Genomic DNA, 113,429 nt, shown 5'->3' on the forward strand with positions numbered 1-113,429 from the left:
CCGTGGCGTAGCCGATATTGGTCAAGGTGTAGCGCAGGGAGAAGGCCTTGGCCCGTTGGCTGATGGGCAGGTTCTCGCTGAGGATCGCCTTGGAGCCGATCAGGAACAGCGCCGAGGCGGTCTCGGTCACCACCAGAATCACGGTGGTCAGGTAGAGGTTGTGGGCAAAGGTCAGCAGCACGAAACCGACAGCACTGGAGAGCATGGTCAGGATCAGCAGCCGGCGTTTGTCCAGGCGGTCGATGATGTAGCCGCCGTATAGCGCCAGCAGGGTGGCGACAAACACCGCAATCCCCAGCAGCAGGCCGACGTCCTGTTGGTCGAGGTGCAGCTTTTCGCTGAGAAACAGCGTGAGCAACGGGCTGGTGATGGCTCGGCTGATCACGATGGTCAGCGAACAGATCATCAGGCGCCGGATAACCAGGGAATAAGTAGCCACGACCGTGCAGAGTCCTTGTGCCGGATACGGGCAGCATCCATTGAGCCGCCCTGGAGCGCCCATCACAGGCACCTTCTGTGCGCAGCCTACAGAATCCGGCGCATGGCGTAACGCAAATGCTCGTGTGCGCCGGGTCAATCACCCAGCCCCGATAGCCTCAGGGCTGGGGCGTCGAGCCTGCCGGTATGTGCAGCAACAGGTAGTCATTTTTATCGAAGCGCCCACTCAAGGCTGGTTTCAACTGGCCCAGGGGCGAGTCGTGCAGGCTCGGCAGTAGGTTGCGGTCGATCACCACCCAGGCCGGGCCCGGCACCTGCGCCAGGGCTTGCGGCTGATCGGTGAACAGCGGTTGCATATCCTGTTCGAGGTGCACCATGAACTTGATCGCCTTGGCGTCCTTGCCCATGCCGTACAGCACCAGCGGCGCCGGGTCGCGCTGGATCAGCTGCAGCGCCGCCTCGGTGAAGGCTTGCGTGTCGTACAACTGGCGCTGCACCGGCTCGAACACTCCGATATAGCTGGTCCACACCGCCAGCACGGCGGTGTAGGCCAGGCCGACGGCTCGCCAGCGCGGCTTGAGCAGCCAGGCCAGGGCGACGGCCTGCAACAGCCCAAGCAGGATCAGCATCGGCGCCAGGTGCTCCAGTTGCTCGGGAAACTTACGCCGTAACAGCAGCAGGCCAATCAGCAACAGCCCGGGCAATACCAGCCACAGGCCCTGGATCAGGCCGCGCAGCCAGGCGAACCAGCGGCCCTGCTGAACCTGGAAGGGATAGGCCGCAACCATCGCCGCCATGGGCAGCATCGGCAGCAGGTAGCGCGCCTTTTTCGCCTGGGGGATCGACAGGCCGATCATCACCACCAGTCCGGCAGCGGTGCACAGGCGCAGCAGCTTCAATGCCGGGCCCGATTCCCTGGAGCGGCCCAGCAGGACCGCGATCCACGCCAGGATCGCCAGGGGGTAGGCGAGGGCGTAGTTGCCCAGAGAGCTGGTGAAATAGTAGAAGGCATCGCTCGCGCCCTCACTGCCGTCCATGCGCCCCATGAACTGCATGCGGATCACATCGTCGACAAAGGCTTGCCCACCGCTGAGCCTGGCCAGCCACAGCAGCAGGGCAACGCAGGCGCCCAGCAGCAACAGGGCGCTGAATCCGAAGCCGAACAGGCGCCGCCATTGGCCGTTGAGCAGGTAATAACTGCAGAGCATACCGGTGGGAATCACCAGGCCGATCGGCCCGCGAATGGCGAAACCCAGGCCCAGCAACAGGAAAATCAGCCACAGCCGGCGCGGCGCGGCGAAGTGGTCATGGGCATACCCCAGGTAAAACACCGCCAGGGCCACCGCCGCCAGCAACTGGTCCTGGGACACGGCGCGGGTTTCACTGATAAAGGTGTTGCTGAGCAACAGCAGGGCGACGCTGAGCAAGGCCCAGGTCCTGGAATAGGGCGCCAGCAGGCGGTAGATCAGGCTGACGATCAGTGCCGAAGCGATGGCCGTGGGCAACCAGGCGCTCAGGCTGCTGACCTGGCCCGAGGGCAGGGAAAACAGCCAGATCAACAGGGTCGAGGCACTGGAATAGTCAGCGTAGGGCTGGCCATAGGTGGTGGGGAAAAACCCCGGCCCGTGGCGCAGCATCTCCTTGGCGAACAGCACGAAACGCGAGTCGAAACCGATGATCGGCTGCTGATAGACGCCGGCGCAGAACAGCAGTAATGCCAGCAGCCCCAGCCCCAACGATTGCCAGAGAAGAGTTTTCGAAGGGGGACTGGGGAGCGGATTCATTCAGGCATCGACCGTGTGTGCAGACCATTGTTGATGGGGGATAGGCAGGTTGCGCGACTCGCCACGACCGATCGGGAAGTAGGTGAAACCATTGCGCGCCAGGCGTTCGGCGTCGTACAGGTTGCGCCCGTCGAAAATCACCGGGGCCTTGAGCCGTTGTTCGATCAGTTCGAAATCCGGCGCCTTGAACTGCTGCCATTCGGTGCAGATCACCAAGGCGTCGGCGCCGTTGAGTACCGATTCCGGGGTGCCCATCAGCATCAGCTTCGACTCGTCGGGGTAGAGCTTTTGGGTTTCCTGCATGGCTTCCGGGTCGAAGGCGCGGACCTGGGCACCGGCGGCAAACAGTGAGTCGAGCAGGACGCGGCTCGGCGCATCGCGCATGTCATCGGTGTTGGGCTTGAAGGCCAGGCCCCAGAGGGCGAAGGTCTTGCCGCGCAGGTCGCCTTTGTAGAAGGCATTGATGCGCTCGAACAGCTTGTGTTTCTGCCGCTCGTTGATTGCTTCCACCGCTTGCAACAGATCGCTGGAGCAATTGGCCGCCTGGGCGCTGTGGATCAGCGCACGCATGTCCTTGGGAAAGCACGAGCCGCCGTAGCCGCAGCCCGGGTAGATGAAGTGGTAGCCGATGCGGGTGTCGGCGCCGATCCCCAGGCGCACCGATTCGATATCGGCCCCCAGGTGTTCCGCCAGTTCGGCGATCTGGTTGATGAAGCTGATCTTGGTCGCCAGCATGCAGTTGGCGGCGTACTTGGTGAGCTCGGCGCTGCGCAGGTCCATGAACATGATGCGGTCATGGTTGCGGTTGAACGGCGCATACAGGTCACGCATCACTTCCCGCACTTCTTCGCGTTCGCAACCGACCACGATCCGGTCCGGACGGCGGCAGTCGGTCACGGCCGAGCCTTCCTTGAGGAATTCCGGGTTGGAGACGATATCGAACTCCAGTTCACGCCCGCCCAGGGCCTGCTCGATGTGGGCCTTGAGGGTGTCACCGGTGCCCACCGGCACCGTGGATTTCTCCACCAGGATCACCGGCTGCTGACGGTGGCGAGCCACCGCGTCGCCGACCGACAATACGTAGCGCAGGTCCGCCGAACCGTCGTCGCTGGAGGGCGTGCCCACTGCGATAAACAGCACCTGGCCATGCAGCACCGCGAGTTTTTCATCGCAGGTGAACTGCAGGCGCTTGGCTTCCAGGCTGTCGCGCACAAGGCTGGCGAGGCCAGGTTCGAAGATGCTCACATGCCCCTGTTGCAGCAGCTTGACCTTGTTCTCGTCGATGTCCATGCAGATGACATCGTGGCCGACTTCAGCCAACACGGCGGCCTGTACGAGACCGACGTAACCACTTCCAAATACGCTGATTTTCATGGGGTATTCCTGGGACTTGTCGCGGGTGCAGATCGAGAGTTGATGGTAATCACGCCGAGGATGACCAAGGCCACCCCCAGGCTTTTGGAAAGCGTGAAGGGTTCATGGAACCAGGGCAGCCCGGCCGCCAGCAGGTACACCAGGGCGTAGCTGATGCTCAGCAGCGAATAGGCGCGGCCCAGGGGCAAGTCGCGCAGGGCCAGCAGCCAGCACAGCATCGACAGGGCATAGGCACAGATGCCTGCCAGCACCACGCCCAGGGCCACATAATCAATGCCGCCGCTGCCCAGTGCGTCCAGCCATTGGGCCGGCTCGGGCAGGCGGGTCATGCTCCAGCGCATGCCCAACTGGGCGGCGCTGACCAGGCTCACACTGCCCATGGCGAAGGCGAAACCGCGGGACCGGCTCATGCGTGGCGACTCAACAGCAGTACCCCGGCAATCACCAGCGCCACGCCCAGCCAGTGACGGCGGTCGATGTGCTCGCGAAACACGAAGTGGGCAATCAGGGTAATCAATACAAAGTTCAGGCTGAGCATGGGGTAGGCCACGCCCACTTCCATGCGTTGCAGCACCAGCAGCCACACCAGCAAGCCCAGGCCGAGGCTGAACAGGGCCAGCCATAGCCAGCCTGAGCGCAGCTTTTGCAGGGCGCTGGAAGGGCGGTCACGCCAGCTTTCAACGGCAAACTTCTGCGCCACCTGGCCCAGGCAGGTCAGCCCGCAGGCCAGCAGTAGAAGCAACAGGCTCATGGCTGGCTCTGGGGAATGATGAAGATCACGATATTGCCTTGCTCGTAACGCTTGGCGTCCTTGGGCAGCAATTCGACTTCATGGGCTTCGTCACTGCTCTTGACCCGCATCACCACGCCGATGGTGCCTTGCTGGCGGTTTTCGGCGATCCATGGCTGGACCTGATTCAGGTCGACCTTGCGCGCGGCGCTGTCTGCATAGCCCAGGCCGTATTTCACTTCGCCTTCGGTGTTGTATAGCGTCACGTCGGCGCGGCCCAGACGCCAGGCCAGGGCCGATGCGGCGCCCAGGTCGTTGCTCAGCAGGGCCTTGGCCTGACCCAGTTCGGCGACGTGGTCGATGATGAACTGGTCGGGAATCTTGTTGTAGACCACCTTGTTCGGCAGGGCCGCGGGGGCCAGGGCCACCAGCAGAAAGCTGCCCAGGGCCGGCGCCGCCCACAGCGCCAACGGGCGCATGGCCTGCAGCAGGTTGCTGAAGATCCAGCCCAGCAGCACCACGTACACCAATACCAGGTGCTGGGGCTCGTCCACATACACCGGTTTTTTCAGCTGGAAGTACACCAGGGCCAGCAGTCCCAAGACGCCGGCCACCAGGTTGAGCACACCGTTGCAGGCCAGGAGTCGGGTCTTGCCGGCGGCCAGGCGGTCCATCAGGGTGTTGCCCATCAACAGTGCCAGGGGCAGCAGGCACGGCAGGATATAGGCCGGCAGCTTGCCTTTGCTCAGGCTGAAGAAGGCCAGGGGCAGTACCAGCCACAGCAGCAGGAAACCGCTGCTGTTCAGGCGGCGCTGTTGCCAGGCCTGTTTCAGGCTGGCTGGCAGCAGCAGGACCCAGGGCACGCTGAAACCCACCAGCAACGGCAAGTAGTACCACCAGGGCGAGGCGTGCTGGGCATCGTCCCCGGCAAAGCGCCGGATGTGCTCGTGCCAGAAGAAGAAGCGCCAGTAGTCCGGTTCCTGGGCGTGCACCGCCAGGGCCCAGGGCAGGCTGATCAGGATCGCGACCAACACGCCGATGCCGCCGTAGATCAGCAGCGAGCGCAGGCGCTTCTGCCAGACCGCGTAGGGCAGGGCCACCAGCACCGGCAGCAGCCAGGCGAGAAAGCCCTTGGTCATGAAGCCCATGCCGCAGGCCAGGCCCAGCACGACCCAGGCCAGCACCTGGCCGCGTGGGGTGCGGCAATCGAAGGTAAACCACAGCGCCACCAGGCTCAGGTTGACCCAGAAGGTGAACTGCGGATCGAGGTTGGCGTAGCCGGCTTGCGCCGCAACCACGGTAAAGCTCATGTAGAGCAGGCCGCTGGCCAGGCTCTTGCGCGGATCATTCCACAGGCGCCGGGCCAGCAGATAGGCCAGGACCACACTGAGGCCGGTGCTCAGGGCCGAGGCCACGCGCACGCCAAACAGGTTGTCGCCGAACAGCGCCTGGCCGATGGCGATCATCCAGTAACCGGCCACCGGCTTCTCGAAGTAACGGATGCCCATGAAGTGCGGGCTGGCCCAGTTGCCACTGTGGAGCATTTCCTGGCTGATCTGCGCGTAGCGGGTCTCGTCCGGGATCCACAGGCCATGGGTGGCCAGCGGCGCCAGGTAGAACAGGCCGAAGGCAATCAGCAGTAAGGGCAGGGCCCAGTGTCTACTCATGCGCCCTGTACTCCCAGCCAGCCTTCACGGCCTTCGAGGGCGCCGCGCACCACCTGCCCCTGGGGCAGGCTGGACAGATCCGCGGGGAGCAGCTGCCCCAGGGGTTGGAACTGGATGTCGCGTTGCTGGGCACTGGCCAGCAACTGACGGAAATCATTGGCCATCAGAATCCCTTCTACCTCGGCATGAATGGTGTAGGCGTTGAGCTTGTCAGGGCTGAACCGATCCAGAATAAACGCGTTGAAATCCTGCGCTGCCACTACCGGCCCGACCACTTCATCGAAGGTCGGCAGGTCCACCGGGATCTGCGGCGCACCAAGGCTGCCGTCCGCCAGCCGCGGCTGGAAGATCGAATCGCCACGGCAATCGCTGTTGTAGCGCAGGCCGAAGGTCTGCTTGGCCTCGATCACACGCTCGTCGGCACGCCAGCCGGCGCTTGCCGAACAGTCGACGCGCTGGCCAAGAATGTCATTGAGAGTGTCGAGACCCTGGCGGATCTGCTCGATCAGCTGCGCCTGGCTCCAGCGCCCGGCGTTGGCCTGCCAGCCATGGTGATCCCAGGCGTGCAGGCCGACTTCATGACCGGCGGCCAGGGCCTGGCGCATCAGATGCCCCAGGTCGCGGCCAATGGGTTTGCCCGGCCACGCGGTGCCGGCCAGCAGGATGTCCCAGCCGTAGAGCCCCGCTGCATTGGAACGGAGCATCTTCCACAGGAACTGCGGACGAATCAGGCGCCATAAATGGCGCCCCATGTTGTCCGGACCGACGCTGAAGAAGAAGGTCGCCTTGACCCCGGCTTCATCCAGCAGTTCGAGCAACCGCGGCACCCCCTCACGGGTGCCACGATAGGTGTCGACATCGATGCGCAGACCTGCCTGCATCAGCGCTTGTCCGCGATTTCGAGCATGGCTTCACGCAGGAAGAAATCCAGCGTATTGCCGATGGTTTCGCTCATCTCCACGGTCGGCTCCCAGTTCAGCAGGCGCTTGGCGTTGGCGATGCTTGGCTTGCGGTGCTCAACGTCCTGGTAACCGGCACCGTAGAACGCCTTGCTCTCGACATCGCGGAAGCCGGCGAACGGCGGGAAGTTGGCCCGCAGCGGGTGGGCTTCGAACTGACGCAGCAGCTCTTCGCCGAGCTGGCGGATGCTGGCTTCGTTGTCCGGGTTGCCGATGTTGATGATCTGACCGTTGCAGGCGTCATTGTCGTTGTCGATGATCCGCGCCAGGGCTTCGATGCCGTCGGCGATGTCGGTGAAGCAGCGTTTCTGCTCGCCGCCGTCGAACAAGCGGATCGGCGTGCCTTCCACCAGGTTCAGGATCAGTTGGGTAATGGCTCGGGAGCTGCCGATACGCGCCGAATCCAGGCGGTCCAGGCGCGGGCCCATCCAGTTGAACGGACGGAACAGGGTGAAGTTCAGGCCCTTGGCGCCGTAGGCCCAGATCACCCGGTCCAGCAGTTGCTTGGACACCGAGTAGATCCAGCGCTGCTTGTTGATCGGGCCGACGATCAGGTTCGAGGTGTCTTCGTCGAAGTTCTTGTCCTGGCACATGCCATAGACTTCGGAGGTCGAGGGGAAGATCACGCGCTTGTTGTACTTGACGCAGTAGCGCACCAGCTTGAGGTTTTCCTCGAAGTCGAGCTCGAACACACGCAGCGGGTTGCGGGTGTATTCGATCGGGGTGGCGATGGCCACCAGGGGCAGGACCACGTCGCACTTCTTGATGTGGTACTCGATCCACTCCGAGTGGATGCTGATGTCGCCTTCGACGAAGTGGAAGTTGGGGTGGCTGCGCAGGCGCTCGATGGCGTCGGAGCCGATGTCCAGGCCGTAGACTTCGTACTTGTCGTCACGCAGCAGGCGCTCGGACAGGTGGTTGCCGATAAAACCGTTGACCCCCAGGATCAGCACCCGGGTCCGGCGTGGTGCACGACCGGATTCCGCACCGCGCAGCACCGAGCCGTCTACCAGCCCCAGCTCGTTGGCCAGTTGCGGGCCGCTCAGGTACAGGCCGTTTTCATTGCGCTGGCCGGCGTTGATCACCAACGAGTCCTGGCCGCAGGCGATGCGCAGCGGGTCGACACTGATCACCCGGCCCGGGGCCAGGCCTTCATTGCCCTTGACCACGTCGGCGCTCCAGACAATCAGCTTGTGCTCGCCCACGGCGCAGAACGCGCCCGGGTACGGCTTGGTCACGGCGCGAACCAGGTTGAACAGCTGCTCGGCGCTGTTCTTCCACAGCAGCTTGCCATCAGCCGGGGTACGGCGGCCGAAGGTAGTGGCCTTGGACTCGTCCTGGGCGGTCTCGCTGATTTTGCCCTGGGCCAGCAGCGGCAGGGTGTCATGCAGCAGGCTGGAAGCGGCGTTACGCAGTTTGGCGTGCAGGGTCAGGGCGGTGTCGGTGCGGTCGATGGCCACGCGCTCCTGGGCAATGATCGCCCCGGCATCGGCGCGCTTGACCATGCGGTGCAGGGTCACGCCGGTTTCGGTTTCGCCATTGACCAGTACCCAGTTCGCCGGAGCACGGCCGCGATAGCGTGGCAGCAGCGAGCCGTGCAGGTTGAACGCACCTTTGCCGGCGGTGGCCAGCAGGGCTTCGCTCAGCAGGTTGCGGTAATAGAAGGAGAACAGGTAGTCGGGGTTGAGCTTGGCGATGCGCTCGATCCACAGCGGGTGGTTGGCGTCTTCCGGCGCATGCACCGGGATGCCCTTGAGGGAGCACAACTGGGCCACGGAGCCGTAGAAGGTGTTTTCTTTCGGATCGTCGGCATGGGTGAACACCGCGGCTATCTCGTAACCCGCGGCGAGCAGGGCTTCGATGCCGGCACAGCCGATATCGTGGTAGGCGAAGACGACAGTTTTATTGCTCATGGCGAAACCTGATCAGAGAGAGTGGAAGTAAGACCGTCGACAGTGACAACGGGAGCAGGGGCGGCAGGTTGACTGCGCAAGACTTTTTCGATGAAGAAGCGTGGCCGGGCACGAACGTCGCTGTACATGCGCCCCAGGTATTCACCCAGCAGGCCCATGCCGATGAACTGGCCACCGGTGAATACGAAGAGCACCGCGAACAGCACAAAAGTGCCGTCGCCCGCCCATTCGGCACCAAACACCAGGCGCAACAGGATCAGGGCGAAGGCGAACAGCATGCCCAGCGCCGCCATGCTGAAGCCGATGATGCTCAGCAGGCGCAAGGGGGTCGTGGTCATGCAAGTGATCAGGTCGAACATCAGGTTGACCAGACGCATCGGGCTGTATTTCGAATCGCCGTGCTCGCGCTCGGCATGCTCCACCAGGACCTCGGTGGTATGGCGGGCAAAGCTGTTGGCCAGGATCGGAATAAAGGTGCTGCGCTCGCGGCAGGCGAGCATGGCGTCGACGATGGTGCGGCGGTAGGCGCGCAGCATGCAGCCGTAGTCGCTCATGGCCACCCCGGTGGAGCGCTGCACCGCGAGGTTGATCAGCTTCGACGGCCAGCGGCGGAAGGCCGAGTCCTGGCGATTGTTGCGCACCGTGCCGACCACGTCGTAGCCCAGCTCAGCCTGGGCCACCAGGCGCGGGATTTCTTCCGGTGGGTTCTGCAGGTCGGCGTCGAGGGTAATCACCACATCGCCACGGGCCTGTTCGAAACCGGCCATGATCGCCGCATGCTGCCCGTAGTTGCGGTTGAGGATCACCGCTACCACCGGGCTGCCTTCGCGCTCGGCGGCGGCTTGCAGGATGTTCGCCGACTCGTCGCGGCTGCCGTCGTCGACTAGCACGATTTCGAAGTCGTGCTTGAGCAGGCGACAGGCTGCTTCGGTGCGCCGCAGCAGTTCGGGGAGGCTCTCTTCTTCGTTGTAGACCGGGATCACGATCGACACGAACTGAATCGGATAAGGTTTCAAAGGCTTCAGTCCAGGAGGGTGGCAATGGCACCGACGACCCGATCGACATCGTCGAGGGTCATGTCGGGGAACAATGGGATCGAACACAGGCGTGCCGAGTTCCATTCGGTATTGGGCAGTTGCACGTCGGGGAAGCGCTGGCGGTAGTAGGTGTGCAGGTGGGTGGCAATAAAGTGGATGCCGCTGCCGATGTTCTGTTCCTGCAAGCCTTTCATGAACGCATCGCGGTCGATCCCGCAGCGCTCGGCATCGATGCGCAGGATGAACAGGTGCCAGGCGTGCTGCTGCGGGTAGGCGGGCAGGTGCAGCGGTTGCACCGGGAGGCCGGCCAGGCGTTCCAGGTACGCCTGGGCCAGGGTCTCGCGCTGGGCGTTGATCTGCTCCAGGCGCTTGAGCTGGACCAGGGCGATCGCGGCATTGATATCGGCCAGGTTGTACTTGAAGCCGGGCTCGATCACCTGGGCCTGGGGCTTGCGACCGTGGGTCAGGCGGTCATAGGCATCCACACCGAGGCCGTGGAACTTGAGCATGCGCACCCGATCAGCCAATGCCTGGTTATCGGTGGTGAACATCGCGCCTTCGGCGCAGGTCATGTTCTTGATCGCGTGGAAGGAGAAAATCGCCGTGCCGTGGGCGCCGATGGCCCGGCCACGGTACTGAGTGCCCGCGGCGTGGGCGGCGTCTTCGATCACCGGGATTCCGTGTTTGTCCGCCAAGGCGTAGAGCGGGTCCAGGTCAAAGGCGGCACCGGCGTAATGCACCGGGATGATGGCCTTGGTGCGCGGGGTGATGGCGGCCTCGATGCGCTGGGCATCGGTCATCAGGGTGTCGCGGTCGATGTCGACAAACACCGGGGTCGCCCCCAGCAGGCAGATCATGTTGGCGGTCGAGACCCAGGTCTGGGATGGAGTGATGACTTCGTCGCCGGGGCCGATGCCCAGCGCCAGCAGGGTGATATGCATGGCGCCGGTGGCGGAGGACAGGGCGACGGCATGCTGGCAGCCGACCCGTTGTGCAAATTGGTGTTCGAGCTCCTGGTTTTGCGGGCCGGTGGTGATCCAGCCAGAGCGCAGAACCTGCTCTACAGCGGCGATCTCTTCATCGCCAATACTCGGGCGTGAGAAAGGTAGGAAAACCTGATTCATGCAGACCTCGGGGTGAAAAAGTGTCAGGAGTCAAGCAAAGTCGAGGACGCGGTGCGCGCCGTAACCGGTGTGTGGCGAGGAGGGGCATGTACAGTCATTCAGTCTCATCCATAAGTCAGCGCGACGTGGGAATTCATGCTCTGTTGCAGTAAAGACCATAGCGGCCAAAAGTAAATGTAGATCAAGGTGTTATCTTTTCAATGGAGGAATGACTTGCATTACGCTTCAGGCTTGAGAGTGGATTCAGGTTAAGCGGAAAAATGTGAAACGAATATGAAAAAAAAGCCAACGCGGCGTTTATCTTTGACCTAGACAGCTAGTGTTCAGACTTTGAACCGCGCCGACTTCAAATGGATGCCAAGGCCCACGCCAAGCCCTTTTGGCAAATACCTGAACCCCCCTTGCGGCGATGGATTCGCGCTTGAAACCTTGCAACCCGGATTGAATCCGCTCAACGTGAACCGCCTGAAAGTTGAACGTGCTTCACGTTCGCCCCACCGCCATGACCCGGACAAAAGAGCACCCCTTGCACGCTGCCAACCCCTTGACCCTGTACCTCGCCCGACTGGCGCCATCGAGCCAGTTGACCATGCGCTATGTGCTGCAGGATGCCGCCGACCGCCTGGGCCACGACCAGAGCAATATCGAGGACCTTGCCTGGCACCGGTTGCAGCCCGCCGATGTGATCGAGTTGGTGGCGGCGCTGCGCAGCGACGGTTACGCGCCCAACACCTCGTCGTTGTACGTCAATGCGTTGCGCGGGGTGATGAACGAGGCCTGGCGCCTGAACCTGATCAGCCAGGAACATCTGCTTCGCATGCGCTCGGTCAAGCCCATGGCCGGGACGCGGCTGTCCCAGGGGCGCAACCTCAAACGCACGCTGATTCAGGAGTTGATGGCGGCCTGCGCGGCGGATCCGCGGCCCCAGGGCCTGCGCGATGCGGCGATCATCGCGGTGCTGTATGGTTCGGGCATGCGCAAGTCGGAGTCGGTGAACCTGGATCTGGCCCAGGTCGATTTCGCCGAACGCAGCCTGCAGGTAATCGCCAAGGGCAACAAGCAGTTGATCAAATATGCGCCGCAGTGGGCGTTCGCCAAGCTCCAGGCCTGGCTCGATTACCGCCGTTCGCAGTTACCACCGGGGCAGGAGGACGATCTGTTCCTGTTCAACCGCATCCGTCGGGGCAGCCATATCTGCCGCGAGCGCCTGACTAAACACGCGATCTACTACATCGCCCGGCAACGTGGGGCCGAGGTCGGGGTGCGGATCATGCCCCATGACTTTCGCCGCTCGTTCATCACCCGGGTGATCGAAGAACATGACCTGTCGATTGCCCAGAAGCTGGCGCACCACACCAATATCCAGACCACGGCCAATTACGATGTGCGCGACGACAACGAGCGGCGCCGGGCCATCGACCGGTTCGATCTGTAGTCGCAACAGTTCTGGGCCAGCACGGTGGTTGTGAGGGCCAGCGCAGCCTCGCGGGCTCGCAGCGGCTACAGCTGTAGCCGCTGCCATAGGCTGCACTGGCACCGTCCAACAGCGCAAACACCCCTGACACACGTTGTGTCCCAGAGCGCCGCAGCTTTAGAAATCGACCGAGGCCGACAGCAGCAGGGTGCGTGGCGCGCCCTGGGAGAAGGCGCCATAGGAGGCGACGCCGGACGAGTATTCACGGTCGAACAGGTTCTGCGCCGTGGCGCGCAAGGTGGTCGGGCGGCCTTCGATCTGGGTGCTGTAGCGGGCCCCGGCGTCGATTCGGGTCCAGGGATCGAGCTCCTGGGCGTTCTGCGGGCGCAAGGAGGATCTGGGGGATCCTCCCAACGGAGCGGGCCTGACGCGGCGTCGACCAGCCGGCGGCCAGTCGGCAGATCAGCACAGGCTCAGTTCATGAACCGGGTGCTCAATCAATGGCCTTGATGAGCCGGATCCTGCTCGACCTGCATCACGCCTTTGAACAGCGCCAGTTGCTTGACCCGGGCCGGGGGCAGGGCGCTTTCGGCCTGGATCACTGCCTCGCTCATGTGGCCTGCAGCCTCAGGCGTCAAGCCGGCGCTGCGCAGGGTGGCAGGGTCGAGCAACGAGTCTCCGGCGCAGAGCACCACCCGCCAACCGCTGGCGCTTTTGCTGAGCAGTGCCCGGCCGCCGCGCTGGCCCTGGGTCCAGCCGGCGACGGCGTGCTCGCCTTCGACCGTCACCGGCCCGACATCCAGCGCCGCGTCGGGGCGTTCCCAGGTGTGGCGCATCAGGTGTTCGATGCTTTGCTGGTCGGCGGCGCTATCGGCCAGGACCGCAGTGGAGAGGCTGCCCAGCAGCAGTAACAAGGGGGCAAATTTCATGGGGTGTTTCCTCGAGTCGAGGCCACCGGCGACAGGCCGGCAGCGAAGGGGATAGCGGTAGGTCAAAAGCCCAGTTTCAGTCCCAGTTGCGCCGACGTGCCGGGCATCGGGTAGCCGGTGCGGTAGGCGTAGTCACGGTCGAACAGGTTTTCCACGGCGACAAACACTTCGCCGACCTTGCCCAGGGCCGGCACTGCGTGCCCGACCCGCAGGTTGACCACGGTGAAGCTTGAAACCTGGGAGAAGTTGTTCGCCCCGGCCGTGCGTTCTTCGGCCAGTACATACATGCCGCGCTGGTACTGGGCATCGGTGCTGAAGCGCCAGGGGCCGGTTTCGTAAGTGGTCCCCAGCGACAGCGATTGCCGGGGGGCGTAGGGGAGGGTCTTCAGCGATGGCTGGAGCCAGGTGTAGCCGACAAAGCTGCTCCAGCTGTCGGTCCAGCGCTGTTGCCAGGTGGCTTCGGCGCCTTTGATCTGGTAGTCCCCGAGGTTGATGAATGAAGGCCGTGAAACCGCCGGCGGGAAGGCAAACAGGTAGCGGTCCTGGAGCTTGTCCTTGAACAGCGCCAGGTCCAGGGTCGTGCGGTCGAAGGGGTTGAACTTGACCCCGAACTCCCGGTGATCCAGTTGCTCCGGCTTCAATTCGCGCCAGGTGTCGCCCAGGGCTGGAATCAGATTCGCCATCACCGGCGCCCCCAGGCCCGGGTAGTTGATGCCCCGCGACCGGTTCAGGCGAAACTCCAGCTGGCTGCTGGACAGCAGCAACCCGGCATGGGGCGCAGTCGCGCTTTCGAACACGTTGTGGTCATAGGTGCGCACCCCGGCCGAGGGCGTCAGGGTCCAGTCCTGATTCAGGTCGAAAGCCTGGCTCAGGGCCAGGTGCGGCGAGATCACGCGCAGGGTCGGCGCATCGAAGTCGGCGCGGGGCGCGGGGGCAACACGCTTGTAGGCCACGCTGCCTTTGCTCTCATCAATGTCCAGGCCCAGCGCCACTTCGCCGTTGCGCCAGGGGCGCAGGGTTTCCTCCCAGCGCAGCCCTTGCAGGGTGAAATCGCTGATGGTGTCGCCGTCGAGGCCTTGTTGCTCCAACGCACTGCCCCGTCCCTGGTTGTGGTAGAGCTTGACGCTGCCGTCGCCCCACTCGTAGCCATGGTCAAGGGACACCGACGTCAGGGTGCCACGGGTATTGAAGTGGCCGGTCTTGGTTTCGGGCCGGCCTTTCTGTCCCGGGTCCGAGGCCTGGTTGTTGGCGTGCAGCAGCAACAGGCCGGCGCTCCAGTTGTCGTTCAAGCGGTAGCCGATCCGCGCCAGGCCATTGTTCAGGCGGCCATCGCCATCCGCCCGATCCCCGTCGGAATGGGCCGCACCCTGGGCCAGCAGATAATCCCAGTCGCCACTGCGGCCGATCAGCGACGCCTGCTCGGTGGCGGTGCGAGAACTGCCGCCGCTGAATTGCAGTTCGCCGTGCTGATTGTCCAAAGCGTCGGCGGTGCGTGGGGTCAGGTCGATGGCGGCAAAGGTGTTGCCGAACTTCTGCGGCTGCGGGCCCTTGTAGACGTTGATGCTCTGCATCGCATTGATCGGCAGCAGGTCCAGCAGCGGGTGGCCCCACACGCCCATGTAGAAAGGTACGCCGTCGATGTAAGTCTTGATCTCGCTGCCCGGCCGGCTGGCTCCCATGCCGCGGATATACACCGCGCCGCCTTCGGCACCGCCAAACGAACCCACCGGGTTGAAGCGTGAAACCGTGACCCCGGGCGTCCGCCGCAGGGCTGATGCCAGGTCCAGGGCGTTGAGGTCGCGGATCTGTTGCTGGCCGACCACGGTGGTCAGGCTGGCAAATGAATCGACGCTGTTCTGGTCGATCACCGAGGAACCGATGACCGGCGTTGCCGGCAGTTCCAGGCTCTGGTCTTGTGCCTTGGCCGCGACGCTGGCGCCCCATAGCGTCAGGGATAAGCCGTAGCAAATTGCCTTGTTTGTCATGCCTTGCGTTCCTTGTCATGCACCCGGGCCGATGCCCATGCAGCCGCACCGGCCGGTGGTTTGATGCTTGATACTTTCCAGCTGCGGCGCACTCGGCGCCGCAGGCGAGGGTGTGATCAGGGTTTGAACGGGTCAGCAGCACGCACATCGAAGCGGGCCCCAGGGCCGGCAGGTGGCGCTATCGGCGTGACGGCACCGGGTGCCCGGCAAGACGCACGGACACAGGCGAAGTCAGGCCGCGATGACCCTGATCGATCAGTGCAAGGGGGAGGCGCGAGGGTTGGCCGAGGGCCAGGAATAGCGGGGCGGGGCTTTACTGCGGGTTTCAACGGGACGGCGCTGGACTTTACGCGAGCGCATCAGCCAGGCCAGGCAGACAAAAAATACGATACCGAGGGTAATGGAACTGCACATCGGGCAGTTGAAGGTGCTGGCCCAGTCGCTCTGGGCCTGTGTCGCCGGATCAGCGGCGAGGTCGCTGATGCCGGAACCGGAGGTGGACACCGAACAGAACTGCCCCCCGAGGCCGTTGAGCGTGAGACCGCTCATCTGTCCGTGAGCAATGCCGCAGGCCAATAGATTGAACAGGACGCAGGCATACAGCATCCAGGCAATCAGCGAGCGGTCGGTGGGGGTTCGTTCCATGGCGCGAACTCTAGCACCGGACTTCGAGCAGAGAAAGTGTCCGTCTCCCTGGTCCAGGAGGCCCGATACCTGGCGATAGCGCTCCTCTGACTACTCATTCGCGCTCTATTGATATGCAATAAAGGTATTTAAATTAAGTTTCTTATACCTCTAAAGTTCCCCCATTCAGTCAGCCGCCGCTTACGGAGTCGGAGTTCTCATGCCAGCAGCCTCCCTCGTTTCAACCTCTGCCATTGCCGCCCAATCGTTTGAAGTACGCCCGTTCTCCGGACGGGTCGGCGCCGAGATCCTGGGGCTGGACCTGTCCTTGCCGCTCAATGAGCTCGATTTTGCCCGCGTGCACCAGGCCCACCTGGACCATCACGTGGTGGTGTTTCGCGATCAACGCATCACGCCGCAGCAGCAAATCGATTTCAGCCGCCGTTTCGGGGTGTTGCAGATTCATGTGCTCAAGCAGTTCCTGCTGCACAACCACCCGGAAATCCTGATCGTTTCCAACATCGTTGAAGACGGCCAGCCGATCGGCCTTGGGGACGCCGGCAAGTACTGGCATTCGGACCTTTCCTATAAGGAACTGCCGAGCCTGGGCTCGATGCTGCATGCCCAGGAATTGCCCAGCGAAGGCGGCGATACGCTGTTTGCCGATATGCACCTGGCCTGGGACACCTTGCCGCAACACCTGCGCGAGGCGGTCGAGGGCCGCTCAGCGGTGCACAGTTACACCGCGCGCTACAGCGAGGGGCATAACGCCGCGAGTTGGCGTCCCACGCTGACCGCCGAGCAACTGGCCCAGGTGGTGGAAGTCAGCCATCCGATCGTGCGCGTGCATCCGGAAACCGGACGCAAGGCGCTGTTTGTCAGTGAGGGGTTTACCACCCATATCGTCGGGTTGCCGGCCGATGAGAGCCGCCAGTTGCTGACCGAACTCTATGCCCACAGCGTGCGGGCCGAGCATGTCTACCGGCATCAGTGGCAGGCCCATGACCTGGTGTTCTGGGACAACCGCTCGCTGATCCACCTGGCTGCCGGATGCCCGGCACAGCTACGCCGCAAACTGTTTCGCACCACCATCCAGGGTGATGCGCCGTTCTGACCTGGGAGCTTTTCCATGAACGCTGTTCTGCAAGGCCACACGGCCAGCAAAAGCCCGGTCACCCGGCACCTTGATCCAGCGGCAGTCGAGCCGCTGCTGCAGGTGCAAAATGTCAGCCTCGAATACCGCACCGCCAAGCGCGTGGTGCGCGCCACCCACCAAGTCAGTTTTGAAATCGATCCGGGCGACCGTTTCGTGCTGCTCGGTCCCTCAGGATGTGGCAAGTCGACGCTGCTCAAGGCCGTGGCCGGGTTTATCACCCCCAGCGAAGGGCAGATTCGCCTGGCCGGCACCGAAGTGACCCAACCCGGCCCGGATCGGATTGTGGTGTTCCAGGAGTTCGACCAACTGCCACCGTGGAAGACCGTGATCCAAAACGTGATGTTTCCGTTATTGGCGTCTCGCACCCTGAAGCGCAAGGAGGCTAGCGAACGGGCTCATTACTACCTGGCCAAAGTCGGCCTCAGCGCATTCGCCGATGCTTACCCGCACACCCTGTCCGGTGGCATGAAAGCCCGGGTCGCCATCGCCCGTGCCCTGGCCATGCAGCCCAAGATCCTGTTGATGGATGAGCCCTTTGCCGCCCTCGATGCCCTGACCCGACGCAAGATGCAGGAGGAACTGCTGCAACTGTGGGACGAGGTGCAATTCACTTTGATGTTCGTCACTCACTCGATAGAAGAGGCGCTGGTGGTGGGGAACCGGATTCTCCTGCTGTCACCGCACCCCGGACGGGTACGGGCCGAGATCAACAGCCACGAATATGACCTGCAGAGCCTGGGTGGCGTGGGTTTCCAGAACACCGCGCAGCGTATTCACCGGTTGTTGTTCAACGAGGAGGAGGGCAGTGCACCTGTGTCCGAGCTGAACTTCCAGGACCTGCGCATTGCGTACTGAAGCCTGGCCCTGCGCGGCGCAACGCGCTACCGATCTCAAGAGAATCCCAGCATGAGCCTTATCCGTCCTGTGCGTGAAGAATACGAAGTCGCGCTGGAGCCATTTACCCAGCACGACCTGACCCGCGATATCCCCTGGCCACTGCGTATCTGGCAACTGGGCTGGGTGCGCAAGAGCTTGATCCTGATTGTCCTGGCGGTGCTCTGGGAAGTGGCTGCTCGAGTGCAGGACAACGACCTGTTGCTGCCCAGCTTCCTGCAGACCGCCGCCGCCTTCTACGACGGCATGCTCAGCGGCGAGTTGCCGGGCAAGGTCTGGATCTCCCTGACCGTGCTGCTCCAGGGATACGTGATCGGCATCGTGCTCGCGTTTGCGCTGACCACCCTTGCGGTTTCGACCCAGCTGGGACGCGACCTGCTGGACACCCTGACCGCGATGTTCAACCCGCTGCCGGCCATTGCCTTGCTGCCGCTGTCACTGCTGTGGTTCGGCCTGGGGCAGAACAGCTTGATTTTTGTCCTGGTGCACTCAGTGCTGTGGCCGCAGGCGCTCAATACCTATGCCGGCTTTCGCGGGGTGTCGGAAACCCAGCGCATGGCCGGGCGCAACTACGGGCTCAAGGGCCTGCGCCTGGTCTGGTACATCCTGATTCCGGCAGCGCTGCCGTCGATTCTTTCCGGCCTGAAAATCGGCTGGGCCTTCGCCTGGCGCACCCTGATCGCCGCCGAGCTGGTGTTTGGCGCATCGTCGGGCAAGGGCGGGCTGGGTTGGTACATCTTCCAGAACCGGAACGAGCTGTACACCGACAAGGTGTTCGCCGGGTTGGCAGCGGTGATTCTGATCGGGCTGCTGGTGGAGAACCTGCTGTTCGCCAATGTCGAGCGCCTGACTGTAAAGCGTTGGGGCATGCAGCGCTGACAGCGCCAACCCCGCCCATTGTTCAATCACCACGAGGTTAATCATGGCCATCACGTACAAACGCAACACCCTGACATTGTTGGCCGCCACCCTGGGCGCCTTGCTCAGCACCGGTGCCCAGGCCGAGGGCAAGATCAGCATCGCCCAGCAGTTCGGTATCGGTTACCTGATCCTGGATGTGGTGCGCGACCAGCAACTGATCGAGAAACATGGCAAGGAGCAGGGCCTGGAGATCAAGGTCGACTGGAACAGCATCTCCGGCGCCACGGCAATGAACGAAGCCTTGCTGGCTGGGGCGCTGGACGTGGTATCGGCCGGGGTACCGCCGATGCTGACCCTCTGGGACCGCACCCGGGGCAAACAGAACGTCAAGGCAATCGCCTCGTTGGGCTCGATGCCCAACTACCTGCTGACCAACAACCCCGAGGTCAAAAGCCTCAAGGACTTCAGCGACAAGGACCGTATCGCGGTGCCGGCGGCGGGTGTGGGCTTCCAGTCGCGCACGCTGCAGATCGAAACCGCCAAGCAGTTCGGTAACGACAATTTCAAGAAGTTCGACAACATCTCCGTCAGCCTGGCTCATCCCGATGCCACAGCGGCCTTGATTGCCGGCGGTTCGGAAATCAATTCGCACTTCTCCAGCCCGCCGTTTCAATATCAGGAACTGGAGAAACCGGGCGTGCACAAAGTGCTCAGCTCCTACGACGTACTAGGGGGCCCCGGGACATTCAACGTGCTGTACACCACGGAAAAATTCCACGACCAGAACCCGAAAACCTATAAGGCCTTTTATGCCGCTCTGGCCGAAGCCGAGCAGATCATCAAGGCCGACAAGCCGGCGGCGGCCAAGACTTACATCCGTGTCGAGCAATCCAAGCTGCCCCTGGCGCGGGTCGAGAAAATCGTCGCCGACCCGGAAATCGATTTCACCGTGGTGCCGCAGCGCACCTTTATCTACGCCGAAAAACTGCAGGAGCTCGGCGTGCTGAAAAACAAGGCGCAAAGCTGGAAGGACTACTTCTTCGAAGAGGCCCACGGCGGTGCTGGGAGCTGAGGGAGAAGGAAGAGGGCGGATCAATTCGCAGGCGGGAGGGCCGTATTGAAAGGCTCGAATATTTAAGTATTTTTATAACTAAACTAAATGGTTATTTAGTTTAGTTATAATTTTTATGATTGTAGAGCGGAAGAACAGGGCGTCTAGCGGGCTGTTTGCCCATCTTGTTGGCCAGTTTTATCGAAAATCACCGACTTGTTGACGAAGTAACCCACGACCAACCAGTGCTTGTCATCGTCACGGAACAACACTTTCTCTGTGACGGTGCTCGCTGCAAACACCGAATTGAACTCGATGACCGCGTAATTTCCAGCAGGTGCGTCAGGCATCTTATCGGTAAAGCCTATCCCGGCAGGCGTTCGCTCCTTGAACGATCCAAGCCCCAGACACAGCGCCTTGAGTGAGCCGGTCCATACCATCTCATGGGTTGTTGCCTTGAGCGCTGGGCTGACTGTCGACCAGGTCTCGGAAGTTTTACCGTTGTCGAGCAACTGCAGAAACTCCACCGCAGCTTCATACACCTGGCGCTGTTGTTGCTCAGTGCCTGCGTCAGATGCAATGACCTTGGGCGTAGGTTTGTTGAGGCTGACATCACAGCCGCTGAGCAGCACCAAACTAAAAAGCGCAGCAATGAATGGCTTCATGCAAAACCCTCAGGGCGGGTGTGGTGGTCATGGAATGCATTGTAAAAAATAAAATAGAATTTTTCAAAAGTCTTCGCCCGCGCACTTTTTGTTTAACTTTATACTGTGTATAAGAGTTTCTATTTTTTCACGCACCACTTCCTCAGTCGAACATACGTCATCACCATGAACATTATGCAAAAGCCCTGGAGCAGCGAGTATCGCCTTTGCAAGTTTACGCTCACAACTTTCCCGAAGTTTTTTTGACTCGACTCTCTTCAAGTCTCCGATTGCAGCCTGTCCCTTTTCAAGAATATAGCAATTAAAACCCTCTGACAGGCCTGCATCTAACTTATAACTCACTAGTGATACTAATGCCTCCCGAGAAACCAGAGAACGTTTCTCCGCCAACAAGGCCAGTCCTAAATCACCTCGATCATCGCTGCAAGATAATATGTTTCTTGAACACTCCGCACGCGCTTGCTTGCTAGCCCCAGCAACGATTGACCAGAAAACTGCCTGGTCAGCCATCTGAATCTCTCGACCTTCTTTACCAATATCATCAGCTAGTGCGCCAAATGAAATAATCGTAAAGCATAAAGCCTGCAGCAGTTTGTAGTTAAGCATCTTTAGTTCGCAACCAAAGCAGTATTGTTTGGCTCAGCGCTTAGCCGTTAACTGAGCATATTAATACCTCGAGCGAAACCAGTTGGTTTCGTAGGTGTAGCGTAGACCGTTTCTGTGTTATTGCACGTCGTAATAGAGAGGCAGATGGAATTTCACTTCCGCGAGCGAAGAGCTTCATACGGCGATACTCGTAGAGGACTCAAGAGGGCGCCGCTAGTAGCGTCGAGTGCTCGGTTTAAGGACTGCATACTCACTCGCTGCGCGTAACACGTAGGACTTCCTCAACGTTGGTGATATCGGTCAGCGCCTGTCGTAGTCCGTCTTCGTAGAGTGTGCGTAACCCAGATTTGTTGGCGCGGGATCTATTGTTAGATGCAAAGCGCCGGTTTTTCCACGGGCCAGAAAGCACTGTAGAAGAAAAGCACCGGCTCAGAGTCGGTATTATCTGCTGGCTAAAATTTTGGGAAGATTGATGAAGTTTAAATGATGTCTACTCCAAAGCCTTCCCGCCAAAATATTTTGTCCAGCTCATAGGCGTCAACGCTAAACCCCTGTGGTGAGTCTTTGAAGCCAGGCGCTGATTGGAACTGACCACGCAGAGCCTCCAGCTCCGGGTATGATGGTTCGCATAATGTATATTATGTTAAATCATGTGTTCTGAATGATGACTGCCCATTGGTTCTTTCAGTTTCCCTCCCATCCACTTTCCTCCCGTCCTACTCTCCAGCAATCAACGCTCGATTCGCTTGGCCACGTAACAGCGCCCCGGATCATAGGACTTTATAAATCTCGGAAATCATCTGCATCGTTGCGGCTTCGATCGTTCCTTCGTTCCGGCATAAGACCCAGCCGTGATCTGCAATCGCTTGCTCGAATGCCTGGGTGCAGGCGACATGTTCTTCCAGTCTATGGATCACCGTGCTGTTCAGCCCGCGCTGACGTGCTGCTGCTCTGGCCCATGAAATATCAGGCGCGGTGACCACCCCGATATGCAAGTCTGGTACTCGTACGTTTCGGTCAATGTTCAACTGTAGAGTCTCTGCGAACGGGACTAGCCGGCGAAACGCAGCGTCAGACGGATACCAACGATCAATCAAGATGATGCTGTCGAGTGGCTGTTTAGTCAGTACGTGCTGGGAAATCCAGTTGCGGCTATCCGCCAGGCGTTCACAAACCTCCAGCTCCAATTCCCGGGTGGGATTTCTGACGAGCTTATTAACGAGGCTCATGGTTTCCCCTCTATAAGGGTCGCTTTTTTTCTCGCAAAGCCGGATCACCTTTTTATTGTCTGCCCTCAGTACGCTCGTAACGGCCTCCAACAGTGTGGTTTTGCCGGTTCCCTTGGGGCCATCCAGAGAAATAAACAGCGGGCGACTCATGCTTCACACAACGCTTGATTCAATGGACTGCTCCGTCTGCGCTTTGGGGGAGAATTTCAATACTCTCTGGGTCGTCTGGATTCGCTACTTCGAAACACCAACCGTTGCATCGGTCATGGGGTTGCCAGAGTCTCATTAATCCTCGATGCACTCATTTGATTTATTTCGCTAGCCGCTGCCCAGCGGGTCACGCCCCCTGCCCTGCGGCCGAACGCTTACTGCCGCCAATTTTCGCCAAGCCCCTAATGCATCATGTTGTATAGTCATTGGCCAACAGCTCCATCTCACTCGGTGATCCATGTCTTACCCCCTCGACGCCATCACTCACACCTACCTGGGCAGCAACGTCTATTCCCAGCTGCGCAACGCACTGATTACGGGCGGGCTGAAACCGGACGATCGATTGCGCATACGGGAGCTGGCCAGTCAGCTGGGGACGAGTGTCACGCCCGTTCGCGACGCCATTTTGCAACTGGCAAAAGAGAAAGCGCTGGTACTCAAAACCCCCAAGGACATCCGGGTTCCGGTACTCGACAGTGGCGCTTATCTTGAAATCCGCACGCTGCGGCTGAATCTCGAAGGCTTGGGCGCCGAAACAGCCGCACGACTTGCAACCTCCAGTGACCTGGCGCGCATCGACGCCAACATCCAGCGCAACCTTGAGGCCATCAATAACCATGACCTTCCCGAGGCGCTGCGTCTCAACAGTGAGTTTCACTTCCTGATCGCGGAAGCTGCCCGCATGCCTCTGCTGCGCAGTTACCTGGATAGTCTGTGGATGCGGGCCGGTCCATTGATCGCTCAGGCGTACGCGCACTTTTCCCTGACCATGGCCATCGAGCACCATGTCGAGATACTCAATGCCCTGCGCAATCAGGACGCTGCGGCAGCCAAGCACGCGATCCAGACCGACATCCTCGACGGCAATCAAAAAATGTTGGAATTCATAGCGGTCAGTCAGGAAGCGGTCTCCTAAAGGCGGTTTTCCCGCGAACGGCTATTGACAGCCACTGCACCTGAAAAGATGATGCATCAAACATCAATTGAGTCAGGTGCGTCCATGAGCGAGAAAAAAAAGCTTCTTTTGACCGGTGCCAGCCGCGGTATTGGCCATGCGACGGTCAAGCACTTCAACGCCGCCGGCTGGGAAGTATTCACTGCCTCCCGCCAGGACTGGGTTGCCGAATGCCCGTGGGCGGAAGGTTTGCTCAACCACATCCATCTGGATCTGGAGGATATCGACAGCGTCAGCGCCAGCTTGGCGATCATCAAGGACAAGCTGGGCGGACGCCTGGATGCCTTGGTGGATAACGCCGGTGTATCGCCAAAAGGCCCGGAAGGCGGTCGACTCGGCGTGCTGGAAACCGATTACGCCACATGGCTCAAGGTGTTCAACGTCAACCTGTTCTCCACCGCGCTTCTGGCTCGCGGTTTGTTCGATGAGCTGAAGGCAGCACAGGGCAGCATTATCAATGTCACCTCCATCGCCGGTTCCAAGGTGCACCCGTTCGCCGGCGTGGCCTACGCCACGTCCAAGGCCGCCCTCTCGGCGCTGACCCGCGAAATGGCCTTCGACTTCGGCCCACACGGAGTGCGGGTCAATGCCATTGCTCCTGGCGAAATCGATACCGCGATCCTGTCTCCGGGCACCGCGGATATCGTCCAGCGGCTGGTGCCGATGAATCGTTTGGGCAAGCCCGAGGAAGTGGCCTCGCTGATCTATTTTCTCTGCACCAGCGGCGCTTCCTACGTGAACGGCGCGGAAATTCACGTCAACGGTGGCCAGCATGTCTGAAGCGGTCATGGACAAGGCCCTGTGCAACGACCTGATGACCACACAAGCACCGGCGGTAGAGGCTGCCGAGGCGCTGGATATCGCCGATCGGGTGTACGGCCTCAAAGGCAGGCTGAAACTGCTGAACGGTGAGCGCGATACCAACTTTCTCATTGATACCCCGCGCGGTGCCTTTGTCCTGAAGTTCATCAATCCCGCCGAAGACCCCAACGTCATCAGCTTTCAGACCCAGGCCTTGCTGCACATCGAGCAGCACGGCGCCCATCTGCCAGTCCCACGCGTTCTATCCTCGCGCCACGGTGAGGTTGAACCGACGGTGCAGGTCAATGACCAGCAACTGACACTGCGCACTGTCAGTTACCTGGACGGGATCTCGCAGAATCTTGGCAAACCCAGCGCCGCGCTGATGCATGAGCTCGGCAGTTCCCTGGCCGAGGTCAACCTGGCCCTCAGGGACTTCCACCACCCCGCCGCCCACCGCGACCTGCTCTGGGATGTCGGGCACGCCGAACGCGTCAGGCCGTATCTGGACCACCTGGCCAGCGATCAATTGCCGTTGGTTTCCCGCTTGCTCAATCGCTACGAAACCCATGCAAAGCCGTGCCTGGCGAAGCTGCGGGCGCAGGTGATCCATAACGACCTGAATCCGCACAACGTCATGCTCGACTGCGAAACCGGCACCCGGGTCTCCGCCATCATTGACTTCGGAGATGCGCTCCACGCACCGCTGATCAACGAGCTGGGAACAGCACTGTCCTACCAGTTCGACGCCGACGCCGCGGATCCGCTTTGGCAGATCAAGGCCTTTGCTGCCGCCTACCATGCGCGGATCCCATTGCAGCGAGAGGAACTGGAGGTCCTGGGCGAACTGATCGCCATGCGCATGGCCATGGCGATCACCATCGCCCAGTGGCGCGCCAGCCTTTATCCAGAAAACCGCGTCTATGTCCTGCGCAACCTGCGCTCAACCTGGCGCAACCTGCAATGCCTGAGCGCAATGCCCGAAGGGCTGCTGACCCAAAGCCTGATCAACGCCTGCACACCGGAGGCTTCATGAGTTCGTCCACTGCTGAGCTGCTTGCCCGTCGTCAACGCGCGCTGGGGGCCAGTTATCGATTGTTCTACGAGGAACCTTTTGCCCCGGTGCGAGGTGAAGGTGTGTGGCTGTACGACAAGGACAACACCGCCTTCCTCGATGCCTACAACAATGTGGCCTCTATCGGACACTGCCACCCTGCCGTGGTCGCGGCGATCGCTGAGCAAAGTGCCCAACTCAATACCCACACCCGCTATTTACATCCGTCGATCGTGGATTACGCCGAAGACCTGCTCAGCGAGTTCCCCCCGCAGCTCGACAACATGACCCTGACCTGTACCGGCAGCGAGGCTAATGATCTGGCGCTGCGCATCGCGCGTTGTCACAGCGGTGGGACGGGCATCATCGTGACTCGCTGGGCCTACCATGGGGTGACCAGTGCCCTGGCTGAAGTCTCGCCCTCGCTGGCCACCGGCCTGCCAACCGCCAGCCATGTGCGCCTGGTCGATGCTCCGGACTCCTATCGCCGAACCGCCGATTTCGTCGGCAGCGTGCAAGCGGCTGTGCAGGATATGCAGGCTCAAGGCATCAAGCCTGCAGCGCTGCTGGTGGACAGCATTTTCTCCAGTGATGGGGTGTTCAGCCCGGCCAATGGCGAACTGGCGGCTGCGGCGCAATGCGTGCGTAGCGCCGGCGGGCTGTATATCGCCGATGAAGTCCAGCCCGGCTTTGGCCGTACAGGCGGTCAGCGCTGGGGGTTTGCCCGCGATGGGGTGATTCCGGATCTGGTCACCCTAGGCAAGCCCATGGGCAACGGCCATCCGGTTGCCGCGGTGGTTGGGCGCTCTGCGCTTTTCGATCAATTCGGCCGCCAGCAGCGTTACTTCAATACCTACGGCGGCAACCCGGTGTCCTGCAAGGCTGCGCATGCAGTCCTGCGGGTGTTGCGCGAAGAAGACTTGCAAGCGAACGCCCGGAACGTCGGCGATTACCTCAAGGCCGGGCTGCGCCAACTGGCCGATCGCCATGAAGTCATTGGCGATATCCGCGGCGAGGGGCTGTTTATCGGCGTCGAACTGGTGACCGACCGTGCAACCCAGGCACCGGCGACGACTGCCGCCGCGGCCGTGGTCAATGGCATGCGCCGCCGTCAGGTGTTGATCAGCTCGACGGGGGCAAAGGCCAATACCCTCAAGATTCGCCCGCCCCTGGTGTTTGCCCGCGAGCACGCGGACCTGCTGCTAGAACGCCTGGATGAAACCCTGATCGAGCTGCGCTGAACGCCGTCTACCGCCGAGACAGACCTGGCCTGCCCCGGCACCCGCGCTCCTGGGCCGGGGCAATAAACCGGCAATTCCAATGTTCAGGCACCCCGATGGTGCGCAGACCGGCCCCGTCCCCCATAAAACCCTTGAAATCAGGCCGGCTGGATTGGATGGCACAGAATCTGCTTTATTAAAAAACATGATGCATCATGTTTTAACCATGAAACACAATTGGAGGGTTTGAGATGACAGGTAACAGTACAAGCGCCTTCGTCCGCTTCAAAGGGGTGGAGAAAAGTTACGACGGTCTCAAGACTGTGGTTAAGCGATTAGACCTGGACGTTGCTCAGGGCGAGTTCCTCACCCTCCTCGGTCCTTCCGGCTCGGGAAAGACCACCAGCCTCATGATGCTGGCCGGTTTCGAAACGCCGACTCAAGGCCAGATCTTTCTCGAAGGACAGGCCATTGAAAGTGTCCCAGCTCATCGGCGCGGTATAGGGATGGTGTTCCAGAACTACGCCTTGTTCCCGCACATGAGCGTGGCCGAAAACATGGCGTTTCCGCTGCAGGTGCGCAGCATCAAGCGCGACGAAATAGAGACCCGGGTCAAGAAAGCCCTGGAAATGGTACGCCTGGGAGAACTCGCCAATCGTTACCCCGCGCAACTGTCAGGCGGTCAACAGCAGCGGATCGCCCTCGCCCGAGCGCTGATCTTCGAACCCAAGCTGGTGCTGATGGACGAGCCACTGGGCGCGCTGGATAAACAATTGCGTGAACAGATGCAGCTGGAAATTCGCCGCTTGCACCGCGAGCTCGGGTTGACGGTGGTATTCGTCACCCATGACCAGGCCGAAGCCCTGACCCTGTCCGACCGCATTGCGATTTTCAACGACGGCGTCATCCAGCAAGTCGACTCCCCGCAAGCGCTCTACGAACGTCCGGCCAACTCCTTCGTGGCCACTTTCATGGGCGATACCAATGTCCTGCCGGGCGTTTTGGCTGCGTTCAACGCCGACCGATGCCAGGTGCAACTTGAACAGGGTGAACAGCTTTACGCACGTACGACACCGGGCCTGGCCACGGGCAGCCGTGCTTCGCTGTCCATTCGCTCCGAACGAGTGATCCTGGATGGCGACGCCCGTTATGACAGCCGCCTCGCCGGGTGTATCGAGGAATGCATCTATCTGGGGGACCACGTGCGCATCCGCCTGAACGTCGCGGGTAATAACGACTTCAACGTCAAGGTGCCCATCGCCCAGATGCAATCCCACTGGCGTGAAGGTCACAGCCTTCCCGTCTGTTGGCATAGCGCCGACGCCTCGGCGCTCGATGCAATGCCTGCTTGACCCCCCTCCTCCCTTTTTGTTGATGACATCAGGATATTTGCCATGCTCAAGCGTCTTGCTGCACTGACTGTTCTGGCTGCTTTCGGTTGCCAGGTGAATGCTCAACCATTGACCGTTGTGTCCTTCGGCGGCCTGAACAAGGACGCCCAGGACAAGGCGTTCTACCAACCCTTCACCGCTGCGGGCAAAGGGGCGGTCCAAGCCGGGGAATACAACGGTGAAATGGCCAAGATCCGGGCCATGGTGGAAACCGGACAGGTGAGTTGGGATGTGGTGGAGGTCGAAAGCCCGGACTTGATCCGCGGCTGCGCCGAGGGCCTGTTCGAACCTCAGGACTGGAGCAAACTGGGCGACGCCAGCAAATTCGTCAGCGGCGCCGTCAGCGAATGCGGTGCCGGGATTTTCCTCTGGTCGACCAACCTGACGTACAACAGCGCCAAGCTCAAGACAGCCCCCAAAGGCTGGGAAGCGTTCTGGGACACCAAGACCTACCCCGGCAAGCGCGGCCTGCGAAAAAGCGCCAAGTTCACCCTGGAAATCGCCCTTCTGGCTGACGGGGTAAAACCTGCCGAGTTGTATCAGGTACTGGGCACACCGGAAGGCGTCGACCGGGCCTTCAAGAAACTCGACCTGATCAAGTCCGATATCCAATGGTGGGAAGCCGGGGCTCAACCCCTGCAGTGGCTGGTCTCGGGCGATGTGGTGATGACGTCTGCCTACAACGGCCGTGTGTCCGCCGCCCAGGGTGAAGGCCACGACTTCAAGATGGTCTGGAACCACAGCCTGTATGACATCGACAGCTGGGCCATCGTCAAAGGCTCACCGAACAAGCTGCTGGGGGAGCAGTTCATTGCCTTTGCCAACGAAGCGCAGCACCAGAAGGTGTTCGCGCAGAACATCCCCTACGGCCCAACCAACAAGGACACCCTGGCGCTGATCGACGCCAAGACCCGCGAGCAACTGCCGACGGCGCCAGCCAACCTGGAAAACGCCCTGCCCGTGAACACCAACTTCTGGATCGATCACGGTGAGGAACTGGAACAGCGTTTCAATGCCTGGGCCGCTCGCTGATCAACTGCCCCACAGCTGCCCGAATGGTGCCGGCGCTCGTCGCCAGCGCATCCGGGCAATGTTGACGATAGGAGAACTCCCATGTCCGAAGCGCTAGCCCTTCAATCGGCGCCGTCAGTGGTTCAGACGCAACGCTTGCAGAGGCAACTACAGGCTGCCAAACGTGCTTACACACGCCGCTCGATGCTGCTCATCCTGCCCTTGCTGGCATTGCTGGTGGTCGGTTTTTTAACCCCGATAGGGTCACTGCTGACCAAGAGCGTGGAAAACCCGGAAGTCGCCAACGCCCTGCCAAAGACCCTGGCTTTATTGAAAGGTTGGGATGGCAAGGCACTGCCGGGTGAATCCGTGTTCAGCGCCCTGGGTGAGGATTTGCGCAGTGCGCGCAGCAATGGGCAGCTGTTTGCGCTCAACCGCCGACTCGGTTACGAAAGCGCCGGCTTGCGCAGCCTGTCGACGGCTGTTCTCGGGCGTATGCCGGTCGACGGCGCCAATGTCCGTGACAGCCTGATAAAAGGCGTGCCGGCACTGGGCGACATCAAGACCTGGTCAACCCTCAGCCAGCTCGGCCAACCCTACACCAGCTTCTACTGGTTGGCGGCCTTCGACCTGAAACTGGACGCCGGCCAGATCCAGGCCGTGGCCCCCGACAAAGCGCTGTACCTGGACGTCCTCAAGCGCTCGCTGACGATCGCCGGACTGGTCACCGTGCTCTGTGTGCTGCTGGGTTATCCGCTGGCCTACTGGCTCTCGCGACAACCCGCGCGACGGGCCAATCTGCTGTTGATACTGGTGCTGCTGCCGTTCTGGACCTCGCTGATCGTGCGCACGGCAAGCTGGATCGTCCTGCTGCAATCGGGCGGTTTGATCAACAACACGCTGATTGACCTGGGCATGCTCGAGAAACCGCTGCAACTGGTATTCAACCGCGCGGGCGTGCTGATTTCCATGACGCATATTTTGCTGCCGTTTCTGATCCTGCCGCTGTATGCGGTCATGAAAGGTATCGACTCACGCTATGAGCGCGCAGCGATTTCCCTGGGTGCCCACCCCTTTACCGCGTTTCGAAGGGTCTACCTGCCGCAGACCTATGCCGGGGTAACGGCCGGAGCGTTGCTGGTGTTCATCATGGCCATCGGTTACTACATCACCCCCGCACTCCTGGGTGGCCCGGGGGACCAGATGCTGAGTTACTTCGTGGCGTATTACACCAACACCACCATCAATTGGGGCATGGCCACGGCGCTGGGCAGCCAACTGCTGATCATCGTGCTGTTGCTGTATTGGGTTTACGCGCGGATCTCGCGCCCTGCCAACCGAGCTGCATAAGGAGGCTGCAATGAAGCATGTCGAACCGCTAGAGATCCGTGTGCTGCGTCCGTTTTTGAGCCTCTACAGCCTTGCTCTGTTGATGTTCCTGATCATTCCGATCCTGGTCATCGTCCCGCTGTCATTCAACGAGGGCTCTTTTCTGAGTTACCCGTTGAGTGGCCTGTCGTTGCGTTGGTATCGCGAGTTTTTCAACTCCAGCGACTGGATGCCGGCCCTGCTCAACAGCCTGAAAATCGCCCCCGCCGCAACCTTGCTCGCCACGGTACTGGGCACCTTGGCGGCGGTCGGACTGTCTCGGGGTGAATTTCGCGGGAAGGCGCTGATCATGGCGATCATGATTTCGCCGATGGTGGCGCCGGTGGTGATCGTCGCCGTCGGGCTGTATTTTTTTTTTGCCAGCTGGGGCCTGCTCAACACCTACCCAGGCCTGGTCATCGCCCATGCGGTGCTGGGCGTGCCCTTCGTGGTGATCACCGTCAACGCGACACTTCAAGGTTACGACCGCAATTTCACACGGGCTGCCGCCAGCCTCGGCGCAACACCCTGGTATGGCTTCAAGCGCGTGACCCTGCCACTGATTGCACCGGGCGTCTTGAGCGGCGCGCTGTTCGCCTTCGCCACTTCATTCGACGAAGTCGTCGTGACGCTGTTTCTCGCCAGCCCTACGCAACGCACTTTGCCGATGCAAATGTTTGCTGGGATCAAGGAGAACCTCAATCCCACCATCGCCGCCGCAGCCACCATGATGGTACTCGGCGCGTTACTGCTACTGCTGGCCATGGAGGCCCTGCGCCGCCGGAACGAACGGATTCGCGGCACCTTGTGAGGGCTATCGCCGAGAACGTGCCAGGCACGGGTCAATCAACGCGCAAGCGCAATAACGACTCAAGAACCCGGGTTAGTGAGCTGGATGTACACCGCCCAGGAGCCGAGCATCATCCAGAATGGGGCGAAGATCCACGGCGTGCGAACCGAGAACAGCAAGGACTTGCGATAGCCCTTATGGCTGGACTCGCTCTCGCAGAACAAGGGCGACTCGTCATACGCCAGCCCCATCAACGGCTCGCTGCGCAGCAGTTCGCTTTGTTTGAAATGCCAATGGTCGATGATCTCGTAGGCGGCCTTGATCCCCGGCCAGGCATTGAGGGAGCTGAGTACCCCCAGCAATGCCAGGAAAGGTGGCACCGCCAGGGTGAACAATTTGCCCCATTCCGGATTGAGGTTGGCCATGCAGGATGCAAAGGCAATCACCAGGAACGACTGCGCCGATAAATAGGCATCGGTGCGGTTGGCCAGGATGCTGGTTTCGTACTGGATCTCCCGACGGTAGAAATCCAGGCGTTCCTTGGGCGAACCGAACATTTTGGCGTTGTGCTCGGTGAGCTCGGTTTCTTCCATGTGGGAAGTCAGTATTCTGGGCAAAGCAATTCACCTTGTCTGTCGCTGGGCACAATCCTCAGCGTTGTTGATGCTCAGGTTCGGACAGGGTCCGAGCACTGCCCTTTGGTCCGGCCACCAGCCATGCCAGCAGCCCGAGCAAGGGCACAAAGACAATGACCACCACCCACACGCCCTTGCTGTCCCAGGGTTTGGTACTGCGCAGCACACTCCTGATGGCCCACAGTTCCACCAGCAACAGGATTACGGCCAGGGCGATCCAGACATAGTGTTGTATTTGCATGATTTACCTCCCGATTCATAAAGGCTTAGGTCGGGGTGGCCAGCGAGGGTTCATTAAATTTATCGCGCCCCAGAGCCATCGGCGTGCGGTCAACCGATTTTGCGACGCCCCGGCTAGAGCACAGCGCGGGGCCGAATTGGCGTGCAGTCGGCGCCAGCGCAAATCCGGTTGAACCTGACTTGCCTTGCGTCCTCGAATAGCTGTGCAGGTCTGCACGCGATCACCGACCGAGTGCCGGGAACGAGAGATACCTATGAGTTTCATTGTCTGGATGGCGGTGCTGGGCGCAGTCTTGCTGTTGCTCGCGCTGACCTCCTCCTATCTGCGTTGGATGCCGGTCACGACTTCAGCGGTGTGCCTGGTACTGGGGGTTGCCATCGGCCCTGCGGGTCTGGGGCTGTTGCAACTCGACCTGAAACACGCAGCGCCATGGATGGAGCACCTGAGTGAAGTGGCGGTGCTGTTTTCCCTGTTCGTCTGCGGCTTGAAGCTGCGCCTGCCTCTTGGCCACAAAATCTGGCGCGTGGCCTATGGCCTGGCCGGACCGGTGATGTTGCTGAGCATTATCGGCGTGACCCTGGTCCTGCATTACCTTCTTCAAATGTCGTGGGGCGCATCGCTACTGATTGGCGCGGTGCTGGCGCCCACCGACCCGGTGCTGGCGTCGATGGTGCAGGTCAATAACGCCCAGGACTACGATCCGGTGCGATTTGGCCTCTCCGGCGAAGCGGGGCTCAACGACGGCGTGGCCTTTGCATTTGTCATCCTCGGGCTTGTACTGGTGAAAGCCGATGGTGGCAATGGCGCCTTGTACGACTGGCTTTGGCGGGATGTGCTGTGGGCGGTTCCGGCGGGGTTGCTGATCGGCTACTGGATGGGGCGCGGCCTGGGGCGCATTACCTTGTTGCTGAATACTCGGAATGATGACTGCACCGTCTCGCCCAACGACTACCTGACCCTTGCCCTGATTGCGCTGGCCTATGTGGCCGCCGAAAGCCTGCATGGCTATGGTTTTTTATCGGTATTCGCTGCCGGCCTCGGGTTGCGCCAGGCCGAGGTCAATTCGGCGGCCAACCCTCAGGTTCCGGCCGAACACCTGGTGCAACCCCTGGTGGGGCACCAGGATGTCGAACCGCACAAAGCCCTGCATGGCGACACACAAAGTCTGGAAGGCACCCAAGTGGCCGCTGGAATCATGATGGGCGACATGCTGGCCTTCGGCGGTTTGGTCGAGCGGGCGATGGAAGTCTTTATGGTCACGCTGCTGGGGGTGGTACTGATCGCTCACTGGGATTGGCGTGCACTGCCAATTGGGGCCGCGTTATTCGTGTTGATCCGCCCCCTGAGCGTGCTGTTGATTCCCTGGGGCGGCTTGCTCTCCGGCCGCCAACGCTGGCTGATCGGTTGGTTCGGGATCCGCGGTATCGGCAGTCTTTACTACCTGTTCTATGCCCTCAACCACGGCGTACCTCCGGTAACGGCTGCGCTGTGCACCGACCTGACACTGTCGATTGTGGCCTTGAGCATTCTGCTGCACGGTCTCAGCACCCAACCGCTACTGGCGGGTTATGAGCGTTATAAAAAAACCTCGCACCGGTAAATGTAACAAAGAATTTCACGGCCTGATTGCTGTCCATTGTTAGACCAACAACCAGGACCCACTGCCATGAAATTCGTAACCTTCTGCCACACGCTTTCCAAATGGGCCGGTAGCTCCAAGACGTTTCTTGTGGCCATCGTGCTGATAGTGGTCTGGGCCCTGACCGGCCCATTTTTCCACTACAACGACACGTGGCAGCTGATCATCAACACCTCGACCACCATCATCACCTTCCTGATGGTGTTCCTGATCCAGAACACCCAGAACCGCGACAACGACATCCTGCACATCAAAATCGACGAATTATTGCGTGCCACCAAAGACGCGCAAAACGCCGCCTTGTGCCTGGATCAACTGGAAAGCAAGGAGCTTCGAACACTGCGTAAGCAATACAGCAGCATGGGTGCGCAGGAGCGTATGGACCCAACGGGCGACTTGTCTGCGCAAAACCCGCGTCCCGCAACCGCCAAGGACAGCGAAGAGGAGGAAGCGCTATAACGCTCTACCCGCCCTGCTCTCCTCCCGGGGGTCAATAAAGGTGACGCGCAAGGTTCCGAGACCAGGTGCAGCGCAATCAAGCTGAACTTCGTTTGGCCCCCGGTCCTCAGATAAAGATATGCCGCGTGATACCTGCGCGGGGCTTGCTTACCCTGGAGGACCGGATACATGACCACGCAACTGCATGGCAAAAACATCTTGATCATCACGGCCAATACCGGCATCGAACGCGACGAACTGCTCAAGCCACTTGAAGCGCTGCGCAGCCTGGGGGCAACGTTGACCCATGGCTCGATCAAAGGCGGTTCCACGCAGACCTTCCTGCACGATACCGAGAAGGACCGGCAGGTGGAGTCCGATGGAAAACTGTCAGGCCTGAATGCCCGCGACTTCGACGCCCTGCTTATCCCAGGGGGGACGGTGAACGCTGATACCCTGCGCCAGGACCCTGAGGCCCAGCGTCTGGTCAATGAGTTTGTCGACGCGGGGAAGACGGTCGCCGCGATTTGCCATGGCCCTTGGCTACTGATCGATGCGGGAGTAATCCCGGGCAAGACCCTGACTTCCTACACCAGCGTGCGCACCGACTTGCTCAATGCCAACGCCGCGGGTTGGGTCGACAGTGAAGTCAAGGAATGCACGGCCAATGGTTGGAAACTTATTACCTCCCGTACTCCCGACGACTTGCCGGCGTTCAATCAGGCCATCGCCAACGCATTGCAGAGCGCCTGAGCTTCTGCCTGAGAGTTGTCTGCCATCGCCCCAAGCCCGCTCCGTAATGGCGGGTTCGGGGCGCGTCTGTTTTGCGGAGAGCTGTTGCACATTGCAAGTAAAAGCAATTGACCTGCTCAACGGCGGTCGCGGGCAGGTCAATCGGTCTTTTTTTCTTCAACGGTTTCACGCATCTGCGCCAGCTCACTTTCAAGCGACTCAATACGTTGCAGCATCAGCCCTTTGATCTTGGCCTCCAGCTCCATGGTTTCGTCCAAGGTGAAGGTGCGCTCTATACGGGCGACAATTTCATTATTCATGCTGCGGTTGTTAAGTCGGGCAATGCTCTTGATCCGTGGATGCATGTCATCGGGAAGCCGGATAACAAATTTGTCTCGCTCTTGGGACATGGGAAACACCTCGATGAATGACTGAGGTGATAGCTTAATGCCGTATCCGCTATGAGCTCTTTAGGATAAATCTGAATTGTTCAGGGTGAATTCTCAGTCCCAGGGACCGGGTAACGCGCTCAGAGATAACCTACCTACCCCGTATCACCCTGAGTTCAGGAAAACCCGTTGGCCCCTGGCAGCTCGCGAAGTCCAAGGATTGCTGTCAGCGTGATATCGAACGCAGGCCTGAGTTTCCACCACAGAACTTGAAGGTACTGGGCAACGACACCTGTCAGTTACCCTTGCACTTCAGCTCTGCCTGTTCGTAGTTCAGCTCCTTGTTGCGCTCGGGCAAGTCATACGGCGCCTGGCAGGTGCTGCCGTCCCAAGTGACGTTCATCAAGCCCTTGTCCTGCTTGAGCAGCATCAGCGCCATGCCATAAGGGTCCGAGATGGCGCTCTGTTTCCCTTCCGGATCCTCGACGGTGGCCCCAAAGCCCATCTTTTTTCCATCGGCCTGACGCAGGATAAATTGCACTCGACGCCCAATCTGCGCCTGATAGCGAGCAAGCACCACTGCGCCACGGCGCGGCACCACTTGTTGGGTTGCCTGTTCCAGTTCGATATCTGCTCCCAGGTTCCCTGTGTCCAGGCTGACCCAGTTCAAGCGATAGGGCTGGGCATTGGGCACGATGGCGAAACCATTGCGCCCGGTTGTCACTCCCGCATTGCTGATGATGCCCACACCGGGGGTGTCGGGCACTTCGGCCAGGACAAAGCTCTCGCCAACCTGCTGGCCAAGGTTGATACCACCGGCGTGAGCAACCACCGAACCGCTGGCACCGACGTTCAAGCTCTTGTAATCGGGGCCCTGGCCGTAACCGAGGTCCATCCGGCCCACCGCGGTGTCGGTGGAAATACTCGCGTTGCCGCTGTTACCACCTTGACCGTCCCGCCCGCCTTGGAAGGAGTAGTTGGTAGCAGGGCCCAGATAGCCGTTCAGGCCTGCCTGGGTGTTCTGGTTGCCCTCGCGATCACGCAGGATGCGCAGCGTGGCCCGCGGTGAGTGGGCGGTGCTTCCCAGCGGAAGGCTGAAGGACAACGCCACCTGACTGTCATTGCTGCTGGCCGAACCGCGCTCGGCGATATTACGGGTATGGGTCAGGCTCACGGAATAGTTCAGGCTTTTCCAGTAATTGCCGTAACCGGCAGAGATACTTTGCGAACGGGTGCTGCTATTCCAGTAGCTTTGATCGCTGGCGCTCAAGTAGATGCTGCCGTACTGCTGCTTTTCTCCCAGGCTCTGTTGCACGGTCAGGTCCAGGCGCGCTCGAGAGCGCCCCATTCTCGTGGAGGTGAGGTCACGATTGAGGTCCTGCACATGGTCACTGAAACTGCGGTAGCCCTCAGTGGAGTAGCGGTAGGCCGCCAGGGTGAAGTCGGTGCTGGTCTGGGCAAATGTCTTGGCATACAACACCCGGATACTTTGGCCCTTGTCAGTCTGCTGCGGGATTTTGCTGGCACTTTGGGTGATGTCGACCGATAGAGCGCCGATCGGTGTATTGCGCCCTATCCCGAAGTTCAGTGCCTGGAAGTTCTCTGCTACCTGCAGGCCGAAGGTCCCCGTCATATCGTCGCTGAGACCATAGGCCAGCGCCGTGCTGACGAATGAAGGGCTCTGCTGACTGTTGTCATTACTCTGATACTGGCCGCCGGCAACACTGAAGGTCATGCGCCCCTTGCGCACCATGACCGGCAGACTGGAAAACGCCTGGCGCGTAACCCGGCGACGACCATCGGCTTCGACCACCGTCACCTCCAGGTCACCGTTGGAGCCACTGGGGTAGATATCAGTCAACTCAAAGGCGCCCGCGGATACCGAGGTACTGTAGATGACATAACCGTTCTGGCGCACCTCGACTGTGGCGTTGGTTTCGGCGACGCCGCGAATGATCGGTGCATAGCCTCGTTCGCTGTCAGCGAGCATTGCATCATCGGAGGTCAACTGGGCGCCGCGAAAACGCACGCTGTCAAAAATATTGCCGTTGGTATAGATCTCGCCCAGGGCCAATTGGGCCTTGAGCGCAGTGATATCGCGCTGGACAAAGCTGCGGTTACTGGAGAATTTGGTTGGCTGGCCTTCGTTCATGGTGAGGTTGGACTCGTTGCGCAAGCGCCAAGACCCAAGGTTGAAACCATTTTGCAATCCCAGGTACTTCGAGGTGCTTCTGGTCCCGCCGCTGCTATTACGACGCATGTTGAACTGATAGTTGATAAAGGCTGCAGTGACGCCTTCATCCCAGAGCGCCGGGTCGACATACCCACGAACGCCAGCCTGCATAAACGCCTGGGGCACGCTAATCAACAGGTGCAAACGGGCAGAGTCGAACTTGACTTCGGCCTGCTCGATCAACGTATCCAACGGGTAGCAGCGATTGGCATTCTCGGGTGCGAGCAGCTCCGGGTTCTGCAACTTGAGCAGATCGATACCGAAGTCCTTGAACATGACCGGTGTCAGGCACGGCTGTACCTCCGCCCCTGCTGTTTCTTGCTTGAATTCGATATCACGTCGGCCATTCAGGTCGCCGTTGACGTAAATTTCCACCCGATAGTTGCCAGGCAGAACGTTGCTACCACCTTGAAGCAAGGCCAATACATCGGCAGGTTGAGCCGAACCACCCTGCAGGAACCCGGTATTAAATGCCAACAGTGGGATTTTTACCCTAGGCTCAGTATTGAGTTGCTCTGAATCAGCATGTGCGACTATTGGAAGTGCAACCAGTAAAAGCGCCCAGCAGAACGACTGCCGACTCTCCAGAGTAATAACGAGGCTAGATTGACCAAAACCTGTAAGCAAATAACCTTTCGACATCATGATTCACTTAGTAGTTGGGTTACATAGGCCAAGTCATGCCTCTGCATTTACAATCGAGAGCAAGGGCCAACGCATGATTTGGTATTGCTATGAATTATCCGCTATAGCCCCTTGGCTTTTGCGGACTGGCCTTCGGTGACATCGACAGTAAATAGATCACGCCCGCCGTAATCATTGATACTGCCAAAATCCAAGCGATGTTTGCTGCCTATTACTTTATTCATAGGCAGAGTGACGGTTTCACCTGGGGAGAGCATGCGCGCGTCAGTTACTTTGTTTTCCTTCACGCCGAAAAGCACCAGATCGACCAAGGTAGTGTAATAAGGTGTCGGATTCTTTATTTGCAGTTGTTGCCCATCAGACGTATTCAGCAGTCGCCATTCCAGTTGTTCGGGTGCTGCGCCGGCTGTGCCGGACAAACCCTTTGGCCGATAAAACACCTTGATCCGCTGACGCACCGCAAGTTGCAGGGTGTTTTCCTCTCCTGCCGACTGGGGTATTTCCTGAATACTTAGCCAGAACACCGACTCTCTATCGCTGGGCAAGCTGGATCCGGAGAACAGTACACGTAATAGTTGTTGTTGCTTGGCACCTACGCGGACCAGAGGTGGAGTGATTGCAAATGGCAGATCAGCCTCCCCTTCACTTTCAATCCAGGATTGAACAACGATATCCTTGCCGTCATTACGTACGACGAGGGTTTCCTCTTTTTTTCCTTCAGCAAAAACCAGCCGAGTTCCACTTAGGGATATTGCAGCATGAGCGCCGAAACTGAATGTAATCAGCGCCAGACTCATGGCTTTTATGAAAAACTTAGGCGACATGAAAAACACTCTAAAAGTGTGAGAGGCGCAAGCGCCTCTCACAACGAGAAACAACTTATTCGTATTTCAGAACAAACGGCATGCTGGCGTTGGCTGTACCCGGCTTGACCGCTGCAGCGTCACCCGTCATGACGTAAGTGGCCCGAACCTGAAGGTTGGTAGTGCCGTTAACGCTAGTGCCCGTATAGCTGTCGGTTTTCAGGTCCATTGCGGCACCTGCGGCGTCAACCAGGACAATACCTACACCTTTGGCGCCACCGGTTGCGTTATCAATGTGCAACACGTTAGTGCCCTGAAGCTGAGAAGGCAGTGGGTCAAAGCTCAGTGCAACTTTAGTGTGCGCTTTATCGCACTTCACCGAAATATTGACTTGGCCAGTGCTGGAGATAGCTCCCGGTGCAGCTGCAGTGCCGAGGGTCGAGGCCTGGACGTTACCCAGCGGGACGTTAATATCACTGGTGCCTTGCCCTTGAACACTGCAACTATCCTGTTTGATAGCGCCGGTGAAGTTGATGTTACCGCCGCCGCCTTCACTAAGAGCAGCGTTCGCTGCCATAGGCACAGCCAAAACAGAAGACAGAAGGCTTAAAGCAAAAAATCTTTTCATAGTGACACCGAGTTTTAATAGTTGATGGATGCAGCAGTAGTCATTTAACCAATTAAACCGACAAAGATTAATGAGACCAGTCCTATTTGCACTAAGCGGCTCTCATACCAATTACGTCATTACTCTTCAAGCATACCGCCCAAGGCCAAACCCCAAGTAGATTACGAAGATGCAATCCGGCCCCTATACAACATAGAGCACCACTATTGGTTCGTCATACGGGCATGACGCATAAGCTTCTATTCTTTAGCGCTTGTCGTTAGTTGCCATCATGAGGGGGGCATAGTTCAGTCCTTCACTTTGCCAACAGTCATGCGCTAACAGACACCTCCTTTACGATCAAAAAAGGATAACTCGCCGACTATCATGGATAGCCGCCCCTATTCCGAAATTAATTTGCAGACCGTTGATTGTTTCTTTGGTGGCCTGACAAAGCGCTGTATAAAACTACCAGGCGGATAGATGCACCCTCTGTAACTCCCTGCCACACCAAGGAGCGGTGAGTTGCAAAATTTAAGTGCCCGCCACAGGCCCACATGAGATGAAGGACCTCATTTCTTTATGATTGCCATGGGCATTGGATAGGTCTGCGGATGATACTCAACGGGTCCGTCATTCGACTTGGGACACGTACTAAAGCGTTCGACCCGTAACTTCCTATTACAACTTCCCTGATGAGCCGACAGGATTGAACGAGAGTTTTCGTCAGGAAGTGATACGTGCTGATGAGCTTGACTGTCGATGCTGCATGATCACAGGCGTCTTATACCGAAGTGATCAAGGCCCGAAACCGTTGACCGAAGAGCCTTAGTCCCCTCCCCGTAACTGGAGGCGCTCTGAAACGAACTCAGGCAAGGCATGTCACACAATCAAGCGCATCGTGATACAGAAGCTCAACAACTCATGATCCGTAGTGACCTGTAACTTGCGCATCGCCGAGATCTTCTGGGCACTGATGGTCTTTTTGCTGCGATTGAGCAGATGGGCGATCTCATTGACACTCATGCCCGCGGCGAACTGGCGCAGTACTTCGAACTCGCGAACCGAAAGGCTGGAAATCCGGTCTTCGACGGGCTCCGTGCACTCGACCACGCTGGGTAGGGAATGAAACAGTGGTCTGCGGTAGGACTGGCCTCTGGCCAACGTATTGAGCGCTACCAGAATCTCCTTCAGGTCGCTGCTCTTGGGTACGATCCCGGCAACTCCGACATCATAGAGCCGCGACAGAATCAGGTTGTTGGAAACCATGGTCAGAATCAGTACCTGGATGTCCGGAAAGTGCCGGATCAGGTACTCAATCAACTTGATACCGTCGCCATAGGCCTCATCCCCCGGCATGTTGTAATCGGTAATGATCACATCGGGCTTGAGTTGCTGCAGTTTTTCCACCAGCTCCGTTGAGTTCTGCACCTGGGCCACGACTTCATAGCGATTGTCGCGTTCGATGTACTCACTGACCCCCATCAACACCACCGGATGGTCATCAGCTAAAACTATCTTGATTTTTTTCATGAAGTCATTCGTCCAAAGATTAAGTTCGTCAGATCACGACCTGCACCCGCCGCGCTCTCACACGGCTGCAACAGCACGATCTATGCGTGCGAACAGCAGTTCGCTCCTGCGTGCCAGCGGTTGATCAAGCGTCTTGATTTCCAGTGCCTGATCCACGGCTCCGCAGGCGTCAGCCAGGGCCTGGGCCTGCACCACTGCCAGGGCGCCACGAATGCAATGCAGGCTGCTGCGTAATTGACTGGCGTCCTGTGCGGCCAGGGCGTCGCGTGCGCGCACCATGTCCTCGCGCATGGTGCTGATGAACAGCGCACGCATTTTCGTTGAGACCTGGATCTGATCGGGCGCTTCGACCAGTTCGGTGTCAGCCATTGATCCAGGTGCCAGCGAAGCCGCCGCGACGAGGTTGTATTGCACGTTGCAGACTCTCATCAAACCGTCCCAGAGCCCCTGCAGGGTCAGGGGCTTGACCATCCAGGCATTCATCCCGACCTGCAGGCAGCGCTCGCCCTCCTCGCGCATGGCATTGGCCGTTACACCAATGATGGGAAACTGCTTGTCCAACTGACGCAACGCGATGGCCAGCTCATAACCATTCATGAGCGGCATGTTCACATCGGTCAACACTGCGTCGAATGCACCCGGCAACCAGAGATGCAGGGCCTCCTGTCCATCCGCAGCCAGCACCACGCGACAGCCGAGCTCCTCGAGCTGCTCCTTGATGATGGCTTGATTGATCGGATTGTCTTCGGCCACCAGCACCCGTAACGGCAACTTGCCGCGCTCGACAGGCCCTCTGTTCGCAGGCGCTACGCCGGCACCGGTTTGCGCCTCGGCCACTGCCCGAGCGATGTCCCTGATTGCATATATCCGGGCCGGCCAGAGCCCCTGTTCCGGTTCGACCGCATCTCGCGCCTGGCTGCTGGCGATCACCCTGGGGCCACCCCAACAACAGTCATTACCCGGTGGGCCCAGCAGGTCGACCAATACCGCCCCAGGCAACGGCTCGGCCACCAGGCTTGGCGCTATCAGCGCGTTGGCGCCCCAGTGTTTCAGCCATTCGCAGACGTTGTCCGCCAGTTCCTTGATCGACGCCCGGACGTACACCGGTCTTGCTCGCAGCAGTGGCACCCCGTGATCGATATCGCTGCCTGGCAATACCGCCAACTCGACGAAAAAATTGAAACTGCTGCCCAACCCTGGCTCGCTGACCATGTGAATCTGCCCGTTCATCAATTGACTCAGACGCCAGCAGATCGACAGGCCCAGGCCCGCGCCGCCGTCGGTACTGCCCTGGCGTACCTGATAGAACGGTTCAAACAGCAGCACCTGCTGAGCCTGGGAAATGCCCACCCCGGTATCAGTGATCTGCCATTGCAGGCTGACCTTGCCTGCCTCGCGCCCTAGCATCTTGAGACGCAGCACTACCCGCCCGAAATCGGTGAATTTGATGGCATTGGTCACCAGGTTGCCAAGCACCTGCCGAATCCGCGCATGATCGCCCTCCAGGTACTCCGGCACCTCGACATCGATGCAGGCGTACATCTGCAGCCCTTTGGCATTCGCCGCCGCCGCGCAGGCTTCCAGTACCTCCTCGACCATGTCCAACGGGCAAAACCGGCCCAGCTCCAACGGCATCTGCGCCGACTCGATCTTCGACACGTCGAGGACGTCACTGATCAACTGCAGCAAGGTTGAAGACGAGCACTGGATGGTCTTCAGGTAATCCTGCTGGCGCGGATCAAGGGCGGTCCGCTCCAGCAATTCAAGGGTGCCGAGCACGCCATACAACGGGGTGCGAATCTCGTGGCTCATGGTTGCCAGGAAGATCGTCCTGGCCCGGCTGGCCTCCTCGGCCAGGCGCTTGGCCAGGGTCAGGGCTACGGCACTTTGCTCGTGATGGCTGATATCGCTGAAGGCACATATCCGTACCTGCTGATCCTGATAGCGGGCCGTACTGAAGCGCAGGTGCAAATAACGCCCATCGACCTTGACGCAGGACTCGCCAATGTCACCGTCTCCAAGCTCATCCAGCACCTGCAGCAACCACTGGGAGGTGCCCAGCGCCAGGTGGTTTTCCAGCAGCAAACGGTTATCACGCTTGCGTATCACACTCAGTCCGATCGGTGCCGTGTCGATCACCGCGCGATTGAACAGTGTGCTCTCCATCTCTTGGGCGTAAGCGCGCTGCAGGGGCCGGCGGACCTTCAACTGGTACCAACGATTGACCAGCCAGGCCAGGGCCAGGCTGCCAGCGATCAGGCCAAGCAGCCCCAACAGTTGCCACCGGGCGTCATGCACAAAGCGTTGGTAGCTGATGTCATACACCGCGGTCCAATGCTCACCCTGGGTCATGGCCAGTTTTATGTGCAGGCCGCGGCTGGAAAAACTCAAGCCTTCGGGCAGTGGTCGGACCTCCGTTTGCGGGCCCAGCAGCACCCTGCCGTCGGGTCGCGTCAAGCTCAGACCATCGAAAAAGGCCGCCTCCCGGCTAAGGGCAAAACCACTGACTTGAGTCAGCGCGGGTTGCGCCACTACCAGCACTTCACGACCCCGAGCCTCTAACGGCAGCAGCTTGTACGGCATATCGATACTGATATAAGCCTGTAGTTGCCGAGCTGAGTTATCCGGCGCTTGCATACCGCTCCAGTGCACACCATCGCGTAGCTTCGGAGCACTGGCCTGCTGCAGCAAAAGGCGCAGTTCAGCGCTGGCCTTCTGGTAACTGGCAGGGTCGAGGACCGAACCATCGGCGCGCCTCTCACCCAGCGCGGGAATGCCCAGGGTGAATTCATCTCCCGGGGTAAGGACAAATACCTGGGGCGGCGAATAAGGCGAGCCGGACCAGAACGCGCCGTAGTCGTTGGCCAGGTGCATACCCAATACGAACGGCGCCTGATCGGGCATCGCCTGATTAGCGTGCGCCGGCACCATGACGCTGAAAGGCAGTGAGAACGAAACCTCCCGGCCTTCGTAGATCACCTGCTGCGGCGTTTGAAACAGTTCGGTAATGCGCAGCGGCGTCAGGTTCTGCTCCAGCAACTCCTGAGGGGCGGTCACTTTTCTCGCCAGGCGCTGTAAAAACGCCTGGTTCTCACCCACTTGCGCCATCAGCAGTTCGAAATGGCGGGTGGCCCTGTGCACCTGCTCGTCCAACAAGCGCTCCACTGCCCAGTAGCAGACTCCCGAGAGCGACAGGACGACCCCTAGGGTGACGGAGGCCCGGCGCATTCCGGAGTTTGAGGCAACAGTGCCTGGTGAGACGTTATCGGAAGTCATGGTGGGTTCCAGAATGGAAAGGAAGAGCGGTCGACTGACACCCTGTTCGGCAACCCTTTGCAGTACAAAAGGTCATCTGGAGCACTCCCCGCGAACAAGGCAGCGCACGCTCTGCGTTCAGGGTGGTAATCAATGGCTCGCCGGAGGTCCGTCCTCACTCAACAAGGTGTTGAATTGATCGGATGACACGGCCTGGGAAATCAGGAACCCCTGCACGGCGTCGCATTTGAGCTGGCGCAGCAGCACCAGCTCATCCTGGCTTTCGACGCCCTCAGCCACGACCTCCAGGCCCAGTTGCTGGCCCAGGGCGACGATGCTGGCAATCGCCAGGGCCAGGCTCTTGTTCTCGACACAGCCCTGCACCAGCGCTCGGTCGATTTTCAGTTCGGTAAAGGGGGTCGAGACCAGATTGAAATAGGAGCTGTAGCCTTGGCCGAAATCGTCCTGGGCCAGGCCGAAGCCCTTCATCCTCAGGCGGCAGGCGCCCGCATAGAATTTGCTGATGTTGTCGGTGGTGGAGCACTCCATCAGCTCGAAACCGATCATGCCCGGCACGCCGTCGTGCTCGATCACCAGGTCGAACAGGCGGTCAGCCAGGTTGTCGCTGTCTAGCAGATGAGTAGGCAGATTGATCGAGACCGGAATGTCATAGCCCTGCTTGCGCCAACGGGATTGGGCCAGAATCGTCTGTTTGACGAACAGCATCAGCAATGGCTCTTCCAGGCCAAAGCGCACCACTGCCGGTAGAAAATCTGCCGGCATCAGCAAGCCATGCTGCGGATGAGGCCAGCGGGCCAATGCCTCGGCCGAGATGATGCGGCCATTGGCCAAGGATTTTTTCGGTTGAAACCAGGCCTGCAATACTTCGGCAGCCAATGCCTCTTGCAGCATCTCCCGGCTGAAGACCGGCAGGCTGATATCCAGGGTGCGGCTGGCCCCGAGCCAGGTGTCGAGTTCCTTCATCAATTTATGAACCGAGCCGGACAGCACCGGTTTCGATAACTGGCCTATCACCTTGAGGCCCAGGCTTTGTGCGACCAGGCTGGCGCTGATAATCATGCGTTGGGAAGCCGAGCTCATGATTGCCAATGCCGGCTTCAACGTCCTGGAAGCCAGTTGCTGAATGAATTGCACGCCGTCCATGCCGGGCATCACCAGGTCGGTCAAGACCAGGTCAAAATCAACCTCATCCAGGCGTTTCAGCGCGCTCTGTCCATCGCAAGCGGCTTCAACTCGTACATTGCCGAATTCCTTGAACAGGTTCAGCAGGTACTCGTACTGGAAAGGGTGGTCCTCCACGATCAGGACGTTATAAAGCACGGCTCTTACTCCGGTTGTGTTGCAAATTATTGGACAGCGCACGCAGGCCAAACGGCTTGATCAGACACTCATCCATGCCGGCCGCCAGGCAGCGTTCACGCTCATCGCTGAGCGCATTGGCCGTGGCCCCGATAATGGGCAGGTCACAGCCCAGCCGGCGCAGTTGGGCGACCAATTCATAGCCATTCATGTTGGGCATGTTGATATCGGTCAGCACCGCGTCGAATGCGCCTTCGTGCCACAGTGCAAGCGCTTCGTGGCCGTCGGCGGCGAGCTGCACCGTACAGCCCAGTTCCTCCAGCTGGTCCTTGAGGATCAGCCGACTGATTGCGTTGTCTTCAGCCACCAGCAGGTGCAGCCCCAGTTGCGGCAACACCACGGCGCCGGTCTGGGCGCCATCCGCCTGGCTGTAACTGCCTTGCGCCTGGCCGACTGCGCGGCGCAGGTCCAGCAGGTTGCTGAGGTTGACCTGCCACGACGCGGTCTTGCGATCACCGCTGCTCACACTCACTCTGTCGCACACCTGGACCAGCGGAATGTTCAAGCCTGGTCGGGGTTGCTCAAGGTCGCCAGCCTGCACCTGCACCAGGACTGCGGAGGCTTCCAGCCCTTGCTCCGAATGAATGCCGATTTGCGCACGGGCACCCCAGCGACGCAGCCAGCCGCAGATGTTCTCGGCAAGCTCGCGTGACGGAGAAACCACGTAAACCGTTTCGAGCAGCAGGTGTGGGGCGGTCGGAGCATCACCACTCAAATCCTGCTCCAGCGGCAGCTTCAAGATAAAACTGCTGCCCAGCCCTGGCTCGCTGACCACACGCAGGCTGCCATTCATCAGCGAGGTCAGGCGTTGGCAGATGGACAGGCCCAGGCCTGTACCGGCGACCATGCCGGTGTTGTGCCCCACTTGATAAAACGGCGCGAACAGCAGTTGCTGGTGCTCTGCGGAAATACCCGCGCCGGTATCGGAGACCTGCCAGAGCACGCAGACGCGCTCGTCATCGCGACTTTCGACCTTGACCCGCAACACGATTCGCCCGCTTTCAGTGAATTTCACGGCATTGCTCAGCAGGTTGTTCAGAATCTGCCGGATGCGCGTCAAGTCACCCTTCAAGCGCTCGGGTAGCTGGGGGTCGACCTGGGCATACAGGTGCAGCCCTTTATTGATGGCAGCTGCCGAAAAGCCTTCGATGACCTCCTGAATCAGATCAAGCGTAGAGATCTCGCTCTCTTCCAGAAACAGTTGCCCGGCCTCGATCTTGGCCACATCCAGCACATCACTGATCAACTGCAGCAAGGTCGATGACGAGCCTTCGATCGCATGCAGGTAGTTGGTCTGCTGGGTATTGAGGGTGGTCCGTGCCAGCAGCTCCAAGGTGCCGAGCACGCCATACAGTGGCGTGCGGATTTCATGGCTCATGGTGGCCAGGAACTGGGTCTTGGCCTCGTTCGCCGTGTCGGCCAATTGCCGAGCATGTTCCAGCGCCGCTTCCACCTGTTTATGGGCGCTGATGTCGCTGAAGGCGCAAAACAGCACATCCTCGCCACGGTAGCGGGTCGCGGAATAACTGAGGATCAGGTGTCGGCCACAGGTTTCGAACTCATCCGTGCCCTCTCCCGCCGGGCTGTCAAAAGCTTGACCAATCCACCCCTGGCGACGTTGTTCGCGAACATCTCCAGCCCCCAGCCACTGCTCGGACAGGTGATTTTGCAGGACCACCGCACCGTCCATGCGGCGCAGCACGCAGAGCGCCACCGGAGCAGTCTGGATCACCGCGCGGCTGAAGGCTTCGCTTTCCACCAGCGACTTGTCGCGGTAGATCGCCGGGGCGATCAGGCGTTTTTCTATTCGCGTCACCAGCAGCCAGGTGGCCGCCACGCTGGCGATGCCCAACAGTACGACCAGCAACAAGGGTCCACGCAATGCCAAGAATACAGAGCGAAAATCGATGGCATAGATCACCTGTAGATCGGTGTAACCCAGGTGCTTGCGCATGATCATGCTGTCGGGCAACCAGCCCTGGCCGACAAAGCCGAAATATTTGTCACCCTGCAACTGCGACACCGCCTGGCTCAGGCTGGGGTACGAGGCGCTGGCGAATACCTCGTTGCCCTGGGCATTGAGCACCAGAAACTCACCCACCCGATCACTGCTCAAGGCTGCCAGCACATCACCATCTTCAATCTCCAATCCGAGCCATCCCGAGCTGGGTTCACGCTCATCGAGCAAGCTGAACAGGTACAGCGAAGAACCGGACTCCGGCGCCCGACTGGAGGTGTCATGCAGCCAGAGCTCGCCTTCCGGCGGCAGGCCCTGGGATGTCAGTTGTTCGAGTTTTTGCAGCACCGACTGAGGCACCACCCGTTCTTCCTGGCGGGCGCCCGGCAGATGCAGGATCTGCGGTTTCGAGCCGGCCTCGACGTATAGCAGGCTGATTTTGTTCTGGCGCAGGTAATCGAGCTTGCGCTCCGTAAGCCACAGGCTCCAGAAAACCTCGCCGCGCCCCAGGCGTACATGCAGCTCCTCATCAGAAACCGTAGGTATGGTTTCTTGCACACCTCGATTGCGCACTGCCGAGAGGCTCAGATTGCGCAGCAGCACCTCATTGCCGGTGAAAAAACGCTGGGCAACGGAGATCGACCCGCTCAGGTAACCCCGTCGCAACGACACTTCGTCCTCGAAACTTGAAATGAGGTAGGCGTAAAGCGCACTGAATAAAGCGAACTGCAACACCAAGGCGAAAAGGCGCAATAGCTTGCGGGCGGCCTTGGGCGTTGAGAAGGAGGCGTCGGCGGGCTGGAATAACTGTTTGAATCTCATTAATTCACACTAAACAGACCACTGCTTCAAGAGACAAGATTCTTCCTGAACTTATATTCCATTCAAAAAATTAATACCGAGAGCAAGCAGGAAATTCCATTTAACTGCTTGCCTTGAACTTTTCACCCTCGATTTAATTCGAGCGTTCCATGTATACAGATCAATTCACTTTTAGCCGTATGCAGGTGTGCAAAAACCCTTAGCGGATACTGCGGATATTGCCTTTATTGCCCTTCACGGTGACCGCAACTTTCTTGAACACGAAGTAGTTTTCTTCGCTGACTTCATAACGCGGAGCGACGATCAGGTCAGCGCCGGAAGCCTTGACCGCCTTGTAGGCCGCAGCTGATTTGACTGCGCTGACAGGATCGAAACCCAGGCCGCCCAGGGCTCCGCCGCCGTCGCCGCCATAGGCCACGCCGTCGGCAAATTCGCTGTCGCCACCGAACTTGAGGAAACCAAACAGGATATTGACCGAGGATTGACCGGAGATGGCTTCACCGACTGTCACGTCCGCCTTGAGGTCGGTTTTTACTACGCTGTCGATCGGAGCCGACGGCTGGCTGATGTTGTAGCTGACACAACCACTTGCACCCGCAATAACGGTTGCCAAGGCTACACATTTTAAAAGCGCATTCATAAAACGTCCTTATTACTGAACAGTTAATGCATCCAGATGGGGATACAACGCCCCGCTTAGTCGGGGAGCCGGAGCATATAACCTAAGTTCAAAGGATCTAAATCAGACCAGTCCTATAACTCGTCGAAACCGAAGTTTAAATGGGCCAAAATCCATAAGCCCTGGCGATTTTTTCAGCGTGCCCCAGGCCGACGCTTCAAGGTCTCGCTCGGTAGCTCCTTGAACAAGGCCCGGTAGCTGCTGGAAAACCGGCCCAGGTGCCAGAACGACCAGTGCATCGCGACCTCGGCCACGGTGGTGTCCGCAGCGCTGCGACCAAGCAGTTCGCGGTGCGCGCTGTTGAGCCGCCGCAAGCGCAGCCACTGGCTTGGCGCCATGCCGGTGTAGGTCTTGAAGGTGTGTTGCAGCTGACGCAGGGAAACCCCGGCAACCTCGGACAGTTCCAGCAGGTTGAGGGTCTCTTCGGGCACATCGGCGGCCCATTCCGCGACCCGTTTCATGATCGAACGCTCCTCGGCACGCCGCTGCATGGCGCCGCGCTCCAGACGCACGCAGGCGTTGTCGAGGATGTACAGGCAGTCTTCGAGCAGTTGCTGGGTCAGGGCTTCCCTGCTCGGCGGATCGAAGGTCTGGGACAGGCGGGTCAAAGTGCCGCTGAGCCAGCGACTGAACAGCGCGTTCTGCCCCGAGTTGAGCGGTGCCATGAACAACCCTTCCAGGCGCTCGACACTCAGGCCATGGCGCTGGACGAACTCGGCACCGAACACCACCGCCACTTCCTGGTAGTTCTCCGGGGTGATCCAGATGTTGCGGCTTTCGCCATTGAGCACGTACAGCGCGTTGTCGCTGCGATCGAAACAGAACGCCAGTGCCCCCGGTGGCGCGCAGAAGTTCTGCTCGACCCGGGTGTTCATGCATTCCTCGTAGATCTCCACCCCCTGCAGGTCGAGGTAGCGCACCTGGCCGGCGAAATGCCCGGGTGACATCTGCTGGTAATGCTGGACCCAACCGGGTGTGGCACGGATTTGTTCAGCCACGTCGGCGGAGTTGAATGCTTGGACTTGCAAGGCGTTGCACGTTGTCATCGGGGGGACCTTACGCACTCGTTTGGTGCGTTTTGGTTCTGCTTAAAGTGGATAGATGGAACCTTGAGCGTCGACCAAGATAGTCGTCAACGCGCTGCAGGGGAAGCCTTGCCGGAGCCCCTGGCGCCGAATCAACCCACCCCCGAGGTTTTTATGAATGCCCCTTTCGATCAGCTGTCCACTTGGCTGAAAGATCACAAGATTACCGAAGTAGAGTGCGTGGTCAGCGACCTGACCGGTATTGCCCGCGGCAAGATCGCACCGACCAACAAGTTCCTGAACGAGCGCGGGATGCGCCTTCCGGAAAGTGTGCTGTTGCAAACGGTAACCGGGGATTTTGTCGACGACGACATTTACTACGCCCTCCTCGACCCGGCCGACATCGACATGGTCTGCCGCCCCGACGCCGCGGCGACCTATGTGGTGCCGTGGGCGATCGAGCCGACGGCGATCGTCATCCACGATACCTTCGACAAGCTCGGCAACCCGATCGAACTGTCACCGCGCAATGTGCTGAAAAAGGTCCTGCAGCTCTACACCGACAAGGGCTGGCAGCCGATCGTTGCGCCAGAGATGGAGTTTTACCTGACCCAGCGCTGCGAAGACCCGGACCTGCCGCTCAAGGCCCCCCTGGGCCGTTCGGGGCGTGCCGAAAGCGGGCGGCAGTCGTTCTCAATCGACGCCGCCAACGAATTCGACCCGCTGTTCGAAGACGTCTATGACTGGTGCGAAGCCCAGGGCCTGGACCTCGATACGCTGATCCACGAAGACGGCCCGGCGCAGATGGAAATCAACTTCCGCCACGGCGATGCCCTGGACCTGGCCGACCAGATCACCGTGTTCAAGCGCACCCTGCGCGAGGCGGCGCTCAAGCACAATGTCACCGCAACCTTCATGGCCAAGCCGGTGGCCGACGAACCGGGCAGCGCCATGCACCTGCACCAGAGTGTGGTGGACATCGCCACCGGCAAGCCGATCTTCGCCGACGACCAGGGCCGGATGAGCCCGTTGTTCCTGCACCATATCGGCGGCTTGCAGAAGTACATCCCGAAGGTGCTGCCGATGTTCGCACCCAACGTCAATTCGTTCCGCCGCTTCCTGCCGGACACCTCGGCCCCGGTCAACGTCGAGTGGGGCGAGGAAAACCGCACCGTCGGCCTGCGGGTACCGACGTCCACCCCGGAGGCCATGCGTGTTGAAAACCGCTTGCCGGGAGCCGACGCCAACCCTTACCTGGCGATTGCCGCCAGCCTGCTGTGCGGCTACCTGGGCATGGTCGAGGGCATCGAGCCCAGCGCTCCGGTCCAGGGCCGGGCCTATGAGCGACGTAACCTGCGCCTGCCGATCACCATTGAAGATGCCCTGGCGCACATGGAGAGCTGCCCGACCATCGAGCAGTACCTGGGGCGTAAATTCGTCCAGGGCTATGTCGCGGTCAAGCGCGCCGAACATGAAAACTTCAAGCGTGTGATCAGCTCCTGGGAACGGGAATTCCTGCTGCTCAGCGTCTGATATCGGGCTTTGCATCACGATCGAACAACAACTCGAAGAGGTGTCGACATGCGTCTATTGAAATCCGTGGTTCCCGTGGCCCTGGCGTTGCTGTGCAGCGCCGGCGCCCAGGCTCAGCCGAGCGTCAGCGTGTACAACTGGACCGACTACATCGGCGAGACCACCCTCGCCGACTTCCAGGCAAAAACCGCAATCAAGGTGATCTACGACGTCTTCGACTCCAACGAGACCCTGGAGGGCAAGTTGCTGGCCGGGCGCACCGGGTATGACGTGGTGGTGCCGTCGAACCACTTCCTGGCGCGCCAGATCAAGGCCGGGGCCTTCCTCAAGCTGGATCGCGCACAACTGCCGAACTGGTCGAACCTGGACCCGAAACTGCTGGCCCTGCTGGAGAAGAACGACCCCGGCAACCAGCACTCGGTGCCCTACCTCTGGGGCACCAACGGCATCGGCTACAACGTCGACAAGGTCAAGCAGGTGCTGGGGATCGACCATATCGATTCGTGGGCGGTGTTTTTCGAACCCCAGAACCTGAAAAAGCTCAGCCAGTGCGGCGTGTCGATGATGGACTCGCCCGATGAAGTGTTCCCGGCGGTGCTCAACTACCTGGGCCTGGACCCACGCAGCGAGAACCCCGAGGACTACAAGAAAGCTGAAGCCAAGCTGCTGGCGATCCGCCCGTATATCACCTACTTCCACTCCTCCAAGTACGTGTCCGACCTGGCCAACGGCAATATCTGCCTGGCCTTCGGTTATTCGGGGGATGTGTTCCAGGCGGCGAACCGGGCCAAAGAGGCGAAAAACGGGGTGAATGTCGCTTACTCGATCCCCAAGGAAGGCAGCAACCTGTGGTTTGACCTGCTGGCCATCCCCGCCGATGCCGGCAATGTCAAGGAGGCCCACGCCTTTATCAACTACCTGCTGGACCCGCAGGTGATCGCCAAGGTCAGTGCCTCGGTCGGTTATGCCAACCCCAACCCGGCGTCGAAGCAGTACATGGACCCCGAACTGGTGAATAACCCCGAGGTTTACCCACCCCAGGAGGTGCTGGACAAGCTCTACATCTCCAGTACCCAGCCGCCGGCCATCATGCGTCTGATGACCCGGTCCTGGAGCAAAGTGAAGTCCAACAAATGAATCAGCCAAACACCGGGGCGGCGCCTGCCGAGCACGCCCGCTCCTATTACGCGGCCTCGGCCAGGGCCTTGGCCGGCTACCCGGTGCTGAATGAGGACCTGGAGGCCGACGTCTGCGTCATCGGCGGCGGCTTTACCGGGGTCAACACCGCCATCGAACTGGCCCAGCGCGGATTGTCGGTGATCCTGCTCGAGGGCCAGCGGATCGGCTGGGGCGCCAGCGGGCGCAATGGCGGCCAGCTGATTCGCGGTATCGGCCATGACGTCAGCGGCTTTGCGCGCTACGTCGGCGAAGAAGGAGTCAACTACCTGAATCGGGCCGGCATCGACTCGGTGGAGCTGGTGCGGCAACGGGTCGGCGAACACGGCATCGACTGCGACCTGCGCTGGGGGTTTTGCGAATTGGCCAACACCCCGGCGCAGTTCGCCGCCTTCCAGGCCGAGCAGGACAGCCTGGCGGCCATGGGCTATGCCCACGCGACACGCATCGTCGGTGCCGCGGACATGGGCCAGGTGGTGGGTTCGTCGGTGTATGCCGGTGGCCTGGTGGACATGGGCTCGGGGCATCTGCACCCGCTCGACCTGGTGCTGGGCGAAGCTCGCCTGGCCGAATCCCTGGGGGTGCGGATCTTCGAGAACAGCCCGGCGCTGCAACTGCTGCACGGCAAATCCGTGACAATCCGTTGCGCCCAGGGCACGGTGCGCGCCGCCAATCTGGTGCTGGCCTGCAATGCCCATCTGGATGACCTGGAACCACGCCTGAGCGGCAAGGTGCTGCCGGCCGGCAGCTACATCATCGCCACCGATCCACTGGACGAGGCCTTGGCGCAGCAGTTGATCCCGCAGAACCTGGCGCTGTGCGACCAGAAGGTCGGCCTCGATTATTACCGGCTGTCCGCCGACCGCCGCCTGCTGTTCGGCGGTGCCTGTCATTATTCAGGGCGCGATCCGGCCGATATTGCGGCGTACATGCGGCCGAAGATGCTCAAGGTGTTTCCGCAACTGGCCAGGGTGCGCATCGATTATCAATGGGGCGGCAAGATCGGTATCACCGCCAACCGCTTCCCCCAGGTCGGGCGCCTGGCGCAGTACCCGAACGTGTTTTATGCCCAGGGCTATTCCGGCCACGGCCTCAACGTCACTCACTGGACCGCCAGGCTGCTGGCCGAGGCCATCCATGCCGGCCACAGCCAGGGCCTGGATATCTTCAGTGCCGTGCCGCATATGACCTTCCCCGGTGGCCCGGCCTTGCGCGCGCCGCTGCTGGCATTGGGCATGCTCTGGCACCGCTTGCGCGAGGTGTTGGGTTGAAGGGGTGACACCGACCTGGCGACTCAGTGGCTGATAAAGCGCAGAATCGCCTCGGCCACGGCCGGCCCGGCTTCGCGCTGTGGAAAATGCCCCACACCCGGCACTACCTGGCGTTCATAGCGACCGCTAAGGACTTCGCCAGTACCTGGCTGCCACACGTGTTGCACGTCGTTCAACCGCCCACATCCCCGCGCCAGCACCGAGCTCAAGGTGGGCATCACCAGCGAGTTGCTGCAGCACAAACGCCTGGGTCAACTGGACCTGGTGTTCGGCAAGCAATGCGCGCGGGGTGATGACGAAGGCGAATTGCTTTGGTAGGAGCCGCTGGTCTGGGCCTCCAGCAGCACGCTCAAACTGCTACCGGACGCCAGCCTGCCGCTGGCGGTGTTTCCCGAACCCTGCGTGTACCGCGAGGCCGCCATTGCGGCACTGGCCAGCAGTGCCCGGCCGTGGCGAGTGGCCTTTGAAAGCAGCAGCATGGCCGGCTGTATCGCCGCCGCCCTGGCGGGTTTTGCGGTGATACCCATTGCCCGCAGCCAACGGCTGGACGGGCTCCAGCAATTGAGCTCCGAGCACGGCCTGGGAGCCATGAGCCAGGCCCGCTTCTATGCCTTCGCCGAGCAGAACACGCCTGCGGTAGCGACGCCGGTTGAAGCGGTGTGGGAAATCGGCCAACGGAAGCGCTTTATTCGTTGATGGTCGCGCAATGCTTCAGGCATAGACCCGTTGCAAAAAGCCCAGGAGCAGACGATTCACCTCGGGCGCCTGCTCGCTCTGGATCCAGTGCCCGCAATCAGCCAGCAGGTGCTGCTCCAGGTGCGGGACGCTGTCAGGCATGCGCTTGAGGGTGTGCGCTTCCAGGACCCCGACCGGGTCGCGGTCGCCGATCAGAAACAGGGTCGGTTGCTGGACCTTGGCCCCACTGAGGAACTCGCTGCGCTGCCAGTTGCGCTCGAAATTGCGGTACCAGTTCAAGGCCCCGCGAAAACCGTGTTCGGCGAAGGTCTGGCGATAGACCTGGAAGTCCTGCTCCGAGCACCAGGGAGGCAATACCTCGGGAATCTGCACCCCATCGAACAGCCGCGCATCCGAGGGACGGGGCTGCAGCAAGGCCCCGGCATCGCCCATGAACAGGCGCAGGCTGGCGTCGATGTCGGCATCCAGTTCGGCCTCGGCGACGCCAGGCTCCTGGAAATACAGGATGTAATTGAAGCGATCGGCGAAAACTTCACGCATGACCTCGATCGCCGGGCGCTTAGCCCGGCCGGCGAAGGGCACCGAGAGGGTCACCAGCGCCTGTATCCGCTGCGGTTCGAGCAGCGCCAGGTACCAAGCCACCACCGCGCCCCAATCGTGGCCGACCATGCACACCTGGCGATGGCCGAAGGCGTCCATGGCCGCCTGAATGTCGGCGCACAGGGTCAGCAGGTCATAGGCCTCCACCGCCTGCGGTGCGCTGCTGGCACCGTAGCCACGCATCTGCGGCACAAATACCCGGTAACCCGCCGCCGCCAGCGGCCCCACCTGCTCGCGCCAGGAATACCAGCACTCGGGAAAGCCATGCAGCAGCCAGACCGGGCGCCCGTCCTGCGGGCCGGCGACCTGCACGCACAGGTCGATGCCGTTGACTGAGAGTCGATGCGCTTGGTAGGGAATCATCGATGGGTGTCCATGGGCCGTAAGGTTTCTGCACGCTAGCAGAACCATCCTTGGCTCTGAATCATCATTCGGCGATCGAATGATGGGCCCCTGGCGTTAACGCACAGCTCAGCTGGCGCTGTGGCTGCCTTGCTGACGAATCAGCCGTTGAGTATTGAGGACTTTTTCCAAAGCCTGCTCGGACTCTGGGTCCTGCATCGGCGCGCGGATGGCGGCGGATACCAGGCTGATCAGCTTGGCCATGACCTCGGCATCGGTGGCCGGACGCCCGAGACTCATGGCCTGCATCAGCAGGCGCAGTTCGGTACCGGCCATGACCCCGGAAATCGCCTTGAGGGCGAACTGCAAGCGCACCCCCAGTTCATTGCGCGGCAAGTCGGGCAATGCCAGGGCGAACGCCTTGAAGAAGCGCTCGAATACCGGCTGGTAATGTTCCTTGAGGTATTCCTGGATAAAGGGCGATGTGTCGCTGTAGACCCGGCCGAGAAAACGAATGAACGAACGCCCTTCAATGCCGGATTCATCACTGCGCTCCAGGCCCATGGCCGGGGCGAAGAGCACGCCGAGGAGGGTTTCGCAGTCCAGCGGACCGTCGCTCTGTTCTTCGCACTTGGCGAGCAGTTCCAGGCGCTGGTCATTCAGCGGCCCCAGGCGCTGCATCAGCAGCGCGGTCATCAGTGAGTCCTTGTCGCCGAAGTGGTAATTCACCGCCGCCAGGTTGACCTTGGCCCGCTCGGTGATCTGGCGCAGCAGCACGGCGTCATAGCCGAACTTGATAAACAATGCTTCCGTCGCTTCCAGCAGTCGGGTCTTGGTGACATTTGGAGCACTGAGTTTCTTTGCGACCATGGCGGAGACCTTTGCTGGGGTAAAAAACTGACCGTACGAACAGCGTTTTAAAAAAATTTGATTTTTTATACCCGTGCGGCCCTTTTAAAGCAAGCCTTTGACGGATGCCGCCGGTTAAACCGGGCTTTTTTCGACTCGCCAGTCTGGCACCGACCGGGGCGAAAAAAATGTTTCAAATTGTCACGCAATCACGGGAGAAATTTGCCCCATTCCCCGAGCTTGACGGCTAGCGTCGCCTTGGGATCACAGCTACTATTCAAACAAATTTTTAAAAATAATAAATAAAACCAGTGCTGATCCTGTGTGCAATTCCCTGTCTGCCCTTCTCGGCCCTGGGGAATTCGCCCAGCGACGCCCAGCCTGCCAGCGCGGTAAGCAATGACAGACACAATTGCTCACGAAGGCTTCATCTCCCTGCAAGGCATCGGCAAGAGCTATCGGCTGGCAGACCAGCACCTGCAGATTCTCAAGGACGTCTCGCTGACCATCGAGGTCGGCGAAAGCTGCGCCATCCTCGGCGCCTCCGGTTCCGGCAAAAGCACCCTGCTTAATATCCTCGGTCTGCTCGATCTGCCGGACAGCGGCGAGTACCGCTTCGCCGGCCATGACATTTTCCGCGCCAGCCCCGACCAGTTGGCGGCCATTCGCAACCGACAAATCGGTTTTGTGTTCCAGAGCTTCAACCTGCTGCCACGCCTGAGTGCCCTGGACAACGTTGCCCTGCCCTTGAGTTATCGCGGCGTGGCGCGCCGCGAGTCACTGCAACGGGCCATGCACGTACTGGACCAGGTGGGCCTGGCAGAACGCGCCGAACACCGTCCCGCCGACCTCTCCGGCGGCCAGCGGCAGCGGGTGGCGATTGCCCGGGCACTGGTCGGCCAGCCCTCGGTAATCCTCGCCGACGAACCCACCGGCAACCTCGACAGCCAAACCGCCCAGGACATCATGGAGTTGTTGCTGTCGCTCAACCGCGAGCGTCACGTGACGCTGATTATCGTCACCCACGACCCGCACATCGCCCGCCGCCTGCAACGGCAGATCCGCGTGCACAACGGTGTGGTGCAGGAGGCGTGCCCGGCATGAGCCTGAGGGTCGAGCAAAGCGCCAGCCAATTGCTGCATGAGGCTTTTGTCAGCCTGCGCACCCTGGGCAAGCGCTCGATCCTGGCGCTGCTGGGCATCGTCATCGGCAGTTCCTCTGTGGTGGCGCTGATCAATATCGGCAACAACGCGGCCGAGGAAGCCGCGGCGATTTTCAAGGACATGGGCACCGATACCCTGTCTGTGCAGTTCCCCGGCGCTGCCGACAGCCGTGTACCGCTGCCGCCGATGCTGGATGTCGAGCAACTGCACCGGGACGCGCCAAACATGATGTTTATCGCCCCCGTGACCCTGGCCAGCGGCCCGCTGGTCTTCCATGGTCGCTCCACCGGCGCCGGACTGGTCGGCAGTACCGAAGAACTGGCCGGGGCCATGCGTTTCAATGTGCGCGAGGGGCGCTTTCTTTCGGACTTCGATCAGGGCGAGACCTACACCGTGGTCGGGCACAAGGTCGCCCAGGCCTTGAGTACCCCCGGGGATCCGCTGCGCCTCGGCGACCGGCTCAGGGTCAACGACTACCTGTTCCTGGTGATCGGCATCCTTCAGGAACAACCGGCGTCGCTGATGGTTCCGGTCCAGGCCAATGATTCGATCTTCATCCCCCTGCAAGGCATGCGCCGCATCTACCCCGCGCCGCAGATCAGCAATGTGATCGCCCGGGCGGCCATGGGCCAGGACATGAACCAGGCCGCCGAAGATCTGACCCAGGCCTTGAAGCAGCAACTGCGAGGCAGGGATATCGCCGTGCAACTGCCGCAACAGATCATCGACGGCATGACCCGCCAGAGCCGCACCTTCAGCTACCTGCTGCTGGCCCTCGGCGGCATTTCCCTGATTGGCGGCGGGGTTGGCGTGATGAATGTGATGCTGATGAACGTGTCCGAGCGCCGGCGGGAAATCGGCATTCGCATGGCCTTGGGCGCGCGCCGCCGGGATATCCGCAATCTATTCCTGCTGGAAGCCGTGACCCTGACCGCCGTCGGCGCGCTGTGCGGGGCGGTGCTGGGCGTCGCGGCGGCTTCCATTTATGCGGTGCTGTCCGGTTGGCAATTCACCCTGGCGGCGGCGGCCCTGCCCCTGGGTGTCGGCAGTACCTTGCTGGTGGGGCTGTTTTTCGGTCTGTATCCGGCCGTCTCGGCGTCTCGCCTGCAACCGGTGGAGGCCCTGCGCGATGAGTGACTGGCGCCCATGGATGGTTTGCGTCCTCTACCTGTTCAACACCCACCTGCTCGCGGCCACCGAGCCCAGCATGGCCAGCCAGGCCGCCGCGCCCTCATTGCGCAACGCCCAGGCGCGCAGTGTGCTGCTGAGCCAGCAAATGACCGACCTGACCCTGGGCGATGCGGTGTACCTGGGGTTGCGCAATAACCGAGGGATTCGCAGCGCCTACCTGCAGCGGGTGGCACAGAAGTTCGACCTGCGGGTGGCTGAAGACGCTTTCAACCCCAAGCTGCTGCTCAATGGCAACTACCGCACTGCCCAAGGCACCGCCGACCGCAGCCGCAACGCCACGGTCGCGCCAACCACCAGCCTGCTGGGTGAATACGGCACGCGCCTGAGCATGGCCTGGACCCAGCAACTGAACAACGCCGACCGGGCCGGGCGCTATCGCAGCGATGGCCTGGACCTGGCCGTGATCCAGCCACTGCTGCGCGGTGCCGGCTGGGACGTGACCACCGCCCCGCTGCGCCTGGCGCGGATCTCGGAGCAGGCCAATCGCCTCAACCTCAAGTCCAGCGTGGCCCAGACCATTTCTGACGTGATCACCACCTACCGCGAACTGCTCAGGTCCCAGGAGCAACTGGCCATTGCCCGGGAAGCCCTCAAGCGCGCCTCGGCCCTGCTGGAGGTGAACAAGGCGTTGATTGGCGCCGGGCGCATGGCGGAATTCGAGATCGTGCAAACCGAGGCCGACATTGCCACCCAGGAACTGGGGGTGGAAGAGGCGCAGAACCAGGTGGACATCAATCGCCTGTCGCTGCTGCGCTTGCTGGCCCTGGACCTGTCCACGCCGATTCGCGCTAGCGAGGCCCTGGAGGCCAGCAAAGTCAGCATCGACAAGGGCCAGGCACTGCGCCTGGCCCAGGTGCAGCAGCCGCAATATTTGTCCACCCTGCTGGGCAGCCAGCAGGCCGACCTCAACCTGGTGATCGCCAAGGACCAGAGCCGCTGGGATGTGTCGCTGGTCGCCGGGGCCAACCAGATCAGCGACCGTTATGACAACGATAACGGCAACGGCTCCGGGCGCCGCTGGGACAGCTATGCCGGGGTCCAGGTACAGATTCCTATCGGCGATCTGAGTACCCGGCAGGCCGAGGTCCATGCGCGGGTCGACGTGGAAAACCAGGAACTGGTGCTGGCCGATGCCCGCCAGGCCCTGGAGCGCAGCGTCAACGATGTGGTGCGTGACCTCGGCACGCGCTGGCGGCAATACGAGATCGCCCAGCGCGCGGTGGATCTGTCGCGGCGCAAACTGGACATCGAACGGGAAAAACTCAGCGCCGGACGCTCCAGCAACTTCCAGGTGCTGAGTTTCGAAGGCGACCTGCGAAACGCCGAAAACGCCCGCCTGAATGCACTGATTGCCTATCTGAACGCCCAGACCCAGCTGGATCTGACCCTGGGCATGACTTTGGAGAGCTGGGACATTGCGCTCAACGACTATTGATAAGACGGGTGTTATCCGCCGTCACAAGCGCACGTTGCAGGTTGGCGCGCTGTTGCTGGTACTGGGCGTGGCCGGGTTTGCCGTGCTGCGCTATCAGGCACCCGTCGCCGAACAGCCGGCCCGCGCGCAGTGGATTGCCGTGCAACCAAAACCCTTGAGCCATCAGATCGGCCTGGTGGGCAAGATCGAGCCGCAACAGACCATCACCCTCACCGCGCCTTTTGACGGCAACGTCCAGGCCAACCTGGTGGAACAGGGGCAGCGGGTCGAGGCTGGGCAGGCCTTGTTGCAGATGGACCCGGCACTCCTGGAAATCCAGTTGCGCGATGCCTTGTCGACCCAACTCAAGGCGCGCCGCGCGGTGCAGGAACTGCAGGACTGGGACAGCAGCCAGCAAGTGACCCGCGCCCGGCGCGCGGTCAGGACCTCGGAAATGGCCCTGAGTAACTCGGAACGCAAGCTCAATGACAGCCAGAACCTGTTCAGTCGTGGCATCGTCGCGCGCAATGAACTGGACGACCTGAACCAGCAGTTGCAGGTCCAGCGCCTCGACCTGCAGGCGGCCAAGGGCGAGCTGGAGCAGACCCTGGCCCAGGGCAAAGGCGAGTACCTGCAGATCGCCGAAATGGAACTGACCAACGCCACCGTGAAATACCAGGCGCTGCGCACCCTGCTTGAAGGGCGCAATGTGCGGGCGCCCTTTGCCGGAATCGTGGTGCCGGCGCCGGGCTCGACGGGCGGGCAAAACTCCAGTGCCATGGCCTCGGGGCCGGTTCAGGCCGGTGCGCGGGTCAACCAGGGGCAAGTGTTGTTCGGCCTGGCCAACATCGAGCAGTTGAAGATCGTCAGCAAGGTTTCGGAGCTGGACATCAACCAGTTGCACCCGGGGCAAAGCGTGGAGATTCTCGGCGACGGTTTCGACGGTGAGCGCCTCAATGGCACGGTGGATATCGTCAGCAGCCTGGCGACCTCCGGCGACAGCGCCGGAGGCAGCGCGCAGTTTCCGGTGACCCTGTCGATCCCCAAGCTGACCCGCGAACAGCTGCAACGGGTGCGCCTGGGCATGAGTGCGCGCCTGACGATCGTCACCTACCGCAATGACCAGGCGTTTATCGTGCCGCCCGCGGCGATCCAGCGCGGCCCCGACGGCATGAGCGTGGAATACCGCCAGGGGCCGGACCAACCGGTGCAGCGCTTGCCGGTCACCGCCGGCAAATCCACCGCCGAAGGCGTGGAAGTGTTCGGCCTGCAACCCGGCCTTATTCGCCTCCCCGAGTGATCCAAACCCCGGATCTGGCCTGTAGCCGCTGCCGCAGACTGCGCTGGCCCTCGAGAACGCCAAGGATTATCAGGCTGATACGTGGTGTTACGGATGGCCAGCGTGGTTTGCCCTTGAGGGCGCCGTGGGGTGTTCATGCTAGAGTTCGCCAGCCCCCAGCCACCCTCAGCGAGTCGCCATGCCGCATATCGTCCGCACCCACCCCCGCCTGACCGCCGGTGCCCTGATCGGGCTGGCGGTCGGGATCCTGGCCCCGGCCGACTCGGTGATCAGCAAGATCCTCATCGGCTGGAACGCCGGGGTCTGGAGCTACCTGGTGCTGATGTTCTGGCTCGCCGTGCGGGCCAGGGCCGACGATGTGAAGCGCATCGCCGAAGTCGAGGATGAAAACGCCAGCCTGGTGCTGTTCATGGTGTGCATCGCCGCCCTGGCCAGCCTGGCGGCAATCACCTTCGAGCTCAGCGGCAGCAAGGACCTGGAAAGCACCCGGCGCCTGTTGCACTACGGTTTTACCGGCATGACCGTGGTCGGCTCGTGGCTGTTGATCGGGATGATTTTCAGCGTGCACTACGCGCGGCTCTACTACACCTGGGATGGCAAGGAACCGGCCCTGCGCTTCGCCGAAAACCTGACCACCCCCAATTACTGGGACTTCCTGTACTTCTCTTTCACCATCGGCGTGGCGGTGCAGACCGCCGACGTCGGCGTGGCCACCCGTGGCTTGCGCAAGATCGTGCTGGCGCAGTCGCTGATCGGTTTTCTGTTCAACACTGCGATCCTCGGCTTCTCGATCAACATCGCCGCCGGGCTGTTCAGTTGACCGCGCACAAATCTTCTAGACCCGCCCTGGGCGGCGGGCGCTAACTGACGACCTTGACCCTTTCGCGGAGCGCCCATGACTGCGCACAACTGGATCGATCTGGCCCAGGACGCCGAGACCGGCATTGAAACCCTGCGCGCGCACTTCACCGGCCATGCCTACGACCCACACTGGCACGACAGCTACCTGGTGGGCGTGACCGAGCAAGGGGTGCAGCAGTTCAACTGCCGCCGTGCGCGGCACCAGAGCACCCCGGGCAAGGTATTCCTGCTTGAACCCGGCGAGTTGCACGACGGCGAGGCCCCCAGCGCCGGCGGCTTTACCTACCGCATGCTGTACCTCGACCCGCAATGGCTGACCCGCGAACTCGGCGCACTGTTCGAAGAGGCGCCGGCCGACAGTCAACTGAGCTTCGCCAGCACCCTGGCCAGTGACCCGCGCCTGGCCCAGGCCACCTGCAACGCCTTCCACAGTCTGCACAGCGGGGAACTGCGGATCGTGCGCCAGAGCGCTCTCGACCAACTGCTCGAACAACTCACCGGGCACCTGCACTGGCGCCAGCGTTATCGCGATGACCCGCGCCTGCCGCTGGTGGCCCACCGTGCTCGGGAGTACCTGCACGCCCACGGCCAGCTGGACATCAGCCTCAATGAACTGAGCCAGGCCTGCGGCGTCGACCGTTTTCGCCTGAGCCGCGCGTTCAAGGCGGCGTTTGGCTTGCCGCCCCACGCCTATCTGGTGCAGTTGCGCCTGGCTCGGGCACGGCGCCTCTTGGCCCGTGGCGAACCCACCGCCGAGGTGGCCATGGCCCTGGGGTTTGCCGATCAGAGCCATATGGGGCGCTGGTTCGTCCGCGCCTACGGCCTGACCCCGGCGCTGTACCGCAAGCGCTGCACAAAGCTTCCAGACGCCTGAGGCGCTGCTTGGCGAAGATGGCGTCTCGATCTTCCCCGGAGCTAGCCTGCCATGTCGTCTTTTCCCACCCTGCTGCCGTTTTTACTGTTTGCCTTCGTCGCCTCCATCACCCCCGGGCCGACCAATATCCTGGTGCTGAGCAACAGCGCCCGCTACGGCTTCAAGGCGGCGTTGCCGATCATCCTCGGTGCCGGCATCGCGGCGGCCACTATCGTGCTGCTGGTGGGCAGCGGCTTCGGCCAGTCCCTGACTCGCCTGCCTGCGGTGCAACACGCCATGCAAGGGATCGGCATCCTCTGGCTCAGCTACCTGGCCTGGCAGATCTACCGCGCACCGGCCACAGCCCTCGTCCCCACAACTGATAGCGGCAACCCGCGCCGCCTGGGACTGCTGGGGGGTGCCAGCCTGCAATTGGTCAACCCCAAGACCTGGATGATGGCGCTGGCGGTGGTCAGCGTATTCGCCGGTGAAGGCGCCGAGCGCCAGAGCCATGTGCTGTACCTGTCCCTGGCGTTTTTCCTGATCTCGCTGCCGTGTCTGGGAGCCTGGGCCATGCTCGGTGCCGGTTCGAGCAAGGTGCTGCGCTCGCCTATTGCCATGCAGCGTTTCAACCGGGGCATGGCCCTGCTGTTGCTGGCTTCGGCCTGGCTGAGCCTGTTGGCTTGAGTCACGGCGCCCGCCGTTGGTCAGATGCCGCGGTGGATCGGACTTGACGCCGATTGCGCTTTGCTGTTTCCTGAAACCGGTTTCAGTGCAAGTTCAAGCTTGGCGAAATCCAATAATCAAAAAAATAAGGTCGTTGCCCGTGAACAGTTTTTCCGCCGCCCAGCGCAGCCGCGTCACCATGCTTGATGTGGCCGAGCGCGCCGGAGTCTCCAAGGCCAGTGTCTCGCGCTTTATCGGCGACGACCGCGCCCTGCTCTCCGATGCCATTGCCCTGCGCATCGAGCAGGCGATCGAGGAACTGGGCTACCGCCCGAACCAGATGGCCCGCGGCCTGAAACGCGGGCGCACCCGCCTGATCGGCATGCTGGTGGCCGATATCCGCAACCCCTATTCGATTGCCGTGATGCATGGCGTGGAAACCGCCTGTCGCCAGCACGGCTACAGCCTGGTGGTGTGCAACACCGACCGCGATGACGAACAGGAACGCCAGCATCTGGCCAACCTGCGTTCGTACAACATCGAAGGCCTGATCGTGAACACCCTCGGCCACCACCTGGACCAACTGCGCGAACTGCACCAGGAAATGCCCATGGTCCTGGTGGACCGCAAGGTCGACCAATTGCACAGCGACCTGGTGGGCCTGGACAACCCCGCGGCCGTCAACGCCGCCCTCAGCCACCTGCAGGAGCGCGGTTACCGCGACATCGTGCTGGTCAGCGAACCCCATGACGGCACCAGCTCGCGGATCGAGCGGGTCGCCAGCTTCCACAACGAAATCGCCCAGCGCCCGGGCCTGCACGGCCAGGTCCTGGAAACCGGCAGCGCCCTGACTCAACACCTGAAGCACTTCCTCGCCGCCCCGGGCCCGGGGCCCAAAGCCCTGTTCTGCGCCAACGGCGTCGCTGCGCTGGCGGCCACCACGGCCCTGCGCGAACTGGATTGCCCCCTGTTCGACGAGATCGGCCTGATCGCCCTCGATGATCTGGATTGGTATCCCCTGGTGGGCAATGGCATCACCGCCCTCGCCCAACCCACCGAGGCCATAGGCGCGAGCGCATTCGAATGCCTGCTCAAGCGCCTGCGCGGTGACACCCAGCCGCTGCGGGTGCTGGATTTTGCGGCGCAGTTGATTGTGCGGGGATCGACCCGGGGTCGGTGAAACACAGTATTTCGCGGTAATCGCTGCCGACAGATGTTGGATGCGCTTCAGCAAAATTTTTTGAACAAAAATGAAACCGGTTTCAGAGGTCAGAACAATGCATAAATCACCCGTTTCCATCAGCCTCTCCAGCTACGGTGCCGACCTGGTGCGCACCCAGGGCCAAGGCCATTTCATCGAGGTGCTGGCCGCCGCCGGGGCCTCGCGAATCGAATGGCGTGAAGAGCTGCTCACCGACGAAGTCCCGGCCGAACTGGCCCAGGCCACTGCGGCGCAGCAACTCGAAAGCCTGTTTTCCTCGCCACTGGAACTGTGGGTCGCCGGCCAGTCCCAGGCCAATCCGCAGCTGGAACAGGCCCTGTTGCGCGCCCATGCCTTTGGCGCCACGAGTTTGAAAGTGTCTCTGGGCTACTTCACCGACAACAACGACCTGCAGAGCCTCGGCGCCTTGCTGGCGCGGCACCCGGTGCGGCTGCTGGTGGAAAACGACCAGACCCTGCACGGCGGGCGAATCGAACCGTTCCAGCGTTTTTTCGATCAGGTCGAGCGCCTGCAACTGCCGGTGCAAATGACGTTCGACATCGGCAACTGGCAGTGGCAGGACCAGTCGGCCGCCACCGCCGCGCGCCTGCTGGGGCGGCATGTCGGCTATGTGCATTGCAAAGCCGTGGCGCGCCGCGCCGACGGCAAGCTGGTGGCCATCCCGCCGAGCGCAGCCGACCTGCATCTGTGGGAACAACTGTTGCGGCACATGACCCAAGGTATTAACCGCGCGGTGGAATACCCGCTGCAAGGCGAGGACCTGGTGCAACTGACCCGTGACCACGTCGGCACCCTCGCCCGCCTGGGCCAGTCACGCCTGGAGAACGCCCATGTCTGAGATCGATATCCTGTCGTTCGGTGAAACCATGGCCATGTTCGTCGCCGAGCACAGCGGCGACCTGGCCCAGGTCGGGAATTTCCATAAACGCATTGCCGGCGCCGACAGTAATGTTGCCATTGGCCTGTCGCGCCTGGGGTTCAACGTGGCCTGGCTGAGCCGGGTCGGCGCCGATTCATTCGGCCGTTTTGTGGTCGACACCCTGAAGGCCGAGGGCCTGGACTGCCGCTTTGTCGAGACCGACCCCGCGCACCCCACCGGGTTTCAGCTCAAATCCCTCGAAGAACACGGCGCCGACCCTCGGGTCGAGTACTTCCGCCGTGGCTCGGCAGCCAGCCGGCTCTCGGTCAACAACATCGCGCCGGCCTTGTTGAAGGCCCGGCACCTGCACGCCACCGGCATCCCGCCGGCTCTCTCGGCCTCGGCCCGGGAGCTGTCCCAGGTGCTGATGAGCCAGATGCGCGCCGCCGGACGCAGCCTGTCGTTCGACCCCAACCTGCGCCCCAGCCTGTGGGACAGCGAAAAACAGATGATCAGCGAGATCAACCGCCTGGCCGTGCAAGCCCATTGGGTGCTGCCGGGCCTGAGTGAAGGTCGCCTTTTGACCGGCTTGCAAGACCCGGCCGATATCGCCGCGTTTTACCTGGACCAGGGGGTCGAGGCCGTGGTGATCAAGCTCGGGGCCGCCGGCGCCTATTACCGCACCCAACTGGATCAAGGTTTTGTCGAGGCCGTGCCGGTGGCCGAGGTGGTCGACACCGTAGGCGCCGGCGACGGCTTTGCCGTGGGCCTGATCAGCGGCCTGCTGGAAAACCTCGGCATGGCCGAGGCCGTACAGCGCGCCAACTGGATCGGCAGCCGCGCGGTGCAGAGCCGTGGCGATATGGAAGGCCTGCCGCGCCGTGAAGAACTGCCCCCGCCCGCTGCCGTTCGCTTGCGATCCAGCGCCTGACCGCCGCACCCGATTGACCCGTGACGCGTTACCTGCTGCGACAAAAACAACAAGCTCAGGAGTTCCATCATGCACACCGCAAAACTCGCCACCCGCCGCTGGTGGTACATCATGCCCATCGTCTTTATCACCTACAGCCTGGCGTATCTGGACCGCGCCAACTACGGGTTTGCCGCCGCCTCAGGGATGGCCGCCGACTTGATGATCACCCCGGGACTGTCGTCGCTGCTGGGCGCCCTGTTCTTCCTCGGCTACTTCTTCTTCCAGGTGCCGGGGGCGATCTACGCGCAAAAGCACAGCGTGAAGAAGCTGATTTTTGTCAGCCTGATTCTCTGGGGCGCCCTGGCGACCCTGACCGGTATCGTCTCTAACGCCTATATGCTGATCGTCATCCGCTTCATGCTCGGCGTGGTCGAGGCCGCTGTGATGCCGGCGATGCTGGTCTACCTGTGCCATTGGTTCACCCGTGCCGAGCGCTCCCGCGCCAACACCTTCCTGATTCTCGGCAACCCGGTGACCATGCTCTGGATGTCGGTAGTCTCGGGCTACCTGGTGGAGCATTTCAGCTGGCGCTGGATGTTTATCATCGAAGGTCTGCCGGCCGTACTCTGGGCGTTTATCTGGTGGCGCCTGGCGGATGACCGCCCAAGCGAAGCCAAATGGCTCACCTCGCAGGAAAAACAGGACCTGCAAAGCACCCTGGACGCCGAACAGGTGGGCATGAAAGCGGTAAAGAACTACGCCGAAGCCTTCCGCTCACCCAAGGTCATCATCCTGGCGTTGCAGTTTTTCTGCTGGAGCATCGGCGTCTACGGCTTTGTGCTGTGGCTGCCGTCGATTCTCAAGCACGGCGCGCAGATGGACATGGTCGAGGCCGGCTGGCTGTCGGCGCTGCCGTACCTGGCGGCGGTGATTGCCATGCTCGGGGTGTCCTGGGGCTCGGACCGGATCCAGAAGCGCAAACGCTTTGTCTGGCCGCCGCTGCTGATCGCCTCCGTGGCCTTTTACGGCTCCTACCTGCTGGGCGCCGAACACTTCTGGTGGTCCTACACCTTGCTGGTCATCGCCGGGGCCTGCATGTACGCGCCCTATGGGCCGTTCTTCGCCATCGTGCCGGAGATTCTTCCCGCCAACGTGGCCGGCGGTGCCATGGCGCTGATCAACAGCATGGGCGCCCTCGGCTCGTTCGGCGGCTCTTACCTGGTGGGTTACCTGAACAGCGCCACCGGCTCGCCCGGCGCTTCCTACCTGCTGATGAGCGGCGCGTTGCTGCTGTCGGTGGTCCTGACGATTTTCCTCAAGCCCGGCGCCAGTGACCGCACGGCGCCGGCCTTGCCTGCTCGTCGACGCTTGGCCCATTCCTGAACCGAACACGGTGGTGAACCCGATGAAAAAACAGGTTGTTGTCTACAAAAAAATGTCCCCGGAGCTGATGGCGCGTCTGCAAGCCCAGGCCGAGGTCACGCTGATCGAAGACTTGAGCCCCGCCGGCATGGACCGCCTGCGTGAAGCCCTGCCCCGGGCCCAGGGCCTGCTCGGCGCAAGCCTGCGCCTGGACGCCGAACTGCTGGACCTGGCACCGCAGTTGGAGGCGGTCGCCAGCGTCTCGGTGGGCGTCGACAACTACGACATCGACTACCTGAGCCAGCGCAGGATCCTGCTCAGCAACACCCCGGATGTGCTCACTGAAACCACCGCCGACACCGGTTTTGCGCTGATCCTGGCCACCGCGCGGCGGGTGGTGGAACTGGCCACCCTGGTCCGCGCCGGGCAGTGGAACAGCAACATCGGCCCGCGGCACTTTGGCAGCGACGTGCATGGCAAGACCCTGGGCATCATCGGCATGGGGCGCATTGGCGAGGCCCTGGCCCAGCGCGGGCACTTTGGCTTCGGCATGCCGCTGATCTACCACAGCAACTCGCCGAAACCGGCGGTGGAGGCGCGCTTCAACGCCCGCTATTGCAGCCTGGAGCAACTGTTGCAGCAGGCCGATTTCATTTGCCTGACCCTGCCGCTGACCGCCCAGACACAGGGCTTGATCGGCGCGAAGGAATTCGAGCTGATGCGCCCGGAAAGCATTTTTATCAATATTTCCCGGGGCAAGGTGGTGGACGAAGGGGCGATGATCGAGGCGTTGCAGCAGCGCAAGATCCGCGCGGCCGGGCTGGATGTGTTCGAGCGCGAGCCGCTGGACCACGACTCACCGTTGTTGCAACTGGACAATGTGGTGGCCACCCCGCACATCGGTTCGGCCACCCATGAAACCCGCGAAGCCATGGCCCGCTGCGCCGTCGACAATCTGTTGGCGGCATTGGCCGGACAACGCCCGGCCAATCTGGTCAATCAACAGCTGTGGCCGCAAGCCGCCGGTTAAACCGGCTTCCGGCGCCGTGACGGGCGCCGGGTTCACGCCTGGTCAGATGACGAAGCGCGCCACCATGCTGTTCAAATCCACCGCCAGGCGCGACAGCTCATGGCTTGCAGCGCTGGTCTGGTTGGCTCCTGCCGCCGACTGGGTAGCCAGGTCGCGGATGTTCACCAGGTTGCGATCGACCTCCCGCGACACTTGAGCCTGCTCTTCCGAGGCGCTGGCAATGACCAGGTTGCGCTCGTTGATCAGGTTGATCGACTCGGCGATCTGCTCCAGGGCCACACCGGCGGCGCGGGCCATTTCCAGGGTGCTCTGGGTCCGTTGATTGCTTTGCTGCATCGACTGCACCGCCTCGCCGGTGCCGTTCTGGATCCCGGCGACCATTTTTTCGATTTCCTGGGTCGACTGCGCAGTGCGGTGGGCCAGGGCCCGTACCTCATCGGCCACCACCGCAAAACCACGTCCGGCCTCACCGGCCCGGGCTGCTTCGATCGCGGCGTTCAGGGCCAGCAGGTTGGTCTGCTCGGCAATGGCCCGAATCACATCCAGCACCTTGCCGATGTCTCGACCCTGGGTGGCCAGGCCTTCGATCATCACCGAGGTGTTTTGCACGTCGTGGGTCATGGTCTGGATCGCGTCGACGGTCTGGACCACGCGATCACGGCCTTCACGGGCGGCCTGGGTTGACTGATGCGAGGCCTCCGAAGTCGACACCGCGTTGCGCGCGACCTCTTCCACGGCGGCGGTCATTTCATTCACCGCAGTGGCGGCCTGTTCGATTTCGTTGTTCTGCTGTTGCAGGCCACGGGAGGCTTCCTCGGTGACCGCGCTGAGTTCTTCCGAGGCTGACGCCAGCTGGGTGGCAGAGCCCGAGATCTGCTCGATGGTACGGCGCAGATTGCCCTGCATATCGGCCAGGGCGCTGAGCAGCCGCGACGACTCGTCCTTGCCGTCGACCTCGATGACTTTGGTCAGGTCGCCGCCGGCAATGGTTTGCGCGGCGCTCAAGGCCCGGTTCAGCGGCTGCACGATGCTGCGGGTCAGTAACAGCGCGAGGAGCACCGTCATCAATGCCGCCGCCAGGGCGACCAGGATGATCCAGGTGATCGCGCTGTCGTAATGGTTGCCGGCATCGGCTGATGCCGCCGTGGCATCGGCGGTGTTGATCGCCACCAGCTTGTTCAGTTGGTCACCCATCAAGTCGGTGCCGTCCTTGATCCGGGTGTTGATCAGGCTGCGCATCTCCTCCAGCTTGTTCTGCCGCGACAGCTCCAGCATCTGGTTCTGGGCTTGCAGGTAGTTTTCCAGGGTGGCGGCAAAGGATTTGTACAGCGCCGCTTCCTCGTTGCCCGCCGGCAACGCTGCGTAGCTGGCCTGGGCCTGCTTGAGCTTGTCCACCAGCACGCCGATGCGGGTTTGCGCTTCATCCAGGCCGGCCGCCTCGCGGTTGACCAGGATGCGGAACGACAGGATGCGCATGCGCAGGACGTTCTCGGTCATGTTCCCCAGGTACCTCACACTCGGCAGTTGGATAGTGTCCATATCGATGGACGCCTGGCGAATGATTGACATGCGGTTGACCGCAAACACACCTAACACCACGACCAGCAACGCAATGAACGCAAAACCGAGGAAAGCGCGAGGCGCGATATTGATATTACGTAGGGACATAGGACGACTCTCGGGAAATAAGGGGTTGCGCGCATCCATGCCAATAGCCCTGTCGGCCAGCCGTGCTGGAGGTGTGACAGGTCGGCCCGACTGTTGTAGTTGGTCTGCGAGCCTGTAATGGATATCGGCCGGACTTGAGGTTTAATGCGTCCGCCGGCAAAAAATATTTCCAGTTGTGACCAGGTAGTCACAATCAATCAACGGCCTTGACTGCTGCCTTGGCGCCGAGCATAACCGCAGGTTTCACGGGATCGCTCTGGCCCGGGGCATACAGCGCCTTGGCCGGCAGGTTGGGCAGCGCGACGCTCTCGGCCAGCCTCCTGCATCTGTAGGATGGCGAGGGTGCCGCAACCCGCCGATACTCGATTTCAGGCCCTGCCCACGTCTTCGCGACGTTCCGGTCCTTCACTACTTCGTGACGAAAATAATAAGAAAGTCGCACAGAGGTACACCCCAATGAGCGGTCATGATCATGGTCACGCCGGCCTGCTGGCAGCCTTCAGCGCGCTGACACTCGAACTGCAACGCCTGGCCCAGCACCAGGACATCGAAACCCTGCACCCGCATGCCCTGGCCCGTATCAGCCAGGTGCTGCCCTTTGACAGCGCCTGGTGGGGACGCGCCGCGCTGATCGACGGCTTGCCCGAGGAGCACAGTTCCTACCTGTATCACCTGCCGCCCAGCTACCTGCCGGACTGGCAGTCGATCCGCCATATCGACGTCACCGTGAGCCGCGTGCACGCCTCCCCCGGGCAGGCAGTGATCATCGATATGCGCAATCCGGCCAATGGCCCTGGCCTGAACTGGCTGGGCGCGACCTATGACATCGGCGAGCTGATGTGCGTGGTCTACATCGATCCCCACACCCACCTCAGCGATCACCTGGCGCTGTACCGCAAGCCCGGTGCGCCGCGCTTTCGCGAGGACGACTGCCACTTGCTGAACAACATCATGCTGCACCTGGTGGCCGCGGTGTCGGCCAACCAGATCCGCACCCTGGTGGCCATGCGCGAAAAACTTACCCGCCCGCGCAACCTGGCACTGGCGGTCTGCGATCAGCGCGGCACCCTGCATTGCGCCGAGCGCGGGTTTGTCGACCTGCTGCTCAGCGAATGGCCGCAATGGAGTGGTCCGCAGTTACCGGTGGCGCTGAATGGTGACGGCTTCGAAGGCAAGCATTTACAGGTCGAAGCCTCGGCCGTGGGCGACCTGTATCTGTTGGCTGCGCGCAACCGCAGCGTGCTGCCGCAGTTGAGCCCGCGAGAAAATGACGTCGCGCAATGCTTCGGCGACGGCAAGACCTACAAGGAAGTGGCCCGGGACCTGGGCATGTCGCCCAACACCGTGCGCCACCATATCCGCGCCATCTACAGCAAGCTCGGAGTCAAGGACAAGGCCCGCATCGCCCAGTTACTGCACGCCCCTCCCAGCTGATCTCCAGCGCTGATCCCGACTGATTTTTTGCTGCCGCCCTGGCGGCCTCGGGCACCTTTTTGCCGGTTTTTTATCCCCCACTGCCACGTCATGGCGAGCTGCTCGCCGCACAACAACCTAAAACAGAGACGTAACGCCATGCACAGATTCACCCTCTGCTCCACCGCCGTGGCCTTGACCACGGGGCTGTTGAGCCTGCAAGCCGGTGCCGCCGACCTTAACGCGCGGGATTTTTTTGGTGCGCCCTCGGGCACCACCCTGGGCGTGCTGTACTTGCCGGCCACCCGCGCCGGCGACTTCCACGGCCCGGCTGACAGCACCGGCAAGGCCGAACTGCGGGTCAACGCCATGGCCTACCGCCAGGTGTTTTTCAGCGACATCTGCGGCACCTTGTGCACCCCGCAATTCATCGTGCCCTTTGCCGACATCAACGCTCGCCTGCCCGGTGCCAGCCAGCACACCGGTGAGAGCGGCTTCGGCGATCCCCAGGTCGGCGGCACCCTGTTTTTCATCAACGACCCGGCATCGCGTACCTACAGCGGCCTGCTGACCCTGATCACCCTGCCCATAGGCGAGTACCACAGCCGGGACCCCGATGTATCGCCGGGGGCCAACCGTTGGGGCGCGACCTTTGTTTACAACTACACCCAGGGCATCGGCGAAAAGTGGGTGCTGGAAGCCAACCTCGAAGCCCAGCTGTACGCCAAGAATGACGACTACTTTGGCAGCTCACTCAAGCAGGACCCGCTCTATCGGCTGCAAGCCTTCGCGTCCTATGACTTCACCCCGAGCACCTATGGTGCCCTGCGCCTGATCCACGCCGACGGCGGTGAACTGCGGATCAATGACCAGCGCATCGACGACACCCACAAGCGCTACACCCAGATTGGCTTCGAGGTCGGCCATTGGCTGGATAAGCAAAACCAGCTGATGTTCAGCCTGTCGCAGAACGTTGCCACCGATAACGGTTACCACGGGACCGACGCCTTGCTGCGCCTGGTTCATGTGTTCTGAAGCGCCCTTCCGGAGCCTGTCCATGACCACTCACAGCCACACCTTGAACAGCGACCAGGGCTTGAGCGTCTCGCCCCTGGCCCGGTTGGCGGCGATTGTGCTGTTCGCCGCCATCGTCCCAACCATCCTCATGACCGCGCCGGCGATTGCGGCGCAGTTGGCCAGCCAGTGGCACCTGAGCCCGACGCAGATCGGTGACCTGTTCTCCACCGAGCTGGGCGCCATGAGCCTGGCTACCCTGCCCGCTCTATGGTGGCTCAAACGTTTCGACTGGCGCCGCGCCGCACTGCTGGCCGGCGTACTGTTTATTGCCGCCAACCTGCTGTCGATGCTCGTCACGGATTACGGCGCGCTGCTGGCCCTGCGTTTTTGCAGCGCCCTGGCAGGCGGTTCGCTGATGATCATCTGCCTTTCCAGTGCGGCCTCCAGCGCCAACCCCAGCCGTGTCTATGGCCTGTGGGTGATGGGGCAACTGGTGGTCGGCGCGCTGGGCTTGAGCATCCTGCCCCGGCTGTTCGAGCACTACGGTCTGGCCGCGTGCTACCTGATCCTCGCCGCACTGATGGCGCTGTTCCTGCCCCTGGCGCGCTATTTCCCCCAGGCTGCGCCGGCCGCCGCCCAAGCCGTGGAGCAAGGGCCGCAGCGCTCAAAATGGCAGGCCGCCCTGGGCGTTCTCGGGATCCTCAGCTTCTACATCAGCCTCAGCGGAATCTGGACCTTTATCGGCTCGATCGGCGCCAAGGCCGGGATCACGGCGGAACACAGCGGTGAAATCCTCGCCATCGCCACCCTGATGGGCATCGTTGGGGCCGGCTGCGCCTCGTTGATCGGCAATCGTCTGCCACGCCAGCTGTTGCTGGTGCTGGGGTACGGGTTGATGGCCGGCTCGGTGCTGTTGCTTCTGGGCCAGCCGCCCCTGGCACGTTTTGCCCTGGCCGCGCTGGCGTTCAAGTTCACCTGGACCTTCATCCTGCCGCTGATCCTGGCGTGCCTGGCTGACCTGGATCGCTCGGGAAAACTGATGAACGCCTCGAACCTGGTGATCGGTGGCGGCCTGGCCATAGGCCCGGCCATCGCCGGGCGCCTGATCGAAAACAGCGCGAGTTTCTCCCCCCTGCTGATGGGCGGGGCCTGCATCACTTTGCTGTCCCTGGGGCTGATGCTGGCTTGCCGTGTGAAAACAATCCCCCAGGCATAACCCATGCTTCCCTTACCCCACTGGAGCACCGCGTCAATGACCCGTAAAACTGCTTTTTTCTTCGATGAACTCAGCCTCTGGCACAGCGCCGGGCTGCACGCCTTGACCTTGCCGGTCGGCGGCTGGGTGCAACCACCGGCCGCCGCCGGCCACGCCGAATCACCGGAAACCAAACGCCGGCTGAAAAGCCTGCTGGATGTGTCCGGGCTGACCCGTCAGCTGCACGTCCAGAGCGCCAGCGCCGCCAGCGAGGAAGATTTGCTGCGGGTGCACACCCCGGGCTACCTGCAGCGCTTCAAGGCCTTAAGTGACGCCGGGGGCGGCGAACTCGGGCCCCAGGCGCCCATCGGCCCGGGCAGCTACGAGATCGCCAAACTGTCCGCCGGGCTGGCCATGGCGGCGGTGGACCGGGTGCTGGCGGGCGAGTTCGACAACGCCTACTCGCTGTCCCGGCCTCCGGGCCACCACTGCCTGGCGGACGGCGCCATGGGTTTTTGTTTTCTGGCCAATATCGCCATCGCCATCGAAGCCGCCAAGGCTCGGCGCGGGTTGGGCAAGGTCGCGGTGATCGACTGGGATGTGCACCACGGCAACGGCACCCAATCGATATTCGAAGCGCGCGGCGACGTGCTGACGATATCGCTGCACCAGGACGGGTGCTTCCCGCCGGGCTACAGCGGTGAAGAAGATCGCGGCCGTGGGCCCGGGCTCGGCGCCAACCTCAATATTCCCCTGCCACCGGGCAGCGGGCATGAGGCCTATCTTCAGGCCATGCAGCGCCTGGTCATCCCGGCACTGGAGCGCTTCGAACCGGAGCTGATCATCGTCGCCTGCGGTTATGACGCCAACGCCGTCGACCCTCTGGCGCGCATGCTGTTGCACAGTGATTCGTTCCGCACCATGACCCGCCTGCTGCGCCAGGCCGCCGAACGTCTGTGCCAGGGCCGACTGGTGCTGGTCCACGAGGGCGGCTACTCCGAGGCCTACGTGCCGTTCTGCGGGCTGGCGGTGATCGAGGAGTTGGCGGGCATCCGCACGGTGGTCAGCGATCCGATGCTGGAGTTCGTGCAGATGCAACAGCCCACTGCGGCGTTCCTGGCCTTTCAGCAGCAGTGGGTCGAACGCCAGGCAGCCGGTTGGGAACGGCACCAGGCCAATCTATAGCGGGCTGAAGGCTAGTCGCGGCTGTTCCACAGTGCTGGCCAGTCCCTGCTGCGCAGACCACTGCACAGCGGCATGCGGCGAAAATCCGTCAGCTGGAAACCCTGGCCGTCGAACGCCCACTGGCTCTGGTCGCCACAATCACCGATGCCGCGCAGCTTGTAAAACGTGCGCAGGAGCCCGGTCCTGGGGTCGTAGGACACCGCGCCGGAGTCCTCCACCTCGAACGGTGGCGGCTGACGCTTCAGCGGTTGGACCTTGGCCGGGTTGCTGCGGGAACGACTGTCGATCTGGTAGTCGCAGTTATAGGCGGCGCACGCGCTGTAAAGCACCGTCAACGCCCGCTCTGCGGTGAGCGGATAGACCTCGACCCGGGGTTTATCGGCCTCGGCCATGGCGCCGGCCTGGTCCTTGAGCACCGCGGCGGTGATGCGTGCGCGTTCCTGGTCGCTCAACGCCGGCGGCGGCGTAGCATAAGTACGCGGCGCTGGCGGCAACTGACGTGGTGGCAGCTCATTGGCCAGGCGCGGTCCGGGACGCATCAGAGCAGTCACGCCCTCCAGCCGGCCCTGCACCGAGTCCATCAGCAGCAAGGCGGCCGACAAGCCGCTCAGGGACACGCTGGCCTGCGGGTCGCCGACCATCTGCAACCGCTGGGCGTTGCGCAGTTGCTGCAACCATTTGCGCCCATCGTCCTCCATGATCACGGCGTAGCTTTGCAGGTTGGCATCAGTGCCCTGGTCGTCCAGCTCCAACGTCATCCCGGCCTGCAACTCCAGGCTCAGGGGCTGGCCATCGAGCAACAGTTCGAAGCTGCCCAGCGCCGGCCCGCGATGATCGAGGCGCAGCCGCAGCGACTCTTGCGGCCCACTGCGGCGTGTGACGTGCAAGGTCAGGGAACTGTACTCCGAGCCCATCTGGCCGCTGGGCGCGCTGAGGGCATGGCAGTTGCGCAGGTTGTCGCACGCGGTGAGCCACTCGCGGGTCTGGCGCAGCAGCGGCACCTCCTCCACTGCCGCCCGGGCTTGGGCGACGCTGCCGAACAGCATCAGGGTCATCAGCGTGAGGCGCAGCATGGCGACGCTCCTTGTCGAGAAAAGGCGCGGATTCTCCCACGCCCGGCGCCGCACCAACAGCCCCGCACGCGCTAGGCCGAACGCTCGGCACGGTCCTGGCGCAGACGATATTCGCCCGGGGCGAGCTTGGCATTGCGCTGAAAAAAACGACTGAAATAGGCCGGGTCCTTGAACCCCAGCTGGTAGCAGATTTCATTCACCGTGCTGGCGGTAAACAGCAACAGGCGCTTGGCCTCCTGCATCAGCCGCTCGTACACCAGGCGCTTGGACGGCAAGTCGGCGATGCGCCGGCACACATCATTCAGGCGCGCCTCGGTGACCCCGATCTGCCGGGCGTAGCGCGACAACGGCCAATGTTGCAAGTAGTGCGCCTCGATCAGCTCATTGAAGCGGTGGAAGATCTGCAAGTCTTCGTGGCGCGCCGGACGCGCCTCGAGGGAATTGGCGGACAACCTGAGCAGGCTGATGAGGATCAGCCGGGTCAGGGCCAGCAGGGCCTGCTCGCGCCCGGGTGCCTGCTCGGCGGCCTCGCGTTGCAGTTCCTCGAACAGCAGGGACAGGCGTCGCGCCTCGGCGCCGAACTCCGGGCCCAGGCGTGCCAGGGCCACACAGGCCGGCGGTATCTGCGGGGCCGGCGCCAGGCTGCGGTCAGCCTCGATCAGTTCCCAGACCAACTGCTGGCGTACCGTCAGCACATGGCCTTCGCTGTCGGCTTCGGTCACGAAGGAATGGGGAACGGTCGGCGGCGTGATGAAGAACATCGGCCCCGACTCCAGGTACTGCTGGTCGTCGAGGTAGACCCGCACCGCACCACTTTGCACGTAGTGCACCTGGAAAAACCGGTCATGGCGATGCACCCGCATATTGCGTCCGAAAAAACCGGCGAGGTTGCTCAGCTTGTCGTAGTGCACCTGGGAGTCGGCATAACGCTGGTCGTAGACCTGCCCGATATTGATGTTGGGAATCGGTTGGCGATCGCTCATGAGCGGCTTCTCATTTTTATTTTCTGACCTTCGACGCGTCCACATCCTGCGTGATTCATGGCCCGTTCACCAGTACCGGACACCCGGACGATGGCCGACGCTTGACGATCGTTAACATATTAAATATAACGTTAACACATTAACGAAAACGACTCGCGGCTGACGCTCTTTCCGCGACGCTCATGGAGAAAACAACAATGAGTCGTGCACTGAACGACCTCGCCGGTGGCACCCTGTTCGGCGTTGCGCTGAACTACCAGGGCCTGCTGCAAGACCACCTGCAATCCTTCACCCAGCCGCCCTACCAGAAGCCGCCGGTCAAGCCGGTGCTGTTCATCAAGACGCCCAATACCCGCAACGCCGACGGCCAGCCCGTGGTGTACCCCAAGGGGGTCGAACGCCTGCAGCCGGGCCCGGCACTGGGGGTGGTGATCGGCAAGAGTGCCAGCCGCGTCAGCCTGGAAAACGCCATGCAACACGTGGCCGGCTACACCATCGTCAATGAGTTCAGCCTGCCGGAAGACAGTTACTACCGCCCTGCCGTCAAGGCTAAATGCCGTGACGGCTTTTGCCCGCTCGGCCCGGAGCTGGTGCCTGCCGATCAGGTCAGCGACCCCCACGCCTTGAGCCTCAAGCTGTTCGTCAACGGCGAACTGGTGCAGGAAAACAGCACCGCGAACTTCGTGCGCAGCATCCCGCAGTTGATCGTCGAACTCAGCGAGTTCATGACCTTGCATGCGGGCGATGTGCTGATTACCGGCACCCCCGAAGGCCGCGTCGACGTGCGCCCCGGTGACCGGGTCGAGGTGGACATCAGCGGCCTGGGCCGGCTGTCCAACACCATCGTTGCCGAATAAGGAACTGACATGAAACACGCACGCATCCGTTTCCAGGGGCAGGTCCACCACGCAGTGGTCACTGCTACCGACTCTCTGACCCTGGCCGATGGCCGGGTGGTCGCCGCGAACCAGGTGGAGTGGCTGCCACCGGCCACCGGCAGCATGTTTGCCCTGGGCCTGAACTACGCCGACCACGCCGCCGAACTGGCATTCAAGCCGCCGACCGAACCCCTGGCCTTCATCAAGTCACCCGGGACCTACACCGGTCACAACCAGGTGACCTGGCGCCCGGACAACGTCGCCTACATGCACTACGAGTGCGAGTTGGTGGCGGTCATCGGCAAGACCGCACGCAACGTCAAGCGTGCAGACGCCCTGGACTATCTCGCGGGCTACACGGTGTGCAACGACTACGCGATCCGCGACTACCTCGAGAACTACTACCGGCCCAACCTGCGGGTAAAAAACCGCGACGCCACCACCCCGGTCGGCCCGTGGATCGTCGATGTGGCCGACGTGCCTGACCCGTCCAACCTCAAGCTGCGGACCTGGGTCAATGGCGAGCTGCGCCAGGAAGGCAGCACCGCCGACATGATTTTCGACATCCCTTACCTGATCGAGTACCTCTCCAGCTTCATGACCCTGCAACCCGGCGACATGATCGCCACCGGCACCCCCGAAGGCCTGTCCGACGTGGTGCCCGGCGATGAAGTGGTGGTGGAAGTCGAAGGCGTTGGACGCCTGGTCAACCGTATCGTCAGTGAAACCGATTTTTTCGCCAGCCTTGCCCTCAATCACCCGGCTCGCGCGGCCAAGGAGCATGCATAAATGATCAAACACTGGATCAACGGCCGTGAGGTCGAAAGCCAAGACGTCTTCACCAACTACAACCCGGCTACCGGTGAAGCCATCGGCGAAGTCGCCAGTGGCGGCGCCGAGGAAGTGGCCCAGGCGGTCGCGGCCGCCAAGGAAGCCTTTCCGAAATGGGCCAACACCCCGGCCAAGGAGCGCGCGCGGCTGATGCGCAAGCTCGGCGAACTGATCGAACAAAACGTACCGCACCTGGCAGAGCTGGAAACCCTCGACACCGGCTTGCCGATTCACCAGACCAAAAACGTGCTGATCCCCCGCGCCTCCCACAACTTCGACTTCTTTGCCGAAGTCTGCACCCGCATGGATGGTCACAGTTATCCGGTCGATGACCAGATGCTCAACTACACCCTGTACCAGCCGGTGGGCGTATGCGCCCTGGTGTCGCCGTGGAACGTACCGTTCATGACCGCCACCTGGAAGACCGCGCCATGCCTGGCACTGGGCAATACTGCGGTGCTGAAGATGTCAGAGTTGTCGCCACTGACGGCCAATGAGCTGGGGCGCCTGGCCCATGAAGCCGGGATCCCGGCCGGGGTGCTGAACATCGTCCAGGGCTATGGCGCCACCGCTGGCGACGCCCTGGTTCGCCACCCGGACGTGCGGGCCATTTCCTTCACCGGCGGCACCGCCACCGGCAAGAAGATCATGCAGACCGCCGGGCTGAAAAAGTACTCCATGGAGCTGGGCGGCAAGTCGCCGGTGCTGATTTTTGAAGACGCCGATCTTGAGCGTGCGCTGGACGCTGCACTGTTCACCATTTTTTCCCTCAACGGCGAGCGTTGCACCGCCGGGAGCCGGGTGTTCATCCAGGAAAGCGTCTACCCCGAGTTCATCAAGGAGTTCGCCGCCCGTGCCAAGCGCCTGATCGTCGGCGACCCGCAGGACCCCAAGACCCAAGTCGGCTCGATGATCACCCAGGCCCACTACGACAAGGTCACCGGCTACATCAAGATCGGTCTCGAAGAAGGCGCCACCCTCCTCGCCGGCGGGCTGGAGCGTCCGGCCAACCTGCCGGCGCACCTGAGCCGCGGCCAGTTTATCCAGCCGACGGTGTTTGCCGACGTCAATAACAAGATGCGCATCGCCCAGGAGGAAATCTTCGGCCCGGTTGTGTGCCTGATCCCGTTCAAGGACGAAGCCGAGGCGCTGCAACTGGCCAACGATACCGAATACGGCCTGGCGTCTTATATCTGGACCCAGGACATCGGCAAGGCCCACCGCCTGGCCCGTGGCATCGAGGCCGGCATGGTGTTCATCAACAGCCAGAACGTACGCGACCTGCGCCAGCCATTCGGCGGCATCAAGGGCTCAGGCACCGGCCGTGAAGGCGGTGAGTACAGCTTCGAAGTCTTTGCCGAGATCAAGAACGTCTGCCTTTCCATGGGTAGCCACCACATCCCGCGCTGGGGCGTGTAAGGTTTTGCACAGTCTGTAGCCGCTGCATGCCCCAGCGCAGCCAGGGGCTCCGGCTACAGGTCGAACAATAAGATGTTTCAGGAGAAGCACCATGGGCGAAGTCGTTCTAGCCGCCAAGGTCTGTCACGTTCCATCGATGTACCTGTCCGAACTGCCGGGCAAGCACCACGGTTGCCGCGAAGCGGCGATTGCCGGGCACAAGGAAATCGCCCGCCGCGCGCGGGAGCTGGGGGCCGATACCGCGGTGGTGTTCGACGTGCACTGGCTGGTCAACAGCGGTTACCACGTCAATTGCGGTGAGCATTTCCAGGGCACCTACACCAGCAACGAGCTGCCGCACTTCATCAAGAACATGACGTATGACTACCAGGGTTGCACCGAGCTGGGCGAGTTGATCGCGGCCGAAGCCGTGGCCGCCGATGTACGCACCCTGGCCCACAACATTCCCAGCCTGGAGCTGGAGTACGGCACCTTGGTCCCGATGCGCTACATGCACATGGACGTGCCGCCGGAACAGCACTTCAAAGTGGTGTCGATTGCCGCCTGGTGCGCCTGGCACACCCTCCAGGACAGCTTCACCTTCGGCGCCGCTGTGCGCCGCGCCATCGAAAAGAGCGATCGCAAGGTGCTGGTGCTGGCCTCGGGCTCGCTGTCCCATCGCTTTTCAGACGACCGAGTGGCTGAAGCCAATATCCATAGCTGGACCCGGGAGTTCGACAAACAGGTGGATATGCGGGTGGTGGAACTGTGGCAGCAAGGGCGCTTTCGCGAGTTCTGCGCGATGCTGCCGGATTACGCCGAACACTGCTATGGCGAAGGCAAGATGCACGACACCGCGATGTTGCTTGGCCTGCTGGGCGGGCCCGAATACAACAAACCGGCGCAGATCATCACCCCGCCATTCGGCAGCTCCGGCACCGGCCAGATCAACGCCATTTTCGAGGTTTGAAGCAGCGCCAAACCACAGGCTGCAAGCCGCAGGAAAACTCCTGCCGCTTGCAGCTTCAAGTTTGCAGCTGCCTCCAAAGGAGGTTTCATGCCGCATTTCGTTGCTGAATACACCGACAACATCGAACAGGCCGCCGACTTGCCGGCCCTGTTCGAGAAGGTCCATCACTACCTGGGCGCCAGTGGCGTGTTCCCCCTGGGCGGTATCCGCAGCCGTGGCGTGCGCCTGGACACCTGGCGCATGGCCGATGGCAAACACGATTACGCCTTTGTCCATATGCGCTTACAGGTCGGTGCCGGGCGTGACCTGGCCACCCGACGCCAGGTGGCCGAAGACCTGTTCGAGATCATCAAGGGCCACTTCGCACAACTCCAGGCCCAGCGCCTGCTGGCGTTGTCATTCGAGATGACCGAGCTGGATGCCGAGCTCAACTTCAAGCACAACAACGTGCACGAGTTTCTCAAGAACCAGGCCTGACAGCGCCCCCTAGCCAAACCGCAGACGGTGCCCCGGATGTTCATCCAGCGGGCCTGAACCTGTCGCGCAATAGGTATACGCCCGCAGCCTTCTCGCCGTGGGTATGGGGAGCCTTTGTCCCGGCTTTAAGCAAAATAACAATAAGGAGATCACTCCAATGCCCGGCTCGACACTTGCCATGAACACCGCAACAGCAGTCAACGACACCTACCGTCAGATCACCTGGCGCCTGATGCCGCTGCTGTTTACCTGTTACATCTTCGCCCACCTGGACCGCATCAATATCGGCTTCGCCAAGCTGCAGATGACCCAGGACCTGGGGTTCAGCGACAGCGTCTACGGCTTTGGCGCCGGGCTGTTTTTCATTGCCTACGCGTTGTTTGGCGTGCCGAGCAACCTGGCCCTGGACCGGGTCGGCCCCCGGCGCTGGATCGCCACCCTGATGGTGGTCTGGGGTCTGCTGTCGGCAGGCATGCTGTTGATCGACAGCGCGCTCGGCTTCTATGTCCTGCGCTTTCTGCTGGGGGTCGCCGAGGCCGGCTTCTTCCCGGGCATCCTGGTCTTGCTCAACCGCTGGTTCCCGGCAGGTAAACGCGGGCAGGTCACGGCCCTGTTCGCCATTGCCGTGCCCATGGCCGGGGTCATCGGCGGACCGTTGTCGGGCTGGATTCTCGAAGGCTTCCATGATTTCGGCGGCCTGCGGGGCTGGCAATGGATGTTCCTGATCGAAGGCCTGCCCGTGGTGTTTCTCGGCTTGGTGGTACTCAAGGCCCTGCCGGAAAGCATCGATCAGGTCAGCTGGCTCAGCCCGCAACAGAAGCAACAATTGCACGCTGCGCTCAAGCAGGAAGAACAGCACAAGTCGATCACCAGCTTCGGCGGGATCCTCAAGGACAAATACATCTGGCTGCTGGTGTGCATCTACTTCGCGGTGATGCTGGCGGTGAATACCATCGCCTTCTGGATGCCGACCCTGATCCACCACGCCGGCATCGCCCGCGACAGCAGCGTCGGCATGCTCAGTGCCCTGCCCTACCTGGCCGGCTGCCTGTTCATGATTGGCATCGGGCGCTCTTCGGATCGCCTGCGCGAACGCCGCTGGCACCTCAGTGTGCCGCTGCTGATGTCGAGCCTGGGCTTGATCCTCACCGGCCTGGCGCCGGACAACGCCTGGCTGGTCATGGGCGGCCTGATGATCGCCGGCATGGGCGCCAGCGCTGCCCTGCCGATGTTCTGGCAACTGCCCCCGGCCTTTCTGGCCAGCAGCACCCAGGCGGCCGGCATCGCGATGATCAGCTCGTTTGGCAGCATTGCCTCGTTCCTCGCGCCGTACCTGATCGGCGTTGTCCGCGACGCCACCCAAAGTGCCAGCCTGGCGCTGTATGCCCTGGCCCTGCTGATCGCCTGCGGCGCCTGGCTGGTGCTGCGGGTGCCCGCCCTTATTGTCAATCCACGAGAGAAATAATCATGCTCAGCACCTTGGACATTCAACAGGCCGCCGCCCGCCTCGACGCGGCCGAGCGCAGCCGGGAACAGATCGGCCAACTGTCGCTGCAATTCCCCGGCATCACCCTCGAAGACGCTTACGCCATCCAGCGCTGCTGGGTCGAGCAGAAGATCCGCGACGGTCGCAAGCTGGTCGGGCACAAGATCGGCCTGACCTCGCGCGCCATGCAGGTGTCGTCGAACATCACCGAGCCGGACTTCGGCGCGCTGCTCGACGACATGCTGTTCGATGAAGGCAGCGACATCCCCTTCGAGCGCTTTATCGTGCCGCGGGTCGAAGTGGAGCTGGCGTTTATCCTCGGCAAACCCCTCAAGGGCCCGAATTGCACGCTGTTCGATGTTCTCGATGCCACTGAATGGGTGATTCCGGCGCTGGAGATCATCGACGCGCGAATCCAGCAGCTTGACCCTCAGACCCAGGTCACGCGCAAGGTGTTCGACACCATTTCCGACAATGCGGCCAACGCCGGGGTGGTGATGGGCGGCCGCGCAGTGCGGCCTGGCGATATTGACCTGCGCAAGGTGCCCGCGGTGCTGTACCGCAACGGGGTGATCGAAGAGTCCGGGGTCTCGGCGGCGGTGCTCAACCACCCGGCCAAAGGCGTGGCCTGGCTGGCCAACAAACTGGCGGCCTATGACGTGGGCCTTGAAGCCGGGCAGATCATCCTCGGCGGCTCGTTCACCCGGCCGGTGGCAGCGCGCCCCGGCGATACCTTCCATGTCGACTACGATCAACTCGGCTCCATCGCCTGCCGTTTTGTCTGAGGACGCTGCCATGCAATTGCCAGTCAACACCTTCAAACAACGCCTGCTCCAGGCCGAGCCACAGATTGGTCTGTGGCTTGGTCTGGCCAATGCCTACTGTGCCGAACTGGCGGCCAATGCCGGTTTCGACTGGCTGCTGCTCGACGCCGAGCACGCCCCCAACGACTTGCGCAGCCTGCTCGCCCAGCTCCAGGCGATTGCGCCCTATCCGTCGCAAGCCATCATTCGCCCGCCGATTGGCGACACTGCACTGATCAAGCAGTTACTCGATATCGGCGCCCAGACCCTGCTGGTGCCGATGGTCGAGACTGCCGCCCAGGCGCAGCAACTGGTGCGTGCCATGCGCTATCCGCCGCAAGGTGTGCGCGGTGTCGGCAGCGCTTTGGCCCGGGCGTCGCGCTGGAACAGCATCCCCGGCTACCTGGATCAGGCCGATGAACAGATGTGCCTGCTGGTGCAGATCGAAAACCTCGAAGGCCTGGCCAACCTGGATGCGATTGCCGCCGTGGCTGGCGTCGACGGGTTGTTTATCGGTCCGGCGGACCTCTCGGCCGCCATGGGCCATCGCGGCAACCCGGGGCATCCCGATGTGGCTGCCGCGATAGAAGATGCAATCCGGCGGGTTCGCCAGGCCGGCAAGGCGGTGGGAATTCTCAGTGCCGACCCGACACTGGCGCGACGTTATATCGACCTGGGGGCACACTTTGTCGCGGTCGGAGTGGACACCACTGTCCTGATGAAAGGCCTGCAAAGCCTGGCCGGACAGTACAAGGGCCATGTCGCACCGACCAGTGGTGGTGGGGTTTACTGAGGTTCCTGGCGCCCCCCGCCAGGTGCGATGGGCGCTGACTCGACAAACAACGCTGAACCCGCGAAAGCTGTCTCGGGTTCAGCGCAATCGAAGGCTCAGTTGACCTTTTGCGCCGCCAGCCGCCACAACCGAGCAATCGCCTCGGCGCGCTCGCTCAAGAGCCGTGGCGCCTCGGCGCAGGCCTGCTCCAGGGTCATGGGCCCGGAAGCCAGGGCGAACGCTGCCTCGACACCGTGCTGGTACATTTGCTCATACCCTTGGCCCAAAGTGCCCGCGAGCACAATCACCGGCACGCCATGCTGCCGGGCCACCCGAGCTACGCCGAAAGGCGTTTTACCGCGCAGGGTCTGGGCATCGAACCGGCCTTCGCCGGTGATCACCAGGTCGGCGCCACGCACCGCCTGCTCCAGGCCTACCAGTTCGGCCACCACCTCCACCCCGGGACGAAACTGCGCGCCGAGAAATGCCTTGGCCGCGAACCCCAGGCCACCAGCAGCGCCACTGCCCGGTTCGTCCCGCACGTCCCGAGGCAAGACGTGCGCGCAGTGATCGGCAAAATGCCCCAGGGCCCGGTCCAGTTGCTGCACCTGTTGTGACGAAGCGCCTTTTTGCGGGCCGAAGATCGCCGACGCACCGTGCTCGCCACACAGAGGATTGTTCACGTCTGCGGCTATCTCAAAACGGACCTGGGCCAGGCGTGGGTCCAGGCCTTCAAGATCGATCCGGGCCAATGCGTCCAGCGCCAGGCCGCCGCGGGCCAGGGTTTGGCCCTGGTCGTCGAGCAGTTTCAAGCCCAGCGCCTGCAAGGCGCCGGCACCACCATCATTGGTGGCGCTGCCGCCAATCGCCAGGATAATCCGCTGGGCACCGGCGTCCAGCGCGGCCAGGATCAACTCGCCGGTGCCGAACGTGCTGCTGGTGCACGCATCTCGCTGGCTTACAGGAACCAACTGCAAACCGCTGGCCTCGGCCATTTCGATAATGGCCGTGTGGCTTGCCGCCAGCCAACCCCAATGCGCTTCAACCGAAGTACCCAGCGGTCCTTGCACTGCAGTGGTCCTCAATTCGCCTTCGCAGGCGGCCAGAACCGACTCCACCGTGCCTTCACCGCCATCGGCCATCGGGCACAGCACCAACTGCGCCTCGGGCCAGACCCGGGTCAGGCCTTCGGCAATGGCCGCGGCGACCCCTTCGGCACTCAGGCTGTCCTTGAACGAGTCGGGGGCGATGATGATTTTCATAGGCTATCTCCAGTTCTTATGCGGCCCATGCTGCCACTTGGCGACAGTGCTGACGCCTGTCCGCTGCACAAGAGTGCATGGGCTTTATTGTTCATTGTTACAACAGCGGCCAGCACTGGCCTGAAACCTCACACCCCGCGGCGCCAATGCTGGCCAGCGCAGCCTCGCGGGTTCGGCAACGGCTACGGGGATTCCGGGGATTGGGGGGCGATGGTGTGTGGCAGCAATTGCACGCCCAGGTACAAAGCGAGCATGCCGTCCAGGCGCAGGGGGTCGACGCCGCTGAGTTCGGCGATGCGCTCCATGCGATAGCGCAGGCTGTTGCGGTGGATACCCAGGGCGTCGGCGCAGGCCTGGCTCTGGCCGTCGTGTTCGCACCAACTGCGCAAGGTCGCCAGTAACTGGCCATTGCCGTCCTTGGCAAGCACCTTGCGCAATGGGTTGAGCAGCTCATCCAGAGCGTCGTCGTTTCGATGCCGCCAGAGCATGACCGGCAGTCGAAAGCGGTTCAGGGTCAGCAGCCGGGCATGCGGCAGCAGGTCTCGGCCGTAAGCCAGCAAATCGCTGACCCGCCGGTAGCAGCGCCGCAAGCCGGCCAACCCATCCGCCTGGCCACCCACGGCAATCCGCAAAATGTTCCACCCCAGGCCGTCGAGTTTTTCCAGCAGGCGCTGGTTGTCCACCGTCAAGGTGGCGGGCCGGCACCAGAGCAGCGACGTTTGAGCCGAGCTGACGCACCAGCTGTCCGGATAACGTGATATCAGCCAGGCACTCAAGGCTTCGGCGGTTTGCCCGACACCGTGCTCCAGGCCCAGCTCGAACAGATACGGGGTGCGCGCCAGCTGGGGTTTGAGGCCCATCTGCTGGGCTTCGTCTGCCAGCCGTGTCGAATCCCCCTCATCGCTGAGCAACAGCGCCAGCAAATCATCGCAACGCTGGCGTCGCCATTGCTGTTCTGCCTGCTGATGGCGCTGGCCTACCAGCATTTCGGCGGTCATCTGCACCAGGGCGGCGTAGGTGCGCAGCAGTTCCGGTTCGCCGGTGATGCCCAGCACGCCGATCAACCTCTGGTCATGCAGCAAGGGCAAGTTGATGCCCGGCTGCACGCCCTTGAGGTGCTTGGCGGTCTGTGCGTCGATTTCCACCACCCGACCGTTGGCCAGCACCAGTTGCGCGCCTTCATGGCGAGTATTGATGCGCTCGGGCTCGCCACTGCCGAGGATCAGGCCCTGGCTGTCCATGACATTGACGTTGTACGGCAGAATCGCCATCGTCCGGTCGACAATATCCTGTGCCAGGTCATGGTCCAGTTCGAACATAGCAGCGTGTTCCTTGAAGGCGGGCCACCAACAGGCCCGTGGGGTTGTTCAGCAGCACAGGGTTAGCCTGCAAACCCTGTGCGTGGGCACAAAGACAGCAGCCGGGGCTGTGGTCGAGACTCTCAGGGCGATCAACGTTACCCTTGCATCGCAAAAAATCATAATAAAGAGAGACCCGCCATGTCACAGAGCGCCGCCGCTACCCTGGCCACCGATGACGACAAAAATGCCGTCTACAAGCGCATTACCCTGCGCCTGATCCCCTTCATCTTCATCTGCTACCTGTTCAACTACCTCGACCGGGTCAACGTTGGATTCGCCAAGCTGCAGATGCTCGATGCCCTGAAATTCAGCGAAACCGTGTACGGCCTGGGTGCAGGGATTTTCTTTATCGGCTATGTGCTGTGCGGCGTGCCGAGCAACCTGGCGCTGAACAAGTTTGGCCCCCGGCGCTGGATCGCGCTGATGATGATCACCTGGGGCACCCTCTCCACCTGCCTGCTGTTCGTCACCACGCCGACCGGCTTCTACACCCTGCGCCTGTTCACCGGCGCTGCCGAAGCCGGCTTCTTCCCGGGGGTGGTGCTGTACCTCTCGCAATGGTTCCCAAGCTTTCGCCGTGGCCGAATCATGGCCCTGTTCATGTCCGCGATCCCGGTCTCGGGCCTGCTGGGCAGCCCGTTTTCCGGGTGGATCCTCAACCACTTCGCCGCCGGTCAGGGCGGCCTTGCCGGCTGGCAGTGGATGTTCCTGCTGCAAGGCATACCGACCGTGATCCTCGGCGCGCTGGCGTTCTTCCTGCTCAGCGACAACTTCGCCAGTGCCCAGTGGCTGACGCCTAAAGAGCGCGCGGTGCTCGAAGCGGACCAGGCCCAGGACGCGGCCAGCAAACCCAGGACGGCCACCGATTCACTGGCCGCCGTGTTCAGAAACCCGGCGATCTGGGCGTTCGGCCTGATCTACTTCTGCATCCAGAGCGGGGTGTATGCGATCAACTTCTGGCTGCCGTCGATCATCAAGAACCTGGGGTTCAGCGACAACCTGGTCATCGGCTGGCTTAGCGCAATCCCTTACCTGCTGGCCGCGGTGTTCATGTTGCTGGTGGGGCGTTCTGCGGACTTGCGTAAAGAACGCCGCTGGCACCTGGTGGTACCGATGCTGATGGGCGCCGTCGGCCTGCTGATTGCTGTCAACTTTGCCGCCAGCCCGGTGCTGGCCATCCTCGGCCTGACCATCGCCACCATGGGCGCCCTCACCGGTCTGCCGATGTTCTGGCCGGTGCCGACCGCACTCCTCAGCGCCGGCGCTGCCGCCGGTGGCCTCGCGCTGATCAACTCCATGGGTCAGATGGCCGGTTTCCTCAGCCCGTACCTGGTGGGCTGGGTCAAAGACACCACCGGCTCTACCAACCTGGCGCTGTACCTGCTGGCAGGCGTGATCATTGGCGGCAGCCTGCTGGCCCTGCGCATGACCCGCAACCTGCGCAACAGCTGATTGCGCACGCGGGGCGCCGGTTTTTTTTCAAATCCGGCGCCCCCCCTCGCAAGCGAATCCAAGGCCGGATAATGCCCGCGCACCCGGCCCCTAACGCCGTCTGGCCCCTTCTGCGCGCCAACACGCCGCAGCCTCCCAACGCCGATTCAGTTTGCCCAAGCCGATTGTTCTGGTATTTGATGGACGGCCTGGCCAGGCGCCTTTCGCCTGGCTCCAACCCCGTGCACAAGGAATTCGTCCATGAGCTATCGCCTCCTCGGCCACTCCGGTCTACAGGTCTCCACGCTGACCCTGGGCACCATGATGTTCGGCGAACAGACCAGTACCGAAGAGTCACTGCGCATCATCGACAAGGCCTGGGACCAGGGCATCAACTTCATCGACACCGCCGATGTCTACACCCAGGGTCGCTCCGAAGAGATCGTCGGCGAAGCCATCGCCCGGCATCGCCACGACTGGGTCCTGGCGACCAAGGTCGGCTTCGGTCCGGCCGACGGCGTGCCTAACCGCAGCGGCTTGAGCCGCAAGCATATTTTCAACGGAATCGAAGCCAGCCTGAACCGCCTCGGCACCGACTACCTGGACATCTATTACCTGCACCGCGAAGACCACAACACGCCGTTGCAGGTCACAGTGGCGGCCATCGGTGACCTGCTGCGCCAGGGCAAGATCCGCTACTGGGGGCTGTCCAACTACCGTGGCTGGCGGATCGCCGAAGTGGTGCGCCTCGCCGACGAGTTGGGTATCGAGCGGCCGGTGATCAGCCAGCCGCTGTACAACATCGTCAATCGCCAGGCCGAGACCGAACAGATCACCGCCGCCCAGGCCTATGGCCTGGGTGTGGTGCCCTACAGCCCGCTGGCCCGAGGGGTGCTCAGCGGCAAGTATGCGCCGGACGTCACGCCAGACAGCGCCAGCCGCGCCGGGCGCCAGGACAAGCGCATCCTCGAAACCGAGTGGCGGGTCGAATCCCTGCGTATTGCCCAGCAGATTCAGCAGTACACCCAGCAACGCGGGGTCGGCATGGTCGAGTTCGCCATCGCCTGGGTGCTGAACAATACCGCCGTCAGTTCGGCGATTGTCGGCCCACGGACCGAGCAACAGTGGGATGCCTACACCAAGGCCCTGAGCGTGCGCATCAGCGCTGAAGACGAAGCCTTTATCGATTCGCTGGTGACCCCGGGCCACGCTTCCACTCCTGGCTTTAACGATGTCAGCCACTTCGTTTCCGGACGTACGCCTTTCCCAAGTTGATACTCGACGGTGGCTGCTGCCTGACAGCGGCCACCGTCTTTTCGACCTTGTTCGCTCTTTCTGCGCAGGCATTGGTCGAAGGCAGCGGGCAAACGAGATATTTTCCCGTAACCCACGCTTAATCCGAGTAAACCTCTCGGGCCAAACCCTCTATATTCCCCCCACGGTTCATCACCGCTTTTTCCATTCGCTCAATGACTCTGGTCGTACGAGGACAGTGTGTCTAAAGGTATTGTTTTATCGGTCCTGGCGTCGGTGCTGTTTGCCGTCATGTATTTCTACACGTCCTTGCTGGAGCCGCTGACCGGGGTGGAAATCTTCGGCTGGCGAATGCTGCTGACGGTGCCGTGCATGACGGTCTTCATGGTGGTTTCCGGGGAGTGGCGCCGGGTGCGCGAAGTGCTGCTGCGAGTGGCGGGCAAGCCGCTGTTGCTGCTGGGCCTGTTGCTGTCGTCAGGGCTGTTGGGCGTGCAGTTATGGCTGTTTATGTGGGCGCCGCTCAATGGCCACAGCCTGGATGTGTCTCTGGGGTATTTCCTGCTGCCATTGACCATGGTCCTGACCGGGCGCCTGGTGTATGGCGAACGCCTGTCGCGCCTGCAGAAGATCGCTGCGTTTTTCGCCTGCCTGGGGGTGCTCAACGAGCTGTATCAGGTGGGAAGTTTCTCCTGGGCCACGCTGCTGGTGGCCATCGGTTATCCAACCTACTTCGTGCTGCGCAGGCGCCTGGCCGCAGACAACCTCGGCGGGCTGTGGCTGGACATGGCGCTGCTGCTGCCTGTCGCCCTGTGGTTTGTACAGAGCGGCGAGCAAGGCTTTGCGGTGTTCGACCTGTGGCCCTGGCTGTATCTGTTGATTCCGTTGCTGGGGGTGATCAGCGCCTCGGCACTGGTGTGCTACATCATCGCCAGCCGGCTGTTGGCGTTCAGCCTGTTCGGCCTGCTGAGCTATGTCGAGCCGGTATTGCTGCTAGGGGTGTCACTGCTGCTGGGGGAAAGCATCAAGGCCGGCGAATGGCTGACCTATGTGCCGATCTGGATGGCGGTGCTGGTGTTGGTGTTTGAAGGGTTCAAACATCTGGTGCGTCAGCGTCGGGCTTGAGACGCCCTTGGTACGCTTGGCCCTGAGACGAGTGTCAGGGCCGGCGCAGCCTGCGGCAGCGGCTACAGATAACGCCTCAGATACCGCGCAAACTCAAGGCTTGATTTGTTTCAGCTCGTTGAGCAAGGCCAGCAACGCCTGCATCTTCTCCTCGCCGAATTGCTGCTGGATCTTCTGGTAGTTGATTTCCATGTCGCCACTCATGGACTCGAAGCAGGCCTGACCCTTTTCAGTCAGGGTGATGAACAGCCGGCGCTGGTCCTCGGGTGATTTGCGGCGGCTGACGTACTCGTCACGCTCCAGGCGCGTGAGCACCCCGGTCATGCTTGGAGGCAGGATGCACGCCATCTTGGCCAGTTGATGACTTTCCAGTTCGCCGTTCTGGCGCAGGATGCGGATCACCCGCCACTGCTGTTCGGTCAAGTCATGCTGGTTGAGGGACGGCCGGAAAAAAGCCATGGCCGCTTCACGGGCTTGGAGCAGCGTTAAGGTCAGGGAAGGTCTTGGCGTCGTCATCTAAAGGTCAGTCAACAGGCTGGGAATCAACGCTAGGCGTCGCGGAAATAAACATTAACACATTCACTATCAGCAATTCCCGAGCAAAATAAAGCCCGATCGAAGAACCTTCGATCGGGCCTGTTTTCAAGCGGTCACTGGCTTACTCGGTGGCAAGTACGCCACGACGAACCTGATCACGTTCGATCGATTCGAACAGCGCCTTGAAGTTGCCTTCGCCGAAGCCATCGTCGCCTTTACGCTGGATGAATTCGAAGAACACCGGGCCCATCAGGGTTTCCGAGAAAATCTGCAACAGCAGGCGGCGGTCACCGGCTTCCGACGAGCCATCCAGCAGAATGCCCCGCGATTGCAGTTCGTCCACCGGCTCGCCGTGATTCGGCAAACGGCCTTCGAGCATCTCGTAGTAGGTTTGCGGTGGCGCGGTCATGAAGCGCATGCCGATCTTCTTCAGGCGGTCCCAGGTATCCACCAGATCGTCGGTCAGGAACGCCACGTGCTGAATCCCCTCACCGTTGAACTGCATGAGGAACTCTTCGATCTGCCCCGCGCCCTTGGACGACTCTTCGTTGAGCGGGATACGGATCATGCCATCCGGCGCGGTCATGGCCTTGGAGGTCAGGCCGGTGTATTCGCCCTTGATGTCGAAATAACGAATCTCGCGGAAGTTGAACAGCTTCTCGTAGAAACCGGCCCAGTAGGCCATGCGCCCGCGATACACGTTGTGGGTCAGGTGATCGATGATCTTCAGGCCCGCCCCTTCCGGGTTACGGTCGACGCCATCCAGGTACACGAAGTCGATGTCATAGATCGAGCTGCCTTCGCCGTAGCGGTCGATCAGGTACAGCGGCGCGCCGCCAATGCCCTTGATCGCCGGCAGGTTCAGCTCCATCGGGCCGGTGGCGATATGGATCGGCTGAGCCCCAAGCTCCAGGGCACGGGAGTACGCCTGCTGGGCATTCTTGACGCGAAAGGCCATGCCGCATACCGACGGACCGTGTTCGGCGGCGAAGTACGAGGCCACGCTGTGGGGCTCATTGTTGAGGATCAGGTTAATGGCGCCCTGACGGTACAAATGCACGTCTTTAGAGCGATGGGTCGCGACTTTGCTGAAACCCATGATCTCGAAGATCGGTTCGAGGGTGTTTGGCGTAGGCGATGCGAATTCGATGAATTCAAAGCCCATCAGGCCCATTGGGTTTTCGAAGATATCTGCCATGGTTGGCGCCTCATCATTATTTTTAGAATTAACGTCCGCGGTCGCGGGCTGCTAGTTGCTATCAATGCTGAGGGCTGAAGGTGGCGCGCAAGAGATGCCACGCACGCTGCGGGCGAGGAAATCACCGTAGATCAGTTGGAACCCGAGTATCTTCATTTCGACCCTGACTTGCTTACAGGCTGCGGGCGAGGCTTCTGCTGCCAGAAGACATTATTCTTGTATGCGTAACCAGATTCTACACAGCGTAAATAGATTTGTCCGCAATCTCTATAAAATCCGCTTTTTGCCCAGAGTCGCAAGGGGTTTGTTGCACTGATAAATCCCCAGCAGGATCAAGGCTGCGCCCAGGCCCATGCTCAGGGTCAACTGCTCGCCCAACAGCAGTGCCCCCAGGATCACCGCCGTCAGCGGGTTGAGCGCAATGAAAACGCCAGAGCGCGTGGCGCCGATCTGGCGCAGGCCATCGTAGTACCAGATGTAGGCCAGCACCGACCCCATCAGGCCCAGGTACAGCAGACTCAGGCCCTGCACCGCACTCAAGTCCAGTAACGCTTGCGGATTCAGCTCGCCGCGCTGGGCGGTAGCGGCACCCAGCATGAGGGTCCCCAGAACAATCGAATACGTCACGGTGTGCAGCGGCCCAAGGCTCTGGTTGAGCCCTCGGGAAAACAGCGAATAGACGCCCCACCCCAGCACGCAACCAAAGATCAGCAGGTCGCCGAGCCCACCGTCGGCCGTGCCCTGCAACGCCTGCGGGTCTCGACTGAGGATCACCAGCGCGGCGCCCAGTACGCAAACAACGATACCTAGAACCTGGCGCCGACTCAGTTGCTCACGAAACAGCAGCCACGAAGCCAAGGCAATCACCGCCGGGTTCAAGGCCACGATCAAGGACGCCCGCGACGCGCTTATCCGCTGCAAGCCGTAGAAGAAGCACAGGTTGTAAAAGAAAATCCCGAAGAACCCCAAGATCAGCAGTTGCACGCACTGGCGCAGGTTCGGCCGCACCAGCGGGATCCGCTTGCAAGCCATAAACAGCAACAGCGCAAGGCTCGCCAGCAGAAATCGCAAGCTGGCGGCCAGCAGCGGCTCCAGCGCCCCTGACAGCAGGCGTCCGGCAACAAAGGTTCCGCCCCAGATCATGGTGACCGCGATGAGTTTGCAATAGACCGCTCTGTCAGAAGGACCGGAGGGTGTTTGGTCGAACGTTTTCATAAGATTTCAGCACCGGCTTACCTGGGATGGGCTTATTCTTCGTCTAATCAAAGATCATCGTAAAATGAGCAATCACTCATGACCCTGACTCAATTGGAGATTTTTTCCCTGGTCGCCGAATTGCGTGGTTTCACGACGGCCGCCAGCCGCCTGGGAATCACCCAGTCAGCGGTGTCCCACGCCATCAAGGCGCTGGAGCAAGAGCTGGGTGTGGAGCTGATTCGCCGCCATCAGGCACAGGTCGAGCTGAGCGACATTGGCCAGCAACTATTGCTGCGTGCCCGGACCATGCTGGGCCTGGCCGCAACCATGCACCAGGAAGCTGCCGATGCCCGAGGCATGAAGCGCGGCACCCTGCGCATCGGCTCGTTTGGGCCAACCTCTTCGATGAAACTGCTGCCGGCCATTCTCGCCGAGTACCGCAGCCGCTACCCCGGCATCGAAGTGCACATCGACGAAGGCCCGGATCGACAGGTCGTGCAATGGCTCGAGGAGCGGCGCATCGACGTGGGTTTCGTGGTGCTGCCCCAGGAGCGCTTCGATACCTTTGCCTTGTTGCAGGATCAATGGGTGGCCCTGTTGCCGGCTCAACACCCACTGGCAAATGAAAGTGCCGTCAGCCTGGCCCAGCTGTGCGTCGACCCCTTCGTGCTCACCGAGGCCGGGTCAGCCGAGCTGGTGACCTGGCTGTTTCATCAAGTCGGCCTCAGCCCCAACATCCGCTATCGCAACTCGCAGTTGCTCAGCACCCTGGAAACCGTGGCCCGTGGCGAGGCCGTGAGCCTGGTGGCCGAGCTGGCACTGCCGACCATGCACGATCCGCGCTATGTGCGCAGGCCCCTGAGCCAGCCAGCCAAACGTCAGATCGGCATGGCTGTGCTGGATCGGCGCCAGTCATCGCCGGCGACGCTGGCGTTTATCGAGCAGGCCCAGCGCCTGTACCCAAGATCCCAGGGCGCAAAATAGGCATCCCGTCTATCCTCCCCCTCACCCGGGTTCGATATGTACCCACTGCGATCCCCCTTCTTCTGGCGCCAGTGTCCAGGCGCCGTCCCGTTATAGGTTTGGTCTATGCCATTGACCGTAAAAGGTCCGCAGAAACGCTCGACCCGTGCCCTGCGCACGCTGCTCATCGGCTTGCTGCCGGTGCTGCTGGGCATGATCATTCTGTACCTGCAGGCTGAGCGGGCGCTGCTCCAGAGCAGCCAGCAAACAGCCGAGGAAGCGATCCGCCAGTTCGACCTGATGCTCGACAACAGCGATATCGCCGCCCGCGTGTTGCTGCCTCTGGTTGGCGAGCCTTGCGATGAGACCCGGCAACTGGCGCTGCGCGACCAGGTCACACGCCGTCCGTTCGTGCGCTCGACAAACCTGGTCTGGCGGAACGACAACTACTGCAGTTCATTGCTCGGGCGTTTTTCAGCCGCCCTGGACCCACGAGACTATGTCGACGGTCGGTTGTGGTTGATGAATGGCAACCCGATCACACCCGACACTGCCCTGCTGATCTACCGCCTGAGCCAAGGCGAGCGCTCCGCGCTGGCGACCATCGACGGCTATCACCTGACGAACGCCCTGCGCCTGATCAGCCGTTACGCCGACCTGAAACTGCAAGTGGGCAACAGTTGGCTGTCAGCGGACGGCAAGGTCCATGGGCTACCTGTGCCATCCGCGCCGGTGGCCCACCAGGAGTTGGACTCCGCGCGCTACCCCTACCGCGTCAGCGCCGGCTTTCCCGAAGGCGATGTCTGGCTCTATATGAAGGCCCAGTACCCGCCGCTGTTCAGCCTGCTGCTGTTCTTTGGAATTCTCTCGGGATTCGCCGGCCACTGGTGGCAAAAGCGCTCGTCATCACCCAGTCACGAACTGCAGCGGGCCCTGGGCGCCGCGGAGTTCATCCCCTACTTCCAGCCGGTGGTGCGTGGCGATACCGAGCAGTGGGCAGGCCTTGAAGTTCTGATGCGCTGGAAGCATCCCAAGGAAGGTTTGGTGCGCCCGGATTTGTTCATTCCGTTTGCCGAGCACTCCGGCCTGATCGTACCCATGACCCGCTCCCTGATGCAGCAGACCGCACAGCTGCTGGCGCCCAACGCTTCAAGCTTCAGCGATAACTTTCACATTGGCATCAACATCACCGCCAGCCACTGCCATGACCTGCAACTGCTCGATGACTGCCGCGACTTTCTCGCCCAGTTCCCCGCCGGCAAGGTGGTGCTGGTGCTGGAACTGACCGAACGCGAGTTGGTGGAACCCACCGCCATGACCCACAAACTGTTCGAAGAATTGCACAAGTTGGGGGTAATGATCGCCATTGACGACTTCGGTACCGGGCATTCCAGCCTGGCGTACTTGCGTCAGTTTAATGTCGACTATCTGAAGATTGATCAGAGCTTCGTTGCCATGATCGGTATTGACGCCCTTTCGCGCCATATACTCGACAGTGTCATCGAGCTCTCGGCGAAGCTCGACTTGGGCATCGTCGCCGAAGGTGTTGAAACACTAGAACAACGGGACTATTTGGCGGGGAAAGGCGTCGATTTCCTGCAAGGTTACTTGTTTGGTCGACCGATGCCGGGGGATGAATTCCTAACTGAGTTGGCGCGCCACTAAATAGCCATTTGCGCAAAAAAACACACAATGCATTGCCATTGTCATGCACCAATTTGAATCATCATTAGCAATTGATTCTTGCAAGAACAACATGATTTACTCTTGACCCGTTAACTACTACAATTTTTCTGGCCTGTACAAGATTCACCGATAGGTCATTAATTTGAGTCGTTCCCCGGCTCTTGGCCTCATCGTTTTGTATGTGCTTGGTATCAGCCAAATACCTTATTGGAGTAAAGATATTGTCCAGACTCGCTGAATTTCGTGCAGCAGAAAAAGCACTTCAAGAACAGCTCGCGCAGCTGGAATCCCTGAAGAACGATGCCGGGCTCAAAAAGGAAATCGAGTTCGAGGAAAAACTTCAGGGCCTGATGAAAACCTACGGCAAGAGCCTGCGCGACATCATCGCGATTCTCGATCCAAACCCGGGCAAGTCCCAGCCAGCAGCCTCTGCCCCGAAACAACGCCGCGCTCGCGTGGTCAAGGTCTATCAGAATCCGCACACCGGTGAGCTGATTGAAACCAAGGGCGGCAATCATCGCGGGCTCAAAGCCTGGAAAGAAGAGTATGGCGCTGCCACTGTAGATTCCTGGCTGCGCGGTTAACAACGCTTCGATCACCAGGGCCCCGCATTGGCGGGGCCTTTGCTTTTTAGCAGTTTCGTTTATAGCCAATTGCATTAGTTACAACAGGCTAAATATTCACAACCTCAAGCATCTGCAATAAGGTTTGGCGAGAATCGGCACCTGCGTTCCAGATCACGCACATTGCACAAGAGCCACCCCATAACTTTGTGCTTAATTCGTTGTCATGGATGCGGAGCATTCTCTGCCAATGGAAATACCCTGCCAAGAGCAAGGTTAAAGTTTCAAGCTATTTCGGGTAGCGAGTATTTCATCCTGACTCTCTGCATAAGCCGCCGCCTGGCCAGCGTAAGAAAGTACATAGGCCTTATCGGCATCCAACGCCGCCACCAGTGTTTGCGACAACACATGCCGACCGTTCTGAGTAATGGTGCAGGTGGTTTCAAGAGCAGAGAGGCGACTCAATTGTGCTTCATGAATCCGATTGCACACACTTTGATAGCCACCTTGTGCAAAGTCCTTTTGCACTGACTTGCGCATCTCCAGCAGCACACCTTGAAGATTCACCGCATGACCACTTTCAACCTCCGTCATCGTCAACTCCATAACCAGTACCGGGGTGCCGCCAGCATCATTTTTCACTGCGCGCTGACGAGAGACTTTTGAACTCGGTTCGGCCGGCTGTTCGGGCAACGCCTCCACTTGCCACCCGCTGGGCCAGGCAATCACCGGCTCCGCAGCCTGGGCCAGGGCGCAGAGCAGCAGGCTGCATGTGAGGGCGGCGGTTTTTACGAAAAAGGGCATTGTCAGCAATACCTGAGAAACGGGTCTCAAAGTTTGCAGGTGACGCCAGGATTGGGCAATAGATCAGGAGCTTTGGGTTTGGCGCCAAGGACGGCTGTTGCGTATCATTGCGCATCCCAAGGATGCCTGAATCATCGCAAGCCAAGGCACCGCTCGTTTGCCCGAGCGCCGTTTGCCCCACTTTTTTCCGGAGGGCCCATGAGCCTGCACGAACTTGATACTTTCCCTGGCGTTACCGCCCAGCCTGACTCCGCCACCGCCAACTTTGTGTTCAACCACACCATGCTGCGGGTCAAGGACATCACTCAATCCCTGGATTTCTACACCCGTGTCCTGGGCTTCTCGCTGGTAGAAAAACGCGACTTCCCCGAGGCGGAATTCAGCCTGTACTTCCTGGCCCTGGTGGACAAGGCGCAGATCCCGGCTGACGCCGCAGCGCGTACCCAATGGATGAAGTCGATCCCGGGGATTCTCGAACTGACCCATAACCACGGCACCGAAAACGATCCGGATTTCGCCTACCACAATGGCAACACTGACCCTCGCGGCTTTGGTCACATTTGCATCTCGGTACCGGACATCGTTGCCGCCTGCGAGCGTTTCGAAACACTGGGCTGCGACTTCCAGAAACGCCTGACCGATGGCCGCATGAAAAGCCTGGCCTTTATCAAGGACCCGGACGGCTACTGGGTCGAAATCATCCAGCCGGCCCCGCTGTAGCAACTCGTTTTAACGGGCAAATAAAAACCCCATGAGCCTGGCTCATGGGGTTTTGTTTTTTGCGTCACCGCTTTACGCCGGAGCCGAGGTCCGGATCAAGTGGTCGAAAGCACTGAGAGATGCCTTGGCCCCCTCGCCTACCGCAATCACGATCTGTTTGTACGGCACCGTGGTGACGTCACCGGCAGCGAACACCCCGGGCAGAGACGTTTCACCGCGAGCGTCGACGATGATCTCGCCCCGTGGCGACAACTCGACAGTGCCTTTGAGCCAGTCCGTGTTGGGCAGCAAGCCGATCTGGACAAAAATACCTTCCAGCTCGACGGTGTTGAACTCACCCGAATCACGGTCCTTGTAGACCAGGCCGGTGACTTTCTGGCCGTCGCCCTTCACTTCGCTGGTCAGGGCGCTGGTGATGACCTTGACGTTCGGCAGGCTGTGCAGCTTGCGCTGCAGCACCGCATCGGCGCGCAACTTGCCGTCGAATTCCAGCAAGGTCACGTGACTGACGATACCCGCCAGGTCGATGGCCGCTTCAACCCCGGAGTTGCCACCGCCGATCACTGCTACGCGCTTGCCCTTGAACAATGGGCCGTCGCAGTGCGGGCAGAAGCACACCCCCTTGGCCTTGTACTCCTGCTCGCCCGGCACACCCATTTCACGCCAGCGGGCACCGGTGGCCAGGATCAGCGACTTGGCCTTGAGGCTGGCACCGCTTTCAAAGCGCACCTCATGCAACCCGCCCACTTCGGTTGCCGGGATCAGGGCGCTGGCGCGTTGCAGGTTCATGATGTCGACATCGTACTGACGAACGTGGGCTTCCAGTGCTCCAGCCAGTTTCGGGCCTTCGGTCTCCTGCACCGAGATGAAGTTTTCAATGGCCATGGTGTCCAGCACCTGACCGCCAAAACGTTCGGCGGCGACACCCGTGCGGATGCCTTTACGAGCCGCGTAGATTGCTGCTGCGGCGCCCGCCGGGCCACCGCCGACCACCAGCACGTCAAAGGCGTCTTTGGCGTTGATTTTTTCGGCCTGTTTCTCGATCGCGCTGGTGTCGATCTTGCCGAGGATTTCCTCAAGCCCCATGCGGCCCTGGCCGAAGTTCACGCCGTTCAGGTACACGCTGGGGACGGCCATGATCTGACGCTCATCGACCTCGTCCTGGAACAGCGCGCCGTCGATGGCCACGTGGCGGATATTCGGGTTCAGCACCGCCATCAGGTTCAGTGCCTGGACCACGTCGGGGCAGTTCTGGCAAGACAGCGAAAAGTAGGTTTCGAAATTGAATTCGCCCTTCAACGAGCGAATCTGCTCCAGCACTTCAGCACTGGCTTTCGAAGGGTGACCGCCGACTTGCAGCAAGGCCAGCACCAACGAAGTAAATTCGTGGCCCATGGGGATACCGGCAAAACGCAGGCTGATATCGCTTCCCGGGCGGTTCAACGAGAACGAAGGCTTGCGCGAATCGGTACCGTTATCGAGCAAGGTGATCAGGCTCGAAAGACTGGCAACTTCTTTGAGCAGTTCAAGCATTTCCTGGGATTTCGCACCGTCGTCGAGGGAGGCTACGATCTCGATCGGCTGGGTGACCCGTTCCAGGTATGACTTCAACTGAGATTTAAGATTGGCGTCCAACATACGGGCGATTTCCTTTTAATTCGGTAAAAAAAACGCCCGAGCGAAGGTCGCCCGGGCGTTTTGAGGGCGGTGCAGCTTACTTAAGGTGCGGTAAAACCCGCCCTGAGGTGCTTCACGGACTTAGATCTTGCCGACCAGGTCCAGGGATGGAGCGAGGGTGGCCTCGCCTTCTTTCCACTTGGCTGGGCAGACTTCGCCTGGGTGGGCGGCAACGTATTGAGCGGCCTTGATCTTGCGCAGCAGCTCGGATGCGTCACGGCCTACACCGCCATCGTTGATTTCGACGATTTTGATCTGGCCTTCAGGGTTGATCACGAAGGTGCCACGGTCAGCCAGACCTGCTTCTTCGATCAGTACGTCGAAGTTGCGGGAGATGGTCAGGGTTGGGTCACCGATCATGGTGTACTGGATTTTGCCGATGGCTGGCGAAGTGTTGTGCCAGGCAGCGTGGGCAAAATGGGTGTCGGTCGAGACGCTGTAGATTTCGACGCCCAGTTTCTGGAATTCGGCGTAGTTGTCGGCCAGGTCTTCCAGCTCGGTTGGGCAAACGAAGGTGAAGTCAGCTGGGTAGAAGAATACGACAGACCATTTGCCTTTCAGATCGGCGTCCGACACTTCGACGAATGCGCCGTTTTTGAATGCGGTTGCTTTGAACGGTTTAACTTGGCTGTTGATGATAGGCATCGTTGACTCTCCGTCAGTGGTTGAAAACTTGATGGGGAGAATCTTAGCCAACCCGCCGCCGATGCGCTCATTGGCAAACCTGATGCTACCGATTGGTTTTGACTATCAGCGGACTATATTAATAGAAGAAACCCGAATCTACTGTTCGACCGGTTTTTCTTCGAGACGGGCCATGCCCAGGAACGGGCTGGCCTCGACGTAGCGCATGGCTGACTTCACGTCTTTCCAGCCGACATAACTCATCAAGGACTTCAGATCCCAGCCACTGCGGTGAGCCCAGGTCGCAAACCCGCGGCGCAGTGAATGGCTGGTGTAGCCTTCGGCCGCAATCCCGGCCCGCTCCAGCGCCTGGCGCAACAAAGGGATCACGCTGTTGGCATGCAGCCCCTGCTCGCTCAGATTGCCCCAGCGATCGATGCTGCGAAAAACCGGACCACGCACCAACGCCGCGCTGGCGATCCACTCGATATAGGCCTGCACCGGACATAGCCGCTGCAACGACGGCGTCTGGTAGGTCCTGCCGAGGTTCTCTCGATCACTCTTGCTGCGCGGCACGTACACACTGATGCCGGAGCCGGCAATGGCCTGCACATGCTCGACGTGCAAGCGACACAACTCGTCGCTGCGAAAGCCGCGCCAGAAGCCAAGAAGAATCAGCGCCGTATCCCGTCGGGCACGCAACAGGGCCGGCGTGTCCTCATCGACAATCGCCTGACGAGCTTCCAGGGCGAGGCAGCTGACCACCTGCTCCAGATGCTGCAACTGCAAAGGCTCGGCCTGTTTTTCCTGGACTGGATGCAAAGCGCGAATCCCCTTGAACACCTGCCGTACCACAGGCGCCTTGGTCGGATCGGCAAAACCCTGGCTGTTATGCCACTGCGCCAGGGCCGAGAGCCGCAGCTTCAGCGTGTTGATAGATAACTCACCGGCATAGGCCGCCAGATAGCGCGCCACACTGTCGCTGGTGGCGGGCAGGAAACCACCCCAACTCACCTCAAAATGTTCAATGGCGGCTCGATAGCTGCGCCGCGTGTTGTCACGCGTCGCGGCTTGCAGGTAACGATCCAGCTCACTCATGGGGATGCTTCGCTCTAAACGTACGGAAACTCGCGAAAAAAAGCGCAAATCGCTACTGACACGGGGTAATACCACTATATCCCATGTCATTAACGTAAAAGATTTTATTAAAATAATGCGCTATATTGTATGTAATTACATGGTACATACCACAACACGAAATCGTAGGAGAGCACATGGCTCGCGGCGGCATAAATAAAGCGGTGGTGCAAACGGCACGCCTGGCGATCCTCGCGCGCGGCGAGCACCCGAGCATCGACGCAGTACGCATCGAAATGGGCAATACCGGCTCAAAAACCACTATTCATCGTTATTTGAAGGAGCTGGATGACGGGGTTGCACGCACGAGCACCCCGCCCCAGGAGCTTGAGGACGAACTGGCACAGCTGGTTACGCGCCTCGCAGAGCGTCTGCGAGAGCAAGCTCAGGAGCCCATCGAGCAGGCCCAGGCACAATTTGCGGCGCACAGGCTGGCCCTCGAAGAGCGTCTCGCAGAAGCTGAAAACACACGGGCTCAACTGCAACAGCAACTGGACGTTCAAGGCGTAGCACTGGCGAATGAGAGCGCCACCCTGCTCAGCACTCGCTCCACGCTACAGAGCGAACAGACCCGCAATGCTGGCCTGAACCAGGCCTTGAGTGATTTCGAACTGCGCCTGAATGACAAGGACCAGCAAATCAGCTCCCTGGAAGACAAGCACCTGCATGCCCGTGACGCGCTGGAGCACTACCGCAGCGCGGTGAAGGATCAGCGCGAACAGGAGCAGCAACGTCACGAAGGGCAGCTGCAACAGGTCCAGATGGAACTGCGCCAGGCACAGCAAAGTGCACTGGTTCGCCAGGATGAGATCACCCAGCTGCATCGAGACAATGAGCGACTGTTCAGTGAGAACCGCGCCACTCAAAAAGAGCTGAAGCAGACTCAGGAGCAGGCGAAGAAGAGTGATGCGCGGATTGAGCAACTGCTGGAGCAATCAGGCCGTATGGACAGCGACCGGACGCTGCTTCAGGAACGCCTGCGCGTAGCCCTTCTGGAGAGCCACGCACTCAAGCAGCAAGCTGAAGAGCAGGCCCGCAGCAACAAGGAGTTGGAATTGCGCGCGACCAAGGCCGAGGCCGGCCTTGAAGCCCTGCGTCTGGCCACGCCACACAAGGCGCAGCCAGATGCACAGGAACCACCGCCGAACGCTTAGGCGCCGACCGGGGTACGCATGGTGACGAACTCTTCGGCGGCAGTCGGGTGCACGCCGATGGTTTCGTCGAAGTCGCGTTTGGTTGCGCCAGCCTTCAAGGCAATGGCCAGCCCCTGAACGATCTCACCCGCGTCGGGCCCGACCATATGGCAGCCCAGGACCTTATCGGTCTTGGCATCCACCACCAGCTTCATCAGGGTGCGCTCCTGGCATTCGGTCAGGGTCAGTTTCATCGGCCGGAAACGACTTTCAAAAATCTGCACCTCGTGCCCCTCCTCCCGCGCCTGCTCTTCGGTCAGGCCGACCGTCCCGATATTGGGCAGGCTAAACACGGCAGTAGGGATCATCCGGTAATCCACCGGACGATATTGCTCAGGCTTGAACAGGCGTCGCGCCACAGCCATACCTTCGGCCAAGGCTACGGGCGTCAGCTGCACGCGGCCGATGACATCGCCAATGGCCAGGATCGAGGGCTCGGCGCTCTGATACTGCTCATCAACCTCGACAAAGCCACGCTCATCCAACTTGACCCCGGTATTTTCCAGGCCCAGGTTGTCGAGCATCGGCCGCCGCCCCGTGGCATAAAACACACAGTCGGCCACCAGCTCACGACCATCCTTGAGGGTGACGCTCAGACTGCCATCGGCCTGTTTGTCGATCCGCTTGATATCCGAATTGAACTGCAGGTTCATCCCGCGCTTGGTCAATTCTTCCTGCAAATGCTTGCGCACCGCACCATCGAAGCCCCGCAGGAATAGCTCGCCGCGATACAGCAACGTGGCGTCCGCGCCAAGGCCATGGAAAATCCCGGCAAACTCGACGGCGATGTAACCACCCCCGACGACCAGGACACGCTTTGGCAGCTCCTTGAGGAAGAACGCCTCGTTGGAACTGATGGCGTGTTCGCGCCCCGGAATATCCGGGATCTGCGGCCAGCCGCCCGTGGCGATCAGGATGTGCTTGGCGGTGTAGCGCTGGCCATTGACCTCCACCTGATGGGGATCGATCAGTTTGGCGTGGCCCTCGTGCAAGGTGACACCGCTGTTGACCAGCAGGTTGCGGTAAATCCCGTTGAGGCGATGGATTTCCCGGTCCTTGTTGGCGATCAGGGTTGGCCAGTCAAAGCTCGCATCACCCAGGGTCCAGCCAAACCCTTGGGCCTGCTCGAAGTCTTCGGCGAAGTGTGCGCCGTACACCAGAAGCTTCTTCGGCACACAGCCGACGTTGACGCAGGTGCCGCCCAGATAGCGACTCTCGGCCACGGCGACTTTCGCCCCAAAACCTGCGGCAAACCGCGCCGAGCGCACACCGCCGGAACCGGCGCCAATTACATAAAGATCAAAATCGTAGGCCATTTCACTCTCCCAGGCAGGCTGACAGCATAACCGCAGTTATCGATACGGTCAGCGCAGTGCATTTAACATCGGGGCAGAAAACGAAAAAGCCACCCGAAGGTGGCTTTTCAGTACAGGGTCCCGCCAGGGCTATCAGTAAGCCTTGCCAGTCTTGTAGAAGTTCTCGAAGCAGAAGTTGGTTGCGTCGATGTAGCCTTCGGCGCCACCGCAGTCAAAACGCTTGCCTTTGAACTTGTAGGCCATCACACAGCCGTTTTGCGCCTGCTTCATCAGGGCGTCGGTGATCTGGATTTCGCCGCCCTTGCCTGGTTCGGTTTGCTCGATCAGGTCGAAAATGTCCGGGGTCAGAATGTAACGACCGATGATCGCCAGGTTCGACGGTGCGTCTTCCGGCTTTGGCTTCTCGACCATGCTGTGTACGCGGTAGATGTCGTCGCGGATCATTTCGCCGGCGATTACGCCGTACTTGTGGGTTTCCTGCGGGTCGACTTCCTGGATGGCCACGATCGAGCAGCGGAACTGCTTGTACAGCTTGACCATCTGGGTCAGCACGCCGTCGCCGTCAAGGTTCACACACAGGTCATCCGCCAGGACCACGGCGAAAGGTTCGTCGCCAATCAGTGGACGGCCGGTGAGGATGGCGTGGCCCAGGCCTTTCATTTCGGTCTGACGGGTGTAGGAGAACGAGCACTCGTCGAGCAACTTGCGGATACCGACCAGGTATTTCTCTTTGTCGGTGCCCTTGATTTGGTTTTCCAGCTCGTAACTGATGTCGAAGTGGTCTTCGAGAGCGCGCTTGCCGCGACCGGTCACGATGGAGATTTGGTTCAATCCGGCATCCAGCGCTTCTTCAACGCCGTACTGGATCAGTGGCTTGTTCACCACTGGCAGCATTTCTTTAGGCATGGCCTTAGTCGCTGGCAGGAAGCGAGTGCCGTAACCGGCTGCTGGGAACAAGCATTTCTTGATCATATGAGTCCTTAAAAGGGCTGTGCTTACGAGTTCGGCGCAGTCTAATCAGGCGGCGAGCACCTTACAATGCCCCGCGCTGGCTAACCGCTGCCATCATAGAGAAATATTCAAGCAGATAGTTCCACAGCATCCTGCAGATCGCTCCCCAGGTAAATCGCTGCTGCCCTGATCGGAGGAAGTTTCGGATCAATCCCCTGTTGCCCCGAGCGTTAAATGCCACGCCCTTGAGGAGCGTTTGCCGCTATGATTACGCCCTTGATCCCGCTCACGAGACCTCTAGATGTCGGCAGCAAAAAGCATAAACGGTTACCTGATCAGTAAAGCGCAAGACGGCCAATGGTGGGTGACCAGCAGCAACGGCGAAAACATCGCCGGGCCGTTCGCCTCCGAAGCATTGGCGATTGAAGTGGCTTCAGTCCTGCAGGATCAGCCTCCGCCCCCGGCCCGGCGGCGCAACGCCAAGCCCTGAGCCCGCAATAACCGCATCGAGCCCTGCAACTAGCAGGGCTTTTTGATTGTCTGTACCGTAATGGCCGTTGGCTATGGCATTGCGCCTTGGCCTCGGCAACCGCGCCGCCCCTACTCTTGAATGACGACAACCTACATGAACAGACTTTTGGCACTGACCGCTGTATTGGCTCTGAGTGGATGCGCGACGGCCTCCAACACTTACCTGGCAAACGGCGAACAAGGCCTGAGCATAGATTGCTCCGGCGAAGCCAGCTCCTGGGCCAGCTGCTACGAGAAGGCTGACGCCTCTTGTGCGGGCACGGGCTACCGAATCGTCGGCACTGAAGGCACGCCCTCTCTGAAAGAGAGTGAAAAGACTCTGGGCGTCGATGTCGGCAACTTCAAGAGCCGCAGCGTGGTGGTGGTGTGCAAATAACCGGCACCTGCCGGCCTACATATGAATCTCGGCGAACTTGATACCCAGGCCACGGATCGTCTCGACCAGTTCGTCCAGCCGCGAGAATGACTCGACCTCATCGTTGTCATCCACCAGGAAATAGCTGCGCCCGGCGCTCTTCTTGAAAAAAACGATCCACTCTCCCGAATTCGCCGGATTTTGAATCACATGGGTCGCAGAGATATTACCCTCTGCATGCCGCTCCCTTACTTGCTCACGCTTCATGCCTGCTCCCAAAAAGACAATGCCGCCAAAGCATAGGCTTTGACGGCATCAGTGACGATGGTCGACAGTTTATCGGATGCCTTGGCCAATCAAAACGCCATCCAGCGTCTGACCGTACAAATTCACCCCATCATTGGCGTGAAACTTGACCCGGGTTTTCTCGATCGAGCCGTCCACCAGCCGCGGATCCTGCGGCCGCTCATGCTTGTTGACGAACGCCGCCACATCCCAGGCCTGCTGATCGCTCAGGGTTCCGGGCTTGCCCAGAGGCATGTTGTGCTTGATAAAAGACGCCGCCGTATTGATCCGGTGCATCCCCGCGCCCCAGTTGTAGGAGTCCTTGCCCCACAACGGTGGCATTACATAATCCTGCCCGACCTTCTGCCCCTGGCCGTTATCGCCGTGGCAAACCGCACATTGAGCCTTGAACACCTGCTCGCCACGCGCGATGTCGTAGCCCTGGGCCGACTTGGGCACTTCAGGGTAGCCACGCCCCGGTAGCTCAACGCCGAGCGGCGCCTTGCTCGCCAGCCAGTAGGCGTACACCGACAACGCGGTGATTTCCTTGCTGTCCGCTGCGGGCGGCGTCCCACCGTTCATGCTGAACTGGAAGCAGCCCTGCAAGCGTTCGGCAAAGGTGTTGACCTTGTCGTTCTTTTGCCGATACGCCGGGTACATCGGGTAAGCCCCCCAAAGCGGCGCCGAGTTGGCGACCCGGCCCTGGCCAAGGTGACAGTTGCTGCAATTGAGACCGTTGCCGACAAAATTGGGCGCCATGCGCTTGGTGTCGACAAACAGCGCATAGCCGTCACGGACCATCTTGCCGTAGGCGTTGTTCGGCAGTTCGCTTTCAGCCGGGGGCTGGAAGTATTGCTCGTGGCTGGCAGCGGCCGGCGTCTGCAACTGGCTCTGGTCCTCCATGGCAATGGATGCCGCCTGTACAGAAGTTGCCAGCAAACCGAAGGCCAGCGGGAACGAAAAACGAATATTCATGGCCGGCTCTCCTGGCTGTTCACTTTGGAAAAATAATCAGCCACTGCCGTCACTTCCTCTGCGCTCAAGGACTTGGCGATGTGCCCCATCAGGTCGTCCGGGTCATTGCGCCGTGTGCCATCGCGCCAGGCGTTCAGTTGGGCGGTCAGGTAGGCTGCGGATTGCCCGGCCAAGGGTGGAAAGGTCTGCCCCACCCCCACGCCACCCGGGCCGTGGCACGTCACACACTCCGGTATCTGTCGATCCCAGGCCCCACGCAGGGCCAGGCGTTCGCCCAGGCCATTGGGCGTTGCACTGCGGGAAATAGCGGGGGTCGCCGGGGCAGGCATGGCAGCGAGGGTTTGAGTGACGGCGCGAATTTCGTCCTCGGCCAGGGCCTTGGCCAGTGGCTGCATCACCGGGCTGATGCGCGAACCACTGCGAAAATCTTCCAGCTGCTTGCTCAGATAGCCGGCCGGCAGCCCTGCCAGACGGGGAAAACCGGCTGCCGCCAGGCCCATGCCATCGGCTCCGTGGCACGAGACACAGGCCATTGCGGCAGGCTGCGCGCCACCCTGGGTGAAGACTTTCTGTCCCTCCACGGCGTGGGCAGATTGAACGGACAACAGCATCAGACTACTCAGCAGTATTCGATCCAGTGGGATCATGTCGAACTCCATTATTTTAGTTATATGCTTAGGCCTACTTAATATAAGCCTAAAAACAGTTGGCAAATAGCTATCACTGCTACAACTGCAAAATCGGAGTCGACCCACCGCACGCCTGAATATTCATCACAAAAAAGCCCGCGGCGCTTCGAGACCCGAAGCGCGGCAGGCTGTTGAAAAAAATCGAGCGGCGGTCAGCCGGAAATGCATTCCTCGGCGGCCTTGCGGATATCGCCCGGGCGCATTGGAACGTTGGACATGCTCTCGTGCAGCTTGATGCTGCTGCCTCCCGAGCGCTCTTCAATATCAAACACCGCAGTCGGACCTGAAGACACTTTCTGCGGAACAATGATGCGCATGCCGTCCTTGTGCGGCTCGACCTGCAAGGCTCCCCGGCTGCCGGCCAACTTCTCGGTGACGCACTTGGCGTACTCCGGCGGCTTTTTCCCCGAAATCACGTTCAGGGTGGGCGGCGCCTGGTTAATATCCGAGACGGTCGCACAACCGCTGATCGCCAGAGCCAGAATCAACACACCCCACTTCATACAAATCCTCCAATAAAAACCGTCCGACAGTGTAAATGGTGTTTTTCTCCGGCGCGGGAGGTTTTATCGCTCATAAATCGGTAAATAACTGTTTTAAATTGTCAAACCCGGCGGGCGCGGCCCGCTACTACCCCGTGCGGCCTGATAAACTGCGCCATCTTTCAGCTATCGTTTTGATTTTGTAGAAAAAGCCCTTCTGGAGGCGCCCATGAAATTTATCCACCAGCGCGAGCACCTCAACGAGGACGATATTGTCGTCATCGAATGCTCCCAGACCTGCAACATTCGCCTGATGAGCGACGCCAACTTCCGCAGCTTCAAGAATGGCGGTCGCCACAGCTACCACGGTGGGGCCTTCGACAAGTTCCCGGCCAAGATCACCGCGCCGAGTACCGGTTTCTGGAACATCACCATCGACACCGTGACCACCCGCGCCATCAGCGTTACCCGCAAACCGAGCCTGAAGCATTCGATCAAGATCGTCCGCCGCTCCAGCTCTAAACTGCGCTGATTCCGCTCTCACCTCGCCAACCTAAGACAGGTACGCCCGTGGCTCAAACGACCAAGTACGTCATCAAATACAAGCTCAACGGCGAGCGTCGCTTCGAATTCGCCCAACTCGAGACCGGCACCCAGGAAGAGGCACAGGCGGCCTTGCTGGCGTTGCATGGCCAGTCCGAAGACGTGATCAGCGATGTCAGCGTGAGTAAAGCCCTGTAACGTCCGCGCCCTGTCCGACGCCCCATTCAAACGGCGCCGAGACGGCATCTCCTCGGAGTGTCCCTTGAGTAGTCACAGCAGCGACCCCTCCCCCAGTCTCGGCCTGTTTACCGAGACTGATCTGGCACAACCCGCACGCACCGAACAGATCGGCCAACAGTCCCGGGTGCTGAGGGGTTTCGCCTTGCCTTGGGTCGAGCGCCTGCTGCCGGCCCTCAGGTCGGTGCTTGTCGTTGCGCCGTTTCGCAGCATGGTTACCCCTGGCGGCTTCACCATGTCAGTGGCCTTGAGCAGTTGCGGCAATCTGGGCTGGACCACCGACCACAGTGGTTATCGCTACGCCCGCCTCGACCCGCAGACCGGTCAACCCTGGCCGGCAATGCCCGGAGTATTCGAGCAACTGGCCCGGGCCGCGGCCCAGGCGGCGGGTTTCGATGGCTTCAGCCCCGATTCCTGCCTGATCAACCGTTATGTCGCCGGGGCCAGGATGTCTTTGCACCAGGACAAGAACGAACGCGATTACAGCGCGCCCATCGTCTCAGTCTCCCTGGGTTTGCCGGCGATGTTCCTGTTTGGCGGCGAGCAGCGTAGCGACCGACAACTGCGGGTCCCGTTGCTGCACGGTGATGTGGTGGTGTGGGGTGGCGTCGACCGGCTGCGCTTTCATGGTGTGCTGCCGCTCAAGGCTGGCAGCCACGAGCAATTGGGCGAGCAGCGGATCAACCTGACGTTTCGCCACGCGGGCTGAAGAGTCGGCTAGCTGCGACAGCCTAAAGCGCAACCGCCTGGCAACCGCGCTTTCACGCATTGCCAGGGGCGTGACCTGTTATCAGTGACTGGCAGCCGCTGCATCCGTCGAATGAACGCCGATATAGACCGCAACCGAGTCTGGGCCGGTGTAGACCTCGAAATCCGTAGCGAACTTGCGGCGCAACTTTGGACGGTCTTCGAAGTAGGCCCAGACCAGGCCCCAGGTCTGGATCACGCTGTCGGGCAGCGGCCCCTTCGCGCTGAACACCAGGTATTGGCCACCCTCGACCTGCACCGACTGATAGCCCTCTGCCGCACCGGTCACTTCAACCCCGGCGGTGACATCAAAGGCCCCCGTGGCATCGGACTCATAACCGGAGTACACGCCATAGACAAAGGAATCAGGCTCGCGAGGCTCGATCTTTTCGAACAGCCCTTCGATAAAAAAACGCGCCCACATCGGGCCGATCTGCGCCGTCTCCGGCTGTTGTTCAGTGGCGTTGAGGGTTCGCACCTGCAAACCGGCAACACTGAACGGCAACACCTCGCGCATTTTTACATCCATGGGCCTTATTCCTTGTTCAGGTATTGATTGAAATTGATTATTGGCCAGCAGGTCAGCGGTTGACGTCCACCACCACCCGGCCGCGCAACTGGCCCGCCAACAAGCGCGGAGCGGCCTCGATGGCTTCGCTCAAGCCGATTTCCTGGCTGATCAGCGGCAGCAGCGCCGGGTCAAGGTCCTGACCCAGACGGTCCCAGGCCAGCATCCGCAAGGCTTTGGGCTGAGTCACGCTGTTGATCCCCGCCAGGGTCACGCCGCGCAGGATAAACGGCGCAACCGATGCCGGGAAGTCCATGCCCTGGGCCAGGCCACAGGCAGCGACCATGCCATTGGCTCGAGTTGCAGCACAGGCATTGGCCAGGGTGTGGCTGCCCACCGAGTCGATAACCGCGGCCCAACGCTCCTTGGCCAGGGGTTTGCCGGGTTGGGAGAGGCTGGCACGATCGATGATGTCACTGGTCCCCAATTGCTGCAGGTAGGCGTGTTCTGCGGTCCGCCCGGTTGAGGCCACCACCCGATACCCCAGACGTGCCAGCAGTGCGATGGAAAAACTGCCAACCCCGCCATTGGCCCCGGTGACCAGCACTTCGCCCTGCTCCGGCGTGACGCCATGACGTTCCAGCGCCAGGATCGCGAGCATCGCCGTGTAACCTGCGGTGCCGATGGCCATGGACTGGGCCGCGCTGAAGGCCTTGGGCAACGGAATCAGCCAGTTTCCGTCAAGCCGGGCCCTCTGAGCCAGGCCGCCCCAATGCCCCTCACCGACACCCCAACCGTTGAGCAGCACCTCGTCACCCACCTGGTAGTCGGGATGAGTGCTGGCTTCGACCGTGCCGGCCAGGTCGATCCCCGGCACCATGGGGAAGCTGCGCACCACCGGGCTGCTGCCGGTAATGGCCAGGCCATCCTTGAAATTCAGCGTGCTGTAGGCCACGCGCACCGTCACATCTCCCGGCGGCAACTGCTCGTCGCTGATCCGCTGCAGATTGGCGCGATAACCCTGCTCGTCTTTCTCGATCAAAATGCCGTTGAACATGACTGTCTCCCGAATGGCCCCGTGGCTCTCATTGCCCGTGGCAGGGTAATGAACTTCGACCTTGAATCACAAGGCACCGACCTCCCGCCCGGCCGCAGCAAAGACCGTTCCCCAGGCACCCGCCACGACTATGCTTTGACCTCGGCAACCACCCAGTCACCTGCGAGGGATAGCAATGTTCAACTTCATCAAGACCACAATTGCCGGAGGCCTGCTGTTTATCCTGCCGCTGGTGCTGGTGGTGATCCTGCTGGAAAAAGCCGTCCACCTGCTGCGCGGCCCGATCCATCAACTGTTGCCGATGTTCGCCCAGTACAGCAT

108 protein-coding genes and 3 pseudogenes (2 of these 111 only partly in view) are annotated in these 113,429 nt (G+C 61.1%); 58 read left to right on the forward strand and 53 right to left on the reverse strand.

The window, feature by feature from the left end; genetic code table 11:
• The 10 genes from JFU57_RS23790 to arnB all read right to left on the reverse strand — a co-directional run.
• On the reverse strand, positions 1-439 hold the 5' portion of the coding sequence (locus JFU57_RS23790; RefSeq protein ID WP_078472904.1) for an MFS transporter. 740 nt of this gene lie to the left of the window's left edge; 439 of the gene's 1,179 nt are visible here — the first part of the coding sequence; its start codon is at positions 437-439; its stop codon lies beyond the left edge, outside the window.
• A gap of 157 nt (positions 440-596) precedes the next feature.
• Positions 597-2,222, reverse strand: a complete 1,626-nt coding sequence (locus JFU57_RS23795) for an ArnT family glycosyltransferase (RefSeq protein WP_201130966.1) — start codon at positions 2,220-2,222, stop codon at positions 597-599.
• On the reverse strand, positions 2,223-3,596 hold the full coding sequence (locus JFU57_RS23800) for a UDP-glucose dehydrogenase family protein (protein WP_201130967.1): 1,374 nt from the start codon (positions 3,594-3,596) through the stop codon (positions 2,223-2,225).
• A complete protein-coding gene (arnF, locus tag JFU57_RS23805) occupies positions 3,593-4,006 on the reverse strand; it encodes a 4-amino-4-deoxy-L-arabinose-phosphoundecaprenol flippase subunit ArnF (RefSeq protein WP_078472907.1) in 414 nt (137 codons plus the stop codon). Before arnF ends, JFU57_RS23800 begins: the two co-directional genes overlap by 4 nt.
• Complete coding sequence (arnE, locus tag JFU57_RS23810) at positions 4,003-4,347, reverse strand: 4-amino-4-deoxy-L-arabinose-phosphoundecaprenol flippase subunit ArnE (protein WP_020297497.1); 345 nt, start codon at positions 4,345-4,347, stop codon at positions 4,003-4,005. The genes arnF and arnE overlap by 4 nt, the downstream gene beginning before the upstream one ends.
• Positions 4,344-5,993: a lipid IV(A) 4-amino-4-deoxy-L-arabinosyltransferase gene (arnT, locus tag JFU57_RS23815; RefSeq protein ID WP_201130968.1), complete on the reverse strand. Its 1,650-nt coding sequence runs from the start codon at positions 5,991-5,993 to the stop codon at positions 4,344-4,346. The genes arnE and arnT overlap by 4 nt, the downstream gene beginning before the upstream one ends.
• The gene (gene arnD / locus JFU57_RS23820) at positions 5,990-6,874 is read right to left on the reverse strand and encodes a 4-deoxy-4-formamido-L-arabinose-phosphoundecaprenol deformylase (protein WP_201130969.1); all 885 of its coding nucleotides are present in this window, start codon (positions 6,872-6,874) and stop codon (positions 5,990-5,992) included. The genes arnT and arnD overlap by 4 nt, the downstream gene beginning before the upstream one ends.
• Entirely contained in the window at positions 6,874-8,865 is a 1,992-nt protein-coding gene (gene arnA, locus JFU57_RS23825; protein ID WP_201130970.1) for a bifunctional UDP-4-amino-4-deoxy-L-arabinose formyltransferase/UDP-glucuronic acid oxidase ArnA, read from the reverse strand. Before arnA ends, arnD begins: the two co-directional genes overlap by 1 nt.
• Positions 8,862-9,881: an undecaprenyl-phosphate 4-deoxy-4-formamido-L-arabinose transferase gene (arnC, locus tag JFU57_RS23830; protein WP_078472912.1), complete on the reverse strand. Its 1,020-nt coding sequence runs from the start codon at positions 9,879-9,881 to the stop codon at positions 8,862-8,864. Before arnC ends, arnA begins: the two co-directional genes overlap by 4 nt.
• A 5-nt stretch (positions 9,882-9,886) precedes the next feature.
• Entirely contained in the window at positions 9,887-11,026 is a 1,140-nt protein-coding gene (gene arnB, locus JFU57_RS23835; RefSeq protein WP_201130971.1) for a UDP-4-amino-4-deoxy-L-arabinose aminotransferase, read from the reverse strand.
• A 502-nt stretch (positions 11,027-11,528) separates the two neighbouring features.
• Between arnB and JFU57_RS23840 the strand changes: the two genes are divergently transcribed.
• Positions 11,529-12,461, forward strand: a complete 933-nt coding sequence (locus JFU57_RS23840; protein ID WP_201130972.1) for a site-specific integrase — start codon at positions 11,529-11,531, stop codon at positions 12,459-12,461.
• A 156-nt stretch (positions 12,462-12,617) separates the two neighbouring features.
• Here the strand turns inward: JFU57_RS23840 and JFU57_RS23845 are convergent.
• The 4 genes and pseudogenes from JFU57_RS23845 to JFU57_RS23860 form a co-directional block, all read right to left on the reverse strand.
• Positions 12,618-12,818, reverse strand: a pseudogene (locus JFU57_RS23845) (hypothetical protein); the annotation flags it as partial.
• A 119-nt stretch (positions 12,819-12,937) separates the two neighbouring features.
• The gene (locus JFU57_RS23850) at positions 12,938-13,369 is read right to left on the reverse strand and encodes a copper uptake system-associated protein (protein WP_201130973.1); all 432 of its coding nucleotides are present in this window, start codon (positions 13,367-13,369) and stop codon (positions 12,938-12,940) included.
• A gap of 62 nt (positions 13,370-13,431) precedes the next feature.
• On the reverse strand, positions 13,432-15,354 hold the full coding sequence (locus JFU57_RS23855) for a TonB-dependent receptor (protein WP_201130974.1): 1,923 nt from the start codon (positions 15,352-15,354) through the stop codon (positions 13,432-13,434).
• Positions 15,355-15,609: 255 nt separating this feature from the next.
• A complete protein-coding gene (locus JFU57_RS23860; RefSeq protein ID WP_201130975.1) occupies positions 15,610-15,999 on the reverse strand; it encodes a DUF2946 domain-containing protein in 390 nt (129 codons plus the stop codon).
• A gap of 199 nt (positions 16,000-16,198) precedes the next feature.
• Here JFU57_RS23860 and JFU57_RS23865 point away from each other — a divergent pair, with 199 nt between their 5' ends.
• The 4 genes from JFU57_RS23865 to JFU57_RS23880 are packed head-to-tail and all read left to right on the forward strand — an operon-like array spanning position 16,199 to position 19,961.
• Positions 16,199-17,092, forward strand: a complete 894-nt coding sequence (locus JFU57_RS23865) for a TauD/TfdA dioxygenase family protein (RefSeq protein WP_078472921.1) — start codon at positions 16,199-16,201, stop codon at positions 17,090-17,092.
• A 15-nt stretch (positions 17,093-17,107) separates the two neighbouring features.
• A complete protein-coding gene (locus JFU57_RS23870; protein WP_201130976.1) occupies positions 17,108-17,989 on the forward strand; it encodes an ABC transporter ATP-binding protein in 882 nt (293 codons plus the stop codon).
• Between the two features lie 51 nt (positions 17,990-18,040).
• Positions 18,041-18,907: an ABC transporter permease gene (locus JFU57_RS23875; RefSeq protein WP_201130977.1), complete on the forward strand. Its 867-nt coding sequence runs from the start codon at positions 18,041-18,043 to the stop codon at positions 18,905-18,907.
• Positions 18,908-18,950: 43 nt separating this feature from the next.
• A complete protein-coding gene (locus JFU57_RS23880; RefSeq protein ID WP_201130978.1) occupies positions 18,951-19,961 on the forward strand; it encodes an ABC transporter substrate-binding protein in 1,011 nt (336 codons plus the stop codon).
• Positions 19,962-20,104: 143 nt separating this feature from the next.
• On the opposite strand, the gene JFU57_RS23885 is transcribed toward JFU57_RS23880, so the two are convergent.
• The 3 genes from JFU57_RS23885 to JFU57_RS23895 form a co-directional block, all read right to left on the reverse strand.
• Entirely contained in the window at positions 20,105-20,605 is a 501-nt protein-coding gene (locus tag JFU57_RS23885; RefSeq protein WP_201130979.1) for a DUF4019 domain-containing protein, read from the reverse strand.
• A 63-nt stretch (positions 20,606-20,668) separates the two neighbouring features.
• Positions 20,669-21,211, reverse strand: coding sequence for an Imm57 family immunity protein (locus tag JFU57_RS23890; protein WP_201130980.1), 543 nt, complete (start codon positions 21,209-21,211; stop codon positions 20,669-20,671).
• 770 nt (positions 21,212-21,981) lie between these two features.
• Complete coding sequence (locus JFU57_RS23895; RefSeq protein ID WP_201130981.1) at positions 21,982-22,590, reverse strand: dTMP kinase; 609 nt, start codon at positions 22,588-22,590, stop codon at positions 21,982-21,984.
• A gap of 298 nt (positions 22,591-22,888) precedes the next feature.
• Here JFU57_RS23895 and JFU57_RS23900 point away from each other — a divergent pair, with 298 nt between their 5' ends.
• The 8 genes from JFU57_RS23900 (at position 22,889) to JFU57_RS23935 (ending at position 31,261) form a co-directional block, all read left to right on the forward strand.
• Positions 22,889-23,566: a GntR family transcriptional regulator gene (locus JFU57_RS23900; protein ID WP_020294582.1), complete on the forward strand. Its 678-nt coding sequence runs from the start codon at positions 22,889-22,891 to the stop codon at positions 23,564-23,566.
• Positions 23,567-23,650: 84 nt separating this feature from the next.
• The gene (locus JFU57_RS23905; RefSeq protein WP_078472927.1) at positions 23,651-24,385 is read left to right on the forward strand and encodes an SDR family NAD(P)-dependent oxidoreductase; all 735 of its coding nucleotides are present in this window, start codon (positions 23,651-23,653) and stop codon (positions 24,383-24,385) included.
• Positions 24,378-25,442, forward strand: coding sequence for a phosphotransferase (locus JFU57_RS23910; protein ID WP_201130982.1), 1,065 nt, complete (start codon positions 24,378-24,380; stop codon positions 25,440-25,442). Before JFU57_RS23905 ends, JFU57_RS23910 begins: the two co-directional genes overlap by 8 nt.
• On the forward strand, positions 25,439-26,701 hold the full coding sequence (locus JFU57_RS23915; protein WP_201130983.1) for an aspartate aminotransferase family protein: 1,263 nt from the start codon (positions 25,439-25,441) through the stop codon (positions 26,699-26,701). The genes JFU57_RS23910 and JFU57_RS23915 overlap by 4 nt, the downstream gene beginning before the upstream one ends.
• 215 nt (positions 26,702-26,916) lie before the next feature.
• Complete coding sequence (locus JFU57_RS23920) at positions 26,917-28,032, forward strand: ABC transporter ATP-binding protein (protein ID WP_446739677.1); 1,116 nt, start codon at positions 26,917-26,919, stop codon at positions 28,030-28,032.
• A gap of 42 nt (positions 28,033-28,074) precedes the next feature.
• Positions 28,075-29,103 carry an ABC transporter substrate-binding protein gene (locus JFU57_RS23925; protein WP_201130985.1) on the forward strand — a complete coding sequence of 343 codons (1,029 nt, stop codon included), beginning with the start codon at positions 28,075-28,077 and terminating at the stop codon, positions 29,101-29,103.
• 81 nt (positions 29,104-29,184) lie between these two features.
• Positions 29,185-30,432 (forward strand): ABC transporter permease, encoded by a 1,248-nt coding sequence (locus tag JFU57_RS23930; protein ID WP_201130986.1) that lies wholly within the window; start codon positions 29,185-29,187, stop codon positions 30,430-30,432.
• A 10-nt stretch (positions 30,433-30,442) separates the two neighbouring features.
• A complete protein-coding gene (locus JFU57_RS23935; RefSeq protein WP_020294589.1) occupies positions 30,443-31,261 on the forward strand; it encodes an ABC transporter permease in 819 nt (272 codons plus the stop codon).
• Between the two features lie 59 nt (positions 31,262-31,320).
• Here JFU57_RS23935 and JFU57_RS23940 read toward each other — a convergent pair whose 3' ends face one another.
• The gene (locus tag JFU57_RS23940; RefSeq protein ID WP_043228280.1) at positions 31,321-31,857 is read right to left on the reverse strand and encodes a hypothetical protein; all 537 of its coding nucleotides are present in this window, start codon (positions 31,855-31,857) and stop codon (positions 31,321-31,323) included.
• Between the two features lie 34 nt (positions 31,858-31,891).
• Positions 31,892-32,116: a PLDc N-terminal domain-containing protein gene (locus JFU57_RS23945; protein WP_020294591.1), complete on the reverse strand. Its 225-nt coding sequence runs from the start codon at positions 32,114-32,116 to the stop codon at positions 31,892-31,894.
• Positions 32,117-32,369: 253 nt separating this feature from the next.
• On the opposite strand from JFU57_RS23945, the gene JFU57_RS23950 reads away from it, so the two are divergent.
• The 3 genes from JFU57_RS23950 to JFU57_RS23960 all read left to right on the forward strand — a co-directional run bounded on the left by JFU57_RS23950 (position 32,370) and on the right by JFU57_RS23960 (position 34,946).
• Positions 32,370-33,716 (forward strand): cation:proton antiporter, encoded by a 1,347-nt coding sequence (locus JFU57_RS23950; RefSeq protein WP_078472933.1) that lies wholly within the window; start codon positions 32,370-32,372, stop codon positions 33,714-33,716.
• A 66-nt stretch (positions 33,717-33,782) separates the two neighbouring features.
• Positions 33,783-34,214: a low affinity iron permease family protein gene (locus tag JFU57_RS23955; protein WP_078472934.1), complete on the forward strand. Its 432-nt coding sequence runs from the start codon at positions 33,783-33,785 to the stop codon at positions 34,212-34,214.
• Positions 34,215-34,382: 168 nt separating this feature from the next.
• The gene (locus tag JFU57_RS23960) at positions 34,383-34,946 is read left to right on the forward strand and encodes a type 1 glutamine amidotransferase domain-containing protein (RefSeq protein WP_078472935.1); all 564 of its coding nucleotides are present in this window, start codon (positions 34,383-34,385) and stop codon (positions 34,944-34,946) included.
• Between the two features lie 137 nt (positions 34,947-35,083).
• Here the strand turns inward: JFU57_RS23960 and JFU57_RS23965 are convergent, their stop codons facing one another.
• The 10 genes from JFU57_RS23965 to JFU57_RS24010 all read right to left on the reverse strand — a co-directional run bounded on the left by JFU57_RS23965 (position 35,084) and on the right by JFU57_RS24010 (position 50,274).
• Positions 35,084-35,335: an Arc family DNA-binding protein gene (locus JFU57_RS23965; protein ID WP_020294595.1), complete on the reverse strand. Its 252-nt coding sequence runs from the start codon at positions 35,333-35,335 to the stop codon at positions 35,084-35,086.
• A gap of 274 nt (positions 35,336-35,609) precedes the next feature.
• Positions 35,610-38,024, reverse strand: a complete 2,415-nt coding sequence (locus JFU57_RS23970) for a fimbria/pilus outer membrane usher protein (RefSeq protein ID WP_242487545.1) — start codon at positions 38,022-38,024, stop codon at positions 35,610-35,612.
• 269 nt (positions 38,025-38,293) lie between these two features.
• Complete coding sequence (locus JFU57_RS23975; RefSeq protein ID WP_201130987.1) at positions 38,294-39,016, reverse strand: fimbrial biogenesis chaperone; 723 nt, start codon at positions 39,014-39,016, stop codon at positions 38,294-38,296.
• Between the two features lie 55 nt (positions 39,017-39,071).
• Complete coding sequence (locus JFU57_RS23980) at positions 39,072-39,623, reverse strand: fimbrial protein (protein WP_078472936.1); 552 nt, start codon at positions 39,621-39,623, stop codon at positions 39,072-39,074.
• Positions 39,624-40,484: 861 nt separating this feature from the next.
• Complete coding sequence (locus JFU57_RS23985) at positions 40,485-41,135, reverse strand: response regulator transcription factor (RefSeq protein WP_078472937.1); 651 nt, start codon at positions 41,133-41,135, stop codon at positions 40,485-40,487.
• A 57-nt stretch (positions 41,136-41,192) separates the two neighbouring features.
• Positions 41,193-44,411 carry a hybrid sensor histidine kinase/response regulator gene (locus tag JFU57_RS23990; protein WP_201130988.1) on the reverse strand — a complete coding sequence of 1,073 codons (3,219 nt, stop codon included), beginning with the start codon at positions 44,409-44,411 and terminating at the stop codon, positions 41,193-41,195.
• A 129-nt stretch (positions 44,412-44,540) separates the two neighbouring features.
• Positions 44,541-45,731: an EAL domain-containing protein gene (locus tag JFU57_RS23995; RefSeq protein ID WP_201130989.1), complete on the reverse strand. Its 1,191-nt coding sequence runs from the start codon at positions 45,729-45,731 to the stop codon at positions 44,541-44,543.
• Positions 45,721-48,549, reverse strand: coding sequence for an ATP-binding protein (locus JFU57_RS24000; protein ID WP_201130990.1), 2,829 nt, complete (start codon positions 48,547-48,549; stop codon positions 45,721-45,723). Before JFU57_RS24000 ends, JFU57_RS23995 begins: the two co-directional genes overlap by 11 nt.
• A gap of 199 nt (positions 48,550-48,748) precedes the next feature.
• Complete coding sequence (locus JFU57_RS24005; protein WP_078472941.1) at positions 48,749-49,189, reverse strand: hypothetical protein; 441 nt, start codon at positions 49,187-49,189, stop codon at positions 48,749-48,751.
• 173 nt (positions 49,190-49,362) lie between these two features.
• A complete protein-coding gene (locus JFU57_RS24010) occupies positions 49,363-50,274 on the reverse strand; it encodes a helix-turn-helix domain-containing protein (RefSeq protein WP_201130991.1) in 912 nt (303 codons plus the stop codon).
• A 153-nt stretch (positions 50,275-50,427) separates the two neighbouring features.
• Between JFU57_RS24010 and JFU57_RS24015 the strand changes: the two genes are divergently transcribed.
• The 3 genes from JFU57_RS24015 to JFU57_RS24025 are packed head-to-tail and all read left to right on the forward strand — an operon-like array spanning position 50,428 to position 54,233.
• Positions 50,428-51,786 carry a glutamine synthetase family protein gene (locus tag JFU57_RS24015; RefSeq protein WP_020294605.1) on the forward strand — a complete coding sequence of 453 codons (1,359 nt, stop codon included), beginning with the start codon at positions 50,428-50,430 and terminating at the stop codon, positions 51,784-51,786.
• 48 nt (positions 51,787-51,834) lie between these two features.
• On the forward strand, positions 51,835-52,923 hold the full coding sequence (locus JFU57_RS24020; RefSeq protein WP_201130992.1) for a polyamine ABC transporter substrate-binding protein: 1,089 nt from the start codon (positions 51,835-51,837) through the stop codon (positions 52,921-52,923).
• Positions 52,920-54,233, forward strand: a complete 1,314-nt coding sequence (locus JFU57_RS24025) for an NAD(P)/FAD-dependent oxidoreductase (protein WP_201130993.1) — start codon at positions 52,920-52,922, stop codon at positions 54,231-54,233. The genes JFU57_RS24020 and JFU57_RS24025 overlap by 4 nt, the downstream gene beginning before the upstream one ends.
• 23 nt (positions 54,234-54,256) lie before the next feature.
• Here the strand turns inward: JFU57_RS24025 and JFU57_RS24030 are convergent.
• Positions 54,257-54,364: pseudogene (locus JFU57_RS24030) on the reverse strand (alpha/beta fold hydrolase); the annotation flags it as partial.
• A gap of 271 nt (positions 54,365-54,635) precedes the next feature.
• Here JFU57_RS24030 and JFU57_RS33320 point away from each other — a divergent pair.
• A complete protein-coding gene (locus tag JFU57_RS33320) occupies positions 54,636-54,929 on the forward strand; it encodes a hypothetical protein (RefSeq protein WP_242487514.1) in 294 nt (97 codons plus the stop codon).
• Between the two features lie 15 nt (positions 54,930-54,944).
• Here the strand turns inward: JFU57_RS33320 and JFU57_RS24040 are convergent, their stop codons facing one another.
• Entirely contained in the window at positions 54,945-55,892 is a 948-nt protein-coding gene (locus tag JFU57_RS24040) for an alpha/beta fold hydrolase (RefSeq protein WP_201130994.1), read from the reverse strand.
• A gap of 108 nt (positions 55,893-56,000) precedes the next feature.
• Positions 56,001-56,741 carry a TetR/AcrR family transcriptional regulator gene (locus tag JFU57_RS24045; RefSeq protein WP_020294609.1) on the reverse strand — a complete coding sequence of 247 codons (741 nt, stop codon included), beginning with the start codon at positions 56,739-56,741 and terminating at the stop codon, positions 56,001-56,003.
• 378 nt (positions 56,742-57,119) lie between these two features.
• Here JFU57_RS24045 and JFU57_RS24050 point away from each other — a divergent pair, with 378 nt between their 5' ends.
• The 12 genes from JFU57_RS24050 (at position 57,120) to JFU57_RS24105 (ending at position 69,554) form a co-directional block, all read left to right on the forward strand.
• Complete coding sequence (locus tag JFU57_RS24050; RefSeq protein WP_201130995.1) at positions 57,120-57,824, forward strand: ABC transporter ATP-binding protein; 705 nt, start codon at positions 57,120-57,122, stop codon at positions 57,822-57,824.
• Positions 57,821-59,020, forward strand: a complete 1,200-nt coding sequence (locus JFU57_RS24055) for an ABC transporter permease (protein WP_201130996.1) — start codon at positions 57,821-57,823, stop codon at positions 59,018-59,020. The genes JFU57_RS24050 and JFU57_RS24055 overlap by 4 nt, the downstream gene beginning before the upstream one ends.
• A gap of 70 nt (positions 59,021-59,090) precedes the next feature.
• A complete protein-coding gene (locus tag JFU57_RS24060) occupies positions 59,091-60,509 on the forward strand; it encodes a TolC family protein (protein ID WP_242487515.1) in 1,419 nt (472 codons plus the stop codon).
• Between the two features lie 13 nt (positions 60,510-60,522).
• A complete protein-coding gene (locus tag JFU57_RS24065; protein WP_201132183.1) occupies positions 60,523-61,788 on the forward strand; it encodes an HlyD family efflux transporter periplasmic adaptor subunit in 1,266 nt (421 codons plus the stop codon).
• Positions 61,789-61,966: 178 nt separating this feature from the next.
• The gene (locus tag JFU57_RS24070) at positions 61,967-62,608 is read left to right on the forward strand and encodes a DUF1345 domain-containing protein (protein WP_078472965.1); all 642 of its coding nucleotides are present in this window, start codon (positions 61,967-61,969) and stop codon (positions 62,606-62,608) included.
• 75 nt (positions 62,609-62,683) lie between these two features.
• Positions 62,684-63,523, forward strand: a complete 840-nt coding sequence (locus tag JFU57_RS24075) for an AraC family transcriptional regulator (RefSeq protein ID WP_201130998.1) — start codon at positions 62,684-62,686, stop codon at positions 63,521-63,523.
• A 51-nt stretch (positions 63,524-63,574) separates the two neighbouring features.
• A complete protein-coding gene (locus JFU57_RS24080; protein ID WP_201130999.1) occupies positions 63,575-64,189 on the forward strand; it encodes a LysE family translocator in 615 nt (204 codons plus the stop codon).
• A gap of 139 nt (positions 64,190-64,328) precedes the next feature.
• Entirely contained in the window at positions 64,329-65,348 is a 1,020-nt protein-coding gene (locus JFU57_RS24085; RefSeq protein ID WP_342032573.1) for a LacI family DNA-binding transcriptional regulator, read from the forward strand.
• A 97-nt stretch (positions 65,349-65,445) separates the two neighbouring features.
• Positions 65,446-66,228, forward strand: coding sequence for a sugar phosphate isomerase/epimerase family protein (locus tag JFU57_RS24090; RefSeq protein ID WP_078472972.1), 783 nt, complete (start codon positions 65,446-65,448; stop codon positions 66,226-66,228).
• Entirely contained in the window at positions 66,221-67,180 is a 960-nt protein-coding gene (locus tag JFU57_RS24095; RefSeq protein ID WP_201131000.1) for a sugar kinase, read from the forward strand. The genes JFU57_RS24090 and JFU57_RS24095 overlap by 8 nt, the downstream gene beginning before the upstream one ends.
• A 69-nt stretch (positions 67,181-67,249) precedes the next feature.
• Positions 67,250-68,545, forward strand: a complete 1,296-nt coding sequence (locus JFU57_RS24100) for an MFS transporter (RefSeq protein ID WP_078472980.1) — start codon at positions 67,250-67,252, stop codon at positions 68,543-68,545.
• A gap of 22 nt (positions 68,546-68,567) precedes the next feature.
• Entirely contained in the window at positions 68,568-69,554 is a 987-nt protein-coding gene (locus JFU57_RS24105; RefSeq protein WP_201131001.1) for a 2-hydroxyacid dehydrogenase, read from the forward strand.
• 42 nt (positions 69,555-69,596) lie between these two features.
• On the opposite strand, the gene JFU57_RS33710 is transcribed toward JFU57_RS24105, so the two are convergent.
• Together JFU57_RS33710 and JFU57_RS33715 are read right to left on the reverse strand one after the other, a co-directional pair.
• Positions 69,597-70,460, reverse strand: a complete 864-nt coding sequence (locus tag JFU57_RS33710; RefSeq protein WP_371106491.1) for a methyl-accepting chemotaxis protein — start codon at positions 70,458-70,460, stop codon at positions 69,597-69,599.
• Positions 70,455-71,261: pseudogene (locus tag JFU57_RS33715) on the reverse strand (MCP four helix bundle domain-containing protein); the annotation flags it as partial. The pseudogene JFU57_RS33715 and the gene JFU57_RS33710, both read right to left, overlap by 6 nt.
• 417 nt (positions 71,262-71,678) lie before the next feature.
• Between JFU57_RS33715 and JFU57_RS24115 the strand changes: the two are divergent.
• From JFU57_RS24115 to JFU57_RS24130, 4 genes are all read left to right on the forward strand, one after another.
• Positions 71,679-72,656 carry a helix-turn-helix transcriptional regulator gene (locus JFU57_RS24115; protein WP_201131003.1) on the forward strand — a complete coding sequence of 326 codons (978 nt, stop codon included), beginning with the start codon at positions 71,679-71,681 and terminating at the stop codon, positions 72,654-72,656.
• 138 nt (positions 72,657-72,794) lie between these two features.
• The gene (locus tag JFU57_RS24120) at positions 72,795-73,670 is read left to right on the forward strand and encodes a transporter (RefSeq protein WP_201131004.1); all 876 of its coding nucleotides are present in this window, start codon (positions 72,795-72,797) and stop codon (positions 73,668-73,670) included.
• A 22-nt stretch (positions 73,671-73,692) separates the two neighbouring features.
• Positions 73,693-74,868 (forward strand): MFS transporter, encoded by a 1,176-nt coding sequence (locus tag JFU57_RS24125; protein ID WP_201131005.1) that lies wholly within the window; start codon positions 73,693-73,695, stop codon positions 74,866-74,868.
• Between the two features lie 36 nt (positions 74,869-74,904).
• Positions 74,905-76,032, forward strand: coding sequence for a class II histone deacetylase (locus JFU57_RS24130; protein WP_201131006.1), 1,128 nt, complete (start codon positions 74,905-74,907; stop codon positions 76,030-76,032).
• 11 nt (positions 76,033-76,043) lie between these two features.
• Here the strand turns inward: JFU57_RS24130 and JFU57_RS24135 are convergent, their stop codons facing one another.
• Both JFU57_RS24135 and hpaA read right to left on the reverse strand, forming a co-directional pair.
• A complete protein-coding gene (locus JFU57_RS24135) occupies positions 76,044-77,105 on the reverse strand; it encodes a DUF1176 domain-containing protein (protein WP_201131007.1) in 1,062 nt (353 codons plus the stop codon).
• Positions 77,106-77,176: 71 nt separating this feature from the next.
• Positions 77,177-78,088, reverse strand: a complete 912-nt coding sequence (gene hpaA, locus JFU57_RS24140) for a 4-hydroxyphenylacetate catabolism regulatory protein HpaA (RefSeq protein ID WP_020294628.1) — start codon at positions 78,086-78,088, stop codon at positions 77,177-77,179.
• Positions 78,089-78,285: 197 nt separating this feature from the next.
• Between hpaA and JFU57_RS24145 the strand changes: the two genes are divergently transcribed.
• The 8 genes from JFU57_RS24145 to hpaI all read left to right on the forward strand — a co-directional run bounded on the left by JFU57_RS24145 (position 78,286) and on the right by hpaI (position 85,724).
• On the forward strand, positions 78,286-78,945 hold the full coding sequence (locus JFU57_RS24145) for a fumarylacetoacetate hydrolase family protein (RefSeq protein WP_078472988.1): 660 nt from the start codon (positions 78,286-78,288) through the stop codon (positions 78,943-78,945).
• A gap of 9 nt (positions 78,946-78,954) precedes the next feature.
• Entirely contained in the window at positions 78,955-79,755 is an 801-nt protein-coding gene (locus JFU57_RS24150; RefSeq protein ID WP_201131008.1) for a fumarylacetoacetate hydrolase family protein, read from the forward strand.
• On the forward strand, positions 79,756-81,216 hold the full coding sequence (gene hpaE / locus JFU57_RS24155; protein ID WP_020294631.1) for a 5-carboxymethyl-2-hydroxymuconate semialdehyde dehydrogenase: 1,461 nt from the start codon (positions 79,756-79,758) through the stop codon (positions 81,214-81,216).
• Between the two features lie 91 nt (positions 81,217-81,307).
• Positions 81,308-82,165 (forward strand): 3,4-dihydroxyphenylacetate 2,3-dioxygenase, encoded by an 858-nt coding sequence (gene hpaD / locus JFU57_RS24160; RefSeq protein ID WP_020294632.1) that lies wholly within the window; start codon positions 81,308-81,310, stop codon positions 82,163-82,165.
• A gap of 87 nt (positions 82,166-82,252) precedes the next feature.
• Positions 82,253-82,642 (forward strand): 5-carboxymethyl-2-hydroxymuconate Delta-isomerase, encoded by a 390-nt coding sequence (locus JFU57_RS24165; RefSeq protein WP_201131009.1) that lies wholly within the window; start codon positions 82,253-82,255, stop codon positions 82,640-82,642.
• A gap of 157 nt (positions 82,643-82,799) precedes the next feature.
• Complete coding sequence (locus tag JFU57_RS24170; protein WP_201131010.1) at positions 82,800-84,107, forward strand: MFS transporter; 1,308 nt, start codon at positions 82,800-82,802, stop codon at positions 84,105-84,107.
• A gap of 2 nt (positions 84,108-84,109) precedes the next feature.
• Entirely contained in the window at positions 84,110-84,913 is an 804-nt protein-coding gene (gene hpaH / locus JFU57_RS24175; RefSeq protein WP_201131011.1) for a 2-oxo-hept-4-ene-1,7-dioate hydratase, read from the forward strand.
• 10 nt (positions 84,914-84,923) lie between these two features.
• Entirely contained in the window at positions 84,924-85,724 is an 801-nt protein-coding gene (hpaI, locus tag JFU57_RS24180) for a 4-hydroxy-2-oxoheptanedioate aldolase (RefSeq protein WP_201131012.1), read from the forward strand.
• 95 nt (positions 85,725-85,819) lie between these two features.
• Here hpaI and JFU57_RS24185 read toward each other — a convergent pair whose 3' ends face one another.
• Both JFU57_RS24185 and JFU57_RS24190 read right to left on the reverse strand, forming a co-directional pair.
• Positions 85,820-86,965 (reverse strand): glycerate kinase, encoded by a 1,146-nt coding sequence (locus JFU57_RS24185; RefSeq protein ID WP_201131013.1) that lies wholly within the window; start codon positions 86,963-86,965, stop codon positions 85,820-85,822.
• Positions 86,966-87,147: 182 nt separating this feature from the next.
• On the reverse strand, positions 87,148-88,284 hold the full coding sequence (locus JFU57_RS24190; RefSeq protein ID WP_201131014.1) for a sugar diacid recognition domain-containing protein: 1,137 nt from the start codon (positions 88,282-88,284) through the stop codon (positions 87,148-87,150).
• 180 nt (positions 88,285-88,464) lie between these two features.
• Between JFU57_RS24190 and JFU57_RS24195 the strand changes: the two genes are divergently transcribed.
• From JFU57_RS24195 to rarD, 3 genes are all read left to right on the forward strand, one after another.
• Entirely contained in the window at positions 88,465-89,778 is a 1,314-nt protein-coding gene (locus tag JFU57_RS24195; protein WP_078472996.1) for an MFS transporter, read from the forward strand.
• 240 nt (positions 89,779-90,018) lie between these two features.
• Positions 90,019-91,032 carry an aldo/keto reductase gene (locus JFU57_RS24200; protein ID WP_201131015.1) on the forward strand — a complete coding sequence of 338 codons (1,014 nt, stop codon included), beginning with the start codon at positions 90,019-90,021 and terminating at the stop codon, positions 91,030-91,032.
• A 219-nt stretch (positions 91,033-91,251) separates the two neighbouring features.
• Positions 91,252-92,133 (forward strand): EamA family transporter RarD, encoded by an 882-nt coding sequence (gene rarD / locus JFU57_RS24205; protein ID WP_078472998.1) that lies wholly within the window; start codon positions 91,252-91,254, stop codon positions 92,131-92,133.
• Between the two features lie 93 nt (positions 92,134-92,226).
• Here rarD and hpaR read toward each other — a convergent pair whose 3' ends face one another.
• The 3 genes from hpaR to JFU57_RS24220 all read right to left on the reverse strand — a co-directional run bounded on the left by hpaR (position 92,227) and on the right by JFU57_RS24220 (position 95,083).
• Positions 92,227-92,649, reverse strand: coding sequence for a homoprotocatechuate degradation operon regulator HpaR (gene hpaR, locus JFU57_RS24210; protein ID WP_020294642.1), 423 nt, complete (start codon positions 92,647-92,649; stop codon positions 92,227-92,229).
• A gap of 142 nt (positions 92,650-92,791) precedes the next feature.
• Positions 92,792-93,868 carry a 4-hydroxyphenylpyruvate dioxygenase gene (hppD, locus tag JFU57_RS24215; RefSeq protein WP_078472999.1) on the reverse strand — a complete coding sequence of 359 codons (1,077 nt, stop codon included), beginning with the start codon at positions 93,866-93,868 and terminating at the stop codon, positions 92,792-92,794.
• Positions 93,869-94,135: 267 nt separating this feature from the next.
• Entirely contained in the window at positions 94,136-95,083 is a 948-nt protein-coding gene (locus tag JFU57_RS24220; protein ID WP_201131016.1) for a DMT family transporter, read from the reverse strand.
• 78 nt (positions 95,084-95,161) lie between these two features.
• On the opposite strand from JFU57_RS24220, the gene JFU57_RS24225 reads away from it, so the two are divergent.
• The 3 genes from JFU57_RS24225 to JFU57_RS24235 all read left to right on the forward strand — a co-directional run bounded on the left by JFU57_RS24225 (position 95,162) and on the right by JFU57_RS24235 (position 98,298).
• Entirely contained in the window at positions 95,162-96,049 is an 888-nt protein-coding gene (locus tag JFU57_RS24225; RefSeq protein ID WP_201131017.1) for a LysR family transcriptional regulator, read from the forward strand.
• A gap of 105 nt (positions 96,050-96,154) precedes the next feature.
• Positions 96,155-97,693, forward strand: a complete 1,539-nt coding sequence (locus JFU57_RS24230) for an EAL domain-containing protein (protein WP_201131018.1) — start codon at positions 96,155-96,157, stop codon at positions 97,691-97,693.
• 242 nt (positions 97,694-97,935) lie between these two features.
• Positions 97,936-98,298 carry a histone-like nucleoid-structuring protein, MvaT/MvaU family gene (locus tag JFU57_RS24235; RefSeq protein ID WP_020294647.1) on the forward strand — a complete coding sequence of 121 codons (363 nt, stop codon included), beginning with the start codon at positions 97,936-97,938 and terminating at the stop codon, positions 98,296-98,298.
• Positions 98,299-98,553: 255 nt separating this feature from the next.
• Here the strand turns inward: JFU57_RS24235 and JFU57_RS24240 are convergent, their stop codons facing one another.
• On the reverse strand, positions 98,554-99,081 hold the full coding sequence (locus tag JFU57_RS24240; protein ID WP_201131019.1) for a DUF4946 domain-containing protein: 528 nt from the start codon (positions 99,079-99,081) through the stop codon (positions 98,554-98,556).
• Positions 99,082-99,279: 198 nt separating this feature from the next.
• Here JFU57_RS24240 and gloA point away from each other — a divergent pair, with 198 nt between their 5' ends.
• The gene (gloA, locus tag JFU57_RS24245) at positions 99,280-99,801 is read left to right on the forward strand and encodes a lactoylglutathione lyase (RefSeq protein WP_078473004.1); all 522 of its coding nucleotides are present in this window, start codon (positions 99,280-99,282) and stop codon (positions 99,799-99,801) included.
• 72 nt (positions 99,802-99,873) lie between these two features.
• On the opposite strand, the gene ahpF is transcribed toward gloA, so the two are convergent.
• The 3 genes from ahpF to JFU57_RS24260 form a co-directional block, all read right to left on the reverse strand.
• Positions 99,874-101,439 (reverse strand): alkyl hydroperoxide reductase subunit F, encoded by a 1,566-nt coding sequence (gene ahpF, locus JFU57_RS24250; RefSeq protein WP_201131020.1) that lies wholly within the window; start codon positions 101,437-101,439, stop codon positions 99,874-99,876.
• A gap of 120 nt (positions 101,440-101,559) precedes the next feature.
• Entirely contained in the window at positions 101,560-102,123 is a 564-nt protein-coding gene (ahpC, locus tag JFU57_RS24255; protein ID WP_020294651.1) for an alkyl hydroperoxide reductase subunit C, read from the reverse strand.
• Positions 102,124-102,261: 138 nt separating this feature from the next.
• Complete coding sequence (locus JFU57_RS24260) at positions 102,262-103,200, reverse strand: site-specific integrase (protein WP_201131021.1); 939 nt, start codon at positions 103,198-103,200, stop codon at positions 102,262-102,264.
• 176 nt (positions 103,201-103,376) lie between these two features.
• On the opposite strand from JFU57_RS24260, the gene JFU57_RS24265 reads away from it, so the two are divergent.
• Entirely contained in the window at positions 103,377-104,393 is a 1,017-nt protein-coding gene (locus JFU57_RS24265; protein WP_201131022.1) for a DNA-binding protein, read from the forward strand.
• On the opposite strand, the gene gorA is transcribed toward JFU57_RS24265, so the two are convergent.
• Complete coding sequence (gene gorA, locus JFU57_RS24270) at positions 104,390-105,748, reverse strand: glutathione-disulfide reductase (RefSeq protein ID WP_201131023.1); 1,359 nt, start codon at positions 105,746-105,748, stop codon at positions 104,390-104,392. The genes JFU57_RS24265 and gorA overlap by 4 nt on opposite strands.
• A gap of 132 nt (positions 105,749-105,880) precedes the next feature.
• A complete protein-coding gene (gene galU / locus JFU57_RS24275) occupies positions 105,881-106,720 on the reverse strand; it encodes a UTP--glucose-1-phosphate uridylyltransferase GalU (protein WP_078473009.1) in 840 nt (279 codons plus the stop codon).
• A gap of 280 nt (positions 106,721-107,000) precedes the next feature.
• Between galU and JFU57_RS24280 the strand changes: the two genes are divergently transcribed.
• Positions 107,001-107,189, forward strand: coding sequence for a hypothetical protein (locus JFU57_RS24280; protein ID WP_078473010.1), 189 nt, complete (start codon positions 107,001-107,003; stop codon positions 107,187-107,189).
• Between the two features lie 135 nt (positions 107,190-107,324).
• A complete protein-coding gene (locus tag JFU57_RS24285; protein WP_043228295.1) occupies positions 107,325-107,606 on the forward strand; it encodes a hypothetical protein in 282 nt (93 codons plus the stop codon).
• Between the two features lie 15 nt (positions 107,607-107,621).
• Here JFU57_RS24285 and JFU57_RS24290 read toward each other — a convergent pair whose 3' ends face one another.
• From JFU57_RS24290 to JFU57_RS24305, 4 genes are all read right to left on the reverse strand, one after another.
• The gene (locus JFU57_RS24290) at positions 107,622-107,852 is read right to left on the reverse strand and encodes a hypothetical protein (protein ID WP_020294658.1); all 231 of its coding nucleotides are present in this window, start codon (positions 107,850-107,852) and stop codon (positions 107,622-107,624) included.
• A gap of 69 nt (positions 107,853-107,921) precedes the next feature.
• Positions 107,922-108,845: a c-type cytochrome gene (locus JFU57_RS24295; RefSeq protein ID WP_201131024.1), complete on the reverse strand. Its 924-nt coding sequence runs from the start codon at positions 108,843-108,845 to the stop codon at positions 107,922-107,924.
• Complete coding sequence (locus JFU57_RS24300; RefSeq protein WP_201131025.1) at positions 108,842-109,492, reverse strand: c-type cytochrome; 651 nt, start codon at positions 109,490-109,492, stop codon at positions 108,842-108,844. Before JFU57_RS24300 ends, JFU57_RS24295 begins: the two co-directional genes overlap by 4 nt.
• 194 nt (positions 109,493-109,686) lie before the next feature.
• Positions 109,687-110,037 (reverse strand): hypothetical protein, encoded by a 351-nt coding sequence (locus JFU57_RS24305; RefSeq protein ID WP_078473013.1) that lies wholly within the window; start codon positions 110,035-110,037, stop codon positions 109,687-109,689.
• Between the two features lie 208 nt (positions 110,038-110,245).
• Between JFU57_RS24305 and JFU57_RS24310 the strand changes: the two genes are divergently transcribed.
• The 3 genes from JFU57_RS24310 to alkB all read left to right on the forward strand — a co-directional run bounded on the left by JFU57_RS24310 (position 110,246) and on the right by alkB (position 111,505).
• Positions 110,246-110,548 (forward strand): DUF1883 domain-containing protein, encoded by a 303-nt coding sequence (locus JFU57_RS24310; protein WP_020294662.1) that lies wholly within the window; start codon positions 110,246-110,248, stop codon positions 110,546-110,548.
• Between the two features lie 38 nt (positions 110,549-110,586).
• Positions 110,587-110,757 (forward strand): hypothetical protein, encoded by a 171-nt coding sequence (locus JFU57_RS24315; RefSeq protein ID WP_178102990.1) that lies wholly within the window; start codon positions 110,587-110,589, stop codon positions 110,755-110,757.
• 103 nt (positions 110,758-110,860) lie between these two features.
• Entirely contained in the window at positions 110,861-111,505 is a 645-nt protein-coding gene (alkB, locus tag JFU57_RS24320) for a DNA oxidative demethylase AlkB (RefSeq protein ID WP_242487516.1), read from the forward strand.
• An 81-nt stretch (positions 111,506-111,586) separates the two neighbouring features.
• Here alkB and JFU57_RS24325 read toward each other — a convergent pair whose 3' ends face one another.
• Both JFU57_RS24325 and acuI read right to left on the reverse strand, forming a co-directional pair.
• Entirely contained in the window at positions 111,587-112,072 is a 486-nt protein-coding gene (locus tag JFU57_RS24325; RefSeq protein ID WP_201131027.1) for a GyrI-like domain-containing protein, read from the reverse strand.
• A 52-nt stretch (positions 112,073-112,124) separates the two neighbouring features.
• Positions 112,125-113,108 carry an acrylyl-CoA reductase (NADPH) gene (gene acuI, locus JFU57_RS24330; protein ID WP_201131028.1) on the reverse strand — a complete coding sequence of 328 codons (984 nt, stop codon included), beginning with the start codon at positions 113,106-113,108 and terminating at the stop codon, positions 112,125-112,127.
• A 175-nt stretch (positions 113,109-113,283) separates the two neighbouring features.
• Here acuI and JFU57_RS24335 point away from each other — a divergent pair, with 175 nt between their 5' ends.
• Positions 113,284-113,429, forward strand: partial view of a hypothetical protein gene (locus JFU57_RS24335; RefSeq protein WP_078473017.1) — the start only. The gene runs 445 nt beyond the window's last position; only the first 146 of its 591 coding nucleotides appear in the window; it begins with the start codon at positions 113,284-113,286; its stop codon lies off the right edge, out of view.

Origin of the sequence: Pseudomonas sp. TH07 (assembly GCF_016651285.1) — a bacterium.
In the GTDB taxonomy this organism is placed as follows: domain Bacteria; phylum Pseudomonadota; class Gammaproteobacteria; order Pseudomonadales; family Pseudomonadaceae; genus Aquipseudomonas.

Excerpts from the sequence above, each read along its gene's own strand:
- JFU57_RS23795 (WP_201130966.1), bottom strand. The coding sequence starts at position 2,222 with ATGAATCCGCTCCCCAGTCCCCCTTCGAAAACTCTTCTCTGGCAATCG.
- JFU57_RS23800 (WP_201130967.1), bottom strand. The coding sequence starts at position 3,596 with ATGAAAATCAGCGTATTTGGAAGTGGTTACGTCGGTCTCGTACAGGCC.
- arnF (WP_078472907.1), bottom strand. The coding sequence starts at position 4,006 with ATGAGCCGGTCCCGCGGTTTCGCCTTCGCCATGGGCAGTGTGAGCCTG.
- arnE (WP_020297497.1), bottom strand. The coding sequence starts at position 4,347 with ATGAGCCTGTTGCTTCTACTGCTGGCCTGCGGGCTGACCTGCCTGGGC.
- arnT (WP_201130968.1), bottom strand. The coding sequence starts at position 5,993 with ATGAGTAGACACTGGGCCCTGCCCTTACTGCTGATTGCCTTCGGCCTG.
- arnD (WP_201130969.1), bottom strand. The coding sequence starts at position 6,874 with ATGCAGGCAGGTCTGCGCATCGATGTCGACACCTATCGTGGCACCCGT.
- arnA (WP_201130970.1), bottom strand. The coding sequence starts at position 8,865 with ATGAGCAATAAAACTGTCGTCTTCGCCTACCACGATATCGGCTGTGCC.
- arnB (WP_201130971.1), bottom strand. The coding sequence starts at position 11,026 with ATGAATCAGGTTTTCCTACCTTTCTCACGCCCGAGTATTGGCGATGAA.
- JFU57_RS23840 (WP_201130972.1), top strand. The coding sequence starts at position 11,529 with ATGACCCGGACAAAAGAGCACCCCTTGCACGCTGCCAACCCCTTGACC.
- JFU57_RS23850 (WP_201130973.1), bottom strand. The coding sequence starts at position 13,369 with ATGAAATTTGCCCCCTTGTTACTGCTGCTGGGCAGCCTCTCCACTGCG.
- JFU57_RS23855 (WP_201130974.1), bottom strand. The coding sequence starts at position 15,354 with ATGACAAACAAGGCAATTTGCTACGGCTTATCCCTGACGCTATGGGGC.
- JFU57_RS23860 (WP_201130975.1), bottom strand. The coding sequence starts at position 15,999 with ATGGAACGAACCCCCACCGACCGCTCGCTGATTGCCTGGATGCTGTAT.
- JFU57_RS23865 (WP_078472921.1), top strand. The coding sequence starts at position 16,199 with ATGCCAGCAGCCTCCCTCGTTTCAACCTCTGCCATTGCCGCCCAATCG.
- JFU57_RS23870 (WP_201130976.1), top strand. The coding sequence starts at position 17,108 with ATGAACGCTGTTCTGCAAGGCCACACGGCCAGCAAAAGCCCGGTCACC.
- JFU57_RS23875 (WP_201130977.1), top strand. The coding sequence starts at position 18,041 with ATGAGCCTTATCCGTCCTGTGCGTGAAGAATACGAAGTCGCGCTGGAG.
- JFU57_RS23880 (WP_201130978.1), top strand. The coding sequence starts at position 18,951 with ATGGCCATCACGTACAAACGCAACACCCTGACATTGTTGGCCGCCACC.
- JFU57_RS23885 (WP_201130979.1), bottom strand. The coding sequence starts at position 20,605 with ATGAAGCCATTCATTGCTGCGCTTTTTAGTTTGGTGCTGCTCAGCGGC.
- JFU57_RS23890 (WP_201130980.1), bottom strand. The coding sequence starts at position 21,211 with ATGCTTAACTACAAACTGCTGCAGGCTTTATGCTTTACGATTATTTCA.
- JFU57_RS23895 (WP_201130981.1), bottom strand. The coding sequence starts at position 22,590 with ATGAGTCGCCCGCTGTTTATTTCTCTGGATGGCCCCAAGGGAACCGGC.
- JFU57_RS23900 (WP_020294582.1), top strand. The coding sequence starts at position 22,889 with ATGTCTTACCCCCTCGACGCCATCACTCACACCTACCTGGGCAGCAAC.
- JFU57_RS23905 (WP_078472927.1), top strand. The coding sequence starts at position 23,651 with ATGAGCGAGAAAAAAAAGCTTCTTTTGACCGGTGCCAGCCGCGGTATT.
- JFU57_RS23910 (WP_201130982.1), top strand. The coding sequence starts at position 24,378 with ATGTCTGAAGCGGTCATGGACAAGGCCCTGTGCAACGACCTGATGACC.
- JFU57_RS23915 (WP_201130983.1), top strand. The coding sequence starts at position 25,439 with ATGAGTTCGTCCACTGCTGAGCTGCTTGCCCGTCGTCAACGCGCGCTG.
- JFU57_RS23925 (WP_201130985.1), top strand. The coding sequence starts at position 28,075 with ATGCTCAAGCGTCTTGCTGCACTGACTGTTCTGGCTGCTTTCGGTTGC.
- JFU57_RS23930 (WP_201130986.1), top strand. The coding sequence starts at position 29,185 with ATGTCCGAAGCGCTAGCCCTTCAATCGGCGCCGTCAGTGGTTCAGACG.
- JFU57_RS23935 (WP_020294589.1), top strand. The coding sequence starts at position 30,443 with ATGAAGCATGTCGAACCGCTAGAGATCCGTGTGCTGCGTCCGTTTTTG.
- JFU57_RS23945 (WP_020294591.1), bottom strand. The coding sequence starts at position 32,116 with ATGCAAATACAACACTATGTCTGGATCGCCCTGGCCGTAATCCTGTTG.
- JFU57_RS23950 (WP_078472933.1), top strand. The coding sequence starts at position 32,370 with ATGAGTTTCATTGTCTGGATGGCGGTGCTGGGCGCAGTCTTGCTGTTG.
- JFU57_RS23955 (WP_078472934.1), top strand. The coding sequence starts at position 33,783 with ATGAAATTCGTAACCTTCTGCCACACGCTTTCCAAATGGGCCGGTAGC.
- JFU57_RS23960 (WP_078472935.1), top strand. The coding sequence starts at position 34,383 with ATGACCACGCAACTGCATGGCAAAAACATCTTGATCATCACGGCCAAT.
- JFU57_RS23965 (WP_020294595.1), bottom strand. The coding sequence starts at position 35,335 with ATGTCCCAAGAGCGAGACAAATTTGTTATCCGGCTTCCCGATGACATG.
- JFU57_RS23975 (WP_201130987.1), bottom strand. The coding sequence starts at position 39,016 with ATGTCGCCTAAGTTTTTCATAAAAGCCATGAGTCTGGCGCTGATTACA.
- JFU57_RS23980 (WP_078472936.1), bottom strand. The coding sequence starts at position 39,623 with ATGAAAAGATTTTTTGCTTTAAGCCTTCTGTCTTCTGTTTTGGCTGTG.
- JFU57_RS23985 (WP_078472937.1), bottom strand. The coding sequence starts at position 41,135 with ATGAAAAAAATCAAGATAGTTTTAGCTGATGACCATCCGGTGGTGTTG.
- JFU57_RS23990 (WP_201130988.1), bottom strand. The coding sequence starts at position 44,411 with ATGACTTCCGATAACGTCTCACCAGGCACTGTTGCCTCAAACTCCGGA.
- JFU57_RS24000 (WP_201130990.1), bottom strand. The coding sequence starts at position 48,549 with ATGAGATTCAAACAGTTATTCCAGCCCGCCGACGCCTCCTTCTCAACG.
- JFU57_RS24005 (WP_078472941.1), bottom strand. The coding sequence starts at position 49,189 with ATGAATGCGCTTTTAAAATGTGTAGCCTTGGCAACCGTTATTGCGGGT.
- JFU57_RS24010 (WP_201130991.1), bottom strand. The coding sequence starts at position 50,274 with ATGACAACGTGCAACGCCTTGCAAGTCCAAGCATTCAACTCCGCCGAC.
- JFU57_RS24015 (WP_020294605.1), top strand. The coding sequence starts at position 50,428 with ATGAATGCCCCTTTCGATCAGCTGTCCACTTGGCTGAAAGATCACAAG.
- JFU57_RS24020 (WP_201130992.1), top strand. The coding sequence starts at position 51,835 with ATGCGTCTATTGAAATCCGTGGTTCCCGTGGCCCTGGCGTTGCTGTGC.
- JFU57_RS24025 (WP_201130993.1), top strand. The coding sequence starts at position 52,920 with ATGAATCAGCCAAACACCGGGGCGGCGCCTGCCGAGCACGCCCGCTCC.
- JFU57_RS24040 (WP_201130994.1), bottom strand. The coding sequence starts at position 55,892 with ATGATTCCCTACCAAGCGCATCGACTCTCAGTCAACGGCATCGACCTG.
- JFU57_RS24045 (WP_020294609.1), bottom strand. The coding sequence starts at position 56,741 with ATGGTCGCAAAGAAACTCAGTGCTCCAAATGTCACCAAGACCCGACTG.
- JFU57_RS24050 (WP_201130995.1), top strand. The coding sequence starts at position 57,120 with ATGACAGACACAATTGCTCACGAAGGCTTCATCTCCCTGCAAGGCATC.
- JFU57_RS24055 (WP_201130996.1), top strand. The coding sequence starts at position 57,821 with ATGAGCCTGAGGGTCGAGCAAAGCGCCAGCCAATTGCTGCATGAGGCT.
- JFU57_RS24060 (WP_242487515.1), top strand. The coding sequence starts at position 59,091 with ATGGCCAGCCAGGCCGCCGCGCCCTCATTGCGCAACGCCCAGGCGCGC.
- JFU57_RS24070 (WP_078472965.1), top strand. The coding sequence starts at position 61,967 with ATGCCGCATATCGTCCGCACCCACCCCCGCCTGACCGCCGGTGCCCTG.
- JFU57_RS24075 (WP_201130998.1), top strand. The coding sequence starts at position 62,684 with ATGACTGCGCACAACTGGATCGATCTGGCCCAGGACGCCGAGACCGGC.
- JFU57_RS24080 (WP_201130999.1), top strand. The coding sequence starts at position 63,575 with ATGTCGTCTTTTCCCACCCTGCTGCCGTTTTTACTGTTTGCCTTCGTC.
- JFU57_RS24090 (WP_078472972.1), top strand. The coding sequence starts at position 65,446 with ATGCATAAATCACCCGTTTCCATCAGCCTCTCCAGCTACGGTGCCGAC.
- JFU57_RS24095 (WP_201131000.1), top strand. The coding sequence starts at position 66,221 with ATGTCTGAGATCGATATCCTGTCGTTCGGTGAAACCATGGCCATGTTC.
- JFU57_RS24100 (WP_078472980.1), top strand. The coding sequence starts at position 67,250 with ATGCACACCGCAAAACTCGCCACCCGCCGCTGGTGGTACATCATGCCC.
- JFU57_RS24105 (WP_201131001.1), top strand. The coding sequence starts at position 68,568 with ATGAAAAAACAGGTTGTTGTCTACAAAAAAATGTCCCCGGAGCTGATG.
- JFU57_RS33710 (WP_371106491.1), bottom strand. The coding sequence starts at position 70,460 with ATGCAGGGCAATCTGCGCCGTACCATCGAGCAGATCTCGGGCTCTGCC.
- JFU57_RS24115 (WP_201131003.1), top strand. The coding sequence starts at position 71,679 with ATGAGCGGTCATGATCATGGTCACGCCGGCCTGCTGGCAGCCTTCAGC.
- JFU57_RS24120 (WP_201131004.1), top strand. The coding sequence starts at position 72,795 with ATGCACAGATTCACCCTCTGCTCCACCGCCGTGGCCTTGACCACGGGG.
- JFU57_RS24125 (WP_201131005.1), top strand. The coding sequence starts at position 73,693 with ATGACCACTCACAGCCACACCTTGAACAGCGACCAGGGCTTGAGCGTC.
- JFU57_RS24130 (WP_201131006.1), top strand. The coding sequence starts at position 74,905 with ATGACCCGTAAAACTGCTTTTTTCTTCGATGAACTCAGCCTCTGGCAC.
- JFU57_RS24135 (WP_201131007.1), bottom strand. The coding sequence starts at position 77,105 with ATGCTGCGCCTCACGCTGATGACCCTGATGCTGTTCGGCAGCGTCGCC.
- hpaA (WP_020294628.1), bottom strand. The coding sequence starts at position 78,088 with ATGAGCGATCGCCAACCGATTCCCAACATCAATATCGGGCAGGTCTAC.
- JFU57_RS24145 (WP_078472988.1), top strand. The coding sequence starts at position 78,286 with ATGAGTCGTGCACTGAACGACCTCGCCGGTGGCACCCTGTTCGGCGTT.
- JFU57_RS24150 (WP_201131008.1), top strand. The coding sequence starts at position 78,955 with ATGAAACACGCACGCATCCGTTTCCAGGGGCAGGTCCACCACGCAGTG.
- hpaE (WP_020294631.1), top strand. The coding sequence starts at position 79,756 with ATGATCAAACACTGGATCAACGGCCGTGAGGTCGAAAGCCAAGACGTC.
- hpaD (WP_020294632.1), top strand. The coding sequence starts at position 81,308 with ATGGGCGAAGTCGTTCTAGCCGCCAAGGTCTGTCACGTTCCATCGATG.
- JFU57_RS24165 (WP_201131009.1), top strand. The coding sequence starts at position 82,253 with ATGCCGCATTTCGTTGCTGAATACACCGACAACATCGAACAGGCCGCC.
- JFU57_RS24170 (WP_201131010.1), top strand. The coding sequence starts at position 82,800 with ATGCCCGGCTCGACACTTGCCATGAACACCGCAACAGCAGTCAACGAC.
- hpaH (WP_201131011.1), top strand. The coding sequence starts at position 84,110 with ATGCTCAGCACCTTGGACATTCAACAGGCCGCCGCCCGCCTCGACGCG.
- hpaI (WP_201131012.1), top strand. The coding sequence starts at position 84,924 with ATGCAATTGCCAGTCAACACCTTCAAACAACGCCTGCTCCAGGCCGAG.
- JFU57_RS24185 (WP_201131013.1), bottom strand. The coding sequence starts at position 86,965 with ATGAAAATCATCATCGCCCCCGACTCGTTCAAGGACAGCCTGAGTGCC.
- JFU57_RS24190 (WP_201131014.1), bottom strand. The coding sequence starts at position 88,284 with ATGTTCGAACTGGACCATGACCTGGCACAGGATATTGTCGACCGGACG.
- JFU57_RS24195 (WP_078472996.1), top strand. The coding sequence starts at position 88,465 with ATGTCACAGAGCGCCGCCGCTACCCTGGCCACCGATGACGACAAAAAT.
- JFU57_RS24200 (WP_201131015.1), top strand. The coding sequence starts at position 90,019 with ATGAGCTATCGCCTCCTCGGCCACTCCGGTCTACAGGTCTCCACGCTG.
- hpaR (WP_020294642.1), bottom strand. The coding sequence starts at position 92,649 with ATGACGACGCCAAGACCTTCCCTGACCTTAACGCTGCTCCAAGCCCGT.
- hppD (WP_078472999.1), bottom strand. The coding sequence starts at position 93,868 with ATGGCAGATATCTTCGAAAACCCAATGGGCCTGATGGGCTTTGAATTC.
- JFU57_RS24220 (WP_201131016.1), bottom strand. The coding sequence starts at position 95,083 with ATGAAAACGTTCGACCAAACACCCTCCGGTCCTTCTGACAGAGCGGTC.
- JFU57_RS24225 (WP_201131017.1), top strand. The coding sequence starts at position 95,162 with ATGACCCTGACTCAATTGGAGATTTTTTCCCTGGTCGCCGAATTGCGT.
- JFU57_RS24230 (WP_201131018.1), top strand. The coding sequence starts at position 96,155 with ATGCCATTGACCGTAAAAGGTCCGCAGAAACGCTCGACCCGTGCCCTG.
- JFU57_RS24240 (WP_201131019.1), bottom strand. The coding sequence starts at position 99,081 with ATGCCCTTTTTCGTAAAAACCGCCGCCCTCACATGCAGCCTGCTGCTC.
- gloA (WP_078473004.1), top strand. The coding sequence starts at position 99,280 with ATGAGCCTGCACGAACTTGATACTTTCCCTGGCGTTACCGCCCAGCCT.
- ahpF (WP_201131020.1), bottom strand. The coding sequence starts at position 101,439 with ATGTTGGACGCCAATCTTAAATCTCAGTTGAAGTCATACCTGGAACGG.
- ahpC (WP_020294651.1), bottom strand. The coding sequence starts at position 102,123 with ATGCCTATCATCAACAGCCAAGTTAAACCGTTCAAAGCAACCGCATTC.
- JFU57_RS24260 (WP_201131021.1), bottom strand. The coding sequence starts at position 103,200 with ATGAGTGAGCTGGATCGTTACCTGCAAGCCGCGACGCGTGACAACACG.
- JFU57_RS24265 (WP_201131022.1), top strand. The coding sequence starts at position 103,377 with ATGGCTCGCGGCGGCATAAATAAAGCGGTGGTGCAAACGGCACGCCTG.
- gorA (WP_201131023.1), bottom strand. The coding sequence starts at position 105,748 with ATGGCCTACGATTTTGATCTTTATGTAATTGGCGCCGGTTCCGGCGGT.
- galU (WP_078473009.1), bottom strand. The coding sequence starts at position 106,720 with ATGATCAAGAAATGCTTGTTCCCAGCAGCCGGTTACGGCACTCGCTTC.
- JFU57_RS24280 (WP_078473010.1), top strand. The coding sequence starts at position 107,001 with ATGTCGGCAGCAAAAAGCATAAACGGTTACCTGATCAGTAAAGCGCAA.
- JFU57_RS24285 (WP_043228295.1), top strand. The coding sequence starts at position 107,325 with ATGAACAGACTTTTGGCACTGACCGCTGTATTGGCTCTGAGTGGATGC.
- JFU57_RS24290 (WP_020294658.1), bottom strand. The coding sequence starts at position 107,852 with ATGAAGCGTGAGCAAGTAAGGGAGCGGCATGCAGAGGGTAATATCTCT.
- JFU57_RS24295 (WP_201131024.1), bottom strand. The coding sequence starts at position 108,845 with ATGAATATTCGTTTTTCGTTCCCGCTGGCCTTCGGTTTGCTGGCAACT.
- JFU57_RS24300 (WP_201131025.1), bottom strand. The coding sequence starts at position 109,492 with ATGATCCCACTGGATCGAATACTGCTGAGTAGTCTGATGCTGTTGTCC.
- JFU57_RS24305 (WP_078473013.1), bottom strand. The coding sequence starts at position 110,037 with ATGAAGTGGGGTGTGTTGATTCTGGCTCTGGCGATCAGCGGTTGTGCG.
- JFU57_RS24310 (WP_020294662.1), top strand. The coding sequence starts at position 110,246 with ATGAAATTTATCCACCAGCGCGAGCACCTCAACGAGGACGATATTGTC.
- JFU57_RS24325 (WP_201131027.1), bottom strand. The coding sequence starts at position 112,072 with ATGGATGTAAAAATGCGCGAGGTGTTGCCGTTCAGTGTTGCCGGTTTG.
- acuI (WP_201131028.1), bottom strand. The coding sequence starts at position 113,108 with ATGTTCAACGGCATTTTGATCGAGAAAGACGAGCAGGGTTATCGCGCC.